Annotated in this window: 102 protein-coding genes, 1 tRNA gene, 1 pseudogene and 1 riboswitch (1 of these 105 running past the window's edge); of the genes and pseudogenes, 33 read left to right on the top strand and 71 right to left on the bottom strand. The window is 64.4% G+C overall.

Translation table 11 applies throughout. From position 1 onward, the window contains the following. A protein-coding gene (locus AC5RTB_RS16230) for an ABC transporter ATP-binding protein (protein ID WP_494062076.1) crosses the window boundary here: on the bottom strand, positions 1-305 show its 5' end (the start). It extends 481 nt beyond the left edge of the window; only the first 305 of its 786 coding nucleotides appear in the window; the start codon lies at positions 303-305; its stop codon lies beyond the left edge, outside the window. Positions 306-462: 157 nt separating this feature from the next. Here AC5RTB_RS16230 and serB point away from each other — a divergent pair, with 157 nt between their 5' ends. After that, positions 463-1344, top strand: a complete 882-nt coding sequence (gene serB, locus AC5RTB_RS16225; protein WP_494062106.1) for a phosphoserine phosphatase SerB — start codon at positions 463-465, stop codon at positions 1342-1344. A 24-nt stretch (positions 1345-1368) separates the two neighbouring features. Here the strand turns inward: serB and AC5RTB_RS16220 are convergent, their stop codons facing one another. Then, complete coding sequence (locus AC5RTB_RS16220; RefSeq protein WP_494062075.1) at positions 1369-2112, bottom strand: SDR family oxidoreductase; 744 nt, start codon at positions 2110-2112, stop codon at positions 1369-1371. 75 nt (positions 2113-2187) lie between these two features. After that, the gene (locus AC5RTB_RS16215; protein ID WP_494062074.1) at positions 2188-2931 is read right to left on the bottom strand and encodes a beta-ketoacyl-ACP reductase; all 744 of its coding nucleotides are present in this window, start codon (positions 2929-2931) and stop codon (positions 2188-2190) included. A 113-nt stretch (positions 2932-3044) separates the two neighbouring features. On the opposite strand from AC5RTB_RS16215, the gene AC5RTB_RS16210 reads away from it, so the two are divergent. The 3 genes from AC5RTB_RS16210 to AC5RTB_RS16200 are packed head-to-tail and all read left to right on the top strand — an operon-like array spanning position 3045 to position 4536. Beyond that, positions 3045-3455: a DUF3099 domain-containing protein gene (locus tag AC5RTB_RS16210; RefSeq protein ID WP_494062073.1), complete on the top strand. Its 411-nt coding sequence runs from the start codon at positions 3045-3047 to the stop codon at positions 3453-3455. Then, on the top strand, positions 3452-3718 hold the full coding sequence (locus AC5RTB_RS16205; RefSeq protein ID WP_494062072.1) for a hypothetical protein: 267 nt from the start codon (positions 3452-3454) through the stop codon (positions 3716-3718). Before AC5RTB_RS16210 ends, AC5RTB_RS16205 begins: the two co-directional genes overlap by 4 nt. A 2-nt stretch (positions 3719-3720) precedes the next feature. Further along, positions 3721-4536 (top strand): SURF1 family cytochrome oxidase biogenesis protein, encoded by an 816-nt coding sequence (locus AC5RTB_RS16200; RefSeq protein ID WP_494062105.1) that lies wholly within the window; start codon positions 3721-3723, stop codon positions 4534-4536. Here the strand turns inward: AC5RTB_RS16200 and AC5RTB_RS16195 are convergent. Continuing rightward, complete coding sequence (locus AC5RTB_RS16195) at positions 4533-6131, bottom strand: ABC-F family ATP-binding cassette domain-containing protein (RefSeq protein ID WP_494062071.1); 1599 nt, start codon at positions 6129-6131, stop codon at positions 4533-4535. The genes AC5RTB_RS16200 and AC5RTB_RS16195 overlap by 4 nt on opposite strands. Before the next feature lie 141 nt (positions 6132-6272). On the opposite strand from AC5RTB_RS16195, the gene AC5RTB_RS16190 reads away from it, so the two are divergent. Genes AC5RTB_RS16190 through AC5RTB_RS16180 form a run of 3 tightly spaced genes read left to right on the top strand, consistent with a single transcriptional unit; the run spans position 6273 to position 8271 of the window. Continuing rightward, positions 6273-6908, top strand: a complete 636-nt coding sequence (locus AC5RTB_RS16190; protein ID WP_494062070.1) for a biotin transporter BioY — start codon at positions 6273-6275, stop codon at positions 6906-6908. Between the two features lie 5 nt (positions 6909-6913). Then, positions 6914-7624 (top strand): energy-coupling factor ABC transporter ATP-binding protein, encoded by a 711-nt coding sequence (locus tag AC5RTB_RS16185; RefSeq protein WP_494062069.1) that lies wholly within the window; start codon positions 6914-6916, stop codon positions 7622-7624. Continuing rightward, positions 7621-8271 (top strand): energy-coupling factor transporter transmembrane component T family protein, encoded by a 651-nt coding sequence (locus AC5RTB_RS16180; RefSeq protein WP_494062068.1) that lies wholly within the window; start codon positions 7621-7623, stop codon positions 8269-8271. Before AC5RTB_RS16185 ends, AC5RTB_RS16180 begins: the two co-directional genes overlap by 4 nt. A 15-nt stretch (positions 8272-8286) precedes the next feature. Here the strand turns inward: AC5RTB_RS16180 and AC5RTB_RS16175 are convergent, their stop codons facing one another. Both AC5RTB_RS16175 and AC5RTB_RS16170 read right to left on the bottom strand, forming a co-directional pair. Beyond that, positions 8287-9477 (bottom strand): thiolase family protein, encoded by a 1191-nt coding sequence (locus AC5RTB_RS16175; RefSeq protein ID WP_494062067.1) that lies wholly within the window; start codon positions 9475-9477, stop codon positions 8287-8289. Continuing rightward, a complete protein-coding gene (locus AC5RTB_RS16170; protein ID WP_494062066.1) occupies positions 9461-10867 on the bottom strand; it encodes a class I adenylate-forming enzyme family protein in 1407 nt (468 codons plus the stop codon). Before AC5RTB_RS16170 ends, AC5RTB_RS16175 begins: the two co-directional genes overlap by 17 nt. Positions 10868-10980: 113 nt before the next feature. Between AC5RTB_RS16170 and AC5RTB_RS16165 the strand changes: the two genes are divergently transcribed. Further along, the gene (locus AC5RTB_RS16165; RefSeq protein WP_494062104.1) at positions 10981-11505 is read left to right on the top strand and encodes an O-acetyl-ADP-ribose deacetylase; all 525 of its coding nucleotides are present in this window, start codon (positions 10981-10983) and stop codon (positions 11503-11505) included. A gap of 74 nt (positions 11506-11579) precedes the next feature. On the opposite strand, the gene AC5RTB_RS16160 is transcribed toward AC5RTB_RS16165, so the two are convergent. From AC5RTB_RS16160 to AC5RTB_RS16135, 6 genes are all read right to left on the bottom strand, one after another. Next, positions 11580-11909, bottom strand: coding sequence for a metal-sulfur cluster assembly factor (locus tag AC5RTB_RS16160; protein ID WP_490891507.1), 330 nt, complete (start codon positions 11907-11909; stop codon positions 11580-11582). A 29-nt stretch (positions 11910-11938) separates the two neighbouring features. Then, the gene (gene sufC / locus AC5RTB_RS16155; RefSeq protein ID WP_494062065.1) at positions 11939-12712 is read right to left on the bottom strand and encodes a Fe-S cluster assembly ATPase SufC; all 774 of its coding nucleotides are present in this window, start codon (positions 12710-12712) and stop codon (positions 11939-11941) included. Between the two features lie 74 nt (positions 12713-12786). Continuing rightward, positions 12787-13161 carry a non-heme iron oxygenase ferredoxin subunit gene (locus AC5RTB_RS16150; RefSeq protein ID WP_494062064.1) on the bottom strand — a complete coding sequence of 125 codons (375 nt, stop codon included), beginning with the start codon at positions 13159-13161 and terminating at the stop codon, positions 12787-12789. Continuing rightward, positions 13161-14471: a Fe-S cluster assembly protein SufD gene (gene sufD / locus AC5RTB_RS16145; RefSeq protein ID WP_494062063.1), complete on the bottom strand. Its 1311-nt coding sequence runs from the start codon at positions 14469-14471 to the stop codon at positions 13161-13163. Before sufD ends, AC5RTB_RS16150 begins: the two co-directional genes overlap by 1 nt. Beyond that, positions 14471-15943 (bottom strand): Fe-S cluster assembly protein SufB, encoded by a 1473-nt coding sequence (gene sufB / locus AC5RTB_RS16140; protein ID WP_490891503.1) that lies wholly within the window; start codon positions 15941-15943, stop codon positions 14471-14473. The genes sufD and sufB overlap by 1 nt, the downstream gene beginning before the upstream one ends. Continuing rightward, entirely contained in the window at positions 15943-16782 is an 840-nt protein-coding gene (locus AC5RTB_RS16135; protein ID WP_494062062.1) for a helix-turn-helix transcriptional regulator, read from the bottom strand. The genes sufB and AC5RTB_RS16135 overlap by 1 nt, the downstream gene beginning before the upstream one ends. Positions 16783-16958: 176 nt before the next feature. Here AC5RTB_RS16135 and AC5RTB_RS16130 point away from each other — a divergent pair, with 176 nt between their 5' ends. From AC5RTB_RS16130 to AC5RTB_RS16120, 3 genes are read left to right on the top strand one after another with little or no spacing between them, the layout of a single operon-like run. Beyond that, positions 16959-17906 (top strand): ABC transporter ATP-binding protein, encoded by a 948-nt coding sequence (locus tag AC5RTB_RS16130; protein ID WP_494062061.1) that lies wholly within the window; start codon positions 16959-16961, stop codon positions 17904-17906. Next, positions 17903-18643 carry an ABC transporter permease gene (locus tag AC5RTB_RS16125; protein WP_494062060.1) on the top strand — a complete coding sequence of 247 codons (741 nt, stop codon included), beginning with the start codon at positions 17903-17905 and terminating at the stop codon, positions 18641-18643. The genes AC5RTB_RS16130 and AC5RTB_RS16125 overlap by 4 nt, the downstream gene beginning before the upstream one ends. Before the next feature lie 4 nt (positions 18644-18647). Continuing rightward, entirely contained in the window at positions 18648-19595 is a 948-nt protein-coding gene (locus tag AC5RTB_RS16120; RefSeq protein ID WP_494062059.1) for a COX15/CtaA family protein, read from the top strand. A 3-nt stretch (positions 19596-19598) separates the two neighbouring features. Here AC5RTB_RS16120 and AC5RTB_RS16115 read toward each other — a convergent pair whose 3' ends face one another. Both AC5RTB_RS16115 and AC5RTB_RS16110 read right to left on the bottom strand, forming a co-directional pair. Further along, a complete protein-coding gene (locus AC5RTB_RS16115) occupies positions 19599-20504 on the bottom strand; it encodes a dihydrodipicolinate synthase family protein (RefSeq protein ID WP_494062058.1) in 906 nt (301 codons plus the stop codon). 30 nt (positions 20505-20534) lie between these two features. Next, positions 20535-21485: a heme o synthase gene (locus AC5RTB_RS16110; protein ID WP_494062057.1), complete on the bottom strand. Its 951-nt coding sequence runs from the start codon at positions 21483-21485 to the stop codon at positions 20535-20537. 441 nt (positions 21486-21926) lie between these two features. Here AC5RTB_RS16110 and tkt point away from each other — a divergent pair, with 441 nt between their 5' ends. From tkt to pgl, 6 genes are read left to right on the top strand one after another with little or no spacing between them, the layout of a single operon-like run. Further along, on the top strand, positions 21927-24098 hold the full coding sequence (gene tkt, locus AC5RTB_RS16105; protein ID WP_494062103.1) for a transketolase: 2172 nt from the start codon (positions 21927-21929) through the stop codon (positions 24096-24098). Between the two features lie 48 nt (positions 24099-24146). After that, positions 24147-25259 carry a transaldolase gene (gene tal, locus AC5RTB_RS16100; RefSeq protein WP_494062056.1) on the top strand — a complete coding sequence of 371 codons (1113 nt, stop codon included), beginning with the start codon at positions 24147-24149 and terminating at the stop codon, positions 25257-25259. Between the two features lie 6 nt (positions 25260-25265). Next, complete coding sequence (locus AC5RTB_RS16095; RefSeq protein WP_494062055.1) at positions 25266-26903, top strand: phosphoglucose isomerase-related protein; 1638 nt, start codon at positions 25266-25268, stop codon at positions 26901-26903. Beyond that, positions 26904-28442, top strand: coding sequence for a glucose-6-phosphate dehydrogenase (gene zwf / locus AC5RTB_RS16090; protein WP_494062054.1), 1539 nt, complete (start codon positions 26904-26906; stop codon positions 28440-28442). Continuing rightward, the gene (locus tag AC5RTB_RS16085; protein ID WP_494062053.1) at positions 28439-29380 is read left to right on the top strand and encodes a glucose-6-phosphate dehydrogenase assembly protein OpcA; all 942 of its coding nucleotides are present in this window, start codon (positions 28439-28441) and stop codon (positions 29378-29380) included. Before zwf ends, AC5RTB_RS16085 begins: the two co-directional genes overlap by 4 nt. Then, positions 29370-30176, top strand: coding sequence for a 6-phosphogluconolactonase (gene pgl, locus AC5RTB_RS16080; protein WP_494062052.1), 807 nt, complete (start codon positions 29370-29372; stop codon positions 30174-30176). Before AC5RTB_RS16085 ends, pgl begins: the two co-directional genes overlap by 11 nt. Here pgl and AC5RTB_RS16075 read toward each other — a convergent pair. From AC5RTB_RS16075 to AC5RTB_RS16010, 14 genes are all read right to left on the bottom strand, one after another. Continuing rightward, on the bottom strand, positions 30173-30547 hold the full coding sequence (locus AC5RTB_RS16075; protein WP_494062051.1) for an RNA polymerase-binding protein RbpA: 375 nt from the start codon (positions 30545-30547) through the stop codon (positions 30173-30175). The two genes, pgl and AC5RTB_RS16075, sit on opposite strands and share 4 nt — an antisense overlap. Positions 30548-30681: 134 nt before the next feature. Next, complete coding sequence (gene secG / locus AC5RTB_RS16070; protein ID WP_494062050.1) at positions 30682-30933, bottom strand: preprotein translocase subunit SecG; 252 nt, start codon at positions 30931-30933, stop codon at positions 30682-30684. 20 nt (positions 30934-30953) lie between these two features. Further along, positions 30954-31769, bottom strand: a complete 816-nt coding sequence (gene tpiA, locus AC5RTB_RS16065) for a triose-phosphate isomerase (protein ID WP_494062049.1) — start codon at positions 31767-31769, stop codon at positions 30954-30956. 35 nt (positions 31770-31804) lie between these two features. Further along, on the bottom strand, positions 31805-33052 hold the full coding sequence (locus tag AC5RTB_RS16060; protein WP_494062048.1) for a phosphoglycerate kinase: 1248 nt from the start codon (positions 33050-33052) through the stop codon (positions 31805-31807). Between the two features lie 7 nt (positions 33053-33059). Then, the gene (gap, locus tag AC5RTB_RS16055) at positions 33060-34070 is read right to left on the bottom strand and encodes a type I glyceraldehyde-3-phosphate dehydrogenase (RefSeq protein WP_494062047.1); all 1011 of its coding nucleotides are present in this window, start codon (positions 34068-34070) and stop codon (positions 33060-33062) included. Between the two features lie 220 nt (positions 34071-34290). Continuing rightward, positions 34291-34917: a superoxide dismutase gene (locus AC5RTB_RS16050; protein WP_494062046.1), complete on the bottom strand. Its 627-nt coding sequence runs from the start codon at positions 34915-34917 to the stop codon at positions 34291-34293. 123 nt (positions 34918-35040) lie between these two features. Then, on the bottom strand, positions 35041-36021 hold the full coding sequence (gene whiA, locus AC5RTB_RS16045; protein WP_494062045.1) for a DNA-binding protein WhiA: 981 nt from the start codon (positions 36019-36021) through the stop codon (positions 35041-35043). Between the two features lie 10 nt (positions 36022-36031). Beyond that, positions 36032-37063, bottom strand: a complete 1032-nt coding sequence (locus tag AC5RTB_RS16040) for a gluconeogenesis factor YvcK family protein (protein WP_494062044.1) — start codon at positions 37061-37063, stop codon at positions 36032-36034. Continuing rightward, positions 37063-37962: an RNase adapter RapZ gene (gene rapZ / locus AC5RTB_RS16035; RefSeq protein ID WP_494062043.1), complete on the bottom strand. Its 900-nt coding sequence runs from the start codon at positions 37960-37962 to the stop codon at positions 37063-37065. The genes AC5RTB_RS16040 and rapZ overlap by 1 nt, the downstream gene beginning before the upstream one ends. Before the next feature lie 73 nt (positions 37963-38035). Continuing rightward, the gene (uvrC, locus tag AC5RTB_RS16030) at positions 38036-40033 is read right to left on the bottom strand and encodes an excinuclease ABC subunit UvrC (protein WP_494062042.1); all 1998 of its coding nucleotides are present in this window, start codon (positions 40031-40033) and stop codon (positions 38036-38038) included. Between the two features lie 65 nt (positions 40034-40098). Beyond that, on the bottom strand, positions 40099-40764 hold the full coding sequence (locus AC5RTB_RS16025; RefSeq protein ID WP_494062041.1) for a lysophospholipid acyltransferase family protein: 666 nt from the start codon (positions 40762-40764) through the stop codon (positions 40099-40101). Continuing rightward, entirely contained in the window at positions 40751-41455 is a 705-nt protein-coding gene (locus AC5RTB_RS16020) for an HAD hydrolase-like protein (protein ID WP_494062040.1), read from the bottom strand. Before AC5RTB_RS16020 ends, AC5RTB_RS16025 begins: the two co-directional genes overlap by 14 nt. Positions 41456-41517: 62 nt before the next feature. Further along, positions 41518-44424, bottom strand: coding sequence for an excinuclease ABC subunit UvrA (uvrA, locus tag AC5RTB_RS16015; protein WP_494062039.1), 2907 nt, complete (start codon positions 44422-44424; stop codon positions 41518-41520). Positions 44425-44495: 71 nt separating this feature from the next. Continuing rightward, the gene (locus AC5RTB_RS16010; protein ID WP_494062038.1) at positions 44496-44873 is read right to left on the bottom strand and encodes a GntR family transcriptional regulator; all 378 of its coding nucleotides are present in this window, start codon (positions 44871-44873) and stop codon (positions 44496-44498) included. A 101-nt stretch (positions 44874-44974) separates the two neighbouring features. Between AC5RTB_RS16010 and AC5RTB_RS16005 the strand changes: the two genes are divergently transcribed. Further along, complete coding sequence (locus AC5RTB_RS16005) at positions 44975-45613, top strand: MBL fold metallo-hydrolase (RefSeq protein WP_494062037.1); 639 nt, start codon at positions 44975-44977, stop codon at positions 45611-45613. Here the strand turns inward: AC5RTB_RS16005 and AC5RTB_RS16000 are convergent. After that, entirely contained in the window at positions 45599-46402 is an 804-nt protein-coding gene (locus tag AC5RTB_RS16000) for a trans-aconitate 2-methyltransferase (protein ID WP_494062036.1), read from the bottom strand. The genes AC5RTB_RS16005 and AC5RTB_RS16000 overlap by 15 nt on opposite strands. 124 nt (positions 46403-46526) lie before the next feature. On the opposite strand from AC5RTB_RS16000, the gene AC5RTB_RS15995 reads away from it, so the two are divergent. From AC5RTB_RS15995 to AC5RTB_RS15985, 3 genes are all read left to right on the top strand, one after another. Then, positions 46527-49073, top strand: a complete 2547-nt coding sequence (locus tag AC5RTB_RS15995; protein ID WP_494062035.1) for a DEAD/DEAH box helicase — start codon at positions 46527-46529, stop codon at positions 49071-49073. Positions 49074-49139: 66 nt separating this feature from the next. After that, complete coding sequence (locus AC5RTB_RS15990) at positions 49140-49622, top strand: GNAT family N-acetyltransferase (RefSeq protein ID WP_494062034.1); 483 nt, start codon at positions 49140-49142, stop codon at positions 49620-49622. Between the two features lie 35 nt (positions 49623-49657). Continuing rightward, positions 49658-50926 carry an alpha/beta fold hydrolase gene (locus AC5RTB_RS15985; RefSeq protein ID WP_494062102.1) on the top strand — a complete coding sequence of 423 codons (1269 nt, stop codon included), beginning with the start codon at positions 49658-49660 and terminating at the stop codon, positions 50924-50926. A 75-nt stretch (positions 50927-51001) separates the two neighbouring features. Here the strand turns inward: AC5RTB_RS15985 and AC5RTB_RS15980 are convergent, their stop codons facing one another. The 5 genes from AC5RTB_RS15980 to nhaA all read right to left on the bottom strand — a co-directional run bounded on the left by AC5RTB_RS15980 (position 51002) and on the right by nhaA (position 58822). Then, on the bottom strand, positions 51002-52036 hold the full coding sequence (locus AC5RTB_RS15980; protein WP_494062033.1) for a TerC family protein: 1035 nt from the start codon (positions 52034-52036) through the stop codon (positions 51002-51004). A 183-nt stretch (positions 52037-52219) separates the two neighbouring features. Beyond that, positions 52220-53986 (bottom strand): hypothetical protein, encoded by a 1767-nt coding sequence (locus tag AC5RTB_RS15975; RefSeq protein ID WP_494062032.1) that lies wholly within the window; start codon positions 53984-53986, stop codon positions 52220-52222. A 3-nt stretch (positions 53987-53989) separates the two neighbouring features. Beyond that, the gene (uvrB, locus tag AC5RTB_RS15970) at positions 53990-56083 is read right to left on the bottom strand and encodes an excinuclease ABC subunit UvrB (RefSeq protein ID WP_494062031.1); all 2094 of its coding nucleotides are present in this window, start codon (positions 56081-56083) and stop codon (positions 53990-53992) included. A 73-nt stretch (positions 56084-56156) separates the two neighbouring features. Further along, positions 56157-57377: a dephospho-CoA kinase gene (gene coaE, locus AC5RTB_RS15965; RefSeq protein ID WP_494062030.1), complete on the bottom strand. Its 1221-nt coding sequence runs from the start codon at positions 57375-57377 to the stop codon at positions 56157-56159. Positions 57378-57454: 77 nt separating this feature from the next. Next, entirely contained in the window at positions 57455-58822 is a 1368-nt protein-coding gene (gene nhaA, locus AC5RTB_RS15960; RefSeq protein ID WP_494062029.1) for a Na+/H+ antiporter NhaA, read from the bottom strand. A gap of 212 nt (positions 58823-59034) precedes the next feature. Between nhaA and AC5RTB_RS15955 the strand changes: the two genes are divergently transcribed. Continuing rightward, entirely contained in the window at positions 59035-60198 is a 1164-nt protein-coding gene (locus AC5RTB_RS15955; protein WP_494062028.1) for a class I SAM-dependent methyltransferase, read from the top strand. A gap of 92 nt (positions 60199-60290) precedes the next feature. Here AC5RTB_RS15955 and rpsA read toward each other — a convergent pair whose 3' ends face one another. The 3 genes from rpsA to polA form a co-directional block, all read right to left on the bottom strand. Continuing rightward, positions 60291-61769, bottom strand: a complete 1479-nt coding sequence (gene rpsA, locus AC5RTB_RS15950) for a 30S ribosomal protein S1 (protein WP_494062027.1) — start codon at positions 61767-61769, stop codon at positions 60291-60293. A gap of 263 nt (positions 61770-62032) precedes the next feature. Then, positions 62033-63352 (bottom strand): GNAT family N-acetyltransferase, encoded by a 1320-nt coding sequence (locus tag AC5RTB_RS15945; protein ID WP_494062026.1) that lies wholly within the window; start codon positions 63350-63352, stop codon positions 62033-62035. A 54-nt stretch (positions 63353-63406) separates the two neighbouring features. Then, complete coding sequence (polA, locus tag AC5RTB_RS15940; protein ID WP_494062101.1) at positions 63407-66040, bottom strand: DNA polymerase I; 2634 nt, start codon at positions 66038-66040, stop codon at positions 63407-63409. Between the two features lie 163 nt (positions 66041-66203). On the opposite strand from polA, the gene AC5RTB_RS15935 reads away from it, so the two are divergent. Next, positions 66204-66686 (top strand): PaaI family thioesterase, encoded by a 483-nt coding sequence (locus tag AC5RTB_RS15935; RefSeq protein ID WP_494062025.1) that lies wholly within the window; start codon positions 66204-66206, stop codon positions 66684-66686. A gap of 74 nt (positions 66687-66760) precedes the next feature. Here AC5RTB_RS15935 and AC5RTB_RS15930 read toward each other — a convergent pair. After that, positions 66761-66842, bottom strand: a tRNA-Leu gene (locus tag AC5RTB_RS15930). Positions 66843-67007: 165 nt separating this feature from the next. On the opposite strand from AC5RTB_RS15930, the gene AC5RTB_RS15925 reads away from it, so the two are divergent. Continuing rightward, a complete protein-coding gene (locus AC5RTB_RS15925; RefSeq protein WP_494062024.1) occupies positions 67008-67610 on the top strand; it encodes an ANTAR domain-containing response regulator in 603 nt (200 codons plus the stop codon). 84 nt (positions 67611-67694) lie between these two features. Here the strand turns inward: AC5RTB_RS15925 and pyk are convergent, their stop codons facing one another. From pyk to hisI, 11 genes are all read right to left on the bottom strand, one after another. Continuing rightward, positions 67695-69188: a pyruvate kinase gene (pyk, locus tag AC5RTB_RS15920; protein WP_494062023.1), complete on the bottom strand. Its 1494-nt coding sequence runs from the start codon at positions 69186-69188 to the stop codon at positions 67695-67697. 59 nt (positions 69189-69247) lie between these two features. Further along, complete coding sequence (locus tag AC5RTB_RS15915) at positions 69248-70705, bottom strand: glutamate synthase subunit beta (RefSeq protein ID WP_494062022.1); 1458 nt, start codon at positions 70703-70705, stop codon at positions 69248-69250. Next, a complete protein-coding gene (gene gltB, locus AC5RTB_RS15910) occupies positions 70698-75293 on the bottom strand; it encodes a glutamate synthase large subunit (RefSeq protein WP_494062021.1) in 4596 nt (1531 codons plus the stop codon). The genes AC5RTB_RS15915 and gltB overlap by 8 nt, the downstream gene beginning before the upstream one ends. A 268-nt stretch (positions 75294-75561) precedes the next feature. Continuing rightward, positions 75562-76617 (bottom strand): prolipoprotein diacylglyceryl transferase, encoded by a 1056-nt coding sequence (lgt, locus tag AC5RTB_RS15905; protein ID WP_494062020.1) that lies wholly within the window; start codon positions 76615-76617, stop codon positions 75562-75564. A 2-nt stretch (positions 76618-76619) separates the two neighbouring features. Further along, positions 76620-77405, bottom strand: a complete 786-nt coding sequence (gene trpA / locus AC5RTB_RS15900) for a tryptophan synthase subunit alpha (RefSeq protein WP_494062100.1) — start codon at positions 77403-77405, stop codon at positions 76620-76622. 11 nt (positions 77406-77416) lie between these two features. After that, complete coding sequence (trpB, locus tag AC5RTB_RS15895) at positions 77417-78736, bottom strand: tryptophan synthase subunit beta (RefSeq protein ID WP_494062019.1); 1320 nt, start codon at positions 78734-78736, stop codon at positions 77417-77419. A gap of 54 nt (positions 78737-78790) precedes the next feature. Further along, the gene (gene trpC, locus AC5RTB_RS15890) at positions 78791-79588 is read right to left on the bottom strand and encodes an indole-3-glycerol phosphate synthase TrpC (RefSeq protein WP_494062018.1); all 798 of its coding nucleotides are present in this window, start codon (positions 79586-79588) and stop codon (positions 78791-78793) included. Continuing rightward, positions 79589-79897 carry an HGxxPAAW family protein gene (locus tag AC5RTB_RS15885; protein ID WP_494062017.1) on the bottom strand — a complete coding sequence of 103 codons (309 nt, stop codon included), beginning with the start codon at positions 79895-79897 and terminating at the stop codon, positions 79589-79591. Positions 79898-79974: 77 nt separating this feature from the next. Beyond that, positions 79975-80610 carry a Trp biosynthesis-associated membrane protein gene (locus AC5RTB_RS15880; RefSeq protein ID WP_494062016.1) on the bottom strand — a complete coding sequence of 212 codons (636 nt, stop codon included), beginning with the start codon at positions 80608-80610 and terminating at the stop codon, positions 79975-79977. After that, the gene (locus tag AC5RTB_RS15875) at positions 80607-82169 is read right to left on the bottom strand and encodes an anthranilate synthase component I (protein ID WP_494062015.1); all 1563 of its coding nucleotides are present in this window, start codon (positions 82167-82169) and stop codon (positions 80607-80609) included. The genes AC5RTB_RS15880 and AC5RTB_RS15875 overlap by 4 nt, the downstream gene beginning before the upstream one ends. An 85-nt stretch (positions 82170-82254) precedes the next feature. After that, positions 82255-82656 carry a phosphoribosyl-AMP cyclohydrolase gene (gene hisI, locus AC5RTB_RS15870; protein WP_494062014.1) on the bottom strand — a complete coding sequence of 134 codons (402 nt, stop codon included), beginning with the start codon at positions 82654-82656 and terminating at the stop codon, positions 82255-82257. Between the two features lie 144 nt (positions 82657-82800). Here hisI and AC5RTB_RS15865 point away from each other — a divergent pair, with 144 nt between their 5' ends. Further along, complete coding sequence (locus tag AC5RTB_RS15865) at positions 82801-83445, top strand: TIGR03085 family metal-binding protein (RefSeq protein ID WP_494062099.1); 645 nt, start codon at positions 82801-82803, stop codon at positions 83443-83445. A gap of 10 nt (positions 83446-83455) precedes the next feature. Here AC5RTB_RS15865 and hisF read toward each other — a convergent pair whose 3' ends face one another. From hisF to aspS, 9 genes are all read right to left on the bottom strand, one after another. Further along, positions 83456-84226: an imidazole glycerol phosphate synthase subunit HisF gene (gene hisF / locus AC5RTB_RS15860; RefSeq protein ID WP_494062013.1), complete on the bottom strand. Its 771-nt coding sequence runs from the start codon at positions 84224-84226 to the stop codon at positions 83456-83458. A gap of 13 nt (positions 84227-84239) precedes the next feature. Continuing rightward, positions 84240-85082, bottom strand: coding sequence for an ATP phosphoribosyltransferase (gene hisG / locus AC5RTB_RS15855; RefSeq protein WP_494062012.1), 843 nt, complete (start codon positions 85080-85082; stop codon positions 84240-84242). Positions 85083-85175: 93 nt separating this feature from the next. Next, on the bottom strand, positions 85176-85439 hold the full coding sequence (locus tag AC5RTB_RS15850) for a phosphoribosyl-ATP diphosphatase (protein WP_490891428.1): 264 nt from the start codon (positions 85437-85439) through the stop codon (positions 85176-85178). 79 nt (positions 85440-85518) lie between these two features. Further along, on the bottom strand, positions 85519-86010 hold the full coding sequence (ribH, locus tag AC5RTB_RS15845) for a 6,7-dimethyl-8-ribityllumazine synthase (RefSeq protein WP_494062011.1): 492 nt from the start codon (positions 86008-86010) through the stop codon (positions 85519-85521). Between the two features lie 81 nt (positions 86011-86091). Beyond that, complete coding sequence (ribA, locus tag AC5RTB_RS15840) at positions 86092-86739, bottom strand: GTP cyclohydrolase II (protein WP_494062010.1); 648 nt, start codon at positions 86737-86739, stop codon at positions 86092-86094. Continuing rightward, positions 86736-87419, bottom strand: a complete 684-nt coding sequence (gene ribB / locus AC5RTB_RS15835; protein WP_494062009.1) for a 3,4-dihydroxy-2-butanone-4-phosphate synthase — start codon at positions 87417-87419, stop codon at positions 86736-86738. The genes ribA and ribB overlap by 4 nt, the downstream gene beginning before the upstream one ends. After that, complete coding sequence (locus tag AC5RTB_RS15830) at positions 87416-88045, bottom strand: riboflavin synthase (protein ID WP_494062008.1); 630 nt, start codon at positions 88043-88045, stop codon at positions 87416-87418. The genes ribB and AC5RTB_RS15830 overlap by 4 nt, the downstream gene beginning before the upstream one ends. Continuing rightward, a complete protein-coding gene (gene ribD, locus AC5RTB_RS15825; protein ID WP_494062007.1) occupies positions 88046-89122 on the bottom strand; it encodes a bifunctional diaminohydroxyphosphoribosylaminopyrimidine deaminase/5-amino-6-(5-phosphoribosylamino)uracil reductase RibD in 1077 nt (358 codons plus the stop codon). A gap of 139 nt (positions 89123-89261) precedes the next feature. Beyond that, positions 89262-89398, bottom strand: a riboswitch (FMN riboswitch). A 147-nt stretch (positions 89399-89545) separates the two neighbouring features. Beyond that, positions 89546-91384, bottom strand: a complete 1839-nt coding sequence (gene aspS, locus AC5RTB_RS15820; RefSeq protein WP_494062006.1) for an aspartate--tRNA ligase — start codon at positions 91382-91384, stop codon at positions 89546-89548. A 113-nt stretch (positions 91385-91497) separates the two neighbouring features. Between aspS and AC5RTB_RS15815 the strand changes: the two genes are divergently transcribed. Continuing rightward, positions 91498-92736, top strand: coding sequence for an APC family permease (locus AC5RTB_RS15815; RefSeq protein WP_494062005.1), 1239 nt, complete (start codon positions 91498-91500; stop codon positions 92734-92736). A gap of 4 nt (positions 92737-92740) precedes the next feature. Here AC5RTB_RS15815 and hisS read toward each other — a convergent pair whose 3' ends face one another. Beyond that, positions 92741-94078, bottom strand: coding sequence for a histidine--tRNA ligase (hisS, locus tag AC5RTB_RS15810; RefSeq protein ID WP_494062004.1), 1338 nt, complete (start codon positions 94076-94078; stop codon positions 92741-92743). Positions 94079-94275: 197 nt separating this feature from the next. On the opposite strand from hisS, the gene AC5RTB_RS15805 reads away from it, so the two are divergent. The 3 genes from AC5RTB_RS15805 to AC5RTB_RS15795 all read left to right on the top strand — a co-directional run bounded on the left by AC5RTB_RS15805 (position 94276) and on the right by AC5RTB_RS15795 (position 97426). Continuing rightward, positions 94276-95058, top strand: a complete 783-nt coding sequence (locus AC5RTB_RS15805; RefSeq protein WP_494062003.1) for a peptidylprolyl isomerase — start codon at positions 94276-94278, stop codon at positions 95056-95058. A 51-nt stretch (positions 95059-95109) separates the two neighbouring features. After that, positions 95110-96663, top strand: a complete 1554-nt coding sequence (locus AC5RTB_RS15800; protein ID WP_494062002.1) for a DUF349 domain-containing protein — start codon at positions 95110-95112, stop codon at positions 96661-96663. A gap of 127 nt (positions 96664-96790) precedes the next feature. Beyond that, complete coding sequence (locus AC5RTB_RS15795) at positions 96791-97426, top strand: hypothetical protein (RefSeq protein WP_494062001.1); 636 nt, start codon at positions 96791-96793, stop codon at positions 97424-97426. Here the strand turns inward: AC5RTB_RS15795 and AC5RTB_RS15790 are convergent. The 9 genes from AC5RTB_RS15790 to pdxT form a co-directional block, all read right to left on the bottom strand. Then, positions 97423-99684 (bottom strand): RelA/SpoT family protein, encoded by a 2262-nt coding sequence (locus AC5RTB_RS15790; RefSeq protein ID WP_494062098.1) that lies wholly within the window; start codon positions 99682-99684, stop codon positions 97423-97425. The two genes, AC5RTB_RS15795 and AC5RTB_RS15790, sit on opposite strands and share 4 nt — an antisense overlap. 410 nt (positions 99685-100094) lie before the next feature. Next, complete coding sequence (gene secF, locus AC5RTB_RS15785; protein WP_494062000.1) at positions 100095-101108, bottom strand: protein translocase subunit SecF; 1014 nt, start codon at positions 101106-101108, stop codon at positions 100095-100097. Then, complete coding sequence (secD, locus tag AC5RTB_RS15780) at positions 101105-102868, bottom strand: protein translocase subunit SecD (RefSeq protein ID WP_494061999.1); 1764 nt, start codon at positions 102866-102868, stop codon at positions 101105-101107. Before secD ends, secF begins: the two co-directional genes overlap by 4 nt. A gap of 67 nt (positions 102869-102935) precedes the next feature. Then, complete coding sequence (locus AC5RTB_RS15775; protein ID WP_494061998.1) at positions 102936-103403, bottom strand: preprotein translocase subunit YajC; 468 nt, start codon at positions 103401-103403, stop codon at positions 102936-102938. Positions 103404-103643: 240 nt separating this feature from the next. Then, entirely contained in the window at positions 103644-104765 is a 1122-nt protein-coding gene (ruvB, locus tag AC5RTB_RS15770) for a Holliday junction branch migration DNA helicase RuvB (protein WP_494061997.1), read from the bottom strand. Next, positions 104765-105394 (bottom strand): Holliday junction branch migration protein RuvA, encoded by a 630-nt coding sequence (ruvA, locus tag AC5RTB_RS15765; RefSeq protein WP_494061996.1) that lies wholly within the window; start codon positions 105392-105394, stop codon positions 104765-104767. Before ruvA ends, ruvB begins: the two co-directional genes overlap by 1 nt. A 137-nt stretch (positions 105395-105531) precedes the next feature. Then, positions 105532-106104 carry a crossover junction endodeoxyribonuclease RuvC gene (gene ruvC / locus AC5RTB_RS15760; protein WP_494061995.1) on the bottom strand — a complete coding sequence of 191 codons (573 nt, stop codon included), beginning with the start codon at positions 106102-106104 and terminating at the stop codon, positions 105532-105534. A 30-nt stretch (positions 106105-106134) separates the two neighbouring features. Further along, complete coding sequence (locus AC5RTB_RS15755) at positions 106135-106893, bottom strand: YebC/PmpR family DNA-binding transcriptional regulator (RefSeq protein ID WP_494061994.1); 759 nt, start codon at positions 106891-106893, stop codon at positions 106135-106137. Continuing rightward, on the bottom strand, positions 106877-107602 hold the full coding sequence (gene pdxT / locus AC5RTB_RS15750; protein ID WP_494061993.1) for a pyridoxal 5'-phosphate synthase glutaminase subunit PdxT: 726 nt from the start codon (positions 107600-107602) through the stop codon (positions 106877-106879). The genes AC5RTB_RS15755 and pdxT overlap by 17 nt, the downstream gene beginning before the upstream one ends. A 113-nt stretch (positions 107603-107715) precedes the next feature. Here pdxT and AC5RTB_RS15745 point away from each other — a divergent pair, with 113 nt between their 5' ends. Further along, positions 107716-108996, top strand: coding sequence for a DUF1727 domain-containing protein (locus tag AC5RTB_RS15745; protein WP_494061992.1), 1281 nt, complete (start codon positions 107716-107718; stop codon positions 108994-108996). Then, complete coding sequence (locus tag AC5RTB_RS15740) at positions 108993-109733, top strand: type 1 glutamine amidotransferase (protein WP_494061991.1); 741 nt, start codon at positions 108993-108995, stop codon at positions 109731-109733. Before AC5RTB_RS15745 ends, AC5RTB_RS15740 begins: the two co-directional genes overlap by 4 nt. A gap of 18 nt (positions 109734-109751) precedes the next feature. Here AC5RTB_RS15740 and AC5RTB_RS15735 read toward each other — a convergent pair whose 3' ends face one another. Continuing rightward, a complete protein-coding gene (locus AC5RTB_RS15735; protein ID WP_494061990.1) occupies positions 109752-111011 on the bottom strand; it encodes a CapA family protein in 1260 nt (419 codons plus the stop codon). 124 nt (positions 111012-111135) lie between these two features. Between AC5RTB_RS15735 and AC5RTB_RS15730 the strand changes: the two genes are divergently transcribed. Further along, positions 111136-113154 (top strand): M3 family metallopeptidase, encoded by a 2019-nt coding sequence (locus AC5RTB_RS15730; RefSeq protein WP_494061989.1) that lies wholly within the window; start codon positions 111136-111138, stop codon positions 113152-113154. Beyond that, the gene (locus tag AC5RTB_RS15725) at positions 113151-113861 is read left to right on the top strand and encodes a GNAT family N-acetyltransferase (RefSeq protein WP_494061988.1); all 711 of its coding nucleotides are present in this window, start codon (positions 113151-113153) and stop codon (positions 113859-113861) included. The genes AC5RTB_RS15730 and AC5RTB_RS15725 overlap by 4 nt, the downstream gene beginning before the upstream one ends. A 10-nt stretch (positions 113862-113871) precedes the next feature. Here AC5RTB_RS15725 and AC5RTB_RS15720 read toward each other — a convergent pair whose 3' ends face one another. Both AC5RTB_RS15720 and AC5RTB_RS15715 read right to left on the bottom strand, forming a co-directional pair. Continuing rightward, positions 113872-115107, bottom strand: a complete 1236-nt coding sequence (locus AC5RTB_RS15720) for a CapA family protein (protein WP_494061987.1) — start codon at positions 115105-115107, stop codon at positions 113872-113874. A 132-nt stretch (positions 115108-115239) separates the two neighbouring features. After that, a pseudogene (locus AC5RTB_RS15715) lies at positions 115240-115343 on the bottom strand (pyridoxal 5'-phosphate synthase lyase subunit PdxS); the annotation flags it as partial.

Genomic DNA, 115343 nt, shown 5'->3' with positions numbered 1-115343 from the left:
ACCACGACGTTAAGAACGGTTTCGTGTTCCGGAATCTGCGAGGCCAGCGCGGCGGAGGCCAGGCCAATGCGCGGCCGCAGCTCAAACACGTCGACGGCTCCGAGCACCTCATCGAGGATGCCCGCTACCCCACGGGTGGGATGGATTCGCGCGCCGGCAATCTGCAGCAGCGTCGTCTTGCCCGCGCCGTTTGGTCCCATGACCACCCAGCGCTCGCCTTCCCGGACCTGCCAGTCAACATCATCCAGGAGCGCTTTCCCTCCGCGGACCAGGCTCACCCCGGAGAGTTCCAGAACATCACTCATGACAGTAGACACTAGGCCAAGTGCGGCCACGAACGTTAAATGGACCGCGAACAGACGCCGGCCCCTCCTGAACCGGTGAGTCGCCGGTTTCACGGCCGCCGAGCCGGGCACCATAATGACAGGTGAAAGTCAGATCTACGAAAGGCCGTTGGCGCACGTGACCGAGATGTTCAGGGTGGTCAGCTTCGGCACCCGTCTGGAGGAGTCCCACCGCTCGAAGATGCGCCGCGCGCTGCAGGCTACGGGTGCCGTCGTCGTCGGAGAAAGCAATGACGACGCCGGCAGATACCAGGTCGCGAGCCTCACTGTCAGTTCCGACGACGGCATCAACACGCTGCGGACGGCGGTTGCCACGCTGGTGTCGGATGAGATCGGCATCGCCATCGTTCCCCCGGCGCTGCTCGGCGAGGGAACCAAGCTGCTCATCATGGATGTCGACTCCACGCTCATCAAGCAGGAGGTCATCGAACTCCTCGCAGCCCACGCCGGCCGGGAGGCCGAAGTTGCTGCAGTCACCGAGTCCGCGATGCGCGGTGAACTCGATTTTGCGCAGAGCCTGCACGCCAGGGTCGCGGTGCTTGCCGGACTGGCGGAAAACGTCATCGATGACGTCGGGACCCGGATTGAGCTGAGCGAGGGCGCGGAGCACCTTGTCGAGGCGTTCCTGAGTGCGGGTCATCTCGTGGCGGTCGTTTCCGGCGGATTCAGCCAGATTCTTGAACCGCTGGCTGCCCGGCTGAAGCTGACGCATGCAAAGGCCAATGAGCTCGGTGTGGATGCCGGAACGCTCACGGGTTCGGTCATCGGCCCGGTCGTTGACCGGGCGGAGAAGGAGCGCTGCCTGCAGACATGGGCCGAAGCGGCCGGCATACCCCTCGAGCGCACGATCGCGGTGGGCGACGGGGCCAACGACCTCGACATGCTGGCCGCGGCGGGGCTTGGCGTAGCGTTCAACGCCAAGCCCGCCGTCCGGGCCGCTGCGGATGTTGCGGTGGACTTCCCGTACCTGGATGTGGTCCGCCACTTCGTGCGGCTGTAGACACCTCAGGCGGGAAGTGGAGGGCTAGCGCGCGAAGTGCTCCGCGCCCCCCACGTACTCGGTGTGACCGGTGGGGACGTCCGCGGTTGCCATGGCGACGATTTCCGCCGCGAATTCCTCCACGGTGTACAGACGCCCTGCTTCCTGTCTACGAGCCTCGATGGCGCCGGGAGCGGCGCGGTCGAGCAGCGTGGCTGTAACGGTCCCCTCGATCATGTCGCCGGAGACCACGACGAAACTGATGCCGCGTTCGGTCAGCGCAGGAATCATGTCGCGGAGGGCATCCTCACCGGCGCGCTTGCTGCGCGCAACAGGTTCGTAGGCGTCCATGGTGGCAACCGAGTTGATGAAGTGCGCCTGATGGCTCGTGACGAAAACAACGCGGGAACCCGGGGGCATCACCTCAAGCGCAGCGGTGAGCATGCCTACCTGTGCGTCCCGGTTGAGCTTGAGCGCGTAGTCCTCACCGAGGCCGGTTTCCATTCCGCCGGAAGCGTTGAGCACCAGCAGGTTGAGCCCGCCGAAATTCTGCACGGCTGCATCAACCAGTGCCTGTGCGCCATCCGGCGCTGTGAGGTCCGCCCCAACGGCAACAGCCCGGCCGCCGGCGGACTCGATCCCGGCTACCACCTTGTTGGCGCGGGGCGCCTTCTGCCGGTAATTGACGACGACGGCGGCACCCTGCTCAGCGAGCAGCCTCGCCACCTCGGCGCCGATTCCGCGGGAGGATCCCGTGACGATTGCCGTTGTACTGTCCAGTGCGCCCATGTGTGGGAGCCTCCTTGATTCGTTTCTGCCTGTAGCTTCTGTGGACGGTGAGCTGCCTAGCCCGTCAGTGGAAAATCAGTGGCCCATTCCGAGTCCGCCGTCCACGGGAATGACGGCACCGGAGATGTAAGCCGCTTCATCGCTGGCAATCCATCGGACAACGTTCGCAACCTCGTCTGCCTCTGCGAAACGGCCTGCCGGAATGGAGGAACGGTAGTTCTCCTGGGTTTCGGGCGGAAGGGCGGCCGTCATGTCCGTGTTGATGAAGCCGGGAGCAACCACGTTGCAGGTGATCCCGCGCGACCCGAGCTCGCGGGTCAGAGAGCGTGCGATGCCTACAAGCCCGGCCTTGGAAGCGGAGTAGTTGATCTGCCCCGGTGCGCCATAAAGCCCGGAAACAGACGAGATGAGCACAATCCGGCCGGTGCGGTGGCGGATCATACCCCTGCAGGCCCGCTTGATCACGCGGAATGCGCCGGTGAGGTTGGTGTCGATGACGTCCGTGAAGTCCGTCTCGCTCATGCGCAGCAGCAAGGTGTCCCGCGTGATACCCGCGTTGGCTACGAGCACCTCAACCGTCCCGTGTGCGTCCTCGACCTCGCGGAAGGCGTCGTCGATCTCCTCGGTGTCCGTGACATCGGCCTTTACGCCGAGCATGCCCTCGGGAACTTCCCCGCTGCGGTACGTGATTGCCACACGGTCACCATTAGCAAGGAAAGACTGGGCGATCGCCAGTCCGATGCCGCGGTTACCTCCCGTCACCAGGACGCTGCGTCCGGTCTTCTCTTCGGGCGTTACAGCGGTGTCTTGTTCCTGCACGGAGGGTCCTTTCGGATGGGCGGTGCCTGCGTCCGTTCGATCCTAACGGCGAAGACGGGAACTTTAACAACGGCTAACGGAGTGAGACAATATAAGAGTCCCTTTGGAGTGTCATGATCAAGCTGAGCCATCAGTCCAAGCGCCGCCCGGAAATCCATAACATCAGTGATGCCCGAGAGGCGCACAGTGATGAGATGCGCCAGCGCATGATTAAGTATTCGGTCTCCATGGGGATCCGAATGATCTGCCTGATCCTCGTCTTCGTGGTGGAGGGCTGGCTGCAGTGGGTGATGATCGCGGGTGCGGTGTTCCTGCCCTATTTCGCGGTGATCATCGCCAACGGCGGAAGCGACACCAGCAACCTGGCCCACAGTGACTCATTGCTGGACCGTGCACCGGCGCCGGAGCTGGAGGCACCGCAACCCGCCGCCGAGAATGAGGGGTTTGTCACGCTGGAGGGCGAGATCATCCCGGAAGAACCAGATGCTGACCAGCAAGCACAGGAGAAGGAAGCGACCACGTGAGCATTTTCGATCAGTTGCCGGGCGCAGCCCCTTCAGCTGCCGCAGCTTCCACTGCGCACGGAGATCCCATCTGCTCGCGGAAGGCCTGCGGACAAAGCGCGTCCTGGCAGCTCCTCTGGAATAACCCCCGCATTCACACGCCGGAACGCAGAAAAGTCTGGCTGGCCTGCGCTGAACACCGCGAGTGGCTTCAGGAATACCTCACGACCCGGGGCCTCTGGAAGCAGACGGTGCCCCTGGAAGGCAGTACGGCGCCGTCGTGAACATACTGAAATACCTGGCGACACCCCGCTGGTTCGGCTGGTTGGCGCTCGTTCTGGTGCTCGCTGCAGCCTGCACCGCGCTGGGCCTATGGCAGCTTGACCGGCGGAATCATGCAGCCGCCACCGTGGGTACGGTGGCGGCCAACTACGACCAGGCGCCTGTCGCATACTCCCCCGAACTCTTTGCCTCGTTTGAGGAGACGCGCGAATGGACTCCCGTCACGCTGGTCGGAGAGTACGACCATGCCAATGAGCGCATCGTCCGCAACCGGCCGCTGAACGGACGGCCGGGGTACGAGGTGCTGGTTCCGCTCAAGCTGCAGGACGGGACCGCCGTCGTCATAAACCGCGGCTGGCTGCCGATTGGTAACAACCAGGCCGGCCGACCCGATACTGTGCCGCAGGCACCGGTCGGCGGGGTGACCGTCATCGCGCGTATCCGGCCGGCTGAGCCGGCTCTGAACCGATCAGCGCCGGCGGGACAACTCGCGTCTATCAACCTGGCCGGTTACCAGGAGCAGCTGGAGTACCCGATTGCCACGGCAGCGTACGGACTGCTGGCGAGCGAAACGCCGGCTCCGGCCACAATGCCGATCGCGCCCGCGAAACCCGCCATTGACCTGGGCCCGCACCTTTCCTACTCGATGCAGTGGTTTGCCTTCGGCGTGCTGCTGTTCGTCGGGCTCGGCTATGCGGCCCGGCAGCAGTACCGCATTGACCACGAGGACGAAGATGCGCAGCCTGCTCCTGCACGTGCACGACGGCGGCCCTCATCCGAGGAGGAAGAGGACGCCATCCTCGATGCCCGGGGTCTTTAGGCGAGCGTCACCAGTTCGAGGTAGTCGTCGTTCCAGAGGTCCTCGACGCCGTCGGGCAGCAGCACAACCCGTTCCGGGTTGAGCGCATCCACGGCGCCCTCATCGTGGCTGACGAGCACGACGGCGCCGGAGTAGTTTCGCAGCGCTCCCAGGATTTCCGCACGGCTCGCGGGGTCCAGGTTATTGGTGGGCTCGTCCAGCAGCAGCACGTTTGCGGAGGACGCCACGATGGTGGCGAGGGCCAAACGTGTTTTCTCACCGCCGGAAAGGACTCCCGCCGGCTTGTCGACGTCATCTCCCGAGAAGAGGAAGGATCCGAGGATCCCTCGTACCTCCGCGTCACGCATGTCCGGGGCCGAGGAACGCATGTTCTGAAGCACGGTGCGCTCGGTGTCGAGGGTTTCATGTTCCTGGGCGTAGTAGCCGACTTTCAGCCCGTGACCCGGAACAATCTTCCCGGTATCGGGCTGGTCGACGCCCGCAAGCATGCGCAACAGTGTGGTTTTACCCGCACCGTTCAGGCCGAGGATCACAACTTTGGATCCGCGGTCAATGGCCAGGTCGACGTCGGTGAAAATCTCGAGCGATCCGTAGGACTTGCTCAGGCCTTCGGCGGTCATCGGCGTGCGGCCGCACGGCGCCGGCTCCGGGAAGCGCAATGCTGCGACCCTGTCCTGGGCGCGTACGTCGTCGAGCCCCGAGAGCATCCGCTCGGCCCGCTTCGCCATGTTCTGGGCCGCGACTGCCTTGGTGGCCTTGGCGCGCATCTTGTTGGCCTGATCTATCAGCACCTGCGCCTTCTTCTCGGTGTTGGCCCGCTCCCGCTTCCGCGCCCGCTCATCAGTCTCACGCTGCTGGACGTAGCGCTTCCAGCCCATGTTGTAGAGGTCGATGGTGGACCGGTTGGCGTCAAGGTGGAAGACCTTGTTGACGGTCGCCTCAAGCAGGTCGACGTCGTGGCTGATCACGATCAGCCCGCCCTGGTGGTTCTTCAGGAAGTCCCGGAGCCAGGTGATGGAGTCCGCGTCGAGGTGGTTGGTCGGTTCGTCCAGGAGCATGGTTTCCGCGCCGGAGTAGAGGATGCGCGCGAGTTCAACCCGTCGGCGCTGACCGCCCGAAAGGGTCTTGAGCGGCTGGTTGAGGATCCGTTCCGGTAGGGCGAGGTTCGAGGAGATGGCGGCCGCCTCCGCTTCGGCAGCATAGCCGCCGTGAGCGAGGAACTCCGCCTCGAGGCGGTCATAACGGCCCATGGCCTTGTCCCGAACCGCGGGATCATCGCTGGCCATCTGATCCTGCGTATCGCGAAGCTTTCCCACAACGACATCCAAATTCCGGGCTGAGAGGATCCGGTCGCGGGCCAACTGGTCCATATTCGGCGTGCGCGGGTCCTGGGGCAGGTAGCCGATTTCCCCCGTCCGGGTCACCGCCCCCGCCGCGGGCAGGCCCTCGCCCGCCAGCACCCTGGTCAGGGTTGTCTTGCCGGCGCCGTTACGGCCGACGAGTCCGATCTTGTCCCCGCGGTCCACCCGGAAGGAGACCTGGTCCATGAGCAGCCTTGCGCCCGCGCGCAATTCAAGATTCGACACGGTAATCACGGTGGCTGGGCCTTTCCTGTTCCGGCATCGTGGGCCGGGCCTAGATATTTGTAGGAATCCTACAAAAGTGTTTGCTTCTCTCCGCACTAATCTCGGTAAGTAACAGCTCACCGTTGTGTAGATCTCACAGAAAGCTTCACGATGCAACAGACGAATCCGGCCCCGCATTCCACATCCGCCGATACTTCGGGGCGGACTTGTCGTTCCTGGAATGCAACCGATCTCTCGCTGATCGCGGTCTTCGCAGCCGTTGTGGCCGCCAGTGCCATCCTACCCGCTATCCCGGTGGGTCAGGTGGGCGTGCCCATTACGCTCCAGACCCTGGCGATCATGGTGACCGGTATCGTGCTGGGACCCTGGCGGGCGGGTGCAGCGCTCAGCCTGTATGTCGCTGTCGCGCTTGCGGGCCTGCCGATCTTCAGCCAGTTCCGCGGCGGGATCGGGGTGCTCTTCGGCCCCTCAGCCGGTTACATCATCGCCTTCCCGATCGCGGCATTTGTGGTCGGATTCCTGGCACGGATCGTGTTTCGCCGGGTGACCCGCTACCGTTTCCTTGCTCTGTTTGCTGCGTGCACTGTCACGAGCCTCACCATCACCCACCCCTTCGGGATCGTCGGCATGATGATCAACGCGAAACTGGACCTCGCCGCCGCCATCGCCGCCGACATCGTCTTTCTTCCCGGTGACATCCTGAAGAATCTTGCCGCAGCCGCAATCGGCCTCAGCGTCGTCAAGGCGTTTCCCCGCCTCCAGTCCCGTCCGGCAAGCCGGGTCTGATCGTCATGATTCAGTTCGACGGCGCAGCGGTACAGGCCGAGCATCCTGCAACGCGACAGATTCTGGCGCCGCTGCACCTGTCGCTGGTTGAGGACCGCATCAGCATCATCGGGGCAAACGGTTCGGGCAAGTCGACCCTGCTGAAACTGATCAATTCCCTGGTGTTGCCGACGTCGGGCAGCGTGCAGGTGGATGGACAGGACACCGCGCGCAAGGGCTCGGCCGTTCGACGCAGCGTCGGGTTCATGTTCACGGACCCGTTGTCGCAGCTGGTCATGCCGACCGGGCGTGAAGACGTGGAGCTGTCCCTGCGCCGCCGGTACCGTCATCGCGAGGAGCGCCGGGCTGCGGCTGAGAAGGTTCTTGACCGGTTCGGTCTCCTCCACCTGGCGGATCAGAGCGTGTATGACCTCTCGGGTGGTGAGCGCCAGCTCCTTGCCCTCGCCGTGGTGCTGGCGTGTGACCCGAAGGTACTGGTTGCTGATGAACCGACCACCCTCCTTGACCTTCGGAATGAAGAGCGCGTTCGCCGACTGTTCCGCTGCCTTGACCAGCAGGTCATCTTCACCACCCACTCCCTCAACTTCGCGCTGGAAGCAGAGCGCACCCTGGTTGTGGACTCAGGACAGGTGGTTTTCGACGGCCCGCCTGTCGACGCCGTCGCCGCTTACCGTGAGCTCAGCCTGCATGGAGTGACCGCTGAAGGACCGCGGTGAGAGGACACGCCAGCCTGCTGGGCGCCTATGTGGAGCGTAAGTCGCTGCTGCACGCCGCACCCCTGTGGGCGAAGTTCGTGCCGGTAGCCATTCTGTCGATGGCGGTTTTGGCTCTCAACTCGGCGTGGGCGACTCTCGGCGGCCTTGCCGTGGTCGCCCTGGCATATCTGGCCGGTGCCCGTCTTACCTTCCGGGAACTGGTGCAGCCCCTCACCCGGATGTGGCCCCTCATCCTGATCCTCGGAGCATTCCAGTGGTTCAATGCGGGCCTCCTGACGGCGTTTCTTGTGGTGGGCAACATCGTCGTCTGCGTCCTGGCTGCCCTGCTGGTGACGTTGACGACCGAGAGCCAGCGCCTCCTCGACGGTCTGGTCTCACTGGCCCGTCCGCTGCGACCGCTGGGTGCGGACCCCGAGCGCTTCGGGCTCACCGTTGCCCTGATGCTGCGCAGCATCCCCTATCTGGTAGGGGCGGCGGAAGACTCCCGCGACGCCGCCCGGGCGCGCGGGCTCGAGCGCAATCCGCGGGCGCTCATCCTTCCCGTCTTCATCGGTGCCGTGGCGTATGCCCAGCAGACGGGCGAGGCTCTGGCTGCGCGCGGGCTGGCAGACACCGGGGACGACGACGAGGTCACCGACCGCCCGTAGGCCGGGCGCGAGCGTCTATTGCAGCTCTACTGCGCGGAAGGCGGCCGCCGTTCCCACGCCGCCGGCGGCGCTGACCGCCGCCATCGACCAGCCGGCGGCGTCGTCATATTTCTGACGACTTGTCGCTGAGGCTTGCCGGAGCAGGTTGGCGACGAGCATCGCCCCCGAGGCTCCGTACGGATGACCGTAGGCGAGGGCGCCGCCGTGCAGGTTGAGCTTCCCGGGGGCAACACCGATCAGCTGCGCAGAGGCGAGCACCTGTGCGGCAAACGCCTCGTTGTACTCCCAGGTGGAGACAGCGTCCGGCGTCAGATGCAGCCGGTCAAGGAGCTTCCGCGCTGCGTAGGCACCTGCTGTCCCAAACTGTGAAGGTGGGCCACCTGCGGCTGCCGAGCCATGGAATTCGAGCACCGTGCCGAAACCTGCCGCCCGCGCGCGCTCCACGCTCGTGACGACGGCGACCACCGCGCCATCCGCGTCGGCGCATGAATTACCGGCGGTGACGCTCCCGGCCGGCGCGAAGGCGGGCGGAAAGCGGGTCAGGAGCCTCGCTGACATCCCGCGGCGCGGTGTCTCGTCCGTGTCACACCCTGCTACCGGAACGATTTCCGCTGCCATCTCCCCAAGCGCGGCCTCCGTGCGGGCGTAGCTGAGCAAGGCGTACTCGTCCTGCTGCCTGCGGTCGATGCCGAAATGGGAGGCGACGTTCTCGGCCGCCTGGCCGGCGTCGGGATCGCCGTGGGCGTCCGGCGCAAACCGGGCGCGGGAGTAGAAGTCCGGTGCGCCCGGCAGCGACGTCAACCGATGCGCGCGCAGCGGTGCGGTGCTGCAGCTCTCCGCTCCCCCGGCAATAAACCATGAACCTGCTCCCGATTCGGCCAACCGGCAGGCGAGCACGATGGCATCGAGTCCCGACGCACACTGCCGGTCGATGGTGAGCCCCGGGACCTCAACCGGGAGGCCTGCCGTAAGCGCGGCCAACCTCGCGACATTACCTCCGCCACCGGTGGCGTTGCCGATAATGACGTCATCGATGTCGGCTGCCGCCAAGCCGGCGTCCCGCTGTACGGCGGGCAGGACGGCAGCGAGCAGGTCATGGGCCTCTGTGGTCGAGAATACGCCACGAAGGCGACCGAACGGCGTGCGGCGGCACAAGACGACTGCGGCCCGGCTACCGGCAGGCCGGTCATCAGAATATTGGCTCAAGGACACCCTCCCTTGAGAGGACCACGGCTTCCAGCCACGCCCGGTCCGGTTTGCCCGCCGATGTCAACGGCAGGTGTCCGATACGGTATACCGAGACCGGCACCTGCGCCGCTGGCAGCAGCTCCCGCAAACGCGCACGGAGCCGATGCGCATCGATAGCGGCGCCGGGCCGGGCTTCGATAACAGCGGCAAGGGAAGAGCCCCGGCGCGGGTCCGGAACCCCCAGTACGACGGCGGTCGGAAAGCCCGCCTGCGCCAGCGCGGCTTCGACCTCGGCGGGATACACGTTGTTTCCCGCGACCACCACCATGTCGCCGTGCCGGCCGGTCAGGTGTAGCGCGCCGTCGTCGTCAATCCAGCCCCTGTCCTGGACCGTGACCCAGTCACCGCGTCGCTGGAAGGCGCGCCCGTCGTCGCCGAAGAGATAGCCCTCGATGGCTGTGTCCGTCCGCACCAGGACGGTCCCTGCCTTGCCGTGCCGACCCTCGTCTCGATTCGTATCGATCCGGATCTGCACCCCCGGAAACGGATGCCCGACGTCGTCACCGGGACCTTCGTCAACCCGCCGCACGGTGACCAGACTCAACTCCGATGCCCCGTAATACTCGAAGACGCGCGCAGCCGGCGCCATACGCCAGATGATCCTGGTCTCCGCTGCCGACAGCTTGGAACCGCCGGAAACGACGGTGCGCAGGTCCGGCAGTTCAGTCTCCATCCGTTCCAGGGCAAGCCGTAAGGCAGAGGGAACACCGACGAGGTGTTCGATGCGCCCGGAGCGGAGAACTTCCGCCATGCGGGGTCCCTTCGCCGCTGCGTTTCCCGGTGGCAGAGCGTGAAAGGTCGCACCGGCGTAGAGGCATTCGGCGAGGGCGTAGAGGCTCAGGCTTGCTGCCAAGGGACCCGGCGCGAAGACGCGCAGGCCGGGGGCGATACCGAACCGTTCGACGCTGCGCTGCAGTGAGCGTGACCAGGAACCGGAGGTGCGCACGAACCCCTTCGGCACGCCCGATGTGCCCGATGTGAAGCCGCAGTAGAAGCGCGCATCGGCGGGCGGGTCGGCGAGTGGCGGGGCGCCCGACGGATCGATTGAAGGTCGTGAGGTGAGTAGGGCATCCGGACGGAGTGCGCCGAGCACGCGGAGCCGTAGAGCCTCCGGCCAGGCGGGGTCGAGGACAGCGGCGCACCCGCCCCGTCCGACCACGGCGGTGAACGTGACCGTGAAGTCCAGCGGATCCTCGAACTGGATGGCGGTCATGCCACCTGCGGGCACCTGCAAGGAGCGCGCGCAGTCGGCCAGTTCGCCGTAGGTCAGCCGCCGGTCACCGGCCACGACGGCGGCGCGCTCAGGCTCGGTACGGGCCCAGTGCAGCAGACGGTTGATGAAGGGCATGAGTAGGGAGGCTCCCTCTTCTGGCGGTACGGCAACGTTAGTACATTGGTGCCCATGTTCAGGACTTTGAAATCGCTTCATTGCGGCATCCTGCGGAACGGTGCGTGACCGCGATGCCGGTGAACGTACAGATCGTCGAGGGCGACATCACCACCCAGAAGGTGGACGCCGTCGTCAATGCCGCCAATTCCTCGCTGCTCGGCGGCGGAGGAGTCGACGGTGCCATCCACGCCGCGGCGGGGCCGGAACTCACCGAGGCATGCCGCGCAGTTCGGCGTGATTTGTTGCCGAGCGGTCTGCCGGTGGGTCAGGCTGTCGCCACCCCCGGGTTCCGGCTGCCGGCCCGCTGGGTCATTCACACCGTCGGGCCGAACCGGCACGCGGGCCAGACGGACCCATCGCTGCTCGAATCGTGTTTCCGCCGTAGCCTTGAGGTTGCAGACGAGCTGGAAGCGCGAAGCGTTGCTTTTCCTGCGATCAGCGCCGGCATCTATGGCTGGGATCCGGAAGCAGTGGCCCGGATCGCGTTCAAGGCCGTGGCAGCTTACGGCGGCGGTGTCCGGGAAGTCAGGTTTGTCCTGTTTTCGGACAGGCTCGCTGAACTTTTCCGCCGGGTATACCTTGAAAGCGGTGCCTGAGCCTTAACGCACTGGAGGGACGGCAACGCAATGCGCCGCCGTCCCTCCGGTAAGGAACCGCTGGAAAAGGTCGGCTAGATGTTGAACCCTAGGGCCCGCATCTGATCCCGACCGTCCTCGGTGATGCGCTCCGGTCCCCACGGCGGCATCCACACCCAGTTCAGCCTCCAGTCGTCGACTGTGCCGTCAAGCGCCTCCCCGACCTGCTCCTCGATCACGTCGGTGAGCGGGCAGGCGGCTGTGGTGAGGGTCATATCGATCAGCAGCGCGCCGTCCTCGGCGTACTTGAGGCCGTACAGGAGGCCCAGATCGACGATATTCACGCCGAGCTCCGGGTCGATGACGTCCTTCAATGCCTCTTCGACGTCCTCAAGGGATGTCTGTGCTGCATTCACATCGCTCATGTGGAGGAGCCTTTCTCTCTGAGAGTGGGTCAGGCGCCGGCAGTAGCAGCGCCGGGCACGAGGAAGCGGTCGTAGCCCTCTTCCTCAAGGCGGTCAGCGAGCTCGGGGCCACCCTCTTCGGCGATCCGTCCGTCAACAAAGACGTGCACGAAGTCCGGCTTGATGTACCGCAGGATGCGGGTGTAGTGGGTGATGAGCAGCGTGCCCATGTTGCCCTTGCTGTGCTCACGGTTCACGCCCTCGGAGACGACCTTCAGTGCATCGACGTCAAGGCCGGAATCGGTCTCGTCGAGAATGGCGAACTTCGGCTTGAACAGCTCGAGCTGGAGGATCTCCACGCGCTTCTTTTCGCCGCCGGAGAAGCCCTCGTTGACATTGCGCTGTGCGAAGTCTGCATCGATGCGCAGCTGCGTCATCGCTTCCTTGACGTCCTTGGTCCAGTGGCGAAGGCTGGGGGCTTGACCGTCGAGTGCCGTCTTGGCCGTCCGCAGGAAGTTCGTCATGGTGACGCCTGGGACCTCGACGGGATACTGCATGGCGAGGAAGAGACCTGCGCGGGCACGCTCGTCAACGCTCATCTGCAGGACGTCCTCGCCGTCGAGCGTGATTGAACCGCTGTCCACGGTGTACCGCGGGTGACCGGCGATCGTCGACGCGAGGGTGGACTTACCGGAACCGTTCGGGCCCATGATGGCGTGGATCTCGCCGGTGCTGATGGTCAGGCTGACGCCTTTGAGGATGGGCTTGGTGCCCTGTTCCGTCTCGATGCTGACGTGCAGATCCTTGATTTCAAGGGTAGACATCTGTGGATTCTCCTTTGCATCCTGCATGCGCAGGGTTGCTCAAAAATATTCGAAAGTTTTGGCTGCGTTTTGGTTCAGGCGCGATTGGGAACCGGCGCGGAGTTGGTCACAGTGGTGATGTCCACGTAGACCTCGTCTCCGAGGATCTCCAGCGCGAACACCGGCACCGGTTCATAGGCGGGGAGCTGAAGCGGCATGCCGCTGCGCAGATCGAACTGGGAACCGTGTCCCCAGCATTCGATCCTGCAGCCCTCAACGTCGCCCTCTGACAGGGAGATATCGGCGTGCGAGCAGGTGTCACCAATGGCGTGGATACCGCCGTCGGAGTCCTTCACAATCGCTACCGGATAATCGTCGATCAGGATCCGCAGTGCCTGCTTGACCTGAATATCATTCACGTTGCAGACCAGCTCGCCCTTCGGCGCCCCGTTTGTCGGTGATTCGCTCATCAGATGTTCCCTGCAGCCAACTCGCGTTCCACAGCTTCAGTGAGACGCTCTTCGAGTACTGGAACCTTGATCTGTTGGATCACCTCGTTGAGGAATCCACGCACCACGAGCCGGCGGGCGGTCTTCTCGTCGATGCCGCGGGCCATCAGGTAGAACAGGTGCTCGTCGTCGAACCTGCCGGTTGCGCTGGCGTGGCCGGCACCCTCGATCAGACCGGTCTCGATCTCAAGGTTCGGCACCGAGTCCGAGCGCGCTCCGTCGGTGAGCACAAGGTTGCGGTTGACCTCGTAGGTGTCCGTTCCCTCGGCTTCCTTTCGAATGAGGACGTCGCCTACCCAGACGGTATGCGCGTCCTTGCCCTGGAGTGCACCCTTGTAGGTGACGCGGGACTTGCAGTTCGGAACGGCATGGTCGACCAGCAGTCGCTGCTCGAGGTGCTGCCCGGCGTCGGCGAAGTACAGTCCGTACATCTCGACCTCGGAGCCGGGGGCGGTGAAGAACGACGACGGAGTCAGGCGCACCAGATCGCCGCCAAGACTGACCACCACGTGCTTGAAGCGCGCGTCGCGGCCCACCTTTGCCTGCTGGGAGGAGACGTGAACGGCGTCGTCGTCCCATTCCTGAACGCTCACCACGGTGAGTTCAGCGCCGTCGCCGACGAGGATTTCGACGTTCTGGGCGAGAACAGCGCTGCCCTGGTGGTCGAGGACCACCACTGCGCGCGAGAACTTGCGCGCGTCGATGATGATGTGCTGCGCCGACGCGGCGTTGTCACTGCCCCGAACACTGACGGTGACCTCGCAGTCAGCGACTGTCTCCTCGGGAATGGTGATCACGGTTGCGGCGGTGACAGTTTCCCAGGCGGAAGCGGAGACCCTGTCCTCAGGGACAGCGGCACACCCGAAGCGCGCGTCATCACGCCCGACGGTCTCAACCTGAACGTTGGAGGCACCCGTCACGGTGACGGCGGGGCCCTGGCCGGTCAGCGGATCGCTGTCCAATCCGCGAAGACGCTTCAGCGGGGTGAACCGCCAGTCCTCCTCGCGGCCGGTCAGCGGCGCAAAGTCTGCCAGACGGTAGGACTTGAGACGCTCGCCGCGCGAAGCCTCGGGCACTACAGGCTCGTCGCCGTGGCTGTGCCGGCGTGCGCCGTGCTGTTCGGTGCCTGTGTTCAGCGGAGAAAGGTTTTCGCCCTCCTCGGTGAAGCCGTCAATGGCCACCTTCGCCTCGGTCGACGGGGCTCCGATCCTGGCCTTCTCGTCGGTCGCGATTTCTGAAAGTTCAGGGCTCAACTGTGAGGTTTCGGCCATTAGCCTACGGCTCCTTCCATCTGGAGTTCGATCAAGCGGTTCAGTTCGAGGGCGTACTCCATCGGGAGTTCCCGGGCGATGGGCTCGATGAAGCCACGAACGATCATCGCCATGGCCTCGTCTTCGGGCATACCGCGGGACATGAGGTAGAACAGTTGCTCTTCGCTCACGCGGGACACAGTGGCCTCATGACCCATCGTGACGTCATCCTCACGGATGTCCACGTACGGGTAGGTGTCCGACCGGGAGATCGTGTCGACCAGCAGGGCGTCACAGCGAACGGTGTTCGCCGAGTGCTTCGCGCCCTCGCGGACCTGCACGAGGCCACGGTAGGCGGCGCGTCCGCCACCGCGGGCAACCGACTTGGAAATGATCGAGGACTTGGTGTTCGGGGCGATGTGAACCATCTTCGAACCGGTGTCCTGGTGCTGGCCCTCGCCTGCGAACGCAATCGAAAGGGTCTCACCCTTCGCGTGCTCGCCGACCAGGTAGACGGCCGGGTACTTCATGGTGACCTTCGAACCGATATTTCCGTCCACCCACTCCATGGTTGCGCCCTCGTGCGCAATGGCGCGCTTGGTGACCAGGTTGTAGACGTTGTTGGACCAGTTCTGGATGGTCGTGTAGCGAACGCGTGCGTTCTTCTTCACGATAATTTCGACAACAGCGGAGTGCAGCGAATCGGACGTGTAGATCGGCGCGGTGCAGCCTTCGATGTAGTGAACGTAGGAGCCCTCGTCCGCGATGATCAGGGTTCGCTCGAACTGGCCCATGTTCTCGGTGTTGATCCGGAAGTAGGCCTGCAGCGGGATCTCTACGTGAACACCTGGCGGGACGTAGACAAAGGAACCACCGGACCATACGGCGGTATTCAGGGAGCCGAACTTGTTGTCGCCCACAGGAATGACGGAGCCGAAGTACTCTTCAAAGAACTCAGGGTGCTCTCGCAGTGCAGTGTCGGTATCCATGAAGATGACGCCCTGGCGCTCGAGTTCCTCATTGATCTGGTGGTAGACAACCTCGGACTCGTACTGCGCCGCGACGCCCGAAACCAGGCGGTTACGCTCAGCCTCGGGGATACCGAGCTTCTCGTAGGTGTTCTTGATGTCCTCGGGCAGCTCTTCCCAGCTGCCTGCCTGCTTCTCGGTGGAGCGGACGAAGTACTTGATGTTGTCGAAGTCGATGCCCGACAGATCCGCACCCCACGCCGGCATGGGCTTTCGGTCGAAGTACTTCAGGCCCTTGAGCCGCATGTCGAGCATCCACTCGGGCTCGCTCTTCTTGGCTGAGATGTCGCGAACGACTTCCTCATCGAGACCGCGCTTCGCGTTGGCACCGACGTCGTTCTTGTCGGCCCAGCCGTACTCGTAGTTGCCGATGCCGTGGAGCTCCGGGTTCCTCTCGAGGATGTCGCTGATCACTCCTGCCGGCACGGCGTCGGGAACCAATGCCTTCTCTGTCTGATCCGTCATCACGGCCTTCCTTGCTGATGGTTGGAGACGTTTGTCGTGTATGGGTGCGACGCCGGGGCGGCGCTGTGGGGTGATTGGCTGCCTGGTCCGCCGGCGCGTGCAGTTCGGCCAATCGGTATGTGGGTTGTGCAGACATGGCCGCCGCTTGCGAGGGTCGAGAGCCGGCGGACGTCCACGCCGAGGAGCCGGGCGAACACCTCGGTTTCCTGGTCGCAGAAGTCCGGGAACCGCGTGGCGAGTTCCTGGATGGGACAGTGGCCCTGACACAGCTGGATGCTCAGCATGGCGGCATTGGGCGCATTGCGGCCTATTTCCCGGGTGGAGCCCACGAAGCCGTCGAGGCTCAGTGCCTCGGCAAGGGCTACAGCCTTGTCCTCAATGCTGTCGCCTGCCGACTCGATGATGGGGCGGTACCGCTCCTCCATGTCGGCGAACCGGCCCGCCGCGAACTGGCGGACGGCGTCGGGCCCCGCCATCTCGCGCAGCTGTCCCAGGGCAGCTTGCGCGATGTGCAGATAGTCATTGCCCAGGCGTGTCTGACCGCGCTGGCTGAGAACATAGCGTCGGGCCGGCCTGCCGGCGCCCGGGGATCGACTGCCAATCACCTTGACCTCGATCAGGCCGTCACGGGACAGTGCGTCCAGGTGACGCCGGACTGCTGCCGGGGTGTAGCCCAACCGGTCGCCCAGTTCAGCCGCGCTCACCGGTCCGTGCTCAAGAACCGCGGAGAGCACCTTGTCCCTCGTCCGCTCGTCGACAGCACGCCGCGACTCGACGTCTTCGGTTCCCTCGAATGCGTTGTGCGCCTTGGCCCGGCCGGGAACAACTGAGTGTGACATCGCGGGCCTCCTTACTGCACTGGGGAACAGGCCGAGGATTCCGGCCGAGTAGATTTGTCCAATTAAGACAACATAACCGTGACTTAATCTATTCCAGATCACCACCGGCTTCCAGTAAGGCGAGGCTACCCAGCATAGGGAGCGAAGCCGGTTACTACGTGGCGTAGAATTATGCGGTGCCTTCCTCCTCCCCCGCCGTAGAAGTGAGCGGGCTCGTCAAGGACTTTGGCCCGGTCTCATCACTCGACGGCAAGATGGTCCACGTGCTCGACGGCGTAAGCCTACGCGCGCACAAGGGTCGCGTCACGGCGCTGCTGGGCGCAAACGGTGCAGGCAAGACCACAACACTCGAGTGCGCACAGGGTCTTCAGAAACCCAGCGGCGGCAGCGTTCGGCTGCTCGGAGAGGATCCCTGGCGCGCCGGTGCCGCCTTGCGCAGCCGCGTCGGCATCATGCTGCAGGAAGGCGGTCTGCCTCCCGCTGTTCGGCCGCTGTCCCTTCTGCGCCACGTTGCGGGTATGTATGCGTCGCCCCGCGGGGTCGATGAGCTCGCGGCCAGGCTGGGGATTGATTCGTTCGCGCGAACCCCGGTGCGGCGGCTTTCAGGGGGCCAGAAGCAGCGCCTGGCACTTGCGTGCGCGCTCGTGGGAAACCCTGAAGTGCTCTTCCTGGATGAGCCAAGCGCCGGACTCGACCCGCAGTCCCGCAACATTGTGTTCGAACTGATCAATGAGCTCCGCGCCGAGGGGCTCGCGATCGTCCTGACCACCCATCTCCTTGACGAAGCCCAGAAGCTGGCCGACTATGTGTACATCATCGACCAGGGGCGCACGGTAAGGCACGGAACAGTTTCAGAGCTGACGGCCCATGCCGCAGACGCCACGCGCGAACTCAGATTCGAAACGCGGGAAGGCCTTGCCCTGCCGTCGGCACGTCTGCCCCACCTTGAACTCACTGAATCCACACCAGGCCAGTACCGGGTCAGCGGTGCCCTCACTCCCGAGGATCTTGCCGTGCTCGGAGCCTGGTGGGCCGAGGAGGGCATCCTCCCGGCCTCGATCTACCTGACTTCCCGCTCGCTCGAGGACGTGTTCCTCGATATCTCGGGACGGAGCATCCGATGAGCGCATCTTCGCTTCCCGTGCGCGTGCTGCAGCACGGCAAGTATGAGACCGTCGCCATGCTCCGCAACGGGGAACAGCTGGTCCTGGCCATCGTGCTGCCGCTGCTTGCCCTCATGGCTATCGCCTTCACGCCTTTCTTCGACGCCCTCGGCATGCCCCGTCTGGAGGCCGGAACCCCCGGCGTGATTGCGCTCTGTGTGCTCTCCACGGCGTTCACCGGCCAGGGAATCGCGACAGGTTTCGACCGCCGATACGGTGTACTCCGGTTCCTTTCCACCACACCGCTCGGGCGCAGCGGACTGATCCTCGGCAAGATTCTCGCAGTCGGCGCAGTGCTTGCCATTCAGGTCGTTGTCATCTGCACGACGGCGGTCCTGCTTGGCTGGCAGCCCCCGTTCAGCGGGATTCTTCCCGCTCTCGCCATGCTTGTTCCGGGAATCGCTGCATTCACCGCGCTAGGATTGCTTATCGCCGGCTCCCTGCGGCCGGAAGCCACTCTCGCCGTAACGAACCTGGCCTGGGTACTGCTTGCCGCAGTCGGCGGCACCGTCATCCCGCGCAGTGGTCTTCCGGAAGCGATCCAGCCTCTCGTCGCGGTGCTGCCGTCAGCGGCCCTCGGGGATGGATTACGCGAGGCACTGACATCCGGCACGTTCGACCTGTGGTCCTTCGCACTGCTGTGCGGCTGGGCCGCCGTCGTGGGACTGGCCGCCGTCCGCTGGTTCAAATGGAGTTAAGAACATGACTCAGCTCTCCCCCACCCGCATGACCGAGCGCCTCCCCCAAACCGTCACGCCGACGGTCCGCGTACTGGCGCTGGCGTCCCTTATCTCCCAGATCCTCATCGTCGTCACGGGCGGCGCTGTGCGACTGACTGCCTCAGGACTCGGCTGCCCCGAGTGGCCCCGCTGCACCGCCGACTCAATGGTCAGCACGCCGGAGATGGGCATGCATGGAGTCATCGAATTCGGCAACCGCCTGCTCACGTTTGTCCTCACCGCGATAGCGGTTGCCATGCTGGTCTCACTCTGGAATATGCGCAAGACGCGCCGCGATCTGTTCGTGCCCGCCGTCGTGCTTCTCGCAGGAATACCCGCGCAGGCAGTCGTCGGCGGGATCACGGTCCTGACTCAGCTCAACCCCTGGATTGTCGGCTGGCACTTCATTATCTCCATGATTCTGATCACCGTGGCGACAGTCCTGGTCAACCGTAGCCGGCTCACGGCCGCCGAAGCCGCCGCCGATAATGAACCGCGCGCCATACCCCTGCTTCGGCAGCTTCTGGTTGCCGCCGCCGTGCTCGTGGCAGCGGCGGTGCTGCTCGGCGTCGTCGTCACCGGGTCCGGACCGCACGCCGGTGATTCGGGCGCAGCGCGGAACGACCTCAACCCGGATCTGATGACGCGCATCCACGCTGCACCGGTCTATCTGCTCGTGTTGACCGTGCTTGTCCTTGTTGTCGCCGCATATCGGCTGAGGGTAGCTAACCGGCTGCGGGTCGCGCTGGTCACCCTCGCCGTCATCGTCTTTGCCCAGGGAGCCATTGGCTACCTGCAGCACTTCCTCCACCTCCCGGTGGCCCTGGTTGCGCTGCACATGCTGGGCGCTTCCCTGCTCACCGCAGCAATGGCACACGCCGTATACGTCGGGTTCACCCGGCGGAGAGTGGATCAGCCCGCTGACCTCTAGCAGTCAGCGCAGGACGCCGTCCTCGACGTCGTCGAACGCCTCGGCCAGTCGTGCCAGGTCCCGCTGCTCGCTACCGGCGATCGGAAGCAGCGGACGCCGCGGATCGCCGGCGTCCACCCCGCAGGCCCTGCCCAGGGCATGCAGGCCGCTTAGCTTCCGCAGCCGCTGCACCGCCTGGACTACCGGTACCAGCCGGGATCGTTCAGCAGCAACCCGCGCCGCATCGCCGTCCAGGATCGCGGCCCGGAAAGCCAGGTAGCTGGCAGGGAGGAGCGCCGCCAGGCCCGTGTGCCAGGCATCCGCGCTAACTTCGCCGGTAGCAATGAGTGGATCCCCGCTGGCGCCGTGGCTGATGGGCCGGTCCAGCACACCACGCAACCTGGTGGCGCGCCCGGCGAATTCGGCCGGCGTCGCGGCAGTGTCCTTGAAGGCGACGAGGGTGGGCACATGCGCAAGTCGGCCTACGAGCTCTACCTCGATGGAGAATTGCGTTGTCGACGGATTGTTGTAAAGGCAGATGGGCAGCGTGGTCGCTGAGGCCACCTCTTCGACCAGACCGACGAGTTCGTCGTCGGTGAGCGGCAGGTAGGACACCGGTGAGAGAACCACACCGTCGGCTCCGAGCTGCTCTGCGGCTCGCGCACCCGCTACCACCTCGCGGGTTGCCACGGCGCTGATTCCGGCGGCAACGGGCACCCGCCCGGCAGCCGCCTCAACGGCGGTGGCCAGAACCTGCTTCCGTTCCTCTGCCTCGAGGTAGGCGAAACTGCCGGACGATCCGAGCACCGCCACGCCGTCTACCCCGGAGCGGGCCAGTCGGTCGACGAGGAGTGTGAGTTCAGCTGAGTTCAACCCGCCGTCTGCATCAAAAGGTGTCAGGGGGTACGCAACCACTCCGGTGAAGACCATTCCACCATCCTAGGTGGAGAGTGCTGCTTCCTACGCGGCAAAAACGGCCGCACCGACAAACGGGTCGATGGCAAGGGCAAGGAACAGAATGGTCAGGTAGCTAATGGAGCCGTGGAAGACCTTCATTGCGCCCTTGCCGGTCACCGTGCCGGCTCGGGCAGCGGTGTGCAGCTTGTGCGATTCGAGGATGAACCAGCCGCCGCTGAGAACTGCTGCAGCGGTGTAGACCCAGCCTGCCCCGCCCGCCGGCACAAGGAGGAGCGAGCAGATCACCGTTGCCCAGGCGTAAAGAACCACCTGGACGGAAACAATGCCGGGGCCCGCAATGGCTCCAAGCATGGGAACGTTCGCGGCGTTGTAGTCATCGCTGTACTTCATGGACAGCGGCCAGTAATGCGGCGGTGTCCATAGGAAGATGACCAGGAAGAGAATGACGGCCGGCCATCCAATAGTCTCCGTGACCGCAGCCCAGGCGATCAGGACAGGCATGCAGCCTGCCGCACCGCCCCAGACGATGTTCTGCGCGGTGCGCCGCTTCAGGATAAGGGTGTAGATAACCACGTAGAAGAAAATCGCCGCCACGCCCAGCCACGCAGCGAGGGGGTTGGCTCCCACCCACAGGATGGCGACGGCAGCAATGCCGAGGACCGAGGCAAAAACGAGCGCTTCCCGCGGTGTCACCTCGCCGGTAACGAGCGGCCGGTTGACCGTGCGGTTCATGACCTTGTCGATGTCCCGGTCGAGATAGCAGTTGAAGGCACCGGCGCTTCCCGCGGCGAACGCGCCGCCCACCATGGTGGCAATAACCAGGACCAGCGACGGGAAACCGCCCTGGGCGAAGATCATGGTGGGAAGAGTCGTCACCAGCAGCAGTTCGATGACCCGGGGTTTGGTCAGTGCCAGATACGCCCGAAGCTTGCGGGATACGCCGCTGCCTGCCTGATGCACGCTGGGCGCAACTGCCGCCTGGTCGAAATTCACGGGAGGATGCTCTGCTTCTCTGTGAGGTTAAAGTCCGTCGCTATCATACCCGGTCGTTCTGTCTTTTTTACAGCTCGTAGAAAAGGAGGAGGCGACGTAACAGGTGTCGAGCCGTCGTCGTTCGTGTCGTTGTGTGACCCTTCACAAAAGGTTGGTCCACGCGCATTGGGAGCCGAAAGCGCTAAGGTGGCATGTATCACCTGGATCACTCCCGCACGCCGGGACGCACAACGAATATCCGGGGGGATCGTCCCCCGGCGAGTTGTTAGCACCACCCCAATGTGCGGGGATCCGGTTTAATCGAAACGCAGCATTATTCAAGTTTTCAACGGTGAACGGCCGGCTGGCCGCGGGGACTTTCGCGTCCGGGGCGCAGTCTCACTCGGCGCCGCGGCGCCGGCCGTGACGTAACTAGAGAGGGGCCCGGTGAACGAGCCACAGCTGAAAAAGCAGGAACTGGACTGGAATGAACTGGATGATCGCGCGGTAGATTCAATACGCGTACTCGCGGCAGATGCCGTGGAGAAGGTGGGCAACGGCCACCCTGGAACAGCGATGAGCCTGGCCCCGGCGGCCTACCTCCTCTTCCAGAAGTTCATGCGTCATGACCCGACCGACCCGGAGTGGACCGGCCGTGACCGCTTTGTGCTCTCCCCCGGCCACACATCGCTCACCCTTTACATCCAGCTCTTCCTTTCGGGCTATGGTCTTGAGCTTGATGACCTGAAGGCTTTGCGCACCTGGGGCTCCAAGACTCCCGGCCACCCCGAGTACCGTCACACTGCCGGCGTCGAAATCACCACCGGCCCGCTTGGCCAGGGCCTCGCTTCCTCCGTTGGTTTCGCCTACGCCCAGCGCCGCATGCGCGGGCTGCTGGACCCCGAAGCGCCGCAGGGTGAGAGCCCGTTCGACCACACCATCTGGGTAATTGCATCCGACGGGGACCTCCAGGAAGGCGTGACCTCTGAGGCTTCCTCCCTCGCGGGACACCAGGAACTGGGCAACCTCGTGGTGATCTACGACGAGAACCACATCTCCATCGAGGATGACACCGACATCGCCTTCACCGAGGACGTCCTCGGTCGCTACGCCGCATACGGCTGGCACACCCAGCGGGTCGACTGGACCAAGACCGGCGAATACGTCGAAGACGTCGCAGAGCTGTACAACGCACTCAAGGCCGCGAAGGCAGAGACCTCGCGTCCCTCGATCATCTCGCTGCGCACCATCATCGGCTGGCCTGCACCGAACAAGCAGAACACCGGCAAAATCCACGGTTCGGCCCTCGGCAAGGACGAGGTTGCGGCGCTCAAGTCCGCTCTCGGATTCGATCCGGAGCAGGACTTCCAGGTCGACGACGAGGTGCTGGCCCACGCACGAAAGGTTGTCGAGCGCGGGCAGGAAGAGCGCAGGAGCTGGGAAGACACCTTCAGCGCCTGGAAGGACTCCTACCCCGACAGCGCTGCGCTGCTCGAGCGAATCTCCGCACGGGAGCTCCCCAAGGGCTGGGAATCAAGCCTTCCGGAATTCGAGGCCGGCAAGGACATGTCCACACGCGCCGCTTCGGGCAAGGTCCTCAGCGCCATCGGCCCGGTTCTGCCGGAACTGTGGGGCGGGTCCGCTGACCTCGCCGAGTCGAACAACACCACGATCGAGGGATCTCCGTCCTTCGTACCCGAGAGCAAGCAGACGGACGCCTGGTCCGGTAACCCCTACGGCCGGGTTCTCCACTTCGGAATCCGCGAGCATGCTGCCGCTGCCATCGTGAACGGCATTGTGATGCACAGCAGCACACGCGCCTTCTCCGGCACCTTCCTGATCTTCAGTGACTACCAGCGGCCCGCCATCCGGCTGGGTGCGCTCATGGGAGTCCCGGCGATCTATGTGTGGACACACGACTCCATCGGTCTTGGTGAAGACGGTCCTACGCATCAGCCCATCGAGCAGCTCGCTTCCCTGCGAGCTATTCCGGGCCTCGATGTGGTCCGTCCGGGTGACGCCAATGAGGTCGCAGTTGCGTGGCGCACCATCCTGGAGAACACGTCGAACCCTGCCGGCATCGTTCTTACCCGCCAGAACATTCCCACCTGGGAACGCGGAGACGGCCAAGCAAGCGGAGATACTTTCGCGTCGGCAGAAGGTGTTGCCAAGGGAGCGTACGTGCTAGCCGAAGCACCTAACGGCGATCCGGACGTTATCCTGATCGCGACCGGCTCCGAGGTCCAACTCGCCGTTGAAGCGCGCACTGCACTGCAGAAGGAAGGCATCGCAGCCCGCGTTGTGTCCCTTCCCTGCCTTGAGTGGTTCAACAAGCAGGACGAGTCCTACCGCGAATCGATTCTGCCCTCAGGCATCCGGGCACGCGTTTCCGTCGAGGCCGGCATCGCCCAGGGCTGGCGGGAGCTGGTCGGCGACGCAGGCAGGTCCGTTTCGCTGGAGCACTTCGGAGCGTCAGCCGACTACAAGACCCTCTTCCGCGAATTCGGAATCACCACCGAAGCCGTAGTTGAAGCCGCCCGTAATTCGATTGCTGCCGCAGATACACGCAACGCTCCGGAGGGGACCTCGGCAGCAGCCGGCGCATCTGCCTCCACAACGGGCGACCGCCTCTAGCAGCCCCTCACCGAACAGCACAATCCACCTGGTTCAAGGAGAAAAACCATGACTCCCACCCCTACTGCCGCTCTTTCCCAGGCCGGCGTGTCCATCTGGCTGGATGACCTCTCACGTGAGCGGATCACCACCGGTACCCTGAAGGCGCTCGTTACCGAGCGCGACGTCGTCGGCGTCACCACCAACCCCAGCATCTTTGCTGCTGCCCTGCAGAACGGCGAGTCGTACTCGGCTCAGGTCAATCAGCTTGCTGCTAACGGAGCGGACGTCGACACCGCGGTCTTCGAGATCACCACCACCGATGTCGCGCAGGCCTGCGACATCTTCGCACCGGTCGCTGAGGAGACTGGTGGCGTTGACGGCCGCGTGTCCATCGAGGTGGACCCCCGGCTCGCCCGCGACACCCAGGGCACCATCGCCGAAGCCCGTCACCTGTTCGACGCAGTGGGCCGCTCCAACGTCCACATCAAGATCCCGGCGACCGTCGAGGGCCTGGAAGCCATCACGGCGACCCTCGCGGCGGGCATCAGCGTCAACGTAACCCTGATCTTCTCGCTGGAACGCTACCGTGAAGTCATCAACGCCTTCATGGTGGGCCTTGAGCAGGCCAAGGAGAACGGACACGACCTCTCGACCATCCATTCCGTCGCCTCGTTTTTCGTCTCCCGCGTGGACGCCGAGATCGACAAGCGCCTTGATGCCCTCGGTACTGACGAAGCCGCGTCACTGCGCGGCAAGGCCGGCCTCGCGAACGCTCGCCTCGCCTACCAGGTCTACGAGGAAGCATTCAGCTCGGAGCGCTGGAAGGTGCTCGCAGCAGCTGGTGCGCACCCGCAGCGTCCGCTCTGGGCATCGACCGGTGTGAAGGACCCTGCTTACCCGGACACGCTGTATGTCACGGGTCTGGTCGCGGAGGGCGTCGTCAACACGATGCCGGAAAAGACGCTCGAAGCCACCGCGGACCACGGCGAAATCACCGGCAATACGATCACCGGCACCTACGCCGAGTCCAACGAGGTCCTGGACCGCCTTGAGACCATCGGCATCTCCTACAAAGAGATCGTTGATCTGCTTGAGGAAGAAGGCCTGGACAAGTTCGTTGCGAGCTGGGGCGAACTTCTCGAGACGGTCACCTCGGCGCTCGACTCAGCGAAAGGCTGATCACCTATGGCTACCCTCTTTGTCAACGCGTCAGGGGCCGCCGCTGAAGCGATTGAGCGGGCCATGCCCGAACTGGTGGACGAGCACGTGGCTTCCCGGATCATGGCAAAGGATTCCACCCTGTGGGGCCCTGAGTCGGAGTCCGAGGCAGCCATCCGACTGGGCTGGGTTGATCTCGTTGATGCGTCGCGCTCACTGCTGCCCGAAATCGACCAGCTGCGGAGCGACCTCTCGAACGAGGGAGTAAACCACATAGTGCTGTGCGGCATGGGTGGTTCTTCCCTCGCTCCTGAGGTCATCACCCGATCTGCCGGAGTCGAGCTGAGCGTGCTCGACTCCACCGATCCCGCGCAGGTACGCGCGGCGCTGGCCGACCGCCTCGAGAGCACCGCAATCGTGGTCTCGTCCAAGTCGGGTTCCACGGTTGAAACCGACTCCCAGCGCCGGGTTTTCGAGCAGGCCTTCACCGAGGCTGGAATCGACGCAAAAAGCCGGATCATCATTGTCACCGATCCAGGCTCGCCGCTGGATGAGTCCGCGCGGGCAGCCGGCTATCGTGCCGTATTCAACGCGGACCCGAACGTGGGCGGCCGGTACTCAGCCCTGACAGCTTTCGGTCTCGTGCCCTCGGGTCTGGCGGGCGCAGATATCGCCACCCTGCTTGATGACGCGGAGTCTATCTCGGAGTTCTTGTTCGACGATGATGCAGGCAACGTCGGTCTGCGTCTCGGCGCGGTCCTCGGCGGCACCCTTCCGTTGCGCGACAAAATTGTGTTCGTCGACGAAGGGTCAGGGATCGTCGGTCTGGGCGACTGGGTTGAACAACTCATCGCCGAATCCACGGGCAAGCTGGGCACCGGTGTGCTCCCTGTCGTGGTGGAACTGGATGCCCCTGAGCTTTCCTCCGGCGCTCCTGATGTGTTGGCAGTGCACCTCGTCTCGCCGGAGTCGAACACCGAACCCTCCGGTGACGCTATCGCGGTCGGCGGCAGCCTCGGCAGCCAACTGCTGGCGTGGGAATTCGCCACCGCCGTCGCAGGCCGGCTTCTGGGCATAAATCCGTTTGACCAGCCCGACGTCGAAGCAGCAAAAACGGCTGCGCGAGGGCTGCTTGATGCACAGCCGGAAGCTGCGGCTCCGAACTTTGTTGACGGTGCCGTCGAGGTGCGTGGCAGCAGGAGCCTCCTGGGGTCGGCGACTACCCTCGATGAAGCACTGGAAGCCCTCTTCGGAGCACTTGAGCCTAACGGTTACCTCGCAGTGCAGGCTTACCTTGACCGCATTGCGGAAGCTCCCCTCGCAGAGATCCGTCCGGCTTTGAGCAGAATCACCGGCCGTCCAGTCACCTTCGGGTGGGGGCCCCGCTTCCTGCACTCGACCGGACAGTTCCACAAGGGCGGAACTCCGGTCGGCACCTACCTGCAGATCACCGGAGCTACGTCCGAGGATCTGACTATCCCCGAGCGCCCCTTCAGCTTCGGTGAGCTGATCGCGGCACAAGCCGCTGGGGACGCGCAGGTTCTTGAGGACGCCGGCCGACCGGTCCTCCGACTGCACCTGGCGGACCGGGCGACGGGGATCAAACAACTTCACGAGGTCATCGAACGGCTGTCCGGTCGATCAGCTGAAAACGGAAACGGATAGATGCCTGACAACGCAAAACTCAGGAATCCACTGCGCGACCCGCGGGACCGACGGCTTAGCCGGATCGCCGGTCCCGCGTCCCTGGTCCTGTTCGGGGTAACGGGTGATCTTGCCCGCAAGAAGCTGATGCCTGCGGTCTACGATCTGGCTAACCGGGGGCTCCTGCCCCCCAGCTTCGCGCTCGTCGGATTCGGCCGCCGTGACTGGAGCGATGAGGACTTCGCGCAGGAGGTCCTCTCCTCGGTGAAGCAGTACGCGCGGACACCGTTTGACGAGTCCGTCTGGGAGCAACTCTCAGCGGGCGTCCGGTTCGTCCAGGGAAACTTCGACGACGACGATGCTTTCGTCGAGCTGAAGAAGACCGTTGAGGACCTCGACTCGACGCGCGGTACCCGCGGCAACCACGCGTTCTACCTCTCCATCCCGCCCAAGGCGTTCGAGCTTGTCTGTCAGAAGCTCTCCGAGCACGGCCTGGCTCAGCCCGAGGAAGGGAAATGGCGCCGTGTGGTGATCGAGAAGCCGTTCGGGCACAACCTGGAATCGGCCCGCGAGCTGAACGCCATCGTTGAAGAGGTGTTCCCGCCCGATGCTGTATTCCGGATCGACCACTACCTTGGCAAGGAAACCGTCCAGAACATCCTTGCCCTCCGCTTCGCCAATCAGCTCTTCGAGCCACTGTGGAACGCCAACTACGTTGACCACGTCCAGATCACGATGGCGGAAGACATCGGTATCGGCGGTCGGGCCGGCTATTACGACGGCGTAGGGGCAGCCCGTGATGTGATCCAGAATCACCTGCTGCAGTTGCTGGCACTGACAGCTATGGAGGAACCGATCTCCTTCAACGCGGAAGACCTCCGAGCCGAGAAAGAGAAAGTCCTCGCAGCGGTCAAGTTGCCCGAGGACCTTTCCACGCACTCCGCAAGGGGACAGTACGAGGGAGGCTGGCAGGGCGGAGAGCTGGTCAACGCTTTCCTCGATGAGGACGGCATTCCGGCCGACTCGATGACGGAGACCTATGCCGCAATCAGGCTGGACATCAATACCCGGCGCTGGAGCGGTGTGCCGTTCTACCTGCGCGCGGGCAAGCGGCTGGGCCGCAGGGTGACGGAGATCGCCGTCGTGTTCAAGCGCGCGCCGAATCTGCTGTTCCGGGATCACGGCGAAGGCGATTTCGGACAGAACGCGGTGGTTATCCGCGTACAGCCGGACGAGGGTGCCACCATCCGCTTCGGGTCGAAGGTACCCGGTACGCAGATGGAAGTACGCGATGTGACCATGGACTTCGGTTACGGCCATTCCTTCACCGAGTCCAGTCCGGAAGCCTATGAACGTCTGATTCTCGACGTGCTGCTCGGCGAGCCGCCGCTGTTCCCGCGTCATCAGGAGGTGGAACTGTCGTGGAAGATCCTCGACCCGTTCGAGGAGTACTGGTCGACTCTGTCCTCCGCGCCCGAAAAGTATGTCCCCGGCAGCTGGGGCCCTGCCTCCGCTGATGAATTGCTCGCACGCGACGGAAGGACCTGGAGGCGGCCATGATCGTCGATCTTCCCGATACAACGACCTCCAAGGTCTCAAAAGAAATCATGACCATGCGGGACAAGGGTGGCGTTGTCGCCCTCGGCCGGGTGCTGACGCTCGTGGTCATCACGCGGTCAGGTCATGAGGAGGAGGCTATCCTCGCAGCGAACGAAGCAAGCCGGGAGCACCCCTGCCGCATCATCGTGCTGGTGGAGGGTACGGACTCCCAGGAAACCAGGCTCGACGCCCAGATCCGGGTAGGCGGTGACGCGGGTGCTTCCGAGGTGATTGTGCTGAGGGGTTACGGCGAGCTCGCGGGCGAAAGCGAGTCCCTCGTCTCAGCCCTCCTGCTTCCGGACGCGCCAATCGTTGCCTGGTGGCCCCACGGCATGCCGGAAGCGGCTGCGCGCACCTCGATCGGCAGCATCGCCCACCGCCGCATCACCGACTCGGCAAAGGAGCCGGATCCGACTGCAGCACTGTTCAACATCCGCCGGACCTACCAGGCCGGGGATACCGATCTCGCGTGGACACGGCTGACGACCTGGCGCATTCAGCTCGCCGCAGTTCTGGAACAACTCGATGGATCTCCCATCACCGGAGTAACGGTGGAAGGCGCCTCCGACTCCCCTAGTACGGTGCTCCTGGCCGCCTGGCTCACGCTCGCTCTCGACACCCCGGTCTCAATCGAGGCCGGCGAACCCGGGACTGGGCTGCACAATGTGCGCTTCACACGTCCCGCCGGCGACGTCGAGCTGAACCGCCCGCGGCGATCCGTTGCGGAACTGCACCAGCCGGATCAACCGGTGCAAAGAATTTCCCTCCCCCGACGCAGCCTGCGAGACTGTCTGGCGGAAGAGCTGCGGCGCCTCGACCCCGATGACGTGTTCGGGGAAGTTATCACCGAGGGTCTCGCACGGACCAATCTGAGGAGCGTACGGACCAGTGAACACTGAACCAAAAGTCAGTATCCACCCTGACGCGGAGCTGCTCGCAGCGTCGGTAGCAGCCCGACTCGTCACGCGGCTTGTCGATGTTCAGAACGAACGCGGCACGGCGACTGTGGTCCTCACGGGTGGAACGCTGGGCGTCGGTGCGCTCCGCGCGCTCGCGGAGTCCCCGGCACTTTCGGCGGTCGACTGGTCTGCTGTGGATTTCTGGTGGGGTGACGAACGGTTCCTGCCTTCCGGGCATGAAGACCGCAATGCCGTCCAGGCCCGGGCCGCGCTTCTTGACCAGCTTGGAGTTTCCGAGGAGTGCGTGCACGAGTTCGGAACGTCGGACGCTTTCAGCAGCCAGGATGAAGCCGCAGCTGACTACGCGACACGTCTTCAGGAGGCTGCGGAGAAGGAAGCCGCACTCGGCGTGGAACTCCGCGATCCGCGTCTGCCCCGGTTCGACATCCTCCTGCTCGGTGTGGGGCCGGACGCGCACATTGCCTCCCTGTTCCCGGAGATGGCCGGCATCCGCACCAAGGGACAGACCGTGGTGGGAGTCAGCGACGCCCCGAAGCCTCCGCCCGAGCGCGTGAGCCTCACTCTCGAAACAATCAACTCCGCTGAGGAAGTCTGGCTGGCAGTTGCCGGCCAGGACAAGGCAGGCGCCGTTGGCCTGGCGCTTGCCGGCGCGGGTCCCGTTCAGGTGCCCGCAGCAGGAGCCCGGGGGCGACGCAAGACACTGTGGCTGATTGACCAGGAAGCGGCAAGCCAGCTTCCCGGGCGTCTGATCGACGCCAGCGAGGCCGACGCCTAGAGGGAATGGCGCTGGCGCAGCTGCGCCAGCGCGTTCTCCAGTACTTTCGTTGCTTCCGCCTCGGTGCGACGCTCTTTCACGTACTGAAGGTGGCTCTTGAACGGCTCATCCCCGTCGATATTGAGATCCACCCCCGGAGAACGTCCGGCCGGTCGGCCGCAGCGGCCGCACTCCCAAACCTCAGGGATCTCGGCCTCACTCAGTTTTGCGAATGTTGGCCTGGTTTCGTGGCCGTCCAGACACCAGTAGCTGACTACGGTGCGGTCGACCACACCCTGTGTCCGTTCCGCGTCTAGATGACGTCCGGATGCACCGTCGCTATAGCCTGATCCGATCCGTGTTCCCTTAAAAGCGTGTCCCGCGTTCACCATGGATTTCTCCCATCAGTACCGCACACGACCTGCGTTCGAGGTTCAGTGTACGCCGTGAAGTGGTGGACGCGGGATAGCTTTGATTGATCTAAAGTGCTGCGGGCTGGATCTGCCGAGACACCGGCGCTTCTCGGCTACGAGTCTCCGGCGAAGCGCTGAATCAGGCCAAGGGCAACGATGACAACGCCCCAGGCGAGCCCGAGGGCCACCGTGAAACGGTTGAGATTGCGCTCAGCGACTCCGGACGATCCCATGCTGGTTGTCATGCCGCCGCCGAACATGTCGGACATTCCACCGCCCCTGCCTTTGTGAAGCAGAATGAGCAGTGTCAGCAGCAAGCTGGTGACACCCAGCAGTACCAACAGGATGATACGGAGAATTTCCACGGTGACCTTTCAACGTGACCTTAGTCGGTCACCAGATGGTGCTCGAACCTGACAATGTTAGCAAACTCATCGACGTCGAGGCTCGCTCCGCCGACGAGCACACCGTCGACGTCACGCTCCTTGAGTATCGCCGCAGCATTGGATGCCTTGACGGAACCGCCGTAGAGAAGCCTGACGCGCGCAGCGACCGACTCGTCGAAGAGCACAGCCAGCTCCGCGCGGATGGCCGCGCACATTTCCTGTGCGTCTTCCGGACCTGCGACTTCTCCGGTCCCGATGGCCCACACCGGTTCGTACGCGATGACCAGGCTGGCTGCCTGCTCAGCGCCCAGGCCCGCGACATCTGCCCGGAGCTGACCGAGCGTATGCTGCACATGAGTTCCAGCCTGGCGAACCTCCAGGCCCTCGCCTACGCACAGGACCGGAACGAGGTTATAGCGGTATGCAGCCTGGACCTTCTGGTTCAGAAGCTCATCGGACTCGCTATGAATAGTTCGCCGCTCTGAGTGGCCCACGAGCACGTAAGTGCATCCGAGCTTCTCGAGGAACTGCCCCGAGATGTCACCCGTGTACGCACCCGATTCGGCCGGCGAGAGATCCTGACCGCCGTAGACGACGTCGAGGTCATCCCCATTCACTAGCGTCTGCACACCGCGCAAGTCGGTGAAGGGCGGGAACACTGCCACCTCTACGCGCGAATAGTCATGCTTGGCGTCGTCGAGCGTCCACGCAAGCTTCTGCAGGAGGGTGATGCCCTGGACGTGGTCCAGGTTCATCTTCCAGTTGCCAGCGATCAGTGGACGACGGTCATAGGTGCCGTTCGTCGAGGAAGTCATGGGTTCTCCAGTTCTAGAAGTACTGCTTGTTGATGTCAGCGCTGCAGCGCGGTCAAGCCGGGGAGTTCCTTGCCTTCAAGGTACTCCAGGCTTGCGCCGCCACCGGTCGAGATGTGGCTGAAGCTCGATTCGTCGAAGCCGAGCCCACGGACCGCTGCGGCTGAATCACCACCGCCGACCACTGTGAGCGCGCCAGCCGCGGTTGCGTCCGCCAGTGCCTGTGCCACAGCCTTGGTACCGGCCGCGAATGCATCGAACTCGAAAACGCCCATAGGCCCGTTCCAGAAAACGGTGCGTGCCTGCGAGATGTGGCTGGCGAAGGCACTGCCCGACTCGGGGCCGATATCCAATCCCAGCCCGGAAGCACCATATTGCCCCGATTCCATGGCATCTGCCGCAAGGGTCTCGCTGCCGGCGTCCGCCGCAAACTTTTCCGCCACCACGATGTCGGTGGGCAGCACAAATTCCGTGCCGGCCTCTTTCGCGCGGGCCAGGTAGCCGCGGACGGTGTCCAACTGGTCCTCCTCAAGAAGGCTTGAACCCACCGAGTGGCCCTGGGCGGCCAGGAACGTGAACACCATGCCACCGCCGACGAGCAGGCGGTCAGCTGTGCCGATGAGGTTCTCGATCACCGCCAGCTTGTCAGATACCTTCGAACCGCCGAGCACAACCACAAAGGGCCGCTCCGGATTAGTGGTGAGCCGCTGCAGCACATCTACTTCGGCCTTGACGAGGTCACCCTGATAGGCAGGCAGACGCGATGCGACGTCGTAAACGCTCGCGTGCTTGCGGTGGACCGCACCGAACGCATCATCCACGTAGGCGCCGTTCTCGCCTGTGAGCTGCACGAGCTCTTCAGCGAAAGCTGCACGTTCGGAATCGTCCTTGCTTGTCTCACGCGCGTCGAACCGAACGTTCTGCAGGACAAGAACGCTCCCCTCAGAGAGGGCTGCCGCACGTTCACGGGCGCTTTCACCGGTGACGTCGTCGGCGAAGGTCACGTCGAAGTCCGCCAGCTCCGCAAGGCGGTCCACGGCGGGCTTGAGCGAATACTTCTCCTCGGGTGCGCCCTTCGGGCGGCCGAGGTGGGCCAATACGATCACCGCAGCGCCGGCCTCGGTGAGCTTGCGCAGAACCGGCAGCGAGGCCCGGATGCGTCCGTCGTCGGTCACACGCAGGTTCGGGAGGTCGCCGTCGAGCGGCACGTTAAGGTCCGATCGGACCAGAACGCGCCGCCCGCGGACGCCAACACTCAGCAGGTCATCCAGGGATGAGTAACTCACGTCTTCCTTAGGACAGCTTTGATGCGACGATTTCGGTGAGGTCAACGAGGCGGTTCGAGTAGCCCCACTCGTTGTCGTACCAGGAAACGACCTTCACCTGGTTGCCGATCACCTTGGTCAGGCCGGAGTCGAAGATCGAGGACGCGGGGTCCGTGACGATATCGGAGGACACGATCGGCGCCTCGGTGTAGGTGAGGTATCCCTTGAGCGGTCCGTCCGCGGCAGCGGCCTTGTAGGCGGCGTTGACTTCCTCGACCGAAACTTCACGGCTGACGGTGACGGTGAGGTCCGTGGCGGAGCCGGTGGGGACGGGGACGCGGATGGCGTAGCCGTCGAGCTTCCCCTTCAGTTCCGGCAAAACCAGGCCGATTGCCTTTGCCGCACCGGTGGACGTCGGAACCATGTTGATGGCTGCTGCACGGGCGCGGCGGAGGTCCTTGTGCGGTCCGTCCTGGAGGTTCTGGTCCGCGGTGTAGGCGTGGATGGTAGTCATCAGTCCGCGCTCAATGCCGAATTCGTCATTGAGAACCTTGGCCAGCGGACCCAGGCAGTTGGTGGTGCAGGACGCGTTCGAGATGATGTGGTGGTTCTCAGGATCGTACTGGTCATCGTTGACGCCGAGCACGACCGTGATGTCCTCGTCCGATGCGGGAGCAGAGATCAGGACCTTTTTGGCACCGGCGTCGATGTGCTTGCGTGCATCCGAAGCCTTGGTGAAGAAACCGGTGGACTCGATGACGATGTCGACTCCAAGGTCTGCCCACGGCAGGTTCGAGGGATCGCGCTCGGCGAGCACCTTGATGGTCTTGCCGTCTACGACGAGGCCGCCGTCGGCAACCTCCACGCTGACGCCAAGCCGGCCGGTGACGGAGTCATACTTCAGAAGGTGGGCCAGCGTCTCGGGGCTGGTGAGGTCATTGACGGCAACGATTTCGAGATCGGCGCCCTGTTCCAGGGCCGCGCGGAAGTAATTGCGCCCAATGCGCCCGAACCCATTGATTCCTATACGGGTAGTCACTGTTTCTATCTCCTTGATAGGGGTTACTGCCGGCGGCTCTTGCCCTCAAAAAGGCGGACCGTACCGGCGTCTGAAATCAATGCACCGCACTGTGCGCGTTTTGTAAAGCAATCGTGCCTGTGGCCACCCCGGAGTGTGACGCAGGCAACAGAGATCATCTTACGCACCGGCCACCTTTCCTGCCGGTCAGGCAGGAAAGGTTACGCCGGAGCGCAAAGGGCTACGAGAGAGTGATCAGTCCGCTCGCATTGGCACGGGCAGCCTCGAAACGGCGAGCCACATCAGCCCAGTTGACAATGTTCCAGAATGCCTTGACGTAATCGGCCTTGACGTTCACGTAATCGAGGTAGAAGGCGTGCTCCCACATATCCAGCATGAGCAGCGGGGTTGTTCCGACAGGAATGTTGCCCTGCTGATCGTAAAGCTGCTCGATGACGAGGTTGCCGCCGATAGGCTCCCAGGCAAGCAGTGCCCAGCCCGAGCCCTGCAGGCTCAGCGCTGCCGCGTTGAAGTGACCGCGGAATGCATCGAACGACCCGAACGCATCATCGATCGCAGCCGCGAGCTCACCTTCGGGCTTGTCGCCGCCGTCCGGCGAGAGGTTGTTCCAGAAGACGGAGTGGTTGACGTGTCCACCGGTGTGGAAAGCAAGGTCCTTGGACAGCTTGGGGATGTTGGTGAAGTCCCCGTTCTGGCGCGCCTCTGCGAGTTGCGCGAGGGCGTCATTGGCTCCCTTGACGTACGTTGCGTGGTGCTTGCTGTGGTGAAGCTCCATGATCCGCGCGGAGATATGCGGTTCAAGTGCCGCGTAGTCGTAGTTGAGTTCGGGCAGTACGTATTCGCTCACGAAATCCTCCAGGTCCTGTGTTGCTGTACCGGGCAGCAGCCCGGCTGTTGCGGTTCTCCAGGCGGGGCTCCGACTGCCTGACGGCACACGGAAACCCCTTGAACATCCATCCTATGCACGTATTCAGTCATCCAGCATGTCGGCAGTCACATTGGCATCGGTTCCCGGAATTCCCAGTTCCACCGCACGCTTGTCCGCCATCGCAAGCAGACGGCGAATACGGCCCGCAATTGCGTCCTTGGTCATGGGCGGATCCGCAATCCGGCCGAGCTCGTCAAGGCTCGCCTGTTTGTGGGCCACGCGAAGCTCGCCGGCATACTTCAGGTGGTCAGGCACTTCTTCTCCGAGGATCTCCAGTGCACGCTCCACGCGCGCCCCCGCGGCGACCGCGGCCTGCGCGGACCGTCGCAGGTTCGCGTCGTCGAAGTTTGCCAGCCGGTTGGCTGTGGCCCGGACTTCCTTGCGCATGCGCCTCTCCTCCCACACCATCAGGGCATCATGGGCACCCATGCGTGTGAGCAGGACCGCGATAGTGTCACCGTCGCGGATGACCACGCGGTCCACACCGCGGACTTCGCGGGCTTTAGCCGTGATACCGAGCCGGCGCGCCGCACCGACAAGGGCCAAGGCCGATTCCGGGCCCGGACAGGTGACCTCCAGGGCGGATGAGCGGCCCGGTTCGGTCAGTGAACCATGGGCGAGAAAAGCACCACGCCATACCGCTTCAGCATCCGCGGCCGAACCATTGACGACGACGGACGGCAGCCCGCGCACCGGTCTTCCACGGTTGTCCAGCAGTCCGGTTTGCCGCGCGAGCGACTCGCCGTCACGCACCACCCGGACCACATAACGGTTTCCCCGCCTCAGACCGTTGCCCGATACAACGATGATCTCACTGTTGTGCCCGTAGACGTCCGCGATGGCGGTACGCAGCCTGCGTGCAGTAGACGCCAGGTCTACCTCAGCCTCGATAACGATCCGCCCGGAAATAATGTGCAGGCCGCCGGCGAAGCGCAGGAGTGCGGAAACCTCAGCCTTGCGTACCGACGACTTTTTCACGTCGAGGTGTGAGAGTTCCTCTTTCACATCCGCGGTCAGCGCCACAGACACCCTCCTAGAATTCGCCGAACATGTCTTGGTAGGCCGTTGCCAGGCGCAACGCGTCATGAACCGGTCCGCCGCTTGAAGACCCTACTTTACCCAAGAACGCGCGGCCTCCCATCTCCCCGACCGCCGCTTCGAATTCCTCACGGTCCGCGACCACCGAAGGATCGGCGACGACGGCGTCGACACGGAACTCGGGGGCATAGCGTCTGATCACGGAGAGATGATCCACCGCGCTCATTCCCTGGGTTTCCTTGGTGTCGTTACTCAGGTTCATGGTCAGGCAGCGCCGTGCGGTGGTGTTGCACAGCGCGTCCCTCAACTCCGGCAGAAGAAGATGCGGGAGAACCGATGTGTACCAGGACCCCGGTCCAAGGATGACCCAGTCGGCCAGTTCAATGGCATTGAGCGCGTCAACGCAGGCCGGAGCGTCTTCGGGAAGGAGCCGCACCTTGCTCACGTTTCCGGCGCTTCCTGCCATCGCAAGCTGCGCCTGACCCGATACCTTGCGCAGCCGCAGGCCGCCGTCCACCTCGGTCAATACATCGCCCTCGATGGTCAACGGTACACTCGCCATGGGCAGCACACGTCCCCGTGCGCCGAGGAGCGCACCGGCCCATTGCAGGCCTGCCACGGGGTCCCCCAGCAACTCCCACAGTGTGACGATGAGGAGGTTGCCTAGCGCGTGGTTGTCGAGGGAGCCCTCCACGCCGTCCCGGGACGCGAAGCGGTGCTGCATCACGTCACGCCAGGTCCGCCCCCAGTCGGTGTCATCGCAGAGTGCTGCCAGCGCCATCCGGAGGTCGCCCGGTGGAAGCACGCCGAGTTCGTGGCGGAGTCGCCCGGAGGAGCCGCCGTCGTCGGCCACTGTAACCACGGCAGTGAGTTCGGAGGTCAGCAGGCGCAGGGCGGACAGCGACGCCGACAGTCCATGGCCGCCGCCCAGCGCGACCACTGACGGAGCATTATCCTGTGACCCGGAACCGGAACGGACGGCCGAGCTGGCTGGAATCATCGGCAGTGATCCGGTGAGGATAGCCATCATTCACGCCCGAGGTCTCGGTGGTGAGCGGTCACCTGCAGGCGGGGCAGCTGCGCAAGTCTCTTTGCGATCTCCTCGGTCACTGCGACGGATCGGTGTTTGCCACCGGTGCAGCCGAGAGCAATCGTGGCGTAGTGCTTGTTTTCGCGGCGATAACCCTCAAGCACGGGCTCAAGCGCACTGACATACCGGTCAATGAACTGGGAAGCGCCGTTCGCGTTGAGCACATAGTCCCGGACCGGCTCATCCATGCCGGTCTGGGGCCGGAGTACCGGCACCCAGTGGGGGTTGGGGATGAAGCGGACGTCCGCGACGAAGTTTGCATCGACGGGCAACCCATATTTGAAACCGAAACTCATGACGTTCAACCGCAGGACGATCGGTCCGGACTCGGAGAACAGCTCGGTGATTGTGGTGGCCAGCGCGTGCACGTTCAGCTGCGTGGTGTCCACCACGACGTCGGATGCTTGCTTCAGCTCCTTCAGCACTTCCCGCTCGTCCGAGATGCCGTCCAGGATGCGGCCGTCCCCCTGAAGCGGATGGGGGCGCCTGCCCTGCTCGAACCGCCGCACGAGGGTGTCGTCTGCTGCGTCCAGGAACAGGATGCGATAGGTGATTCCCGCCGCCCTAAGCGCTGCGAGGGAGCCCTGCACGTTCTGGAACAGCTCCTTGCTCCGCACGTCGATGACCACGGCGAGCTTGGGGATGGATTCGGGGGTCCTCGACACGATTTCGGTGAGGGTGCTTAGCATTTGCGGCGGAAGGTTCTCCACCACGTACCATCCGTGGTCTTCCAGGGCGTTTGCTGCCGTACTCCGGCCGGCACCTGACATGCCCGTCACTACAAGCAGTTCGGATTCGGCAGGTTTGACCGGCGTAAGACCGTCAGTCTGATTCATGTGTTCGTTTTCCGTCCCACCGTTGCACGCAATGTAAGCCGGGCCTCGCGGCCGACATCCACGTCTACCCTAGCTAAGAATCGAGTATTTCGCCGGTCATCATATTGACGGCAGGGGCAGGCGCCCTGTCGGTCCCTTCACCGCTGCCTTCAGCGAGTTGGCGCCGTATTGTTGCTGCCAGCGCGGGGCCTACCCCCTGCACTTCCTGCAACTCTTCGATGCTTGCCGCCTTCAGTTTCCGCACGGATCCGAAGTGCTTCAACAGTGAGCGGCGTTTCGCCGGGCCGAGCCCCGGCACCTCGTCCAGAACGGACACCGTCATGGACTTCCCGCGCTTCTGCCGATGGTACGCCAGCGCAAAGCGGTGGGCTTCGTCTCGAATACGCTGGAGAAGGAACAGCCCTTCTGACGCGCGGGGCAGGATGACCGGGAAGTCCCCCTCAGGCAGCCAGACCTCCTCGAGCCGCTTCGCCAGTCCGATGACGAAAACGTCGTCGATACCCAGATCCTCCAGGGCGCGCGCCGCCGCGCGGACCTGGGGCTGCCCGCCGTCCACAACCACAAGATTCGGCGGATAGGCAAACTTCTGGCGCACCGGTGCTTTCGGTTCGTCCGTGACCGGACCGGTAGTGCCGCCGTCGTGGCCGGGCAGGGAATCGAGCGGATTCCGCTCGGCCAGATAGTTGCGGAAGCGGCGCGAGATGACGTCGTACATGGACGATGTGTCGTCCCGGGCCGCGTCTCCGGTGATGGAGAACCTGCGATAGTCAGCCTTGCGCGGCAGCCCGTCCTCGACCACGACCATGGACGCCACCACGTTGGTGCCCTGGACGTGAGAGATGTCGAAACACTCGATCCGCATGAGCGGCATGGGCAGGTCCAGCGCCTCCTGCAGCTCCTGCAGTGCTGCGGACCGCGTGGTGATGTCGCCGGCACGGCGGCTCTTGTGGAGCCTCAATGAATCTGTTGCGTTTTGGGCGACCGTACCAAGCAGGGTTGCCTTGTCTCCGCGCTGGGGTACCCGGATGTCCACCCGGGCGCCCCGCAATCCGTGGAGCCACTCGCGCATCTGCTCTTCGTTGCTCGGCAGTTCGGGCACGAGGACCTCGCGCGGGATGCGGTTGTTACTGCTGCTGCCCTCGCCATAGACCTGCTGCAGGAGGTGCTCGACGAGGTCAGCGGTAGTCATGTCCTCCACCTTCTCGACCACCCAGCCCCGCTGTCCGCGAATTCTTCCCCCGCGTACATGGAAAACCTGCGCTGCCGCTTCGAGTTCGTCCTCGGCGAGGGCGAACACATCCGCGTCGGTGTCTTCACTGAGCACGACCGTGTTGCGCTCGAAGACCCGCTTCAGCGCCGCAATGTCGTCGCGGACGCGCGCGGCCGACTCATAATCCAGCTCAGCGACGGCAGCGGCCATCTTCTGCTCCAACTCGCGAATGAAGCGGTTGGCCTGACCGGACATGAAGTCGCAGAACTGCGCCGCAAGCTCGCGGTGCTCCTCCGGAGAGATCCGTCCGACACAGGGTGCTGAACATTTGTCGATGTATCCCAGCAGGCACGGCCGGCCGGAGCGCTCCGCGCGCTTGAACACGCCGGTGCTGCAGGTACGGACGGGGAACACGCGCAGGAGGGTGTCGACCGTCTCCCGGATCGCCTTCGCGGGATAAAACGGTCCGAAGTAACGGGTGTCCTTCCGTCGGTCACCGCGCATGACCTGGACTCTCGGGTACTTCTCCCCCAGCGTGACCGCAAGATACGGGTAGGACTTGTCATCGCGGAACATCACGTTGAACCGCGGATTGAATTCCTTGATCCAGGTGTATTCCAGCTGGAGCGCCTCGAGCTCACTGCCGACGACCGTCCACTCGACGCTTGCCGCCGTGTGCACCATGGCGCGCGTACGCGGCATCAGCCCCCGGGGATTCGCGAAATAAGAATTGAGCCTGGAGCGAAGGTTCTTCGCCTTGCCGACGTACACAACCCGCCGATGCTGGTCACGAAACCGATAAACCCCCGGGTCCTGTGGGATCTCGCCGGTTTTCGGGCGGTACGTTGCTGGATCTGCCACCCAGATATTCTACCGGCGCGCTGCAGGCGTTCGGTTGCGCCGACCGCTGGTTCCGGCGTCACCGGTCATTCTGTTGGACCCTTGTTGTAGCCGGCGGCCCTGCGCTGGCCTGTGAGCGCCGCGATGGCGTCCATGATCGTGTCAGTCGCCTGTCTGCGCGCCGGCAGTGAATGATCCGGCCCGGTCCGTTCGAAGTACAGCGGCTCACCAACCCTCATGGTGAAGTGCTGCGGCCGGATCAGGCGGCTGCCCGCCGGTTGAAGACGATCAGTGCCGAGCAGGCCCACCGGCACAACCGGCGCCCCGGTAGTCAGGGCGAGCCATCCCACGCCTGTCCTTCCCCGGTACAGCAGGCCGTCGCGGGAGCGTGTCCCTTCCGGGTAGATTCCGACACCGTCACCGGCTTCGAGCAATTCAAGCAGGGTCTTGAGCGCCTGGACGCTCGCCGCCTGCTGACCCCGCTGCACCGGAATGGACCCGACCCCCTCAAAGAAGGAGCGCATCAGCGTACCTTTAACTCCCCGGCCGGTGAAGTACTCGGCCTTCGCGAAGAAGGCAACGGGGCGGGGCATGAGCGCCTGCACGAGGACGCTGTCCAGGAAGGAGAGATGGTTGGGGGCGACGATGAACCCGCCGCCGGCCGGAACGTGTTCCAGCCCGACGACGGTGGGCCGGCACAGGCCGGCGATCAGTCCGCGGGTGCTGCTGCGGGTGAGGTCATAGACGCCCATGGCTCACCGCCCGGTCGGGCCCGGTATAGGCGAGCACGCGCTCGAGCAGCGCTGGCGAGGAGGATACGACGGCGGCGGGATGGGCCGCCGCGAACTCCTGTGCGCTGCCGAATCCCCACTCAACGGCGATACAATCCAGGCCGTTGGCTGCGGCGCCTTCGATGTCGTGGGAACGGTCCCCGATCATCAGTGCCCGGTCGAAGCAGCCTTCGTGTTCGGCCAGTGCGGCGCCGATGATGGTCTTCTTCCCGTCCAGCAGGGCGGCCGCCTGCTCATCATCAGGTGAGCCGTGGATGGACTCGAAAAGCTGTGTCATCCCCTGGACTTCGAGTAGCTCACGAGCCAGGCGCTCGGGCTTCTGGGTGGCCACCGCGACAAGGTGGCCACGGTCCCTGAGTGCGAGGACGGCTTCGATGATTCCCGGATACGGCCTGCTCTCCGCCATGCCGTGCGCCCGGTAACCGGCACGGTAGACGGCAATCACCTCGTCGATGCGGTCCTGCGGGACCTTGGCGATATCTGCGAGTGAACGCACCAGCGCAGGCCCGACCATGCGTCGCATTTCTCCAGCAGCCGGCACCGGCAGCCCCAGCGTCCGCAGCGCCTCGGAGATTCCGCCCGTGATCGCACCCTCGGGGTCCACCAGCGTTCCGTCCAGGTCGAAAAGGAGGAGGAGCCGCGTATTCTTCACCGGGCAAGTTTCCCATAGCGCGTGCCGCGCCGGAAATTGCATTCCGGCGCTGGAATATGGGGTTACGCCTTCAGGACCTCGGCCAGGAACTGACCCGTGTGGCTTCCCTCGGTGGCCGCAACCTGCTCCGGAGTACCGGTAGCGATGATTTCACCACCGCCGGAACCACCGTCGGGGCCGAGGTCGATCACCCAGTCCGCACTCTTGATCACGTCAAGATTGTGTTCGATGGTGATGACCGTATTCCCCTTTTCCACCAGGCCCTGAAGTACCAGCAGCAGCTTGCGGATGTCTTCGAAGTGGAGCCCCGTTGTGGGCTCATCGAGGACGTAGATACTGCGTCCGTTTGAGCGTTTCTGCAGTTCGCTGGCGAGCTTCACACGCTGCGCCTCGCCGCCGGAGAGAGTAGTGGCAGGCTGCCCCAGACGAACGTAGCCGAGGCCGACGTCGACCAGCGTATTCAGGTGCCGCGCGATCGGGGTAAACGCCGCGAAGAACTCCGCCGCCTCCTCGATCGGCATGTCCAGCACGTCTGCGATCGTCTTGCCCTTGTAGTGCACCTCAAGGGTTTCCCTGTTGTACCGCGCCCCGTGACACACCTCGCACGGCACGTAGACATCGGGCAGGAAGTTCATTTCGATCTTCAGCGTGCCGTCACCTGAGCAGGCCTCACAGCGGCCGCCCTTGACGTTGAAGGAGAACCTCCCGGGCAGGTAGCCCCGGACCTTCGCCTCCGTGGTTTCCGCAAACAACTTGCGGATGTTGTCGAAAACTCCGGTGTAGGTGGCGGGATTTGATCGCGGTGTCCTGCCGATCGGGCCCTGGTCAACGTGGATTACTTTGTCGAGGTGCTGCAGTCCGTCGATCCGGCGGTGGCGTCCGGCAACCTGTTTGGCACCGTTGAGCTTGTTGGCGAGGACCTTGTACAGGATCTCATTGACCAGCGTCGACTTGCCCGACCCGCTCACGCCCGTCACCGCAGTCAGCACACCCAGCGGGAAGGTTGCGTCTACGCCCTTGAGGTTATGTTCGCGGGCACCCACAACCTTGAGCTGCCTGGAGCGGTCGATCTTCCGGCGTTTGGCCGGCGGCTCGATCTTCCGCCGACCCGACAGGTAATCGCCGGTGATGGACTGCTCGTTCCGGAGAAGATCCTCCAGCGAACCCGAGTGGACAACCTGGCCCCCGTGCTCACCGGCACCTGGTCCGATGTCGACGATCCAGTCAGCCTCGCTGATGGTGTCCTCGTCATGTTCGACGACAATCAGGGTGTTACCCAGGTTCCGCAGCCGGGTCAGGGTCTCGATGAGACGCCGGTTGTCGCGCTGGTGGAGACCGATGGAGGGCTCGTCCAGGACGTACAGAACTCCGACCAGGCCGGAGCCGATCTGGGTGGCCAGGCGTATGCGCTGGGCTTCCCCGCCGGAGAGCGTTCCCGCAGCCCGTTCGAGGTTGAGGTACTCAAGGCCAACATCGAGAAGGAAGCGGAGCCGCGCCTGGATCTCCTTCAGCACCTGGGACGCGATCTGGGCCTCACGGCCAGTGAGGACGAGATTGTTCAGGAAGTCGGCGCAGTCCCGCATAGGCAGCGCAGCCACCTCGGCGATCGACCGCCCGTTGATCAGGACGGAGAGTGATGCCGGGTTCAGCCGCGCGCCCCCGCATTCCGGGCACGGGACCTGCCGCATGTACTCCTCGTAGCGATCCCGCGCGTAGTCGGACTCCGTCTCGAGGTGCTTGCGGTGGATGTACTGGACGGCGCCCTCAAACCCGGTACTGTACTTCCGCTCACGGCCGAAGCGGTTGCGGTACTGCACTACGACCTTGTGATCCTTGCCGTACAGGGCGGCATCACGGGCGTGAGCGGGCAACTTCTTCCAGGCAGTGTCCATGGAAAAGTTCAGTTCCTTGGAAAGTCCCTCCAGGAGGCGGGTCCAGTACTCAAGTGTGGCTGTGCCAAGCGCCCAGGGCGCTATGGCTCCCTCGCGGAGAGAGAGGTCGGGGTTGGGAACAACGAGTTCCTCATCGACCTCGAGCTTGGTGCCAATGCCCGTGCACCTGGGACATGCACCAAAGGGGTTGTTGAAGGAGAAGGACCGCGGCTCGATCTCGTCGATTGCGAGCGGGTGTTCATTGGGGCACGCCAGGTTCTCCGAGAAGGCACGCAACCGGTGGGGGTCATCGGAATCCAGGTCGACGAAGTCTGCGAGCACTCTGCCCTCCGCCAGCTTGAGCGCCGTTTCGACGGAATCGGTGAGCCGTTGCCGGACGCCTGGCTTGATGACCAGGCGGTCCACGACCACCTCAATGGTGTGCTTGAACTGCTTGCCCAGCTTGGGCGGATCAGTCAGTTGGACGAGGTCGCCGTCCACCCGGGCACGCGAGTAGCCCTTCGCGGCAAGGTCCTGGAAGAGGTCCACGAATTCGCCCTTGCGGCCCCGCACCACGGGCGCGAGCACCTGGAAGCGGGTCCCCTCCTCGAGCTCCATGAGCTGATCGACGACCTGCTGGGGAGTCTGTTTGGTGACCGCCTCCCCGCACTCCGGGCAATGCGGCCTTCCCACGCGGGCCCACAACAACCGCATGTAGTCGTAGATCTCAGTGATGGTTCCGACGGTGGAGCGCGGGTTCTTGCTGGTGGATTTCTGGTCGATCGAAACCGCCGGCGACAAGCCCTCGATGAAGTCCACGTCCGGCTTGTCCACCTGTCCGAGGAACTGGCGGGCGTAGGCGGAGAGTGACTCGACGTAGCGGCGCTGCCCCTCGGCGAAGATGGTGTCGAAGGCGAGGGAGGATTTACCGGAGCCGGACAGGCCGGTGAAGACGATCATTGCGTCCCGCGGCAGGTCGAGATCGACGTTGCGCAGGTTGTGTTCCCGTGCGCCCTTGACGACAAGCCGTGAGAGGTCCTGCGGCATTTTGTCAGGGTCGGACAGAGCGGAATCCACGGAGGTAGCTATAGACACCATCCCACTTTAGTGGAAACGGTGTTCGAAGACTTGTTCGAATGACAGTATTGGCGGCGTGTCGCGCTCAATGTTCACCGACGGCGCAGAGCTGCGCGCAGATATGAGACTGCTTCATCCTCAGTGAGGCCGTTGGCCTTGATCAGGCGGGCGTACTCGGCAGCGCCTTCCGCAGCCTTGCGCCGTGCCTCGTCCCCGGCGGCCGCGACGACGGTCCCCGCCCGCGAGCGCGTGACGACAATATGCGCCTGTTCCAGTTCCCGGTAGGCCCGGGCGACCGTATTGACGGCCACGCCCAGGTGGCCGGCGAGAGTGCGCACCGGCGGCAGACGAGTGCCCACCGGAAGGGACCCGTCATTGGCGGCGTCCAGGATCTGCACTCGCAACTGTTCGTACGGGGGCACTGAGCTGTTCGAATCGATCCGCAGCCACGCCGATACATCAGAATTCACGGTGCGCGCTCCTGGACGACAGTGGAAGGGTGCTCACATTCTGCCATGTGGTGTGGTGCATCACCATCGGTATTGGACCTATCGGTATTAGAGTTGCCACCATGCATGACCTTTCCGAGGTGACCATCCGCAGTATCTCTGTCAGCGAGATGGATAACAATGTCTACCTCATCACGGCGAAGGCGACCGGAGCGCAGGTTCTCATCGACGCTGCCGACGACGCTCCCGCCATTCAGCGCTTGATCGCCGACGGCGCAAAGGATGCAGACGTTCCTGCCAAGCTTGCCCTGATCGTCACGACCCACTCACATTGGGACCATGTGCGTGCGCTCGCTGAGGTGGTGCGCACGACGGGTGCCCGCACCGCTGCGGGCGCCGAGGATGTCAATGACATTGCGGTGCCCACCGATGTTCCGCTCAGCGATGGGGACATAGGCACCTTCGACGGCTTTACGCTGGAAGGCATCTCCCTGCGCGGCCATACCCCCGGGTCGGTCGCGCTCGCCTACCGGGATCCAAACGGCCCGGTGCACCTCTTCACGGGCGATTCCCTCTTCCCTGGTGGCGTCGGCAACACGGGCGGGGATCCGGAGCGTTTCGAGTCGCTGTACAGCGACGTGGTGGAGCGGATCTTCAACAGGTTCGACGACAATACGATCGTCCACCCCGGTCACGGGAAACCGACCACACTCGGCGCGGAGCGGCCGTCGCTCCCGGAATGGCGCTCACGCGGCTGGTGAGTCCGCAGGTGCAGGCTTGACGCCCACCGCAAAGATCCGTCTGAACGGGAAGATTGTGGCGCCGTCGGGCTCGCGGGGATACGCGTCGGCGAGCATGTTGGCGTAGGTGCGCTCAAACTCCGCCGCCTCGGCATCAGGAAGCGCCTCGAGCACCGGGCGCAGGCCGCTCCCCCGAACCCACTGGAGCACGGGATCCGCTCCGGCGAGCAGATGCTGGTAGGTGGTCTCCCACGCGTCGGCGTCCAGGCCGGCATCGCGCAGCAGGCGAAGGTATTCGTGTGGTGCGCTGACGGCGTCGTCGTGCCTCAGGACGGAGCCGAGCTGCGCTTTCCAGCGCTCCGACTCTGCGAGCGTGCGCATCAGTACATGCGAAGGCGCCGAGAAGTTGCCGGGGACCTGGAACGCCAGCCAGGCCCCTTGCCCGAGTTCTGCGGCCCATTGGGCAAGCATTGCCTGGTGGCCGGGGATCCACTGCAGCACTGCATTGGAAACAACGACGTCGGTGCCCGGCTCCGGCGCCCAGACGCGGACATCCGCCTCTGCGAAGGACAGGTTCGGGGGTGAGTCATCCAGCCGCTCGGCGCGGTCGATCATCTCCCGGGAGGAATCGATACCAAGTACCTGGGCGTCCGGCCACCTGCGCGCAAGCACGGCGGTGAGTTCACCGGACCCACAGCCAAGGTCGACGACCCGCCGCGGGGCGGAATGGCCGATGCGTCCCACCAGGTCGAAGAAGGGCAGGGATCGGTAATCGGAAAAGGCGGCGTACTGTGCGGGGTCCCAGCGCATGAGCCCAAGCCTACGGCCGAGGGGCCCAGAGCCGGGTACCCGTTGCAGGCACCCGCGGCGGGCACCTGCAAGGAGCGGGCGCCGTAAGCGCTATCGTCAGGTCGACCGGATAGGCTGGGAGGACATGAGCATCCAGGACCACCTCCCCCAGACCGGGCGCCCGGGCACACTCGACGCCGACGCCGTGTACTCAGCTTTTCATTCGTGGTCCGAGAGCACGGGCATCAGTCTGTACCCCGCACAGGACGAGGCTGTTCTTGAGCTCGTCTCCGGGAACAACGTGATCCTCGCGACCCCCACCGGTTCCGGGAAGTCGCTGGTAGCGGTTGCCGCCCACTTCCACGCCATCGCTGAAGGACGCCGGAGCTACTACACCGCCCCTATCAAGGCGCTGGTCTCCGAGAAGTTCTTCGCCCTGTGCGCGATCTTCGGTGCCGAGAACGTCGGTATGGTCACGGGTGACTCGGGCGTGAACCAGGACGCTCCCATCATCTGCTGTACCGCGGAAATCCTGGCGAATATAGCACTGCGTGAGGGCGACCGCGCGGATGTCGGCACGGTCATCATGGACGAGTTCCACTTCTACTCGGACCCGCAGCGCGGCTGGGCCTGGCAGGTACCGCTGCTGGAGCTTCCACAGGCCCAGTTCCTCCTGATGTCCGCGACTCTCGGCGACGTCGAGCGTTTCGAGAAGGAACTCACTGAGCGGACCGCGCGTTCGACGGTGCTGGTCAGCTCCGGGGACCGGCCGATTCCGCTCAACTTCTACTACTCCGAAAATCCCCTCCAGGAAGCACTCGAGGAGCTGCTCTCGACACATCAGGCCCCCGTTTATGTGGTGCACTTCAGCCAGGCGGAAGCGATTGAGCGCGCACAGAACCTGATGAGTATCAACGTCTGCACGCGTGAGGAGAAGGACCGGATTGCGGCGCTCATCGCGAACTTCCGGTTCTCGTCCGGCTTCGGCAAGACACTGAACCGGCTGGTACGCCACGGGATCGGTGTGCATCACGCCGGAATGCTGCCGAAGTATCGGCGGCTGGTGGAGCAGCTGGCCCAGGCGGGACTGCTCAAGGTGATCTGCGGTACCGACACGCTCGGCGTGGGAATCAATGTTCCCATCCGCACCGTCCTGCTGACCGCCCTCAGCAAGTACGACGGCGTCCGCACCCGCCTGCTCAATGTGCGGGAGTTCCACCAGATCGCCGGCCGTGCGGGGCGGGCAGGCTACGACACGTCCGGAACCGTGGTGGTGCAGGCACCGGACCACGTGGTGGAAAATAGCAAGGCCATGGCAAAAGCGGTCGCGAAATTCGGCGACGATCAGAAGAAGCTACGCCAGGTGGTTCGCAAAAAGCCGCCGCAGGGGTTCGTCTCCTGGGGCAAACCCACCTATGACCGCCTTGTAGAGGGTACGCCGGAGCCGCTCGGATCCAGTTTCGCCGTGAGTCACTCGATGCTGCTGAACCTTCTCGAACGCCCGGGAGATCCGCTCCGTGCCGTCCAGAACCTGCTGCGCGGCAACCATGAAACGCCCGCGCGGCAGTACGCGCACCTTCGGAGGGCAATCAGCATCTACCGGGAGCTGGTCACCGCAGGCATCGTGGAGCACCTTCCCGAGCCGGACGAGGAAGGCAGAACGGTGCGCCTCAGGGTCCACCTGCAGGCCAACTTCGCGTTGAACCAGCCGCTGTCCCCCTTCGCTCTCGCCAGTCTGGAGCTCCTTGACCCGGAGAGCCCGTCCTACGCGCTCGATGTCGTTTCGGTCATCGAGGCGACGCTGGAGAAGCCCCGCCAGGTACTCAGCGCGCAGGAGAAGAAGGCACGCGGTGAGGCAATAGCCGCAATGAAGGCCGACGGCGTCGATTACGACCAGCGGATGGCGCTGCTCGAGGATGTCTCCTACCCGCAGCCGCTCGCGGAGCTGCTGCAGCACGCCTTCGAATCCTACCGGTCCGGCGCGCCCTGGCTTGGTGACTTCGAGCTGACCCCGAAGTCAGTCGTCCGCGACATATATGAGCGGGCAATGAACTTTGGCGAGTACATCGCGTTCTACTCCCTTGCGCGGTCGGAGGGCATCCTCCTGCGGTACCTGGCCGACTGCTTCAAGGCCCTCCGCCAGACCGTACCCCGGGATGCGCTGCGCGAAGATCTGACCGACATCATCGAGTGGCTCGGCGAGTTGATCCGGCAGGTGGATTCGAGCCTGCTCGACGAATGGGAGCAGCTGGCGGCCGGCGCGGGCAGTTCGGCGCCGGGAACCGTCGACCTCCCGCCGGAGCCTGATTCGGTCACCTCCAATGAGCGGGCGTTTCGCGTCATGGTCCGCAATGAGATGTTCCAGCGGGTGCAGCTTTTCGCGGCGGAGGACGACGAAGCGCTTGGCCGGCTGGACGAGTCGTCAGGTTGGGATGCGGACCGCTGGGCCGAAGCCATGGACGGCTACTTTGACGCCCACGACGACATCGACGACGGTCCCGACGCCCGCGGTCCGGCGCTGCTCATCATCCGGCTGGTTCCCGGCCGCTGGGAAGTGCGCCAGATCTTCAAGGATCCGTCCGGCGACCAGGACTGGGGTATCAACGCGGTGATTGATCTGGCAGCCTCGGACGAGGCTGGGTTCCCGGTTGTCGCGATCACGTCGGTCGGGGCCCCTGACCCCGGCCCGTAGCGCCTCCAGGCCTTCCACCCATCGTTGACGCTCGGCGTGGCCCACCGGCCAGTACGCTTGGGAAGCATGACTGCGATCCGCGAAGCACGTCGTGAAGACGTGCCCACCATCCTGCAACTGATCCACGACCTCGCGATCTATGAGAAGGAGCCTGACGCCGTCCGCAACACGGTCGAAGGGCTCGAGGATGCCCTGTTCGGCGCCAACCCACGCATCTTCGCCCACGTGGCCGAGGACGACGGCGGCATTCAGGGTTTCGCTCTGTGGTTCCTCAACTACTCCACCTGGGAAGGTGTGCACGGCATCTACCTGGAGGACCTGTACGTGCGTCCGGAAGCACGCGGGTCCGGTTACGGGAAAGCGCTGTTGCAGACCCTCGCGGGCATCGCCGCCGAACGAGGCTACGCGAGGGTCGAGTGGTCCGTACTGAACTGGAACGAGCCTTCGATCGAGTTCTACCGGAGCCTCGGAGCGCTGCCCCAGGATGAGTGGACGACCTTCCGGCTGACGGGAGCGCCGCTGGCTGAGTTCGCGGGAACCGGCAAGTGAGCTCCGTGAGGCACCGGGCGGGAGCCTCCCGCGTGATGCGCGGCGTCCGGACCACTCCGCACCGGTTCGCTGTGCCCCTTGATCACGGGAATCCGGGAAGCGAGCACATTTCGCTCTTCGCGCGCGAATACAGTTCGACGGATCATGACGATGCCGCTGCCGCGCAGCTTCCGTGGCTGTTGTTCCTGCAGGGCGGACCCGGTGTACGCGGCAACCGCTCCACGCAGCTCTCCGGCTGGATGAAGGCCGCTGCACGCGACTTCCGAATCCTGATGCTTGACCAGCGCGGTACGGGACTCTCCACTCCCGCCGACCTCGTGACCCTTCCGAGCCGTGGTACCCCGTTGGAGCAGGCACAGTACCTGCGACACTTCCGCGCCGATTCCATTGTTGGGGATGCGGAACTGATGCGGTTGGCCTTGGACTCACCACCCTGGACGGTGCTCGGGCAAAGCTTCGGCGGATTCTGCACACTCTCCTACCTGTCCTTCGCGCCGGAAGGGGTCGAGCGTGCCCTCATCACCGGCGGGTTGGCTCCCCTCACCGGTCCGCCCGAACGCGTATACCGCTCCACTTTCGAACGGGTAGCCAAACGCAATGCCGAGTACTTCGCGCGCTATCCCGAGGACAGGGCAATCACCACCCGCATAATGCGCCACCTCGGGCGGGTCGAGGAATGCCTGCCCAGCGGTGAGCGCCTCAGCCCACAGCGCTTCCAGATGGTCGGCTCGTACCTGGGTGGCAACACGCGGGTCGACGCCCTCCACTACCTGCTTGAGGACGCGTTCGCCGGAACCGGCGGGGGCGATCGGCTCTCCCCCGCCTTCCTCGACCAGCTGCAATCCGTGGTGAGCAGGCGCTCGAACCCGCTTTACGCCCTCCTCCACGAGTCCATCTACTGTCAAGGCGGACCGTCCAATTGGGCTGCCTGGCGGGTGCTGCAGGAGTACCCCGACTTCGCGCCCGATGCACCTGATCCCCTGCTGACCGGTGAGATGATCTACCCCTGGTATTTCGACGAGGACCCGGCACTGGTTCCGCTCAAGGAAACTGCTCGGCTGATCGCCGCAGTTGACGACTGGGGACCCCTGTACGACCTCCCGCAGCTGGCCGCCAACACAGTGCCGGCAGCGGCCGCTGTGTACAGCGACGACATCTACGTCGACCGGGACCTGTCCCTGGAGACTGCGGCCTCTGTGCGGGGCCTGCGGGTCTGGGAAACCTCGGAATTCCACCATGACGGAATCAACGACGACGGGGACGCCATCTTCTCCCGGCTGCTCGCCATGACCCACCCGGGCTAGGGCCTCCCGCCAACAGAAGGCGCCGGCCCTGCATGTGCAGGACCGGCGCCTTCTGCGCTGTCAATCAGGGGTTGCTCAGGACTCCGGACCACCAATGCGGGCGCGCTCGGCGTCCGCTGCAAGTTCGGCGTCGATCTTCGCCCGCTTGCCGGCCGGGCTGACCAGGCTTGCGATGACCGCGATGACAATGGTGGCGACAATGAAGCCGAGGGAGGCGAAGGTCGGGATCACAGGCGCCCACTCGATGTGCTGGCCACCATTGATGAAGGGCAATTCGTTCTCGTGCATGGCGTGCAGGATCAGCTTCACGCCGATGAAGGCGAGGATGATCGAGAGCGCGTGCTTGAGGAAGATAAGGCGGGTCATGAGGCCACCCAGGAGGAAGTACAGCTGGCGCAGGCCCATCAGTGCGAAAAGGTTGGCCGTGAATACGATGAAGGGGCTCTGCGTCAGTCCGAAGATAGCCGGGATGGAATCCACGGCGAACAACAGGTCGGTCAGGCCGATCGTGATGAACACGATGATCATCGGAGTAAAGACCTTCTTGCCGTCCACCACCGTGCGGATCTTGTTACCGTCGTAGTGCTCGGACATCGGCAGCACGCCGCGCAGCTTACCGATGAGCTTGTTCTCCTTCTCCTCTTCTTCCTCACCGGAGTCCTTCGCCTGGTGATAAGCGGTCCAGAGGAGAAAGGCGCCGAAGATGTAGAAGATCCAGGAGAAGTTGCTGATCAACGCGGCGCCGAGCATGATGAAAATGCCGCGCAGGATAAGGGCAATGATGATGCCCACCATCAGCACTTCCTGCTGATACTTCCTGGGGACGGAGAACCTGGCCATGATGATGATGAAGACGAACAGGTTGTCAATGCTCAAACTGTATTCAGTCACCCAGCCGGCAACGAACTGGCCGCCGAACTCGGGCCCGGTGACAGCGAACATGATCGCCGCGAAGACCAGCGCGAGTGCCACGTAGAACGACACCCATAGCCCGGCTTCCTTCATGGACGGCTCATGCGGGCGCTTCACCACGAGCAGGAGGTCGAACAGGAGTATCAGACCCAGAACGACAAAAGTGCCTATCTGAAAGGCAGGGGGCAGTTCAAGCACAAGGAACCCTTTCCAAGGTACAACGGGATTCGCAAGTCTCTCCGTCGCAATACTGTGTGCGACCGCTACGCCCGGCTGGCCGTCGTCGGCCTGCGTGTTGACGTTCGTAGCGCAAAAGGATACTCCCCTACGTTCGACCCATCGTACCTGCGTTTCAGTACGGATGAAGAAACGTGTCGTGGGTCAGAAACGCCGCGGGGCAAGCGCAGCAACCCGGGCAACGATCTCCGGCTCGGTCCAGTAGTCGCTGTGGCTACGGACTATGCCGTCGGCGCGTGGGTCCGGCAGCTCCCGGTTCGAGGCGTGGACAATGGGGAAGCCGATCGGGTCGGTGTCCCGCCAGAAGTTGGTCCAGCTCCGGGTGCCGGCCGCGACCTCAGCCAGGAGCTGCGGCGTGAAGGTGGCTGGAAAGAACCGGGTGTATACCGAGCCCAGCGGCGACCCCGTCGTGACCAGGTGCGGACGCACCGTGGCAGTGCGCGCCCGCGCAATGAGCCACGCGCAGAGCACCGACCCCTGGCTGTGGGCGACGAGTACCACCTCACCTCCGGCGTGGCGGTCAACCAGCTCGGAGATGCCGTCGACCACTGCGTCCCGGTATGACGACCCGGCCAATGGATGGTCCCTTACCGGCCAGAAGCCGGCGACGTCGGCAATCTTCCCGAGCACCTCCCGCATGGGACGGAGCTGTCCGAGAAGCACCACCAGCACCACTACCGCACCCGCGATCTGCAGCCCCAGTATCGCCAAGGCCAGCCACGGACCACCGAGCCGGCCTTCTCCGAGGAGGACCGCCGTCGTCATAGCGGCCAAGGCCAGCGCGATCGCGAGCGGGAGGATCCGGGGCAGCAACCGCGGCGCCGCGGCAGAGAAGCTATGCCACCAGCGCCCGCGGGCGGCCCTGCCGCCGGCGAGGGGCGGCAGACCCGGCCCTGGAACGGAAACCAGCACGACGGCGGCGGCCACCAATGCTGCCACCACGGCGATGAGCGCGAGAAAAGGAAAGAGGTCGAGGCGGCTGTCGCCCGGGTCAGCGGGATTGTCGTACGGAAGGAGAATGCCCGAGTGCGGCTGCGGCCCGCGGACCCATCCAAAAAGGCCGGTGACATAGCCCAGCAGGTTATCCATGACCATGCGGACAAGAGCAGTCACCGCGTGCATGAGGGGTACGGCGACAGCGAGCAGGATGCCTGCGGCCGCGAGCGGCGCATTCGGGCGGTTTGCGCCCCCAGAACCGATATTGCTGCGGATGGCCAGAAGAAGCGAGGCGGCGAAAGCGATGCCTGTGCTCAATGCGATCCACAGTGCCATGGCATCCAGCCGGGACACACCATCGGGCATGGGTGTGGATGGCCACCCGCTGTGGATGAGCTGGGCCGGTGGGGCGAGGCTCAAGAGAATTCCCGCACCGATCACGACTGCTGCGTGCGCCAACGGCAGGACATGGGAGCGAAGCTGGCCTGACTGGGCTTTCACCACGGTCAGGTAGCGGTGCGCCAGCCAGGTGGTGAGCAGGGCTGCAGCGATCAGCGGCACGGCCCGCAGGACGGACGGCATGAGGTTGAGATAGCGCAGGATTGTTTCGCCCAGCACGATCAGCCAGGCAAGCTGCGACAGGGTCAGAACCACAGCGACTGCAGCCACGGTTGCGCGCAGGAAGGCGGCGGAGGCGGTACCTGCTCCGACGGGCTCCATGCGCCCGGCCACGTTCGCGAGCGTGAACGGGAACGCGAGGTACCACAGAAAGCCTGTTGTCTGCCGGCGGGACCGCGACCAGTTGAGGATGCGCAAACGGTGATCCGGCAGCGGTGGCGGTGTTGCTACCTGAACCCAGGAGTTCAACCGCTTCTCCACAGGCAGCCCGAGGCTGGTGTAGTACTCGTGGTCCCCGATGCCGTGGATTCGGATCTCGGTGAACGACCCGCTGCCGACTCCTGCCTGTTCCGTCATGGGTCAGGCGTGCCCGGCGGACTGCATCTGCCGCAGCTCCTTCTTCAGGTCGCTCACCTCGTCCCGCAGGCGTGCCGCGAGTTCGAACTGTAGCTCTTCCGCGGCGGCATGCATCTGTTCAGTCAGCTGGCCGATCAGATCGGTGAGGTCTTCCGCGGGCACCGCGGCGAGACCGTCATGCCGGACGGCTGCGACCTTGCCCTTGCCCTTACCCTTGCCCTTCGAGGCCTTCGCTGTCTTCTCGAGCAGGGCGCGTGTGTCGGCGTCCTCCCTCGCGAGGGTGTCGGTGATGTCCGCGATGCGTTTCCGGAGCGGCTGCGGGTCCACACCGTGCTTCTTGTTGAACGCAATCTGGATGTCACGACGGCGGTTGGTTTCCTCGATCGCCTTCGCCATCGAGTCGGTAATCCGGTCCGCGTACATGTGGACCTGGCCTGAAACATTTCGGGCCGCGCGTCCGATGGTCTGGATCAGCGACGTCGAGCTGCGCAGGAAGCCTTCCTTGTCCGCATCGAGGATGCTCACCAGGGATACCTCCGGAAGGTCGAGCCCTTCCCTCAGCAGGTTGATACCGACGAGCACATCGAACGTACCCATCCGGAGCTCGCGCAGGAGCTCCACCCGGCGCAGCGTGTCCACATCGGAGTGCAGGTACTCGACCTTCACCCCGTGCTCAAGAAGATACCCGGTGAGGTCTTCTGCCATCCGCTTGGTCAGGGTGGTGACCAGGACACGCTCGTCCCGCTCCACCCGGACCTGGATCTCGCCCAGGAGGTCATCGATCTGCCCCTTGCTGGGCTTGATGATCACTTCCGGATCGACCAGGCCGGTGGGCCGGATGATCTGCTGGACGTAACCGTCCGACTTGCTGAGCTCGTACTTGCCGGGGGTTGCGGAAAGGTAGACGGTCTGGCCGATGCGCTCCAGGAACTCGTCCCACTTCAACGGCCGGTTGTCCATGGCGGAAGGCAGACGGAAGCCGTGGTCCACGAGCGTGCGCTTGCGCGACATGTCGCCCTCATACATGGCGCCGATCTGCGGGATGGTGACATGCGACTCATCCACGACGAGCAGGAAGTCATCCGGGAAGTAGTCGAGAAGGCAGTGCGGGGCGCTTCCCGTAGGGCGACCGTCGATGTGCCGCGAATAGTTCTCGATGCCGTTGCAGAACCCCATCTGCTGCATCATTTCGAGGTCATAGGTGGTCCGCATGCGCAGCCGCTGCGCCTCGACCAGCTTGTTCTGTGACTCAAGCTCCTGAAGGCGCTCGCGCAGCTCGTCCTCAATCCGGGTGATCGCGCGGCTCATGCGCTCCGGCCCAGCCACATAGTGCGACGCCGGGAATACGTACATCTCCGTTTCTTCCCGCACCACCTCTCCGGTGAGCGGGTGGAGGGTGTAGATCCGTTCGACCTCGTCACCGAAGAACTCGATGCGCAGCGCGAGCTCCTCATACATGGGAATGATCTCGACGGTGTCTCCGCGCACCCGGAAAGTTCCGCGGTGGAAGTCCATGTCGTTGCGGACATACTGCATTGCGACGAACTTGCGCAGCAGGTCATCCCGGTTCATTTCCTGGCCCTGCCGGAGGGTGACCATCGCTGAAACGTATTCCTCAGGAGTGCCGAGGCCGTAGATGCAGGACACGGTGGCAACGACTATGACATCGCGCCGGGTCAGCAGTGCGTTGGTGGCCGAGTGCCGGAGACGTTCCACTTCCTCGTTGACCGAGGAGTCCTTCTCGATGAAGGTATCGGTCTGCGGCACGTACGCTTCGGGCTGGTAGTAGTCGTAGTAGGAGACGAAGTACTCGACCGCGTTATTGGGTAGCAGCTCACGGAATTCGTTGGCGAGCTGCGCCGCGAGGGTCTTGTTCTGCACCATGACCAGGGTTGGCCGCTGAACCTGTTCGATGAGCCACGCCGTGGTAGCGCTCTTGCCGGTACCGGTGGCGCCAAGCAGCACGACATCCTTCTCACCGGCGTTGATCCGCCCGGCAAGTTCCTTGATGGCAGTAGGCTGATCGCCGGCCGGCTGGTACTCGCTGATCACCTCGAAGGGTGCGACAACGCGGTTGATCTCCTGCGCAAGACTCATAGTCTTACGTTACCGCCCGCCTCGGACAACCACAGTCCGCAAAGGGTGCTCTTTGCTGGAGGCTGAACATCGCCTACGGTGCCGCCGGAGGCTCCGGTGACCAGTCGACGTCGCTCCTCCACGCGCCCAGCCGGGGCGCCGCGAAGGTGGTGAACCAGTCCTCCTTGCAGGCGGCGTAACCGGCCGTGCCGGCGTCGTCCCGGTGGATCCGGGCACACCGGTCCTTTTCGGCCGCATAGGCCGCCAGCATGTCCGGTTCAACGCGCAGCCAGTCGCGGAATGCCAGGGCGTACTCCCAGCCGGGCGAGCCCTTAACACGCACGTGCAGGTTCACCGGCCGCCCTGGATCGGCGTTGCAATGCAACCGCTTCTGCCACTTTTCCTGCTGGGGCACTTCGGCGGTGGGGGTGTCGTGCCAGGTACCCGGCAGGCGGGGAAAACCGGCCTCGGCCAGGGGGTTTTCGAGACCGTCGGCATCCTCGAGCGATGCGACCGTCATCTGGAGATCCAGGATGTCCTTGGCCTGCAGCCCGGGAACAGATGTGGAGCCAATGTGGTCGACGCCGAGTACGCGGGGGTCGACCCGGGTCAGCCGACGGGCCAGGAGGGCCGCCTGCCGCGGCCAGTCCACATCCTGTACCAGCACCGGACCGCCGCGGCGTTCAGCCCTCTGCCGTTTCTCCATGTTCCGGGCGAAAGGGAGAATCCGCCCCGTCCACAGTTCGCGCAGCGCACACACCAGGTCCTCCGGAGATCCGGAGTTATCAAGTACGACGTCGGCCGCCGCATTCCGCGTGGTTGAGTCGGCCTGCGCCGCGATACGCTTCCGCGCCTCCTGATTTGTCATCCCCCGGTTCTCCACCATGCGGCGCACGCGGATCTCCGCAGGGGCATCGACGACAATCACAAGGTGGAAGCTGTCCTCCTGCCCGGTCTCCACGAGGAGCGGAATGTCATGCACGACGACTGCACCGGCTGATGCTGCGCGGGCGGCCGCCTCGGCTCTCGCTGCCTCCCGCCGGACCCGGGGGTGGATGATCCCGTTCAGGGTTGCACGCCCGGCAGGGTCAGCGAAGATCCTTGCCCCCAGTGCCGGCCGGTCCAGGGAGCCGTCCTGGCGAAGGACCCCTTCCCCGAACGCCGCAACTACCTCCCGCAGACCTTCTGTGCCCGGCTCCACCACGGCCCGCGCAAGCTGATCGGCGTCGATGAGTACTGCTCCGAGTTCCTGCAGCGCAGACGCGGCCAGTGACTTCCCCGCGGCGATCCCGCCCGTCAAACCAACTCTCAGCATGAATGCAAGGCTACCCCCGGGTAACCCCCGGGCGGGTTCCGCTCCCGCGAACTGCGGAAACGGTCCCCCGGACGTTCCTACGGGCGACGATCGGAGACTTCGTCCTCCTCATAGACATCCGGAATGCCGTCATGGTCCGCATCAACGGACTCCAGCGCTTCGACCTGGCGGTAATGGCGGTTGCGGGAGACAAGGATGGCCGAGGCCAACAGCGCGGCACCAACCGAAGCCGTCAGAACGGCGACCTTTGCGTAGTCCGTCTCGATACTGCCGGCCGCGAAACTGAGTTCGGCAATAAGCAGGGAGACGGTGAACCCGATTCCTGCCAGAAGCGAAACGCCCACCAGATCAATCCACCGGAATGACGGATCCAGCTGCCGCCGCGTGATCTTCGTCGTAAGCCAGGTGGCGCCCACAATTCCAATGGGCTTGCCCACTATGAGCCCAGCGATGATACCCAGAGTGACCGGTGCGGCAAGGGCTGTGGTGAGTCCCTCCCAACCGCCTACAGCAACACCTGCGGAGAAGAACGCGAAGACAGGAACAGCGAAGCCTGCCGAGAGGGGGCGGAAGCGGTGTTCGAATTCCTCGGCCAGCCCTGCTCCGGCCTCGGGGCCTCCTCTGGAGCTGCTGCGCATCACCGGGACAGCAAAACCAAGCAGAACACCGGCAACGGTGGCGTGGACACCGGCCTCGTGAACCAGCACCCAGACCACTATCCCGAGAGGCAGCAGGATTACCCAGGCTGCCCAGGCATGCCGGCTGAAGAACCCGGTCAGTCGGTGGGCAAGGACGGCGTAGATTACCAACGGAACCAGGGCGAGCAACAACGGGCTGAACGCCACGTCATCGGTATAGAAAACCGCGATGATCGTGATAGCCAGCAGATCATCAACCACCGCAAGAGTCAGCAGAAACAGCCTCAACGTGGGAGGCAGGTGGGATCCGATGATGGCCAGCACCGCCACGGCGAAGGCAATATCGGTGGCTGTGGGGATAGCCCATCCATTCACACTCTCCGGTATGGCCAGGTTGAATCCGGTGTAGATCAGTGCCGGAACAACAACCCCTCCCACAGCCGCGGCTATCGGAACGAGGGCTTTGCTGAACTGTCTCAGATCACCGGCTACAAACTCACGCTTCAGCTCCAGGCCCACGAGGAAGAAGAAGATGGCCAGCAGCCCGTCCGCTGCCCACGCGCCCAGGCTGAGCCGCAGGTGCCAGGGCTCATAGCCGATCTCGTAATCACGCAGAGCGAAGTAGGTGTCCGCGGCAGGAGAGTTCGCCCACACGATTGCGATCAGCGCTGCGACCACCAGCAGTATGCCGCCAACGGTTTCCTTGCGCAGAATCTCCCCGACGCGCAGGACTTCGCGGTAACTGCCGCGCCGCAGCGTATCGCGACTGTGGTCCTCGGGGCGGACGGTGGGGTCATGGCTCGACATGGGCGACTCCTTGGAATTCGGGCTCAACAATGTGCACGCCGACCAGACTTCCCGGCTCTCCAGGTCGTCAGTCTACGGAGAAAACACGGTGAGGGCGAGTTGTGACCTGCCCGGTCGGGGCCGCAAATGGGATAAGGTGGCGCTGCCACATGCTGCAATGGGCGGGTGTAGCGTTGACCGATGTTGTCGCGGCAAATGCCTAGACTGGAGTGGTGACTGAACGGCCGGCACATCCCGAAGCCCACGTGAGCGGGTTCAGCTTCGAGTCCCTGCGGCGCTGGCCGGACGTCGAGGCAGAGAACCTTTTTGCCGCCGACGCAACCGATCGGCTCCTCCTGGATATCGCCGGCGACGACCTGCGCGGGTCCGCCTCCGGCGAGGTCGCCGTGGTCGGTGACACACATGGCGCTCTCACGCTCGGAGCACTGCACGCCGGCGCCGAGCGGGTACGCGTCCACCAGGATTCACTCACCGGCGAGCGGGCGCTGGAGGTGAACGCGCGCAAATTCGGGTTCGACGGACAATACACCTCGGCCGCTCTCAGCAAGGATCTTTTCGACGGCGTCCGGTTGGTGCTGCTGCAGCTTCCCCGTTCCCTCGAGGCGCTGGAGGAGATTGCGTGGTGTATCGCCGCAGGTGCCGACGCCGGCGTCACTGTCCTGGCGGGGGGAAGGGTCAAGCACATGACTACGGCCATGACGGCCGTCCTGGGCCGCTACTTCCACACCGTCACCGCGGGTCTTGCCCGCCAGAAGTCCCGTGTGCTCACAGCAACCGGCTCCGTACCGGTGGGTCCGTCGCCGTTTCCCACGGCAGCAGAGTACGACGTCGGACTCCCCCGTCCCCTCCAGCTGCGCGCCTACGGCGCGACCTTCGGCGGCGCGAAACTCGATCCCGGGACCCGGTTCCTCCTGCCTCACCTGGGCGACGTCCGCCCGGCAGCTCATGCGGTGGACCTCGGGTGCGGGAACGGGTCGATTGCCGCGTATCTTGCGTTGGTCCACCCGGAACTTTCGGTCACCGCCACTGACACCTCGGCTGCGGCCGTGGCCGCCGCCGGCGCAACAGTGGAGGCGAACCGCGTCGGCGGACGGGTCGCCGTCGTGCGTGATGACGCACTCTCGGGGCGGCCGGATGCCGGAGACGAGCTCATCGTCCTGAATCCGCCGTTCCACTCCGGTCATACCGTCCATGCGGGGATCGCGCTGAAGCTGTTCGCCGAGGCCGGGCGGGTCCTGGAACCGGGGGGTGAGTTATGGACGGTATGGAACAGCCACCTGCAGTACCGCGGAGCCCTCGATCGCCTCGTGGGGCCCACCCGGCAGGTGGCTCGCAACCGCAAGTTCACCGTCACTGTGTCCACTCGCCGAGGCTGATCCCCCAGCGGCCCGGGCGGGGCGGCGCAAACCGCCGTTAACGCAGGAAGCCCCCGCCGGTGGGCGGAGGCTTCCTGCGTTGATGATGCGACCTAGTTGCCGGTCAGCTTCTCACGGAGTGCCGCGAGAGCCTCATCCGACGCGAGGGTACCGGACCCTACCGGATGGGACTCAGGTGCCGGCTCCGAGGAGTAGCTGGTGGTGCCGGAGTCGACAGGCTCGTTGGCTGCAGCGGCGTCGTCGGACGCGTGCTGTACAACCTGCTTCTTGTGAGCCTCCCAGCGGGACTGGGCCTCAGCGTACTGGGCTTCCCATGCGGCGCGCTGGGTCTCGTAGCCTTCCAGCCACTCGTTGGACTCGGGATCGAAGCCCTCGGGGTACTTGTAGTTGCCTTCTTCGTCGTACTCAGCGGCCATGCCGTAGAGAGCCGGATCGAATTCGGTGCTGTCGGCGTCGACACCCTCGTTGGCCTGCTTGAGGGACAGCGAGATACGGCGGCGCTCGAGGTCGATGTCGATGACCTTGACGAACAGCTCGTCATTGACGGAGACAACCTGCTCAGCCAGTTCAACGTGGCGCACAGCGAGCTCGGAGATGTGAACGAGGCCCTCGATGCCGTCTTCGACGCGTACGAACGCACCGAACGGAACCAGCTTGGTGACCTTACCGGGCACGACCTGGCCCAGCGCGTGAGTGCGGGCGAAGGTCTGCCACGGATCTTCCTGGGTCGCCTTCAGCGACAGCGAGACGCGCTCGCGGTCCAGATCGACTTCGAGTACCTCTACGGTGACTTCCTGGCCAACCTCGACAACCTCGGACGGGTGGTCGATGTGCTTCCAGGAAAGCTCCGAAACGTGAACCAGACCATCTACGCCGCCGAGATCGACGAATGCACCGAAGTTGACGATGGAGGAGACAACGCCCGGACGGACCTGGCCCTTTTCCAGCTTGTTGAGGAAGGTGGAGCGTACCTCGGACTGGGTCTGCTCGAGCCATGCACGGCGGGACAGCACAACGTTGTTGCGGTTCTTGTCCAGCTCGATGATCTTGGCTTCGATCTGCTGACCGATGTACGGAGCGAGGTCGCGGACACGACGCATCTCGACGAGCGAAGCGGGAAGGAAGCCGCGCAGGCCGATGTCGAGGATAAGACCACCCTTGACAACCTCGATGACCGTACCGGTGACAACACCGTCTTCTTCCTTGACCTTCTCGATGTCGCCCCAGGCGCGCTCGTACTGTGCGCGCTTCTTGGAGAGGATCAGGCGGCCTTCTTTGTCTTCCTTCGTGAGGACAAGCGCTTCAACCTCGTCACCAACGGAGACCACGTCCCCCGGATCGACATCGTGCTTGATGGAAAGCTCGCGGGAAGGGATGACACCTTCGGTCTTGTAACCGATGTCGAGCAGAACTTCATCCCGGTCAACCTTGACAACCGTTCCTTCAACGAGGTCTCCGTCGTTGAAGTACTTGATGGTGGCGTCAATGGCTGCGAGGAAGTCCTCAGCGGTGCCGATGTCGTTGATAGCGACCTGCGGGGCACCTGGCTTCTCGGTGGTGGTGATGGTCATGTAGTTGGGGCTCCGTTGTGGATTATGAGTTGATCCGGACTTGTTTGCGGCACTGCACGGAGAGACACACTTGATGTACCTACCGTGAGGAACCTGCCCGGATGCGGACAAATGGAAATATGGAAATAACACCGTGCAGAACACGTAACAGGACCCACTGTGCGCGGGACATGCCCACCTAGTCTAGCGTTGTGCCGCAACGCGGGTCAAAGCGTCACGGACTGTCCGCGCGGCGGATAAGGCAACGGATCCGCCGCAGCGGATCAGAAGTGCGTGATGCAGTACGGTGCCCGGGCTACCGCAAAGAGCTTCGCGGCGTGTTCGGCTCCGCCCGGCAAACGCTCGGTCAGGTTGCCGGCTGCCGCCAGGATCTCCGCGTCCACGCCTCCGAGATACAGCGAACCCAGTGCGGAGACGTCGAGCGTAATGTCGGTCTCCTCGCCGCCATCGAGCTTCCGCACGTTGCCCACGCCGTTCGCCACAGTGAGCTGGAATGCCCCCTCGGCGTGGCCAAGCGCATCCGTGACGGACAGGGACAGCACGCCGTCGTGCTCGTAGTGTCGCTGGCCCAGAGCCACCACCGGATCAAGGATGCGCAGCCACAGTGCGTCCTCGTCGGACTTCAGTTCCCGGCAGCGTCGGTCTGCCAGCGCCCACGGGAGCGGGTCCTGAACCGGCGCCATGCCGAAGGTGACCCGTTCAATCAGGTCCAGCGACCCCAGGTAGCGCCACAGTTCAAGGTAGGCGGCGTCCGAAACGGCGACAAGGTCCTTCAGCCGCATCGTGTACGGCGTCTTCTCCCATCCCGCGAAGGAGTAGGAGGCGAAAGCATCCGGGCGGCCGTCGTCGTCGTAATGGACAGCGGTGCGCAGCGCCTTGTCCGGTTGCGGACGGTCGTCCCCCCACAGGCCGGCTGACCGGCGGGCGTAGGCGAACTGGCGGCCGATCGACCCCCTCGTGCGGGCGTGAAAACCGGCGAAGACCTCCTGTGTGATCCCGACGGCGGCATCCGCCTCCACGACCTCCATCCGCCCGTACGGTGCCGACGTGACGGCGAACCGTTCCCGGACATCCACCTCGATCGACGTGGTGTGGGTTGCCGTACCAAAACCGAAGCGGCCGTAGATGGTTGCCTCCGACGCCGTCAGGGCGGCAACCGCATGGCCGCGTTCAACCGCGCCCTGCAGGTCGGCGGTAATCATACGGCGAAGCAGCCCCCGACGCCGGTGCGTAGGCCGGACCGTGACGGCTGTGACCAGGTGGGCATCCACGAACCTGCCGCCACCCACGTTCAGCGAATTCACCATGGTGCCGTACGTCGCGACGGGAATCCGCGGATTCCAGGCATGGGGCCCGGGATTGTCGTCGTACGCTCCCCACAGGATGCGCCGATCCGATGCGTACGCTTCGGCTAGCTTCGGCAGGTCCTCGATTTCGAGCCGGCCTTCGTGGAAGCCGAAGCTCACCCCCTCGAACCACGCAGCGAGCGGACCTTCCGCCGAGGTGTCGGTGTCCTGACCTACGGAAAAGGTTTCGATGCGGATCGGAGGTGCTGACGTGTCAGTGGATGTTTGCGTGCTCACGAGACCCCAGCCTAATCCTCCCTGCATTGACAGGCCATGCCCGTGTACGCGGACCTAGTGCGCCGCTTCGTGCCAGCTGGCGCCGGTTCCCACCGAGACATCGAGCGGAACCGAGAGATCAGCGGCCCCGGCCATTTCGGCTCGTACGAGCTGCTCCACCTCGTCCTTCTCACCGGGAGCGATTTCGAGGACCAGTTCGTCATGCACCTGCAGCAGCATCCTCGAGGTGAGCCGGCGGGACCGCAACTCGTCGTCAACGCCGAGCATCGCCTTCTTGATGATGTCGGCAGCCGATCCCTGGATGGGCGCATTGAGGGCTGCACGCTCCGCCATCTCCCGAAGCTGGCGGTTGTCGCTCGAGAGATCCGGGAGATACCGCCGCCTCCCCTCGATGGTCGATGTGAAGCCGTCCTTCCGAGCCTGTTCAACGATTCCGCGCAGATAATCCCGCACTGCGCCGAACCGGTCGAAGTAATCGCCCATGAGGGTCCGGGCTTCATCCACGGAGATCGCGAGCTGCTTGGACAGCCCGAACGAGCTCAGGCCGTAGACCAGCCCGTAGGACATGGCCTTGACCTTGGAGCGCATGGCGTTGGTGACCTCCTCGGGCGCCACGTTGAAGATGTGGGAGCCGACGAAACGGTGAAGATCCTCACCCTCTTTGAACGCCTCGATCAGGCCCTCGTCGCCGGAGAGGTGCGCCATGATGCGCATTTCGATCTGTGAGTAATCGGCGGTCATCAGGCAGTCAAAGCCCTCTCCCACCACGAATGCCTCCCGGATCCTGCGCCCCTCATCGGAACGGATCGGGATGTTCTGCAGGTTCGGATTCATCGACGACAGGCGCCCTGTCGCCGCGATCGTCTGTACGTACGTGGTGTGGATGCGGCCGTCGTCGGCAACTGACTTGCGCAGGCCTTCCACGGTCTGGCGGAGCTTGGAGGCGTCCCGGTGGGCCAGCAACTGCTCCAGGAACGGGTGCCCCGTCTTGACGATCAGGTCCGTGAGGGCGTCCGCGTCGGTGGAGTAGCCTGTCTTGATCTTTTTGGTCTTCGGAAGGGCGAGCTCATCGAACAGCACAGCCTGCAGCTGTTTGGGTGAACCTAGGTTGATCTCCTTGCCGATGATCCTGAACGCCTCGGCGCTGGTGTTTGCCATCGTGGCGGAGAAGTCGTCGTAGAGACGATCGAGACCATCGATGGCGACGCTGATACCCGTCAGTTCCATGCGCGCGAGCACCTCGGAGAGGGGAAGCTCCAGCCCCGCGAGCAGCTGGTTGGCGCCGCGCTCGACCAGCTGGCCGGCGAAGTGGCGGCTGAGCTCGAGCGCGGCAAAGGCGGCGGCAACTGCAGGAGTTGCGACGTCTTCCTCCTCGAGTGCCAACGCCTGCTGGCCGCCGGCGGCAGCCGCCGACGTCGGTAGCGTGAGCTTCAGGTGTACCTGGCTGAGGTCAGCAAGTTCATAGCTGCGCCGGTCGGGCTGGATGAGGTAGCCGGAGATTGCCGTGTCATCCACCTCTCCGGCAAGGGTGAAGCCTCGTGCGTGGAGCAGCTTGTAGGCCGCCTTGAAGTCATGCACCACTTTGGGTGCGTCCAGATCCTGCAGCCACTGCCCGACGACTCGCTCAGCGTCCGCGTCCAGCTCCTCGAACGGCACGTAGACCGCCGCCGACGCCGTAACGAGGGCGACGCCGATGGCCTCCTCTCCCCCGCTCGTGGACCGCGTGACCACATGCACGGCGGCGGTGGACTGATTGGTTCCGTTGATCCAGCCGGTCAGCTCATCCGCGGCCGTGAGTGTCCGGTGCTCGGGCGGCGCCATTTCGTCCCGGGCGGTGTCCGGCTCTTCCTCACCGAACAGATCAAACAGGCGCTTCCTGAGCACGTTGAACTGGAGCGCGTCGAACAGATCCTCCACCGCGTCGCGGTCGGGACGCTGCGCGGCCATGGCCTGCAGGTCGACCGGCAGTTCCAGGTCCGTCAGGAGGCGGTTGAGGCGCCGGTTGCGCTTGACGTTCTCAATGTTCTCCCGCAGGGCAATCCCGACCTTGCCGCCGATGGATTCCAGGTTCTCCAGAATGCCCTCGAGCCCGCCATACTTCAGGATCCACTTGGCCGCGGTCTTCGGGCCGACGCCGGGCACGCCCGCGAGGTTGTCTGCGGTCTCGCCCACAAGCGCTGCGAGGTCGGAGTAGAGGTGCGGCGGAACGAAGTACTTCTCCTCCACCGCCTTGGCATCCATCTGGGGGATGTTGGTGACGCCCTGCTTCGGATACAGCACCGTCACGCGGTCGTTGACGAGCTGGAAGACATCGCGGTCCCCGCTGACTACCTGGACGTCCCAGCCCCGGTTGGCGGCATCGACCGCGAGGGTAGCGAGCACGTCGTCGGCCTCATAGCCTTCCATCGACAGGGTGGGAATGCGCATGGCTTCCAGCACCTTGATGATCAGGTCGATCTGGCCGTGGAACTCCTCAGGGGTGCGGGACCGCCCGCCCTTGTACTCGGAGTATTCCTCGTCCCTGAAAGTCGGTGTATCGAGGTCGAAGGCTACGGCTACGTGGGTGGGCTCCTGGTCCCGCAGCAGGTTGATCAGCATGGCGGTGAACCCGTAAACCGCGTTGGTGTGCTGGCCGGTATCTGTGGAGAAGTTCTCGGCCGGCAGCGCGTAGAAGGCCCGAAACGCCATCGAGTGGCCATCGACCACCAGAAGACGCGAACGCTCCAGAGTGTGCGCCGGCGCAGGAGCTGCGCCTGAGTTGACGTCGGTTTGAACGCTGCTTTGCACGTCGGTCTGCACGTCCGGATCTACGGTTTGGTTTGTTTGGCTCACAGGTGCCAGCCTAGTTCCCATGGATGACAAATTCACTCCGGAACCAGGTTCCGACGGCGCCCACCCCTATCTCGCCGAGCTGACGGGGGCGGGTGTTCCGGAGCACATGCACGAATGGCTTCGCAGCCACGGCATTGGGCGGCTCGCCGCGAAGATGGGAATTGTCTTTCAGGAGATGAGCGCGGAGAAAATGGTTGCCACCATGCCGGTCGAGGGAAATCAGCAGGTGGCAGGCATCCTGCATGGCGGGGCCCACCTTGTGCTCGCGGAAACCCTCGGCTCATTTGCTGCCGGCATCCACGCCGGCCCGAACCGGCAGGCAGTCGGTATAGAGATCAGCGCTACGCACCACCGGTCCGCTTCTACTGGGCTGGTGACGGGAACCGCCGTCGCAATCCATCTGGGCCGCACGCTGGCCACCCACGAGATAGTCATGACGGATGAAGAGGGCAAGCGGCTTTCCACTGCCCGCATCACGAACCTCATCCGGGATGCGCGTTAGCGGGTAGCTGAAAATCATGCTCCAGCGAGCAGCGGCGCACAACCGAGCCGTGCCGAATCAAAAACCATAGACGGTGCCCGAAGTGGGACTCGAACCCACACACCTTTCGATACTGCATTTTGAGTGCAGCGCGTCTGCCAATTCCGCCATTCGGGCCGGGCAGCGCACCCAACGTGAGTTCCATGACTCAATGGACCCCCGGGTGCGCGAATCTACTCTACATGCCGATAGGCTGTTCCATGAACCGGTGCAGGGCAACTCCTGAGCAGAGCTCCCCGCCGGGATAGCGCAGAACCAGTAAACGCATACCAAGGAGCCTCAGTGTCCCAGAACCGCGACTCAGCTAACACGAGCCCGGCACGGCGCGTCATCGTCGCTGAGGATGAAACCCTCATTCGCCTCGACATTGTGGAGATCCTGCGTGGCGAGGGATACGACGTTGTCGCTGAAGCAGACAACGGCGAAAAAGCGGTTGAGCTGGCAAAGGAACACAAGCCGGACCTCGTACTCATGGACGTGAAGATGCCCGTCATGGACGGGATCACCGCGGCCGAGCAGATCGTGAAAGCGCGTATCGCGCCAGTCGTGCTGCTGACCGCTTTCAGCCAGAAGGAACTGGTGGAGCGGGCTCGCGACGCCGGCGCCATGGCGTACGTGGTCAAGCCCTTCACCCCCGCCGATCTGGTGCCCGCGATCGAGATCGCTCTCTCCCGCCACGAGGAGATCAAGGCACTGGAGAACGAGGTAACGGACCTCCAGGAGCAGTTCGCCACCCGTAAGCTCGTTGAGCGGGCGAAGAGCCTGCTCACCACCAAGATGGGGCTCACGGAGCCCGAGGCATTCCGCTGGATCCAGAAGACGTCCATGGACCGCCGACTCAGTATGCGTGAAGTCGCAGAGACCATCATCAACCAGGTCAACTAACGCCCGTCAGCTGGTTCGCCCGGCTGACCATATGCAAAGGGACCCCGCCTCGGCGGGGTCCCTTTGCATATGACGTTTTTGCGTCTACTTGAGCTTGTTCTTGACCGGCCAGGGGCCAACCTTTTCCTTGCTCGGCGTGTAGCCTTCGGGGAGTTGGCCCGCGTCGGCGATGTCGCCCACCTTGTGAACCTTGATCGAGTTCGTGGAGCCGGCCTGGCCTGGAGGGGATCCGGCAGCGATGACAACGAGATCGTTCAGGTCCACAAGCTTCTGCTCGAACAGGACGCGGTCAACCTGCGCGGTCATCTGGTCGGTGTGCTCGGCATACTCAACGAGCATCGGCTGAACACCCCAGATCAGCGACATCTGATTGAGCGTCGACTGCACCGGTGTGAAAGCGAAGACCGGCTTCGGCGGGCGCAGGCGGGACAGACGGCGTGCGGAGTCGCCCGACTGGGTGAAGGTACAGATGTACTTCGCGTCCAGCTGGTCGGCGATCTCCACGGCTGCACGGGTGATGGCTCCACCGCGGGTCTTGGGCTTGCTGCCCAGCGGCGGAACCCGGTCGAGGCCGTGCTGTTCCGTGGATTCGATGATGTTGGCCATGGTGCGGACCGTATCGATCGGGTACTTGCCCACGCTGGTCTCGCCGGACAGCATGACCGCGTCGGCGCCGTCGAGCACGGCATTGGCGCAGTCGGACGCCTCGGCGCGGGTGGGACGGGGATTGTCGATCATGGATTCGAGGACCTGGGTGGCCACGATGACCGGCTTGGCCCAGCGGCGGGCGAGCTCGATCGCGCGCTTCTGCACGATGGGAACGTCCTGGAGAGGCAGTTCGACACCGAGATCGCCTCGCGCCACCATGATCGCGTCGAAGGCATCGATGATTTCCTCGATCGCGTCCACGGCCTGCGGCTTCTCGATCTTGGCGATGACCGGAACACGCCTGCCCTCCTCGTCCATGATCTCGTGCACGCGGTCGACGTCGCCGGCATTCCGGACGAAGGACAGCGCCACCATGTCGACACCGCGTTGGATCGCCCAGCGAAGATCTTCCTCATCCTTGTCGCTGAGCGCGGGGACGTTGACGGCCACGCCGGGCAGGTTGATGCCCTTGTTGTTGGAGACTGCGCCGCCAACGGTGACCTCAGCGGTGACCTTTACGTCATCGACAGCGACCGCGCGCATCGCGACCTTGCCGTCGTCGATCAGGAGGGTGTCGCCGACGTTGACGTCCTGCGGCAGTCCCTTGTGGGTGGTCGAGCAAATTTCCGCAGTGCCCTCGACGTCCTCGGTGGTGATGGTGAAGGTGTCGCCGGGAAACAGTACGTGCGGTCCGTCGACGAAGCGGCCCAGACGGATCTTCGGGCCCTGCAGGTCGGCGAAGATGCCTACCGGACGGCCGAGTTCTTCCGCCGCCTTCCGGACGAACTCATAGGTCTGGTTGTGCACGGAGTGGTCTCCGTGGCTCATGTTCATTCGGGCTACGTCCACCCCGGCCTCGAGAACTGCGAGGGTGTTCTCATAGCTCGCGATTGCCGGGCCGAAAGTGGCCACTATCTTTGCGCGTCTCATAAAACCTTGCCTGTCGTGTCGTGTTCGTGGATTGCTGTTCGCTCCGGCGCCCGCAGGAATTACAGGACGGTGAGAGCGCGGTCTGTGGGTGCCACCGGCGCGGGCAGCTTGGTCTGACCCATCAGCCACTGATCAACCGCGGCAGCACACGCCCGCCCCTCCGCGATTGCCCACACAATGAGCGATTGTCCGCGTCCTGCGTCGCCTGCTACGAAGATGCCGGGTGTGTTGGTCATGTAATATCCGTCACGCTCAACGTTACCGCGACCGTCAAAAGCAGCGTCTAGCTGTTCGGCGATCCCTGCGGGTTCCGGACCCGTGAAACCAAGCGCCAGGAACACCAGATCCGCCGGGATATCCCGCTCGGTGCCGGCTTTGGGCAGCCGCTTTCCGTTGACAAACTCGGTTTCAGCGACCCGGACCGCCTTCAGCTTGCCGTCCTCGCCAACGAATTCAACGGTCGAAGCCAGGTAGGTGCGTTCGCCGCCTTCCTCGTGTGCGCTGGCGACCTCGAAGAGCGTGGGAAAAGTCGGCCATGGCTGGTTGGGCCTACGCTCGGTCGGCGGCTGCTGGCCGATTGCGAGGGTGGTGACGGATGCGGCCTTGTGACGGTGCGCGGTGCCGATGCAGTCGGCACCCGTATCACCGCCGCCCAGGATGACAACGTGCTTGCCCTCGGCGTGGATCTGGTCTTCTACCTCCTCCCCCGCGACAACACGGTTGGCGTCCACGAGGTACTCCATGGCGAAGTGCACGCCATCGAACTCGCGGCCGGGGATCGGCAGATCGCGCGGGACCGTGGCGCCGGTGGCGATCACTACGGCATCGTACCGGCGGCGCAGCTGGTCCCAACTGATGTCATGGCCCACCTCGACACCTGCGCGGAAACGGGTTCCCTCAGCCTTCATCTGGTCAAGGCGGCGATCAAGCTGGATCTTCTCCATCTTGAAGTCCGGGATTCCATAGCGCAGAAGGCCGCCGATGCGGTCGTCACGCTCGTACACGGCCACGGTATGACCGGCCCGGGTAAGCTGCTGGGCTGCGGCAAGGCCCGCCGGACCAGACCCGACGACGGCAATGGTCTTGCCTGTGAGCCGCTCCGGAGGATGCGGGTGAACCCAGTCATTGTCGAATGCCTCGTCAATGATCGAGACCTCGACCTGCTTGATCGTGACCGGAGGCTGGTTGATTCCGAGAACGCAGGACGCCTCGCACGGAGCGGGGCACAACCTGCCAGTGAACTCGGGGAAGTTGTTCGTGGCGTGCAGCCGGTCGATTGCCTCGCGGCCCTTGTCGCGCCAGGTCAGGTCATTCCACTCCGGGATGAGGTTGCCGAGCGGGCACCCCTGATGGCAGAACGGAATGCCGCAGTCCATGCAGCGGCCGGCCTGGCTTTTCAGGACGCCCTTTTCCTGGGCCTCGTACACTTCCTTCCAGTCCATGATCCGGACCGGGACAGGCCTGCGCGGCTGCGTCTGCCGCTCGCGCACCTTCATAAATCCACGTGGGTCAGCCACCGGTAACCTCCAAAATCCTGTTCCAGACCTCTTCGCCGTCGGGATCGAGTCCCTCTTCAATGGCAGCGGCCCGGGCATCGAGAACGCGTGCGAAGTCACGCGGCAGCACCTTGGTCAGGCGCGGCACAGTTGCCTCGTAATCCTCGAGTAGTTTGGCAGCGAGCGTCGACTCGGTCTCTTCCTGGTGCCGCAGGAGCAGCTGCCGGACAATCTCGATGTCTTCCGCGTCGAGTTTCTCCAACTTCAGTTCACCGCTGTTCAGCGCCTGAACATTCACCCGGGTTACATCGAGATCGAGGACGTAAGCCGTACCTCCCGACATGCCGGCACCGAAGTTCCGGCCCGTACGGCCAAGGATGAGCGTCTGGCCACCGGTCATGTACTCACATCCGTGGTCACCGATGCCTTCCACGACTGCTGTGGCGCCGGAGTTGCGCACCAGGAACCGCTCCCCCACCTGACCGCGAAGGAAGATCTCGCCGCTGGTGGCACCGTAACCGATGACGTTGCCGGCGATGACGTTGCGATCGGCAGCGAAGACGTTGGCCCTGTCGGGACGCACGATAATCCGCCCGCCCGAAAGCCCCTTGCCGACGTAGTCGTTGGAGTCACCGAGCAGCCGCAGCGTGATGCCCGCCGGAAGGAAGGCGCCGAGCGACTGCCCCGCATGGCCGGTCAGTGTGACGTCGATGGTGTCTGTCGCCAGCGTGTCCGTGCCGAACCGGCGTGTGACCTCGTAACCGAGCATGGTGCCCACTGAACGGTCGGTGTTGACGACGTCGAGCGTGATTCTCACAGGGGCCCGGTGATTCAGCGCGTCGCTGCTCATGTCGATCAGCTTGTTGTCGAAGTGCTGGTCCAGCTCGTGGTTCTGCGGGAACATGTTCCGCAACGGAGCATCCTCACCGAACTCGTTGCCACGCAGGATGGGGTCCAGGTCCAGCCCGTCCGCCTTCCAGTGCTGGATGGCGCGCTGGACATCGAGTACCTCGCTGCGGCCGATCGCCTCATCGAGTGAGCGGAACCCGAGCTCTGCCAGCAGTTCCCGGACCTCCTCGGCAATGAACTCGAAGAAGTTCACGACGAATTCGGGCTTGCCGGTGAAGCGGCTCCGCAGTTCGGGGTTCTGCGTCGCGACGCCGACCGGACAGGTGTCGAGATGGCAGACGCGCATCATGATGCAGCCGGAGACCACCAGCGGAGCGGTTGCAAAACCGAACTCCTCACCACCGAGCAGCGCGGCGATCAGTACGTCGCGTCCGGTCTTCAGCTGACCGTCCACCTGAACGACCACGCGGTCCCGGAGTCCATTGAGCATCAGCGTCTGCTGCGTTTCAGCGACGCCGAGCTCCCACGGAACGCCCGCGTGCTTGAGCGAATTGAGCGGGCTGGCGCCCGTTCCGCCGTCATGGCCTGAGATGAGTACGACGTCGGCCTTGGCCTTCGTGACGCCGGCCGCCACGGTGCCGATCCCGACTTCCGAAACGAGCTTCACGTGCACGCGTGCCGAGGTATTGGCGCGCTTCAGGTCGTAGATGAGCTGCGCCAGGTCCTCGATCGAGTAGATGTCGTGGTGGGGCGGCGGAGAGATAAGCGCCACTCCCGGGGTGGAGTGCCGTGTCCGGGCGACCCAGGGATAAACTTTCTGGCTCATCAGCTGGCCGCCCTCACCGGGCTTGGCTCCCTGCGCCATCTTGATCTGGATGTCGTCAGCGTTGGTCAGGTACAGGCTGGTGACACCGAAGCGCCCGGACGCAACCTGCTTGATCGCAGAGCGGCGCTCAGGATCGAGCAACCGGTCCACGTCCTCGCCGCCTTCACCGGTGTTGGACTTGGCGCCGATACGATTCATCGCGATCGCGAGGGTTTCGTGGGCTTCCTGCGAGATGGACCCGTAGCTCATGGCGCCGGTGGAGAAGCGCTTGACGATGCTGGATACCGGCTCGACTTCCTCGAGCGGTACCGGAGGGCGCAGCCCTTCCTTGAAGCCGAGCAGACCGCGCAGGGTCATCAGCTCGCGGGACTGGTCGTCAACTCCCCTGGTGTAGGACTTGAAGATGTCGTAGCGCCGTTCCCGCGTGGCGTGCTGCAACCGGAACACCGTTTCAGGGTTGAACAGGTGCGGCGGACCTTCACGGCGCCACTGGTACTCGCCGCCATTGTCGAGGCTGCGGTACGGGTCTTCGATGCCGTCCTGCGGGTAGGCGAACTCGTGCCGTGCCGCTGCCTCAGCGGCAACAACGTCGAGGCCGACGCCGCCGAGCTGGGTCTGCGTGCCGTGGAAGTATTCGTCCACGAGGTCCTGGGCCAGACCGAGCGCCTCGAAGGTCTGCGCTCCGCAGTAGGAGCTGACGGTGGAGATACCCATCTTGGACATGATCTTCAGGACGCCCTTGCCGAGGCCCTTGATCAGGTTGCCGACTGCCTGCTCGGCGGTGACGCCGGTGATGTCTCCGTTGCGCACCAGTTCCTCGCAGCTTTCCATTGCGAGGTAAGGGTTGATGGCGGAGGCACCGTACCCGATGAGCACAGCGACGTGGTGGACTTCGCGGACGTCGCCCGCTTCGACCACCAGGGAGGTCTTGGTCCGGGTGGCACTCTTGAGCAGGTGGTGATGGACGGCGCTGGTCAACAGCAGAGAAGGAATGGGGGCCCACTGGGCGTTCGAATCGCGATCCGAGAGCACCACGTACTGGATGCCGCGGTTGATTGCGCTCGACACCTGCTCGCAGATCTCCGCGAGCCGTGCACGAAGGGACGCCTCCCCGCCGTCAACCCGGTACAGGCCGCGCACGCGGACGGTTAGGCGGTCGCCGTCGTCGGACTCAAGATTGGCGATCTTTGCCAACTCATCATTGTTGATGACCGGGAAGTCCAGCGCGATCTGCTTGGAACGCACTCGGCTGGAGGACAGAAGGTTGCCATCGGGACCGATGGTGACGCCCATGGACGTAACCAGCTCTTCCCGGATGGCGTCCAACGGCGGGTTCGTGACCTGAGCAAAGGACTGCACGAAGTAGTCGAACAACAGGCGCGGGCGCTTGGACAGAACCGCAATGGGAGTGTCGGAACCCATAGCTCCAAGCGGCTCTGCGCCGGCCTTCGCCATGGGGCCCAGCAGGACACGCAGTTCCTCCTGCGTGTAACCGAACGTCCGCTGCCGGCGATTGATGGACGCCTTGGTGTGCACGACGTGCTCGCGCTCAGGAAGGTCCTTCAGGTCGAGCAGGTTTTCCTTGACCCATTCGCCCCAGGGGTTGGCGGCGGCAATCTCAGCCTTGACCTCCTGGTCTTCGATGATCCGGCCGTCCTCGGTATCAACGAGGAACATCTTGCCGGGCGAGACGCGTCCCTTGCGCACGATCTTGGAAGGTTCGACGTCGATGACGCCAACCTCCGAGGCCAGGACTACAAGTCCATCCTCCATGACCCAGTAGCGGGCGGGGCGGAGCCCATTGCGGTCCAGGACCGCTCCGACGAGTCGTCCGTCCGTGAACGACACCGCGGCCGGTCCGTCCCACGGCTCCATCAGCATGGAGTGGTACTGGTAGAAGGCGCGCCGCGCTGGGTCCATGTAGGTGTGGTTTTCCCACGCCTCCGGGATCATCATCATGATCGCGTGGGTGATGGGGCGCCCCGCGAGCATCAGGAGTTCCGCCACCTCGTCGAACGACGCTGAGTCAGACGCTCCGGGAGTGCAGATCGGGTACAGCTCCTCGGGAGAATCACCGAGCAGCGGGTGCGCGAGCTGTGACTGCCGTGCGCGCATCCAGTTCCGGTTGCCCTTCACGGTGTTGATTTCGCCGTTGTGAGCAATGCTGCGGAATGGCTGGGCCAGCGGCCACGAGGGGAAGGTGTTCGTCGAGAAACGCGAGTGAACGATCCCGAGCTTGGTCTTGAACCGGGGATCCGACAGGTCCGGGTAGAACGGCTCGAGCTGAGCCGTGGTGAGCATCCCCTTGTAGACCATCGTCCTGGACGACAGCGAGGGGAAGTACACGCCGTACTTGTTCTGGGCCCGCTTGCGCAGGCGGAAGGCCTTGGCGTCGAGGTCCTGAACACTGCCGCCAACAGGAGCGACGAAGAGCTGCACGAAATACGGCATGCACGCCCGGGCCATGGACCCGACGAGGTCGGCTGCCACGGGGACCTCGCGCCAGCCCAGGACTGTGAGGCCCTCGGACTCGGCGAGGCTCTCGATGCCGGTACGGGCGGTTGCCTCTTCGCCCGCCTCAGCCGGAAGGAACGCGGTTCCTACGGCATAGCTGCCGGGCGCCGGAAGCTCGAAATCCACGACGGCGCGGAAGAACTCGTCCGGTACCTGGGTGAGGAGGCCCGCGCCGTCGCCCGTCCCTTCGTCGGCGCCGACGGCACCGCGGTGTTCGAGGTTGCGCAGCGCGGTGAGGGCGGCATCGACGATGTCGTGGCCGGGCTCGCCGCGAAGCGTGGCAATGACGGCCAGGCCGCAGGCGTCTTTCTCGTTTTCCGGGTTGTAAAGCCCGGATGCCTGCGGGTAGGAAGCGAACCGCGTGAACGGCGATTCCGCGTGGTTGTTCTCCGGCAGAGTACCGGCCGTGGGTGCAGTCATAGATAGAGTCCTTCCCCCATGATGGAGCGTCGGGAGGGGACAGCTTCGGCCCCGTGGCGCGCTTGCCCTTCCGGGAAACGCGTCATTTCTTAGTGCACATTGTAGGGCCGACACGCCTCACACCGGCATGGCTTGCGGGCATGGCTTGATGGCGATGGGCCTGATCAATTCCCGATACGGCGCAAAGCCGGTGAGCTAGCTGATGTACCGAGCGGAGCCACGACGCTGTGACATCGTCCTTGGGAAGGGGCGGTGGCCCCGCTGGACGCTACTTTCGGGAGTCTGATTCCCTGGTTTCCTCGGGGGTTGGTTCCGCGGAGGCGGCCGTACCTGAGGCGTCTTTTATTTCTGGAAGATTACCACGATCCGGACCCGTCTCAGCTGAAGTGTCCGAACTATGGACCTCTGTGCCCGATCCGTTATCTGCGACAGGGATGGCTGCGACGGTGTCATCGGCGGCGGCAGGAGCGCGTCCGGGCAGGTAGACGGAGTGCTCTTCGACCCCCCGCTGCTTCATCGTGAGGTAGATGAAAATCCCGAGGGAAACCAGGAGAACGAGCACGCTCGTCCAGACGTTCAGCCGGTGTGTCAGGCCCAGAAGCGTGATCATTTCGGCGTCGTCGATCCGCAGTGCCTCGATCCAGACACGACCGGCCGTGTAATAGGCGGCGTAGAGCCAGAACATGCGTCCTCCGCGCAGGGTGAACCTGCGGTCAAGAAGGAGCAGGAGCGCAACACCGGCGAGGTTCCACAGCGACTCATACAGGAAGGTGGGATGGAACAGCGTTCCCGGATCAGCGTCCGCCGGGAAGTTGGGGTTGTCTGCGTCGATCTCCAGACCCCAGGGCAGGGTGGTGGGTGCACCGAACAGCTCCTGGTTGAACCAGTTTCCCCAGCGGCCGATGGCCTGCGCCAACAACACTCCGGGAGCGGCAGCATCGGCGAAGGAGGACAGGCGGACACCGGCGCGACGGCATCCAATCCAGGCTCCGACCGCGCCCAGCGCCACGGCCCCCCAGATGCCCAGGCCGCCTTCCCAGATCCTGGGTATGCGGGACAGGTCTCCGTCAGGACCGAAGTACGCGTCCGGTGAGGAGAAGACATGGTAAAGACGGCCTCCGATGAGGCCGAAGGGGACAGCCCAGATGGCTACGTCCCAGACGACGTCGGGGTTGCCGCCGTAACGCTTCCAACGCGCGGAGGTGAGGAGCAGTGCGACGATGATGCCGGCGAGAATGCACAGCGCGTACGCATGTATGGTGGCCGGCCCGATGGAGAAGCTTGCCCATTCCGCAGGCGGACTGGGGATGCTGGCGGGGATCATGCTCAACCCTTCAGGGTTCCGGTGCTCAGGTCCTTGGCAAGGGCCGCCACGGCGGGGACGCCGCCGTCCCGGAGGGCGGCCACCAGGGCGGTGCCGACGATCGCGCCGTCCGCGTACGCACCGATTTCACGCACCTGCTCCGCGGTGGAGACGCCAAGCCCGACGCATGCCCGCTCAGCGCCGGCGCGGTGCGCGGCAGCCACGACCTCTCGTGCCGCTGAACTGACGGAGGACCGCGCGCCCGTGATGCCCATGATGGATACCGCGTAAACGAACCCGCGGGTTGCGTCGACAGTGGACTGCATGCGTTCCGGGGAACTCGAGGGTGCAACCAGGAAGACACGGTCAAGACCGAACTCGTCCGACGCAGCTATCCATTCCTCTGCCTCGTCCGGAATGAGGTCCGGCGTGATGAGGCCGGCACCACCGGCTTCGGCCAGGCGGCGCGCGAACTCGCGGACCCCCATCCGCATGACGGGGTTCCAGTAGGTCATCACAAGCACGGCAGCGTCGGTGCGGCTTGTGATTCCCGCGACGACGTCGAAGATCTGCCGCACAGCGAAGCCGTTTTGGAGCGCCTCGACCGTTGCCTGCTGGATAACCACTCCGTCCATGACCGGATCAGAATACGGAATGCCGATTTCGATCAGGTCGACCCCGTTTTCAGCAAGCGCAACCGCAGCATCGATCGTGGTCTGGACGTCCGGAAAGCCCGCAGGCAGGTAGGCGACCAGTGCGGTGCGTCCCTCGGCGCGGGCGCGCTCAATCGCTTCAGCTGACTTGCTCATGGTTCCGGTGCTCACAGCTGCTCCCCTTCGGCGCCGATCTCGGCCTCTGCGCTGTCCTCCGGCAGCAGGTCAAACCACTCCGCCGCCGTCGCGACGTCCTTGTCACCGCGGCCGGACAGATTCACGAGGATGATTTTCTCGCCCGGATCACCCGGCTCTGCTGCCAGGCGCTGCCCGACCTTCAGCGCTCCTGCCAGTGCATGCGCGGACTCGATGGCAGGAATGATGCCCTCTGTCCGGCAGAGCAGCCGGAACGCTTCCATGGCTTCTGCGTCGGTGATCGGCTCGTAATTCGCCCTGCCGATATCGGCCAGGAAGGCGTGCTCGGGGCCTACGCCGGGGTAGTCCAGGCCTGCGGAGATGGAGTGTGACTCGATGGTCTGCCCATCATCGTTCTGCATCAGGTACGAGCGTGCGCCATGGAGCACGCCGGGCCGGCCGAGCGTAATCGTTGCGGCGTGCCGGCCGGTTTCCACGCCGTCGCCGCCCGCTTCGAATCCGTACAGTGCGACTTCACGGTCATCCAGGAAACCGTGGAAGATCCCGATGGCGTTGGACCCGCCTCCGATGCAAGCACAAACAGCGTCCGGGAGACGGCCCGTGGCGCTGAGCATCTGCTCGCGCGCCTCTTCGCCGATGACCTCGTGGAAGTAACGGACCATCGCGGGGAAGGGATGAGCGCCGGCAGCCGTGCCGAGCAGATAGTGAGTGGTGTCCACGTTCGCAACCCAGTCACGCAGCGCGTCATTGATGGCGTCCTTGAGCGTCTGCGATCCGTTGGTGACGGGGACGACCTCCGCGCCAAGCAGTTGCATGCGGGCGACGTTCAGGGCCTGGCGCCTGCAATCCTCGGCGCCCATGTAGACAACGCACTCGAGTCCAAGCAGCGCGGCAGCGGTGGCGCTTGCCACGCCATGCTGGCCGGCACCGGTCTCAGCGATGACCCGGGTCTTTCCCATCCGCTTGGCGAGCAGCGCCTGGCCCAGCACGTTGTTGATCTTGTGCGAACCCGTGTGGTTCAGGTCCTCGCGCTTGAGAAAGACTCTGACGCCGCCGGCGTGCTCGGAGAAACGGCGCGCTTCAGTCAGCAGGGACGGACGGCCCGAGTAGGACCGGTTGAGCTCAGCGACCTGCGCCAGGAACTCCGGGTCCGACCTGGCTTTGTCGAAGGTCTCCTCCAGCTCGTCCAGCGCAGCGATCAGGGACTCGGGCATCCATCGCCCGCCGTAGGCGCCGAAGTACGGACCCTGCGCGTGGCGCAAAGATTCCCCGCCAAGAAATGCCTCTGCCGGACTGTCAGTTGCAGACTGCGGCTGTGGAGTGTCGGTCATGAACCTACTGTCCTTCGTGATGGTGTGCTGCTGTCCGTGTCGACGGCGACAGCTTCAGGTGTGCAGTGCGCTGCCCGCGCGGGAGAACTCGCGAACAGTCTCCTCGGGATTCGAGTGGCGGACGAGCGCCTCCCCGACGAGGACCGCTTTCGCGCCGTCAGCAACAAAAAGTTCGACGTCGGCGGTGTCCCGGACCCCCGACTCAGCGACTACAACGGCACCGGCCGGGATGAGGCCGGCCAGTGCCGGGAAGACCGACCGGTCGATGTCCAGTGTCTTGAGGTTGCGCACGTTGACGCCGATGATCCGGGCGCCGACGGCAACTGCGCGCTGCACTTCCTCAGCCGTGTGCGTTTCGACGAGGGCATGCATGCCGAGCCGTTCGGTGAGCTCGAGGAAAGAAGCCAGCGTGGCGTCGTCGAGCGCTGCGACGATGAGGAGGATCAGGTCCGCGCCGTGGGCACGCGCTTCCCAGATCTGGTACTCGTCAACCGTGAAGTCCTTGCGCAGGATCGGCAGATCCACGGCGGCGCGGACGGCGTCGAGATCGGCCAGCGATCCGCCGAAGCGGCGTTCCTCAGTGAGGACACTGATCACCGCCGCGCCGCCGCGCTCGTAGGCGGCGGCGAGTTCAGCCGGGTCCTGAATGTCGGAAAGTTCACCCTTGGACGGGCTCTTCCGCTTGACCTCCGCGATGACGCGCACGCCGCTCTGCGCACTGAGGGCAGCATAGGCGTCCCGTGGGGCGGGGGCCCGCTCTGCCAGGACGCGGACTTCGCCCAGCGGGAGGTTCTGCCTGCGTGCATCGAGATCCTCCCGGACCCCGACGATGATCTCGTCGAGAACGCTCACTTAGTGCCCGGAATTCTTGAGCCGGTGCCCGCCTACGCCGAATCCAAGCATCTTCAGGATGATTCCGAGGGCGAGGCCGATCACCATGATGAGGACCCCGATCCAGAACAGGATGGTCCCGGCGTCCTTGTTGCCCTCGGTGCTGGCAAAGATGAAAGCGAATGAGGACAGTGCCGCACCGGCGAGCATCACGAAGACGCACGTCCATGCTGCCGGGCTGTTGCCGTGTCCGATAGTTTCATCGCGGGCCGCTGAATGCTCAGCCATAGGGGTTTCATTGGAACCGGTTTCAGGCGCAGTGCTAGCCATGGCGTATGTATCTCCTTGTGCTGTGGTCTGTGTCCATTCTGCCATTGATTCGGCAGGGCGTTGATTCAGTCCGACACTCAGCCGGTTGGGTCCTCTCCCCGGCTGAGACTGTCCCAACTGTCTATCTCGTCAGCGTGCGTATCGGCCTTGCCCGGCCGGTTCCGGACGCCTGACTGTTCCAACCGGTTTTCATACCGGCGCGCTGAGCGCCAGCCCTTGCCTGCGATGAGCAGCCACACCGCGCAGAGCACCAGCAGCATGCCCGCCGCGGTCGCAAGCCACGGCATGGCGGTGGCCGTAACGGACACGCCCTCCTGGCTGGTGACACCGAGGGCCTCTCCAATGGCGGGCGCTGCGGAGGCTGCCGGGTCTCTGACGACCGCCAGGCTGCTGAAGATAATGCCTGCACCAGCCACGGTCAGGATGACCGCGATGATCCACCGGGCGGTACGTCCGGCGATAGAGGCGGCCAGCGCGGCCGCCAGACCCACCAGCGCAAACGCGGTCACAGCCGTCGCAGCATCGGATCCGGGGACCTGGATCGATGGAGTCTGGACGGCGGTTTGGGGCAGGGTGACCGAAAGCCATGTCTGGGTGGTGCTGCCAAAGGCCACCAGCGCAGCGACGACCGTTGCCAGGACGACGACGCCCTTGCTTCGCAGGGCGGGAGCGCGGGACCGAGTGTGCGGGCCCTGCTCCGACGCGGAGCTCACGGTGTGCCTGCGCCGGTATCGGTTACCGGGCGGAGGCTCGCAGCCATCAGGGCCGCGCGCAGCGGGGCCGCGGCCTTGTTGACTGTCTCCAGCGCCTCCGCCTCAAGTTCGGAATCCGCGACGATGCCGCCGCCTGCCTGCACGTAGGCACGGTTGTCGCGCAGCAGTGCGGACCGGATCGCGATCGCCATATCCATGTCACCGGCGAAATCGAAATACCCCACCACTCCGCCGTAAATGCCGCGTTTGTGCGGCTCGAGTTCATCGAGCAACCGGAGCGCCCGCGGTTTGGGAGCACCGGAAAGGGTTCCTGCGGGGAAGGTCGCGGCCAGCACGTCATAGGCGGAACGGGCCGGGTCCAGTTGGCCGACGACTGTCGAGACGAGGTGCATGATGTGGCTGAACCGCTCGACCTCCATGAATTGCGTAACGTCCACTGTCCCCGGCCGGCACACCTTGGAGATGTCATTACGCGCCAGGTCCACCAGCATGAGGTGCTCGGCGCGTTCCTTCTCATCGGCCAGCAGTTCCTCCGCAAGGGCCCGGTCCTGCTCGGCGGTCTTGCCGCGCGGCCTGGATCCCGCGATGGGATGGGTAATGACCTCGGAGCCGTTGACGGTCACGAGCGCTTCCGGTGACGAGCCGACGATGGAGTAAGGCCGCCCTGCCGCGTCCTCAAGGCTGAACAGATACATGTACGGGCTTGGGTTCGTGGTGCGCAGCACCCGGTAGACGTCGAGAGCGGACGCCTCGCAATCCAGTTCGAATCGGCGTGAAATGACCACCTGGAACACTTCGCCGTCCACGATGGCTTCCTTGCCGCGCTCGATCGCTGCAAGGTAGCGGTCCCGGTCCCATCGTTCCCGGACGCGGGACATCAAGGCTGCGCTGTCCGCGACGCCGTCGGCCAGGACTGATACCGGCTGGTCGGACGCGGAGGCGAGCCGCTGAAGCATGCTCCGCAGGCGGGCAACGGCGTCGTGCCAGGCTTCATCCACGCGGGCGGAGGAATTGTCGTAGTTGATGGCGTTTGCGACCAGAGTGACCTTGCCGCCTGCGTTGTCGTGGATGGCCATATCCGTCACCAGGTTCATGGCCAGCTCAGGCAGTTCGAGGTCATCCTCCGGTGGCGACGTAAGCCTTTCCCAGTGGCGGACGGATTCCCAGCCGATGAATCCGACCATGCCGGAGGTGAAGGGCGGAAGCCCGTCGAAGCGGGCGGTCTGGAGTTCCTCCACGGTTCGGCGGAGGGCCTCGACGGGGTTGCCGTCCACGGGTACCCCCGCCGGAGGCTCCCCGAGCCAGCACGCCTCACCATCCCTGGTGGTGAGGGTCGCCCGGGAGTTGACACCAATGAACGAATACCGCGACCAGACGCCGCCCTCTGCAGCAGATTCCATGAGGAAGGTGCCCGGATGGCCGTCGGTGAGCTTCCGGTAGATGCCGATCGGGGTGTGCGCATCATCGAGCACAGTCAGGCGGACGGGTATGACCCGCCGGTCCCGGGCCAGCGCGCGGAACTCCTCCAGGCCGGGGGTGATTGCTCCGAGCTCATCCATGAATTGCGTTTCCTAAATTCTCGCGCCCATCAGTCTGAAGGGCGTTGCGTTGTTCCTGCCTACGGTGTTCCTCTGCGGCGAAAGCTTATGCGGAGCCGACGAAGGCGGCGAGATCCCTGCCGTCGAAACATGTCCGGGTGCCGGTGTGGCATGCCGCGCCCACCTGATCCACTCGCACGAGCAGCGCATCGCCGTCGCAATCCAGGGCGACCGATTTCACATACTGCACGTGCCCCGAGGTGTCGCCCTTGCGCCAGTACTCCTTGCGCGACCTCGAGTAGAAGGTGACGCGGCCGCTGGTCAGGGTTCGCCGGAGGGCCTCATCGTCCATCCAGCCAAGCATCAGCACCTCCCCCGTGTCATCGGCCTGGACGATCGCGGCAACCAGGCCGGCGGCGTCCCGCTTGAGCGCGTCGGCAACCGCGGGATCGAGCTCCGGCGTCTCGCCGGCAGCGGGGAATGTGGCAGGTTCGGGGTGTTGTGACATCGCAACTGATTCTAGTCGTGCCGGCCCCGACTGCCGCATCGGGCGCCGCGTCCGGCGGGCGCGAAACGGCGCAGGTTCTTCAGCCGGAGCTGTAAGCGCCCCTATCCGGGCACAGGCATGGTTATCATGCTATTTTCAACAGTGATGCATTTCGTTGATCCCTCCCGTGAAGTCCTCGCCGAAACTCTGCTCGCGGCCGGGCCCCACTCTCCCACGCTGTGCGACGGTTGGCAGACGAAGGAATTGGCCGCGCACCTCTACCTGCGGGCCCATAAACCCAGCGTTGGGATCGGCGCGCTCATCAAGCCGCTCTCGGTCGTCTCGGAGAAGGCAACCCGCAAACTCGCCGCGAAGTCCGCATCCACACCGGCCTATGAGGCACTTGTGAACGACTTCCGCAAAGGCCACCCGTTCTACTCACCGATGCGCCTGCGCTCGATCGACACCAGCACCAACCTCATTGAATACTTCGTGCATACCGAGGACGTGCGCCGGGCAACCAGCAGGTGGGCGCCCCGTGCCCTCGATGAGGAATACTCCAGCGCGCTCTGGGACGAACTGATCAAGCGCGCAGCCATCCTCTATCGGGGCGTGGACCTTGGCATTGTGCTGGTACGGCCGGACGGCCCGAGGCATGTCGCCAAACGCGCACCCGTTTCAGTGGCGATCGTCGGCGAGCCCGGTGAGCTGCTCATGCACGCCCACGGGCGTACCCGCCATGCGTTGGTCACCTTCGAAGGACAGCCTGACGCCGTCGCTCTTCTGGAAAGCGCCGAGGTAGGACTCTAACCGCCGGTTCTCAGCGAACCGGGAAACCGGCGTCCCGGATAGCCCTCTTTACCTCGGCGATCGCGTCGACGGGACCGAAGTGGAACACGGATGCAGCGAGCACCGCATCAGCCCCTGCGGCCACGGCCGGCGGGAAGTGCGCAGGCTCGCCCGCACCGCCCGAGGCGATGAGCGGAACCTTCACCGCAGCGCGGACAACCCTGATCATCTCCAGGTCGAAGCCCTCGCGGGTGCCGTCGGCATCGATCGAGTTCAGCAGAATCTCTCCCACGCCGCGGTCTGCCGCCTCACGCGCCCAGGCGACCGCGTCTATCCCGGTTCCCTTCCGGCCGCCGTGCGTGGTGACTTCGAAGCCCGACGGCGTCGAGCGGTCATGGGTCCGGCGCGCGTCGAGGCTGAGCACGAGGACCTGCGATCCGAAATGGGATGTGATCTCATCGATGACCTGCGGACGTGCAACCGCCGCGGTGTTGATGGACGCTTTGTCGGCACCTGCGCGCAGCAACCGGTCGACGTCGGAAATTTCCCGGACGCCGCCTCCCACCGTCAGCGGGATGAAGACTTCCTCGGCCGTCTTCGCGACCACGTCGAAGGTGGTGGCGCGGTTGCCGGAAGAGGCCGTGACGTCGAGGAACGTCAGTTCGTCGGCGCCCGCGCGGTCATAGCGGTGTGCCAGTTCAACCGGGTCCCCGGCGTCGCGGAGGTCCTCGAAGTTGATTCCCTTGACCACGCGACCGGCGTCCACGTCAAGGCAGGGAATGACGCGTATTGCCACACTCATGACTTGCCCTGTCCTAGATCCGGCAGGCGTGGATGGTGCTGACCAGGATGGCACGGGCACCGAGATCATAGAGCTCGTCCATGATCTGGTTGGTGCTGTGGCGCTTCACCATGGAGCGCACCGCAACCCACTCCGAGTCGCGCAGTGGCGAGACGGTGGGTGACTCGAGTCCCGGTGTCAGCGCTGCGGCCTGGTCGACCAGTTCCTTGCGGATGTCGTAGTCGAGCAGGACGTACTGCCGTGCCACGAGCACCCCCTGGAGCCGACGGATCAGGATGTCGAGCCCTACAGGCGTTGCGCCCTTGCGTCCGATGAGTACCGCTTCGCTGCGCAGGATCGGCTCACCGAAGATCTCCATACCGGCGGCCTTCAGCGTGCTCCCTGTCTCGACGACGTCGGCGATGGCATCGGCGACGCCGAGGCGCACGGAGGATTCCACTGCGCCATCGAGCCGGACAACTGTAGCCTCAACCCCCTCTTCAGCCAGGAAGGCACGCAGCAGTCCGTCGTAACTGGTAGCCAGACGGCGTCCCTCCAGTTCCGAGACGGACGCGAAGTGGCCCACCGGGCCGGCGAAACGGAAGGTTGATGCACCGAAGCCGAGAGGCAGGAGCTCCTCGGCGTCCACCTGGGCATCGAGGAACAGGTCGCGGCCGGTGATTCCGACGTCGAGCGTTCCGGATCCGACGTACACCGCGATGTCGCGCGGCCGGAGGAAGAAGAATTCGATTTCGTTCTCGGGGTCCACCATCACCAATTCGCGGGTGTCGCGGCGCTGGCGGTATCCCGCCTCGCTGAGCATTGCGGAGGCGGATTCGGACAGGGACCCCTTGTTGGGGACTGCTACTCGAAGCATGGGTTTCCTTCAGTGAGGAGGGTTTCCTTGGGAAGTTTTCCTTGAAGCAGGCGTTTGCCGCGCGCGAGTTCTTCCGAACGTTCGGGCGCGCGGCTAAAGATGCTTGTAGACGTCTTCGAGCGTGAGTCCCTTGGCGATCATCATGACCTGGAGGTGATAAAGCAGCTGGGAGATCTCCTCTGCGGCTGCCTCATTCGACTCATACTCGGCGGCCATCCACACTTCGGCAGCCTCCTCGACAACCTTCTTGCCGATGCCATGCACGCCTGACTCCAGTTCAGCCACGGTCCGTGACCCGGATGGGCGGGCGGCAGCTTTCTCGCTCAACTCGGCAAAGAGGGTATCGAAGGATTTCACTCTGTCTAGGTTACTGGGTTCCACTGGATCCGCCGTATCGCGCCCGTTCTATGTGACGAACCTCTATGGTTCCACGCTTTCAGCTGCTCCATGGGTTCAGCACGGCTGCCGTTGCCAATGCGGCGACGGTCGCCTCGTAGCCCTTGTCCTCGCTCGAACCGGCGAGGCCGGCGCGATCCAGACCCTGGTCCTCCGTGTCGCAGGTGAGCACGCCGAAGCCCACCGGCACACCGGTGCGCACGCTGACCTCGGTGAGCCCCGACGTCGCGGCCTGGCACACGTAATCGAAGTGGGGCGTTCCGCCCCGGATGACCACACCGAGTGCGACAACGGCATCATAGTGCGGTGCCAGCCTCGCCGCTGCGACCGCCAGTTCGAAGCTTCCCGGGACGCGGATCACGTCGGGTTCGATGCCCGCGTCCGCGGCAGCCCGGCGGGCCCCGTCGAGCAGCCCGTCCATGATTGCGGTGTGCCAGCTGGCGGCGATGACCGCGAGCCGAACCGGCTGCTGCTGTTCCTGCTGCTGCGCCATGCTGGTGATGTCGATGGTGGGGGCGCCGTGTCCGGCCATGGTTCTCCTTGGAAACTGGGATGTGGGTGTGCACTAACGGATCAGGAATGTGTGATCCGGTTGGCTCTGAAAGGCGGAAGGTCAGCTCTGCTGAACGATCTTCTCCTGCGGCCTCTTGTGAAACCGTTCCTCCAGGTGGGACAGCTGGTGGTTGAGACGGTCGCGTTTGGTCTCGAGGTAATGCTGGTTCTCGAGTCTCGACGGGATTTCGGACGGCACCATGGACGCCACCGTGACGCCGTACCGTTCGAGGTGCTCCCGCTTGACCGGATTGTTGCTCAACAGCCGGATCCGGCTGATGCCAAGGTTGGTGAGGATGTCAGCCGCTGCCTGGTAGTCGCGCGCGTCGACGGGCAACCCAAGCTGTTCGTTCGCCTCCACCGTGTCTGCGCCGTTCTCCTGGAGGGCGTAGGCGCGTAGTTTGTTGGCGAGGCCGATTCCGCGGCCCTCCTGCCCGCGGAGGTAAACCACCGTTCCGCCCTGCTCGTGGACCAGTCCGAGCGCCTGCTCAAGCTGTTCGCCGCAGTCACAGCGGTAGGAGCCGAAGACATCACCCGTGAGGCATTCCGAGTGCATCCGCACCAGCGGGGCGCCATTGGCTCTGTTGGTCCCCGGTGCCGACAGCGTCAGGTGTTCCACGCCCGAGGACGCAACAATCCAGGCCTGCGCGGTGAACGATCCGAACGCCGTCGGAATGGTGACCACGGGACCACCGGTGACCGTACTCATTCGGCGACTCCTGTACCGCTCACGGCGAGATAGTCCGCGAGGTCCTCAATGGAAATCAACGGCGCCCCAAAGCGCGTGGCGAACTCCCGCAGCGCAGGCAGGCGCATCATTTCACCGTCGTCGTGGGTGACCTCCGCAATGACGGCGGCGGGTTCAACGCCGGCGAGCCGGCACAGGTCGACCGCGGCCTCGGTATGTCCGGGGCGTTCACGCACCCCGCCATCGACCGCGCGCAGGGGGAACATATGACCGGGCCGGGTGATATCCGACGGCGTGGAAGAGCCGGAGGCCAGCACCCGCGCGGTCAGCGCCCTGTCCGCGGCACTGATACCGGTGCTCACGCCGACCGCTGCGTCGCATGAGACGGTGTACGCGGTCTGCTTGGAGTCCTGGTTGTTCAGAACCATGGCGGGCAGTTCCAGCCGGTCCGCGGTCTCGCCGGTGACCGGAACACACAGGACGCCCGAGGTGTACCGGATGGTCCATCCCGTCAGTTCCGCGGTAGCGAACTGGGCAGCGAAGATGATGTCGCCTTCATTCTCGCGATTGGCATCATCAACAACGACGACGGCGCGGCCCGCTGCCATCGCCGCGACGGCCGCCTCCACTGAATCCAGTGGGATTTCCAGCACGACGCCGGCAGGAGTGTCCGCTGCGCCGCTGTTTCCCTGAGCGTTCATGCGCGCACTCCATTTCCTGTGAATGCAAGCAACCGTTCTGCGTACTTGGCCAGCACATCCATCTCGAGGTTCACAGGATCCCCGATGCTCTTCGCGCCCAGCCCGGTTTCGCTGAGGGTTGTCGGAATGAGGCCAACCTCGAACCAGGGGTCCGTTAATCCGGCGTCGCTCACGGCGGTCACAGTCAGCGAGACGCCGTCGACCGCGATGGAGCCCTTCTCCGCCGCATAACGGTCCAGCGGGGAAGGAAGGCTGAAGCGCAGACGCTCCCAGGAACCGAGGTCCTCACGCTCAAGCAGCGTACCGACGCCGTCGACATGCCCCTGCACAACGTGCCCGTCCAGCCGGCCGGTGGCCGGAACGCAGCGTTCGAGGTTCACCCGGTCGCCCTCGGCCAGCCGGCCGATGGTTGTTCGCGCCAGGGTCTCCCCCATTACATCAACGCTGACGCGGCCGCCGTCGATGGTGGTGGCGGTCAGGCAGACGCCGTCGACTGCAATGGACCCGCCGAGCTCCAAACCGGTTGCGGTTGCACCGGCGTCGAAGACAAGCACCGCGCTCGCACCGTCCGGGGAAGGTTGGACGGACGAAATTGTGCCCCGTCCGGAAACAATTCCTGTAAACAATCAAGGGCCTTTCACGAAGGGCGCCGGAACCGGCGCTATGGGTTTGAAATGAAGTCGGACGTCATCGCCGATCTGGGTCACCGCAGCGGCGCCGTCGGGATCGAGACGCCACACATGCGCATCGACCAGCGTTGCGACGCCCAGGCGTTGAAAGGCCGGTACGCCGGAGCCGAGGAGCATGGGCGCGATGTAGGTGAAAAGTTCATCCACCAGGTCCGCCATAAGGAAGACCCCCACCAGTTGAGGGCCGCCTTCCACCAGGACGTGCCGTACACCCCGGACGTAAAGCTCCTCCAGCGCGGCGACGGGATCGTGGGTGCGCAGGTGCACGAAACCCTTCCCACGCATGGCGGCCTCTTCCGGGATATCCCGCAAGCCGACGGCGACGCGCAGCGGCTGGCGGTCGGCGTCCGATCCGTCGAGTGCCCGTGCTGTGAGGCGGGGGTCGTCGGCGAGGACCGTGCCGGTGCCCACCAGCACGGCGTCGACCCGGGTACGGATGGTGTGCCCATCCGCGCGGGCATGCGGGCCGGTGATCCACTGGCTTGAACCGTCCGCAGCCGCCGATTGCGCATCGAGGCTCTGTGCCACTTTGACGGTGACGAACGGACGCCTGGCCCGAACTGCGGCGAGCCAGCGGCGGTTCAGCTCTGTTGCAGGGTCAGCGAGGAGTCCGCCAACCACCTCGATACCGCCGCTGGTGAGGCGTGCGGCTCCACCGGCTGCGTCGGGGTTCGGATCGGAGGCGGCGTACACAACGCGTTCGATGCCGGCAGAGAGGATGGCTTCGCTACAGGGGCCCGTGCGACCGGTGTGGTTGCACGGCTCGAGCGTGACCACCATGGTGCAGCCGGCCAGGTCGACACCGTGCAGGGCTGCTTCCTTCAGTGCCGCGACTTCCGCATGATCTGTCCCGGCCCCGAGGTGGGCACCGGCGGCAACCATCGCGCCGTCGCCGTCGAGAATGACAGCCCCTACCAGCGGATTTGCACCGCGCACCCCCTGGCCGGCAAGGAGCAGCGCGTGCTCCATGGCCATCATTTCGTGCGCAATGAAGGCGTGCTCAGCACCGGTCATGGCGGCCTCCACGCGGAGGCGACGGCTGATAGTCCATATCGTTCCCTCACCTAGCTCTTACGGCTCCGGGGGAACGACAGACCGGGCCGGCGCCGGCGAGGGCGCGCGAAGCGCCCACGACAGGGCACAGCCGAGGCTGCACGTGCTTCTCCCATCCAGACTTTAACTGTCGGTGCCGGAATTTCACCGGCTCAACCGTGTGCTGCCCCAAAAGGCTGCGCGCGGGTCGCGGACTATAACCGCCGGTTCGGAATTACACCGACCCCGGAGCACGTTGTACGACGTTCATTGTTCCATATTTTTGGACGAACGTATGAGATGACGTTTGAAGACGTCCGCCACCGTCTTTCGCATCTCCGAGTGCGCAGATGGTCGTCGAAATACGCCGGCATTCCCGCGTTATCTGCGCACCCAGCGAGGCTGTCAGGCCTTCGCGCCGGCTTTCTCTTCAGCCTTCGGCTCTGCCACCGCGTCCGGGTTGGCGCCTGACTTCACAACCGGCTTGGCCTCCGGCTTCGCGTCGACGCCTGCTTCCTTCCGCTGCTGCGGGGTAATCGGCGCCGGCGCGGCGGTGAGCGGGTCGTAGCCGCCGCCGGACTTCGGGAAAGCGATGACGTCGCGGATGGAATCGCTGCCCGCCAGGAGTGCAACCACACGGTCCCAGCCGAACGCGATGCCGCCGTGCGGGGGCGCACCGTACTTGAAGCCCTCGAGGAGGAAGCCGAACTTCTCCTGTGCATCCTCGGCGCTGATGCCCATGACCGCGAAGACCCGCTCCTGGACGTCCCGGCGGTGAATACGGATAGACCCGCCGCCGATTTCATTCCCGTTGCAGACGATGTCGTAGGCGTACGCCAGTGCGCTGCCCGGATCGGTGTCGAAGGAGTCCACGAATTCCGGCTTTGGTGATGTGAACGCATGGTGGACAGCGGTCCATGCACCTGAACCCACGGCGACGTCACCTGCGGCGACGGCCTCCGACGCCGGTTCGAACATGGGTGCGTCGACAACCCACACGAATGCCCACGCATCCGGATCGATCAGGCCGGTCCGGTGACCGATCTCGACGCGCGCGGCGCCGAGCAGCGCACGCGAGGAAGACTTCTCACCCGCCGCGAAGAAGATACAGTCACCCGGCTTCGCGCCGACGGCGTCCGCCAGACCCTCGCGTTCGGCGTCGGTCAGGTTCTTGGCAACGGGACCGCGGAGGCTGCCGTCGTCGTCGATGAGGACGTACGCCAGGCCCTTGGCACCGCGCTGCTTGGCCCATTCCTGCCACGCATCGAGTTGCCGGCGCGGCTGGGAGGCTCCGCCGGGCATGACGACGGCGCCCACATACGCTGCCTTGAACACGCCGAACTCGGTGTCCTTGAAGTACTCGGTCAGCTCAGTCAGCTCAAGACCGAAGCGCAGGTCCGGCTTGTCGGAGCCGTAGCGCGCCATGGCGTCGGCGTAGGTCATGCGCTGGATGGGGGTGGGAATCTCGACGTCGATCAGCTTCCACAGCGCCTTCACCAGCTGCTCACCGAGCGCGATGATGTCATCCTGCTCAACGAAGCTCGCCTCAATGTCCAGCTGGGTGAACTCGGGCTGCCGGTCGGCCCGGAAGTCCTCGTCGCGGTAGCAGCGGGCGATCTGGTAGTACTTCTCGAAGCCACCCACCTGTAGAAGCTGTTTGAAGAGCTGGGGCGACTGCGGGAGCGCGTACCAGGAGCCGGGCGCCAGGCGCGCCGGAACCAGGAAGTCACGGGCGCCCTCGGGCGTGGACCGGGTGAGGGTGGGAGTTTCGATCTCCACATAGCCGTCCGTGTGCAGAAGCTCGCGGGCAACCCGGTTCGCTTCGGAGCGCAGGCGGAGGTTGGCGTTCGGGGCGGGACGGCGAAGGTCGAGGTAACGGTGCCTGAGGCGTGCTTCCTCACCCACCTCGACGTGCTCGTCAATCTGGAACGGCAGCGGGTCCGAGGTGTTGAGGATCGTCACCTTCTCTGCGATGACCTCGATCTCCCCGGTTGCCAGTGCCGGGTTCTCATTGCCCTCGGGGCGCTTCTCGACGGTGCCGATGATCTGGAGCACGTACTCGTTGCGCAGGCTGGAGAAGACGTCCTCTTCCCGCACGACCACCTGGGCGACACCGGAAGCATCACGCAGATCAAGGAATGCCACGCCACCGTGATCACGACGGCGGGCCACCCATCCGGCGAGAGTAACGGTTTGTCCAATGTGCCCGGTCCGCAGGGAACCAAGGTCATGTGTGCGCAGCACAGCATTCCTTCCGGTGTTTGGTTAAGATCAGTGGAGTTAGAGCTCAGTGTTCGAGTTTACCGCCGGATGTACTGCACCACCGGCCACACCTCTCACCGGACGGGGATCCGCCCATGCCGCAGGCGCTGAACAGACAACTCGGCGGCTTCGATGCAACCACCGTAGGCATCGGATCCATGATCGGGGCGGGTGTCTTTGTCGTCTTCTCCCCCGCCGCGGCGGCTGCGGGCTCCCTCCTGCCCCTCGCCGTCGGCCTCGCCGCGATAGTCGCCTACGCGAACGCAGCGGCATCCGCCCAGCTGGCGACGGTCCACCCGGTGAGTGGCGGAACCTACATCTACGGACGACGCCAGCTCGGCGAGTGGCCAGGGTTCCTCGCCGGGTGGAGCTTCATCACCGGCAAACTGGCGTCGTGCGCGGCGATGGCGCTGACCTTCGGGCTGTACGCGGTTCCCGGCTCCGAGAAGGCGGCGGGAGTGGCCGCAGTGGTGGCGCTGACGGTCGTGAACCTGCTGGGGATCACGCGTACCGCGACGATGACGCGGATCATCGTGTCACTGGTTGTGCCGGTGCTCGCGTTTGTCATCGTTGTTGCCTTCACGCAACCCGCGAACGGCGGCGGTTCCCTGGCTCCCGGACCCACCGGAGTCCTGCAGGCGGCAGGGCTCATGTTCTTCGCTTTTGCCGGGTATGCGCGTATCGCCACCATGGGCGAGGAGGTGCGGGAGCCGGGACGCAACATCCCGCGCGCGATTTTCGGTGCTCTGGGTTTCACCCTGGCGCTGTACCTGCTGCTCGCATTCGGCCTGCTGCGTGCAATCGGACCGGACGCGCTCGCGGAATCAGCGGCTCCATTGACTGAAGTCTTTTCGGGCGGCCAGTCGATACCTGTGCTGGCGGTCGCGGTGGCCGCTGCGCTGGCGAGCCTCGGCGCTTTGCTCGCGCTGATCAGCGGGATCGCACGTACAACCATGGCGATGGCGCGGGAAGGTGACCTGCCGCGGGTGTTCAGCGCTGTGTCGGCGCGCCGGGCCACCCCATTCGTCGCTGAGCTGGCGACCGCCGTCGTCGTCATTGGACTGCTGCTGGGAACGGACATCCTGACGGTGGTGGGCTTCTCCAGTTTCGGTGTGCTGCTCTACTACGCGGTGGCCAACCTCTCGGCGCTCACGCTGTCCACGCGGCCCTGGTACGCACCACGCGCTCTGAACGTGCTCGGCGTGGTGGGTTGCCTGGTGCTGGCGTTCACCCTTCCGGTCCAGTCCGTGCTGACCATGACCGTCATTCTCGTGCTGGGCCTGCTGGGCCGCGCCGCCGTGGTTCTGCTGCGGCGACGGCGGCCTCACGCCTAGAGCGTCAGCCCTGCGGCAGCACCGCCGGCCACTGGTCCTCGACCGGCGGCGTCCACGACGACGGGTCAGCGGAGACCTGTTCCCCTGAGCGAATGTCCTTGACCTCGTGGGTGCCGTCCTCCGAGGTGAACCAAACGAACGGGATACCCCTGCGGTCGGCGAACTTGATCTGCTTGCCAAATTTCTCGGCGGACGCTGCAACTTCCACGGGGATGCCCCGGCTGCGCAGTTCCGAGGCGACGTCCTGGGCTGCGGACCACGAGTCGTCGTTCGCGAGGGTGACCAGCACCGCCGTCGGGACCTGCCGGGAAGCAGTGGCGAAGTCCTGGCTCAGGATGCGCGTCACCAGGCGTGTGACACCGATGGAAAGCCCGACGCCGGGGAAAGACCGGTTGCCCTTGCTCGCCAGCGCGTCGTAACGCCCGCCGGAGCAGATGGATCCGAGGGCCTCGTGGCCGACCAGCACCGTCTCGTAGACCGTGCCGGTGTAGTAATCCAGGCCGCGGGCGATGCTGAGATCGGCGATCACCTTCCCGGGAGCGCGCTTCGAGGCCTCGGCAATGACCTGCTCGAGTTCCGCCAGTCCCTCGTCCAGCAGCGGATCCTGGACACCGAAGGCGCGCACGCGTTCAACGAACGAGGTGTCTTCCGTGCGGATCGCCGCCAGGTTAAGCGCGGCTTTTGCCTGCTCGTCCGTCGCGCCCAGTTCCGTCTTCAGCAGTTCGGCAACCCGGTCTGCTCCGATCTTCTCCAGCTTGTCGATGCTTCGGAGAACCCCGGGCGTGTCAGCCAGGCCGATTCCCCGGTAGAAGCCTTCCGCGAGCTTGCGGTTGTTGATGCGCAGCCGGAAGTCGGGAATCGGCAGGGCACCGAGCGCCTCAGCGATTACGAGGGCAAGCTCGACGTCATAACGGAAGGGCAGGGATCCGTCCCCGACCACGTCGATGTCGGCCTGGGTGAATTCGCGGGCACGCCCCTCCTGGGGACGTTCACCGCGCCAGACCTTCTGGATCTGGTAGCGGCGGAAGGGGAACGCAAGGTGACCGGCATTTTCGACCACATAGCGGGCAAACGGAACAGTCAGGTCAAAGTGGAGCGCAAGCGAGTCATCACCCGGTGCACCTGCGGCGTCCTCATCCTGCAGCCGCGATACCGCGTACACCTCCTTGTCGATCTCGCCCTTGCGGAGCAGCTGGCCGACGGTCTCCACCGCGCGTGTCTCAACGCTGGAGAAGCCGTGAAGCTCGAACGTCCGTCGAAGTGTGTCCAGGACATGCAGCTCCACGAGGCGCTCCTGAGGCAACCATTCGGGGAATCCGGACAACGAGGACTTTCGTGCCATGTAAGCAACTCTCCTTGGGCGATGATGCTTGCGTCTCCAACCCGGTGGTTGGTGATCGTGCGAGGAATCGTGAGGTAAACGGTCGGCTGTGCCTACACTGTCTGCGGCATTCATTTTAGGGGTACGTGGTGGGCCGTGCTAAACAGCCGTCCTCTGCCCGAGCACCGCGGAAAGAACCGTCGGATACAGGAGGTCGCGTGGCCAGGGACCGACGCGGTCGCGAAATGCGCCGTCATATCAGCCAGATCGAAGCACGCCGGGAGCTGAAGCGTGCCCAGGAGAAACGGCGCCGCAAGGACAGCACCGTGGCGGGTATTGCGGCAATAGCTGTCCTGGTCCTCGCCGTCGCCCTCCAGGTTTTCTGGTTCAGTTCGAACCCCACCGCAGCCCGGATGGATGCGCTCGAGGAAGCTCCCGTCAGCGAGAGCGCCGCCGCCCAACCCACAGCCAACAGCACGAACATTCCGGATCCGTCGATCGCCGAGGGGAAGGTATTCACCGGTTCCCTCGCCACCAGTGCCGGCAACATTGGCGTCCAACTCAATGGGAACCTGGCTCCGCAGGCAGTCGCCGTCTTCACCTCGCTCGCTGAGGAGGGGTTCTTCGCAGGCAAAACCTGCCACAGACTGACCACTGCGGAGACCATGGGCGTGCTGCAGTGCGGATCCCTCAATGGCGACGGCGCGGGTGATCCGAACTATCAGTGGGGGCCCGTCGAGAACACGCCGGAGGACGGCATGTACCCCGCCGGCAGCATTGCTGTGGCGCGAGGAGCGACTACCGACAGCAACGGCACACAGTTCTTCATCGTCTACAAGGATTCGCAGATTCCCCAGAACACGGGCGGATACACCATCATGGGTTCCGTGACCTCAGGACTGGACGTTGTCCGGCAAATCGCCGAAAACGGTGTGGAGGGCGGAGGCGAGGACGGAGCCCCGGCTACTCCTGTGGCGATAGACTCATTAACCCTGCAGTAATCAACCGGGAGGCGGCCGCAGCGCCGTCCATCGAGCGAAAGACTTTTAGCGGTGACAAACAGTCAAAAATCCGACGAAACGCCTGTAACCGAAGCGGCCGAAATCGAACAACCCGGCTCTGCCGAGGAGCCCTCTGCTCCTGAGCAGCCGGCTGATCCGGCTCCCGAGCAGCAGGCCGCTCCCGCGCCCGAACAGCAGGCGACTCCCGCTGCCGAACAACAGGCCGCTCCCGCGCCCGAACCCGTTCCGGGCAAGCCCGCACGGCCCCGCCCGACGCCGGCTGCCATGGCCCCCCGGTCCAGCGGCCCTGCAGCGCCCGCCGTCGTCGCCGCTCCCCCGATCCACACCACTCCGCTGGAGGAGGCGGAGAAGTTTGCCCGCATCGAGGAGGACGGTCACGTCTTCCTTCTCGTGGACGGCGAGGAGTTTCCCGTCGGCCAGTACCCTGACGCACCACGCGAGGAAGCGCTGGGCTACTTCGTCCGAAAGTACGACGACGTCGCGGGCCAGGTGACGCTCCTTGAGCAGCGGGTGCACGCCAAAGCACCGACAACGGACATGCGAAAGACCGCCGCCCACCTGGCTGAGCAGGTTGCCGAGCGGAAGATGGTGGGCGATGTCCGCGCGCTTGAAGCGCGTCTGGAAGCGCTGACCACCCTGATCAGCGAACTTGAATCCGCTGAGAAGGCGGAACTGGATGCCGCTCGTTCCCGTGAGCTGGAAGCACGCGAAACCATCGTCGCGGAGGCTGAGGAAATTGCAGGCCGGGACCCGTCCACCGTGCAGTGGAAGGCCAGCAGCAACCGCATGAATGAACTGTTCGAGCAGTGGAAAGCCGCCCAGAAGTCAGGGATGCGGCTTGGACGCGGCACGGAAGACGCCCTGTGGAAGCGGTTCCGCTCGGCCCGTACCGTCTTCGACCGACACCGGAGGGCTTACTTCTCGCAGCTCGACAACGAGAACGCGGAGGCCAAACGCGCCAAGGAAGCACTGATCCGGCGCGCCGAAGAGCTGTCCACCTCCACGGACTGGGGCCACACGGCAGCCGAGTACCGCCAGCTCATGGACGAGTGGAAAGCTTCAAAGCGGGCGAGCCGCAAGGACGACGACGCACTCTGGTCACGTTTCCGCGCCGCACAGGACACCTTCTTCGCCGCGCGCAAAGCGGCGAATGAGGCGATCGATGAGGAGTACGGCGCCAACCTCGCGGCGAAGGAAGCCCTCCTGGCTGAGGCCCGGCAGCTCTTGCCGGTCAAGGACGCTACTGCTGCCCGGAAGGCGCTGCAGTCGATCCGGGACCGCTGGGAGGACGCGGGGAAGGTTCCCCGCTCCGACATGGGACGTATTGAGGCGCGCCTGCGTGAAGTGGAAGACGCTGTGCAGGCGGCCGAGCAGGAGCACTGGCAGCGCACCAACCCGGAGACGAAGGCACGCACCAACAGCGCCCTCAGCCAGCTGGAGAGCACAATCGCCTCTCTCGAAGAGGATCTGGCCGCAGCAGAGAAAAACGGCGACGCACGCCGGATTGCCGCGGCACGCGAGGCGCTCGAGGCGCGGCGGCAGTGGCTGGACATGCTGCAGAAGTCAGCACAGGACTTCTCATAGGCGCTGGCGTTCTCAGGCAGGTTCCCTCAGGCACCGCACGCTGAGGACACGAGTCCCGGTCGAACCGTTATCCACAGCGGCTCGACCGGGACTTTGTCTTTGTAGGCATGTTGGAGAAGCTGTATGCATGCCATTCACGCAAGGATCTCCCGTGCAGGGGCGCACATCCGCCCGGCGGGACCTTGCCATCAACTCCACGGGTGGAGTGCTGTTCCATGGTGGAGCCCTCTTCAGCCACGTGGAGCTGCAGGCCATGCGGCTTGACGGCCTGATGGTTCATGTGTGCGGAGAGTCCTACGTACGCACGGATCAGCCGTCCACTCCGGCCATACGCGCGCAGTCGGCCATCAACGCCGTTCCCAGGTCGCTGCACCGGCGGGTCGCGCTCGCCCGCCAGAGCGCAGCGTGGGTGTACGGGTGCGCACCTGCGCCCACCGTTGTCAGTCTTGTCACGGATCATCGCCGACGCACTACCGCACTTCCCGCATTCAGCGAAGCGGTCATGCATCAGGTGACGCTGGGGCCCTGCGATCTTCACACCATCGGCGGTGTAGAGGTGACCTCTCCCCTTCGGACGGCTCTCGACGTCGCAATTCATGGCCAGGATTCGTGGGCGGTGGAGACGCTGAGGAACATCGCAGCAGCGCCGGAGCTGCGCTGCCCCCTACACCTCGTGATCCTCTCGCTGGAGAGTTCACCGCGTGTTCCCGGCAAGTCGCGAGCCCTGGGCAGGCTTCGCGAGGCTATGCGCGTGAGCCGCTAGATGCGGCGCTGAGAGCCTGTGGTGCGGTAGACGTCAAACACTCCATCAATCCGCCGCACTGCGCTGAGGATGTGGCTGAGGTACTTGGGGTCGCCCATCTCGAAGGCGAAGCGGGACATCGCCACCCGGTCCGTCGAAGTGTTCACGCTCGCCGCCAGGATGTTCACATGGTTCTCGGACAGCACCCGGGTCACGTCCGAGAGCAGGCTCTTCCGGTCCAGCGCTTCCACCTGGATCTCCACCAGGAACACGCTGGACTGCGTCGGCGCCCACTCGACATCGACTATGCGGTCGGGTTGGTCCCTAAGCTCCTGAACGTTGCGGCAATCGTTGCGGTGCACTGAGACACCGGAACCGCGCGTTACGAAGCCGACGATCGGGTCGGGTGGAACAGGAGTGCAGCAGCGGGCCAGCTTGACCCACACATCTCCGACCCCGCGCACGGTCACACCGGAGTCGGAGAACTTGGGGCGTCTTGGCTGGGTGGCGACGGTCGCCTCGGCGATGTCTTCCTCGGCGCCTGCGTGGCCGCCCATCAGGGTGACGAGGTGTTCGATGACGTTCTGGGCCGACGTATGGCCATCCCCGACGGCGGCGTACAGCGCGGAGATGTCAGCGTGGCGCAGTTCCTGGGCCACTGCCATGAGGGCATCGTGGGTCATCATGCGCTGCAGGGGAAGGTTCTGCTTCCGCATGGTGCGGGTCAGTTGATCCTTGCCCTTTTCAATCGCTTCTTCGCGGCGTTCCTTGGTGAACCACTGTCGGATCTTGTTGCGTGCCCGCGGGCTCTTGACGAATCCCTGCCAGTCCTGGCTTGGGCCTGCCCCTTCTGCCTTGGAGGTGAAGATCTCCACCCAGTCGCCGTGGTTCAGCTCGCTGTTGAGCGGGACGAGCTTGCCGTTGACACGGGCACCGATGGTCCGGTGGCCGACTTCCGTGTGTACCGCGTACGCGAAATCAACCGGTGTTGATCCAGCGGGCAACGCCATGACCTCGCCCTTGGGCGTAAACACGAACACTTCACGGGCGTTGATCTCAAAGCGCAGCGAGTCAAGGAACTCGTCAGGGTCCGACGTCTCCTGCTGCCAGTCCACGAGACTGCGCAGCCAGCCCATGTCGCTGTTGTCCGGAGCACCGCTGGTGCCTGCTCCACCCTGGTTCTTGTACTTCCAGTGCGCGGCAACACCGTACTCAGCGCGCCGGTGCATGTCATGGGTACGGATCTGTATCTCGACGGGCCGCCCGCCGGGTCCGATCACCGTGGTGTGCAGAGACTGGTACATGTTGAACTTGGGCATCGCGATGTAGTCCTTGAACCGGCCCGGCAGCGGGTTCCACCGCGCGTGCAGCTGGCCAAGGGTTGCGTAGCAGTCGCGCACCGAATCAACGAGGACCCTTACGCCCATCAGGTCATGGATGTCGTCGAAGTCCTTACCCCTGACGATCATCTTCTGGTAGATGGAGTAGTAGTGCTTCGGTCGTCCCGTGATGGTGGCCTTGATCTTGACCGAGCGCAGGTCCTCGCCGATCTGGTCCCGGACCAGGTTCAGGTGCTTCTCACGTTCGGGGGTGCGGTCCCCGACCATCCGCACAATCTCTTCGTAGACCTTTGGGTGGAGCGCCGCGAACGAGAGGTCCTCCAGCTCCCACTTGATGGTGTTCATACCCAGCCGGTGCGCCAGCGGAGCGAAGATTTCAAGGGTTTCCCTCGCCTTGCGGGCGGAAGATTCGGGTGAGACGAATCGCCAGGTCCGCGCGTTATGCAGCCGGTCTGCCAGCTTGATGACGAGCACGCGGATGTCCTTCGCCATGGCGACGACCATCTTGCGGACGGTCTCTGCCTGAGCTGCATCCCCGAAGGAAACCTTGTCCAGCTTCGTGACGCCGTCCACGAGCATGGCCACTTCCGGGCCGAAGTCCCGGCGGATGTCGTCAAGCGTGCAGTTGGTGTCCTCGACTGTGTCGTGCAGGAGGGCTGCAGCCAGGGTTGTCCCGGTCATGCCGAGCTCAGCCAGGATTGTGGCAACTGCTACGGGGTGGGTGATGTACGGATCACCGCTCTTGCGCTTCTGCCCCTCGTGGCTTCGCTCGGCTACCTCATACGCGCGCTTGATGAACTCCAGGTCCTCTTTGGGGTTGTTCGCACGAACGGTACGCAGCAGCGGCTCCAGGACAGGCGAATAGCCTGTACTTCCGAGTCCGGCCAGGCGTGCGAGCCGGGCGCGAGTGCGCTCCCTTCGACCGGGGGTGCTCGTCACCTCGGTGGGAACCGACGACGACGGCCCGGAGCGCACCGGGACAGGCGCTATCACCCGTGCTGGTTGCGCGCGGGATTCAACACCCGAACCCGTGGAAGGCCCGGTTCCGGACGGGCGTCCGGGACCACTGGCTTCTGCCACCCAACACCCCACTTCCGTTGCAGTTCTAACCAGCCCCACCGGGACGGGTAAGGCTACAACATGCCACACCCTGGTTGACTATCCAAGTTTATCCACCGCTTGAGGTCTCCCCTACACGTTTTGCCTCATTACGTAAGGATCAATATTTGGCCGGTCCCTAGGAACGCGGAACGACCCGGCACAATGGTTGTGCCGGGTCGTTCCGTTGGGTTAGGAGCGCTTCGCGCTGCGACGCTCTGGCTAAACTAAGCTGCGACGCCCTGGCTCAACTAAGCAGGGACTGCTCCTGATTCCTTCGCTTCGACGGAGCGACGATGAAGCACCCGCTTTTCCTGCTTCTGAATTTCCGGCTCCTTCATCCGCAACATGGCGTAAAGAGGAGCAGCGATGAACACGGTGGTGAGCGTACCGATGATGATGCCGACAAAGAGCGCCAGCGACAGGTCCCTCAGCGTTCCTGCGCCCAACAGCATGGCACCGATGAACAGAATCGCAGCCACGGGCAGCACGGCGACGACTGACGTGTTGATCGATCGAACCAGAGTCTGGTTTACCGCCAGGTTGACCTGCTCGCCGAAGGTCCGTTTGCTGGACACGTCCAGGTCAGCGGTGTTCTCCCGGATCTTGTCGAAGACCACGACTGTGTCATAGAGCGAATAACTCAGGATCGTAAGGAACCCGATGACCGCCGACGGCGTGACTTCAAAGTCGCTGAGCGAATAGATCCCGGCCGATGTCACCATGACCACCACGAGCGCCGCCGTTGCAGCGACGGACATCTTCCAAGTGCGGAAGTAGATCGCCATCAGCGCGGCGGCGAGACCCACGAACACAATCAGGCCAATGAGCGCCTGGCGGCTTACGTCCTCACCCCAGGTCGGTCCCACGAAGTTGGAGGTTACGTCCTCCTCGGTGACGTCGTAGGCGCCGATCAGCGCGTCGCGGACGCTCAGGGTCTGGTCATCGCTCAGGCGCTCGGTCTGGATACGCATGGTTTCCGGCGCAATATTGGTCACGCGCGGAACAGCGTCCGGCACCACGTTGGTGACAGCCTGTTCACCCGCTCCAATGTTCGTGTCCTGCACGTTGGACACGGTGAACTCGGAGCCGCCCCGGAAGTCGATTCCCAGGTTGAACCCGCCCTTGATGACCGGAATGAGAAGCGACAGCAGAATAGCGACGCCCGCGATCGCGAACCACAGGTTCCGCTTCCCCACGAAGGGGTAGGACCGCTTGCCGGAATACAGTTCATTTCCGAATTCGGCGAAACTGAAACGGCTCATCGGTTATCCCCTTCCTCGGATCCGCGCGCTTGCGCAGCGACGGCCTTTTGTTCTTCAGCAGCTTTCCGCTGTTCAGCCAGACGCCGTTCTGCGATGGTAAGACGCCGTTCTGCCTCTCCTGCAGCGGCCTTGTTCCGACCGCGCAGATCAGCTTTCACAGGACGCTCCACAGGCTTGTGCCGCACGCGCCCTGCACCGCGGTAGAACGGCAGTGCGCCGAGGCGGGTCGGATCCATTCCGGACCAGCGGTGACCTTCGCCAAAGAATTTCGTCATGGCGAGCAGGCGCATGACCGGGTGGGTGAACAGGAACACAACTACCAGGTCGGCGATCGCTGTCAGACCGAGCGTGAACGCGAAACCGCGTACGTTACCGACGGCAACGAAGTACAGTACGACGGCGGCAAGCAGGTTCATTGCCTTGGACGCGAGAACGGTCCGCTTGGCTCGTCGCCAGCCGTTCTCGACGGCCGACACGAGGCCGCGGCCATCGCGGAGCTCATCACGGATGCGCTCGAAGTAGACGATGAACGAGTCGGCCGTCTGGCCGATCGCGACGATCAGACCGGCTACACCGGCGAGGGACAGCCGGTAGTTCTCGGTCCAGCCGAGGATACATATCGCGAGATAGGTGAGCGCGCCGGCGACCATGAGGGAGGCGATCGTCACCAGGCCAAGCATCCGGTACTGGAACAGCGAGTACACCGCTACGAGAACAAGACCGATGATGCCGGCGATAAGCCCCAGGCGCAGCTGGTCGGCACCAAGGGTGGCGGAGATCTGCTGCTCGCTCTGAATTTCGAAGCTGATCGGCAGCGCACCGTACTTGAGCTGCTCTGCCAGTGCCGCAGCCGATTCCTCGGTGAAACTGCCGCTGATCTGCGGACGGCCGTCGGGAATCACAGCGTTGGTAGTGGGAGCGGAGACGATCACGCCGTCGAGCACGATGGCGAACTGATTCCTCGGGTCTCCCGATCCGATAGCGAACAGCCTTTCGGTGACCTCCCGGAAGGTCTGGGTTGCCTCATCGTTGAACTCGATGTTGACGACCCACTCATTCAGGGTCTGGCCCTGTGCGCTGCGGGCCATGCCGTAGTCAGCAGAATCGATCTCGGTGCCGCGGACCTCAACCGGCCCAAGAATGTACTTACCCTGGGTATCAGGTTCGCAGGCGACCATGGGTTGATCAGCGGGAGCCGGCTCCACTGCGGGCTGCAGGGCCTCTGGGCTGGTGCAGTCAGTGGATTCGAATTCCTGCAGAACTTCGGCCGTGATCCAGTTCGGGTCGCTGGCGTTCGTAGGCTCGGCACTCGGTGTCGGGAGCTGATCTTCCGGCGTCGGCGTTTCAGCCGCCGGAGCGAGCCCGGGTCCGCCGAGCAATACAGGACGGAACTCCATCTGGGCGGATGCCTGGATCAGTTCACGGGTTTCCGGTTCGGGGATGCCCGGCAGCGCGACGATCACGTTTCGCCCGGACTGGGTGCTGATCTCTGCCTCAGCTACACCGCTGCCGTCGACGCGCTGGCGGATGATCTCGACCGCCTGGTCCAGCTGGTCGGGCGTGATCTCCGTACTGCCGCCCTGGACCTGGGGCGAAAGAATCATCTGGGTACCGCCCTCGAGGTCGAGGGCAAGTTTTGGTGTCCAGCTGGCGTTGCTCCACAGCGAGCCGCCGCCGAGCAGCAGCGCAAGGAGTGCGAAGACTACGCCGAGCCACACGAGAGTGCGTTTGGCGGCGGAGCCTGGGCCTGTTCGTGCCATGGTGCGTGAATCCTTAGGTGTTGGAACTCGAGACTTGACTTCGACCGCCGGGGCGGCCGAATCAGGATTACTGGTCTTTGTCGTTTCGGTCGCGGGGATTCTCCCGATTCAGCCGCTCGACTGTTTCCTCCGGAGTCTCCTCACGAAGGGGGCGGTCCGCGTCCGTGTCCGGGGCGGTAAGAGAGGACGCGTCGTCGGGAACCGTGTGCTCTTCCTCAACCACCGGCTCCGGGGTAACGACCTTGCTCAACGTTTGCGTGTGAACGGTGGCAGTAACACCGGGCGAGATCTCAATGACTGCTTTGTTGTTGTCATCATCGAGCGAGACGATGGTGCCGAACAGGCCGAAGTTGGTCATGACCTCGGTACCCGGAAGCATCTGGGTGCGCTGCTCGGCGACCTGCTGCTTCATCTTCCGCTGCTTGCGGAACATGGTGAAGATCAGGAAGGCGAGGGCCAGCGGGAGGAGCAGGCTGAAGATATCAAACCCGCCGCCCGTTGTCTGAGTGGTCTGGGCAACTACATTTGCGAGCACAGAGAAAATCCGTTTCTATATTTGGTCAGCGCAGCCGGACGCTATGCATGCGACCCGACACCGAGTTCCGCGGCCACGCACGGTCTGCGGGAGTACTGCTTTCAGCGTATCGATTCCGCGGCCCCTGTTTCGCAATGATGAGAACGGAGCAGGGAACCTCAACGCCGATTCCGTTAGCTTTGACCGCGCGGTGTGCCACACGTCATATCAGTCTACGGTGAACACGGCGCAACTTTCGCACTAGCCCTCGTTGCGGCTCCACTCAGATTCAGCACCCATCCCGTTCTCGATCTCTGGAACCGAATCCTCCTGATACACGGAGAACAGGTCCTCCGGCATGGCAGCGGCGACTGTCGGAGGCATGACAAGCCCAAGGTGCTCCCACGCAGCGGCGGTGGCGATACGTCCGCGAGGGGTCCGTCCAAGCATTCCTTCACGGACGAGATACGGCTCGGCGACTGTCTCAACCGTCTCGGGTTCCTCCCCCACCGCTATGGCGAGGGTGGAAAGCCCCACCGGCCCGCCGTTGAACTTCGTCACCAGTGCGGTCAGGACGGCCCGGTCGAGACGGTCAAGCCCCTTGGCGTCCACTTCGTACATGTCCAGGGCGGCACCGGCGCACCTGGCATCGATGACATCGACGTTGTTCACCAGAGCCCAGTCGCGGACACGGCGCAACAGCCTGTTCGCGATTCTGGGCGTGCCCCGGGACCGCCCTGCCACTTCAGCGAAAGCCGCGGAGTTGACCCGCATGTCCATCATCATGGCCGAGCGCCGGAGCACGAGTTCGAGTTCGGCCGTGGAGTAAAACTCCAGGTGCCCTGTGAAACCGAAGCGGTCACGCAGCGGTCCGGGCAACAACCCGGCGCGGGTGGTAGCCCCGACCAAAGTGAACGGCGGAAGGTCCAGCGGAATGGCGGTGGCGCCCGGCCCCTTGCCGACAATGATGTCCACCCGGAAGTCTTCCATGGCCATGTAGAGCATTTCCTCAGCCGGGCGCGACATGCGGTGGATTTCATCGAGGAACAGCACCTCGCCTTCGGTGAGCGAGGAAAGGATAGCTGCGAGATCTCCCGCATGCTGAATAGCGGGGCCGGAACTGATGCGCAGCGGCGCGTTCATTTCGGCTGCGATGATCATTGCAAGGGTGGTCTTGCCCAGGCCGGGCGGGCCGGAGAGCAACACGTGATCCGCGCTCCGGCCGCGCATTCGCGATGCTTCGAGAACCAGTGACAACTGGCGGCGCACTCTCGCCTGACCAACGAAATCGTCGAGGTTCTTGGGCCGGAGGGCCGCCTCGACCGCGCGGTCCTCAGGGTCAACCGAGGGCGAGACGAGAGGCTGTTCCTGCTCTTCCGCCATCAGTTCACCGAGGCCCGTGCCGAGCTGCGCGCCCCGTCCTGGCCCAGTCTGCGCAGGGTGAGTTTGAGGATGGAACCGACATCACCGGTGGCCGCAATCTCCGGCGACTCCTTCACGGCCGAGTCGATGGCTGAGCCGGCGTCCTTCTCCGACCAGCCCAGGCCCATCATCGCGGCGAGGACCTGGGACTGCCAGGCGCCCGCGGCTGTGGCCGGTGAATCTGTCTCGAGCGGAACCAGCTTGTCGGCGAGTTCAAGCACAATGCGCCGGGCTCCCTTGGGCCCGATTCCGGGTACCTTGCTGAACGCCTTGTCATCTCCGGAGGACGCGGCCGTCCGGATGGCGGCCGGGGGGTGAACCGCGAGGACAGCAAGCGCCAGCCGGGGGCCTACTCCGCTGACGCCGAGCAGGGTTTCGAAGACCTCCCGCTCCTCCGTGTCTGTGAATCCGAAGAGGGTCATGGAGTCCTCGCGGACAATCATCGAGGTGAAGACTTTCGCCTGGTTGCCCAGATGCAAGGTGGAGAGGGTCTGGGGAGTTGCCTGTACCTGCATTCCGAACCCGTTGACGTCGAGAACGGCCGAGTGCAGGCCAACATGGCTTACTGTCCCGGTCAGAGAGCTGATCATGCGTGCGGCTCCAGGTGCTGAGGATCGAAACGAATATCACCGAACATATCTACGAATCAGCGTACGGGCAGCAACCGACTATTTCATGCCCGCCACACCGGAGCCCCGGCATCGGCGCCCGATCCGCAGCCCGCGGCTCAGCGCCGCCGTCGGGCTTTAGCCTCGGCCTCGGCCCATAGCCGTTGGGCTGCCGTCTGGCCGGAACCGCCCTGAGCCCGTACGGAAGCGGATGATCCGGTGCGCCAGGCGTGCGTGATGGCAAGCGCAAGAGCGTCAGCAGCATCTGCCGGCGTGGGCGCGGAGGCGAGCCGCAGTATCTTCGTAACCATCTTGGTGACGGCTGTCTTGTCGGACTGACCGTTGCCGGTCACGGCGGCCTTCACCTCCGTCGGCGTATGCAGGGCAACGGGGATACCGCGTCGCGCAGCGGCTGTGATCACCACTCCGGAAGCCTGCGCGGTTCCCATCACCGTGCTCACATTGAGCTGGCTGAAGACGCGTTCGACGGCGAGAACGTCCGGAGTGTGGGTGTCGAGCCAGACGTCCACCGACTCCGCAATCATCAACAGCCGGCGGTCGAGCGTATGGTCCGCGGGGGTACCGACCACACCCACCGCCACGAGCGTGGCACGACGGTTCGGCTCGACGTCGACCACGGCCAGTCCACAGCGGGTAAGCCCGGGATCAACCCCCATGACGCGCAGTGTCACGGGCGTTGACCCGGGCGCGCGGAGACCGAACTAATCGTCGCTCTCCAGCTCGGCCATGACGTCTTCATTCAGGTTTGCGTTCGAGTACACGTTCTGGACGTCATCGAGCTCTTCGAGCGCGTCCACCAGCTTGAGGAACTTGCGTGCCGCGTCGGCGTCCAGTTCCACCTGCATGGAGGGGACAAATTCAACCTCGTCGGTCTCATAGTCGATACCGGCCTCTTCGAGCCCCGCGACGACCGCGCGCAGATCCGACGGTTCGGAGTGGACATCGAAAGAGTCGCCGGACTCCTTGACTTCCTCGGCACCCGCGTCGAGGACGGCCATCAGGACATCGTCTTCGGACAGATCATTCTTCGGCAGCGAGACAACGCCCTTGCGTGCGAACAGGTAGGCCACGGAGCCGGGATCGGCAATCGTACCGCCGTTGCGGGTGATCGCCACGCGCACCTCGGACGCTGCACGGTTCTTGTTGTCCGTAAGGCATTCGATGAGCAATGCGGATCCCTGCGGTCCGCGCGCTTCGTAGATGATCTCGGAGTAATCGACTACCTCGCCGGTCAGGCCTGCGCCGCGCTTGATCGCGCGGTCGATGTTGTCATTGGGTACCGAAGTCTTCTTGGCCTTCTGCACGGCGAGTTCCAGCGCAGGGTTACCCGACATATCCGCACCGCCGGCGCGGGCAGCAACCTCAATGTTCTTGATCAGCTTGGCGAAGGACTTGGCGCGTTTGGCATCAATCACGGCCTTCTTGTGTTTGGTGGTAGCCCATTTAGAGTGCCCCGACATGCTCTGCCCTTCTTTTGACGATCATCGATAGGAAAAGCTCGTGGATGCGGTGCTCACCGGTGACCTCCGGATGGAAGCTGGTGGCGAGCAGGTTTCCCGAGCGGACTGCAACAATTCTAGCGACCGGCCGCGCTTCACCCCTGTTGGGGTGGCGCTCGTGCCCATGTTCTGCGGGCGGCGTGTCCGGTGCGTCGACCTGTGCCAGGATCTTGACCGATTCACCGACCTTTTCCACCCACGGCGCCCGGATGAACACGGCATGGACGTCATCGCCGTTCCCGGGCAGCTCATCGAACGGCAGGTCCGTCTCGAAGGATTCGCGTTGCCGGCCGAAGGCGTTGCGGCGCACCACAATGTCCAGCCCGCCAAGCGTCTGCTGCGGATTGCCCCTCAGGTCCAGTGAGGGATCGGCGATGGTGTCCGCCAGCATGATCATTCCCGCACAGGACCCGTAAACCGGGAACCCGTTCCGGATGCGCCGGCGTAAAGGTTCCGCGAGGTCGAAGGCGCGCGTGAGCTTGTCCATGGTGGTGGATTCACCGCCGGGGATGATGAGGCCCTCGGCCTGCTCCAGCTCGCTGGGACGGCGGACCGGGAAGGCTTCTCCGCCCAGGGATTCGATCACCCGGACGTGCTCGCGGACGTCACCCTGCACGGCGAGAACGCCGACGCGCAGGGCGGAGCCTTCGGAAGGAATGGTGGAAGTCACCACCTCATTCTAGTTTGGCGCGGGACGTTCCCTGCGAATCGGCATCTGCCACGCCTGCCGCACCCAAAGGCGTCATGCCTGTGGGCCGGACAAAGCACGATAAGTTAGAGACCATGTCTGGTCTGTCTAGCTTGAGCGTGCCCCTGGGCAAAACAGTTCGGGCACTTTCGCGTCTGCGCGGCGGTGGTTCGGCGTTCCCGGGTCTGGTGGTTGAACGCATCGACCCAGGATTCATGGCGCGGGCCCTGCGGAACCTGCCCAAGGGTGTCATCGTGGTCAGCGGCACCAATGGAAAGACCACCACCACCAAAATGGTGGTTGAACTCCTCGAGGGCCAGGGCCTGAAGGTCTTCACAAACCGTACCGGCAGCAACTTCACCCGCGGGGTGGCAGCCGCGCTCCTCGGCGAGGTCGACTGGCGCGGAAGGCTCAGCGCCGACGTCGCCGTTCTGGAACTGGACGAGGCGCATGCCGTCCACTTCGTGAACCTGGTACCCCCGACCCATTGCCTGTTGCTCAACGTCCTCCGCGACCAGCTCGACCGCTTCGGGGAAATCGACAAGACCACAAGGCTGCTGGAGCAGATTGCAGTCAAGACCACGGGAACTGTGGTGCTGAACCGGGAGGATCCACGGGTTGCCTCGATCGCATCATCGGTGCGAAACGCTTCTGTGGCCTACTTCGGGCTGGATGAGTCGCTCAGGGATACGTTCCCCAGCGACGACGACCTCCGCGGCGCCACAGGCACCGCTCCGGCCTCAAGCCTGCCGGCCGACGTCGTGCTCGAGTCAGTGAATTCGAACACTGCGATGTTCCTGATGGACGGTGAGGCAAGCACAGTCGACCTGACCCTCCGCGGGGTCTACAACATCTTCAACGCCGCCGCAGCGCTGGCAATGGCCCGGATCATCCTGGGCGGCGAATCCAACCGGGACACGATGCTGCGCTCGCTGGCAGCGGTCGAGCCTGCCTTCGGTCGTGGTGAGTCCCTGGTGGTGGACGGGCAGCCCCTCGAACTCGTCCTCGTGAAGAATCCCAGCGGCTTCAGGCTGGGCCTGAAATCCTTCGACGCCGTCGGGTACGCGACGATGATCGCCATCAACGACAATTACGCGGACGGCAGGGACATGTCCTGGCTCTGGGACGTCGATTTCGACAGCCTGGCAGCCGGCGGAGTTGACATGGTCAGCGGCGTCCGCGCCTATGACATGGCCCTGCGCCTCCAGTACGACGACGTCGCCGCCCGGGACATCGACCCTGACACCGGATCAGCGCTGCGTACCTTCATCCGCAGCGCGAAGGGCCGGCCGAAGCGGATCTTCTGCACCTACACCGCGATGCTGGCCATCCGCAGGGAGCTGTCTAAAATTACTGACGTGAAGGTGGTCTCATGAGTTCCGATACTCCGGCCAGCAAAGGCACGCTGCGGATCCTGCAGCTGTATCCACGCGACATGAACATTTACGGCGACTGGGGCAACGTACTGGTGCTCAAGCAACGCCTTGCCTGGCACGGGTATGAGGCCGTCATCCTCGAACACAATGCGGGTGACACCTTCCTGGACGACGCGGACATCCTGATCGGCGGCGGCGGGCAGGACAGCGGGCAGGTAGTGATCCAGGAGGACCTGCAGTCGAACGCAGTGCACCTTCGGGCGCTGGCCGAAGACGGTACGCCGATGCTCGCGATCTGCGGCCTCTATCAGCTCTTCGGGAAGTTCTTCAAGACCCATGACGGCACGATGATTCCAGGGATCGGCCTCCTGGACATCGAGACGCACGGCGGCGACGAACGGCTGATCGGGAATGTGGTGGCCCGCAGCGAGGAGTTCGGCGACATCCACGGCTACGAGAACCACAGCGGGCAGACCTTCCTTGGTCCGGGTGTCCGGCCGCTCGCCACGGTGAGCAAAGGCGAGGGGAACAACTCGACGGATGACCATGAAGGTGCAAGGCACCTCAACATCGTCGCCAGTTACCTGCACGGTTCCCTGTTGCCGAAGAATCCCGCAATTGCCGATTTCCTGATCCGTGAGGCCGCCATCCGCAAGTACGGCTCGTTCGAGCCCGGCGACGTGGATGACAGCCTTGCAGAGCTCGCACGCCGACACGCCGCCGCGCGGCCGCGCTGAACTGCGCCCGAAGGCCCGTCACTTTTCCTCGGACACCAGCCACTGGTGAGCGCCGTCGTCGGACGCTCCGAAGGTTTCCACCGTTGCCAGCGTGCGCTCCTTAACGGCCGCTTCATGTTCGGGGGTCGAGCAGGCTCCGGGCTCCTGGTCCGGGGCGAGCGAGCACCAGCGGTACGGGTCGCGCACAATGACCGAGGGGACCCAGGCCAGGTCACTGACCGTCCACTCCCCCGACTCGTCGGCCGCGAACTGCGCCCGGATGGTCAGCCCCTCGTTGTTGACGTCATACACCGGCGACAGCTCGGTGACACCGTTACCGAGGCCGTAAACAATCCACGTGTCGTTGTAGTACTCGATCGGCAGCACCGAGTGCGTGTGGTGGCCATAGATGAAGTCCACCGCGCCGCTGTCCGCCAGCGCGTGGGCGAGATCGACCTGCTGCTGGTTGGGTAGCGAGGCATACTCATCGCCGGCGTGGATGGCCGCGATAACGACGTCGGCCCCCTCCTCGCGCGCCCTCTCCGCCTTGGCGATCATGGTGGGCCCGTCGAGCATGTCCACCTGCCAGGGGAACTCGGGAGTGAGCCCATTGAGGCCATAGGTCGCTTCGATCACCGCGACCCGGGCCGCCGGCGTCTCGAGGATCATCAGCTCCTGGGCCTCCTCTTCGGTGCGGTAGGAGCCCGTGTGCTCCAGCCCGAGCCGGTCGAGGGTGTCCAGGGTGCGCACCAGCCCCTCGGTGCCGGCGTCGACCGTGTGGTTGCTGGCGGTGGTGCAGGCCTGGTAGCCGACAGCCTTAGCCGCGTCGAGGATCTGCGGCGGAACGTTGAATTGCGGGTAGCCGCTGAACGGTCCTTCCGGCGTGGCGACCGGGGTCTCCATGTGGCACACCGCCAGGTCGCTGGCCTCGATATACGGACGTTGCCCGGCCAGGAGCGGCTCGAAGTCGAGGGAGCCCTTGCCTGTCTGCCGGGCGTCGACGGCGGCCTGCTCCCACAGCTGCGGGTGCACCAGCAGATCGCCGGAAGCCATAAAGGAGAAACACCGGTCGGTGGGGCAGTCGGGCCCCTTCCCGGGCGTCGGCTCCGGTGTGGGCTCGGGAGGTTCGGAGGTTGCCTGCGTGGTCGCGGGCTCGGAAGAAGCGGCGGGCGCCGTCGTCGTTGGTTCCGCACCCTGGGTAGCTGGCCCCTCGCCGGCGCCCATGCAGCCGGAGCTTGCGAGTGTGAGAGCCAGCCCCAGCGCTGCCCATTTGCCCCGGATTAGCGTCTTTTGAGACACGAAGACCTCCCTAGATGTGACTCCCAATGATAGGTGCGACCCTGGGTGAAACCGCGGAGAAAACACGGTGGAAACGCGCATACCTGCTGGAGTGGCGCTGCGCGTTATGCCAAGGTTGGTTCCCATGAGCAACCCTTTTCTGAATCCGAGCACGCTGCCGTACCAGCTGCCGCCTTTCGCGCAGATCCGCGAGGGGGACTTCCTGCCGGCCTTCGAAACCGGTATCGGTGAGCATTTGACCGAAATCGATGCGATAGTTGCCAACCCCGAACCCGCGTCCTTCGATAACACGATTGTGGCTATGGAACGCGCGGGTCAGGCCCTTCGCCGGGTTGCTCTGGTGTTCCACAACAACTCGTCAGCGCATTCCACCGAGGGGATTCAGGCGGTGGAGAAAGAGATCGCGCCCCGCCTGGCTGCGCACGAGGACAACATCTATCTCAACGCTGCCCTCTTCGAGCGGGTGAACGCTGTCGACGTTTCCGGTCTCGACGCTGAATCCGCACGGCTGGCCGACGAGTACCGGCAGCGCTTCGTCCGCGCGGGCGCCCAGCTCGACGACGTCGCACAGCAGCGACTGCGCGAGCTGAACGGCGAGCTCTCCCGCCTCGGCACGGAGTTCGGGCAGCGGCTGCTCCGTGACACTAATGCCTCGGTCCTGCTTGTGGATGATGCGTCCGAGCTCGATGGGCTCTCCGCAGACGACATCACCTCCGCCCGGGACGCCGCCGAAGCCGCCGGCCACGCCGGCAAGTATCTTCTGACGCTGATCCTGCCGACGTCCCAACCGGCACTCGAATCACTGACCAACCGGGAAACCCGCCGACGCCTCCACGAAGCCTCCATCAACCGGGGTTCCCGCGATAACGAGGACAATACCGTCGGTGTCGCAGCAAGCATGGCCGCACTGCGAGCCGAGCGGGCGGCCCTCCTCGGCTTCGCCAATCACGCCGAGCTGGCTACGGATGACCAGACCGCGCCGTCCCTCGACGCGATTCACGACATGCTCGACCGACTCGCGAAACCCGCGGTCCGGAATGCGCGCGCGGAGGCCGAACAGCTTGAGGAGGTCGCCGGCCATCCGATCGAAGCCTGGGACTGGTCGTTCTACTCGGAGAAGGTGCGCGCCGAACGGTATGACGTTGACCTCGCCGCGCTTCGCCCCTACTTCGAGCTCGACCGGGTATTGAAGGATGGGGTCTTCTTCGCGGCGAACCGGCTCTACGGACTCACGTTCCATGAGCGGGACGATCTGCGGGGCTACCACCCGGACGTGCGGATCTGGGAGGTCCGCGAAGAGGATGGTTCCGAACTTGGGCTCTTTCTCGGTGATTACTACACCCGCGATACCAAGAACGGCGGTGCGTGGATGAACTCCTTCGTCGAGCAGTCACGGCTGGCCGGAACACGCGCCGTCGTCGTCAACAACCTCAACGTTTCCAGGCCGCCGGCCGGTGAGCCCACGCTGCTCACCTTCGACGAAGTGCGAACCACTTTCCATGAGTTCGGACACGCGCTGCACGGACTCTTCTCGAACGTCACATATCCGCTGTTCTCCGGCACGAGCGTGCCGCGGGACTTCGTCGAGTACCCCTCGCAGGTCAACGAGATGTGGATGCTCTGGCCGGAAGTGGTGGGCAACTACGCGCGCCACCACCAGACGGGTGAGCCGCTTGCGCAGGACACGATCGACAAGCTCGTTGCTGCCCGGCAATGGGGCGAAGGCTTTGCCACGACCGAGTACCTCGGCGCTGCCCTCCTTGACCTCGCATGGCACGAGCTTTCGCCGGGAAGCACCGTGGAAGACCCCCTCGCGTTCGAGAATCAGGCACTGCACGACGCCGGCGTGGACTACCCGCCGGTGCCCCCGCGGTACCGCACCGGCTATTTCAAGCACATCTTTGCAGGCGGTTATTCCGCGGCCTACTACGCCTATATCTGGAGTGAAGTGCTCGACGCGGACAGCGTCGAGTGGTTCAAGGAGTCGGGCGGTCTTACACGCGGGAACGGAGAGCATTTCCGCCGGGAGCTGCTCTCCCGGGGTTACAGCGTCGACCCGCTGCAGGCTTTCGCTGCCTTCCGGGGACGCGCAGCGAGCATTGAACCGCTGCTCGAGCGTCGAGGGCTGGCTGAGCACTCATGACCACGATCGCCGGCTGCCAGCGGCTGCAGCGGGCCTGGTTCGCGGCAGTTGCAGAGGCGACCGGCGGCCGGACCTTCTCCACGCACGAATGCGACTGGATCTGGTTGCCCGCGCGGCGCGAACTCATGCTGATGTTCCCAACTGTTCTGTCTCCTGCAGGGCTGCGGCCCGGACTCGCTGAGGGTGTCCGGCTTGGCGCCCGAACCGTTGGCGTGTGGCTCAATGGCGCCGTCCGGGGCCGGGACCTGGCGGGCTTCGGATTTGAACCGGGCTGGCAGCCATGGTGGATGAGCGCGCCGGTGGCCGCTGTCACCGCTTTTGACACTGCCGGCACGTCGGTCACGGCGGTCGTTCCGGAATACTCCGGTGCTCCGGCGAAGGAGTTGGCACTCGCCCGCTCCGAACCGGCAAGGGCCTGGCACGCGGTGGCCCGTGCTAAGGGCGACCTTGCGGGGGCCGCGTATGCCTTCTATGAAGGGAACGACAACCCGCGGGCACTCGGTGGGATCTTCAATATGGAGGTGCTCCCTCAGTTCCGGCGCCGCGGGCTGGGGACAGCACTGCTTTCAGCGGTCGCACAGCAGGCCGCTGCAGCGGGGGCCCAGGAATTCGCCCTGAACGCCACACCCGAGGGTTATGAGCTGTATTCGCACCGCGGCTTCGAGCTCATCGGCCGCGGACAGACCTGGTGGCTCCGCCTGGCTTAGACGGAGCGCGTCACTCGCCCGACCACTCGACGGCGCCCGCTTCAGCAGCGCCCATCGACTCCACGGTTGCCCTGGTGCGCTCCCTGCTCGCGGCGTCGGCTTCAGCGGAAACACAGGCCGTACCGTCCGCGGCCATCTGCTCCAGCCTGTAGGCGGCCACCGGACACCAGCGGTGGCCGGGTCCGTTCCAGGTGGCAGGAAGCCAGCGGAGTCCGGCGCCCTGCCAGCCGCCGTCGTCGTCCTGCTCGAAGGAAACTTCCACCAGAAGTCCCTCGGTGTTGCGGATATCCGGTGTCAGGTGAGCGGCGATGGTGTTCCCGAGGCCATAGACAATCCACACGCCGTTGTACTTTTCGACGGGCAGGACGGAGTGGCTGTGGTGGCCGTAGACAAGGTCGAATTCGCCGCTGTCCACCAGCGTGTGCGCAACCTGTTGTTGCTGTGCATTGGCATAGTCGGCGTATTCGTCTCCGGCGTGAACCGCCGCCAGTACGACGTCGGCACCGGCCTCGCGGGCGAGCCGCGCCTTGGCGATCATATCGGCCGGGTCAAGCAGATCGACCTGCCAGGGGAATTCCGGTGACAGCCCGTTGAGCGCATAGGTGCCCGTGATGATCGCGACCCGGGCGTCGGGCGTGTCCGCGATCAGGGGCTCAGCGGCTGCCTCGGGCGAGCGGTAGGAGCCCGTATGTTCGAGGCCTGCACGGTCCAGAACGTCGAGCGTGCGGTTGAGACCGGCTGTCCCGGCATCAAGAGTGTGATTGCTTGCGGTGGTGCAGGCGTCGTAACCTAGGTCCGCTACGGCCTCCGCGACCTGCGGCGGGACGTTGAAGGCAGGAAACCCGGAGTACGGACCCTCGGGATTCGCCAGTGGTGTCTCCTGGTGGCAGATCGCGAGATCCGCCGGCGCCACATACTCTTCCTGCGCTGCGAGCATCGGCCGGAAGTCAAGCTCGCCGCCGCCGTCGGCTGCTGCCTGCTCCCACAGTCTTTCGTGGAGCAGGAGATCCCCCGTCAGCACTACGGTGGCGGACGGAAGCGACCCTGCCGGGTCCGGTGATGCGGACGCGTCCTCCTCCGGTGGGTTCGAAGGTCCCGATGACCGTGCGGATGACGCAGCCGGGGCTGGGCTGCTGTTCTCCGGCTCTGCAGGCGCTGGAACGGTCGCTGAATCCGAGCACGCGGGAACCAGCAGCAGCACCGCAAATGCTGCTGCCTGAATGATGGATGCGCTCGGACGGCTCACACGGTCAGCCTAGCGCCGTAGCCCGCCGTCAGAGCGTTGGAGCGGGGAACTGCGCCAACGACGAAGGGCCGGACGCCGGATATTCTCCAGGTGTCCGACCCTTCACGGATCGGGCGGGTTCACCAGCCGGTTTTACCAGCCGCGCTCGGCGAGGCGGTGCGGCTGCGGGATCTCTTCGACGTTGATCCCGACCATGGCCTCGCCCAGGCCGCGGGAGACCTTGGCGATCATGTCCG

The sequence above is a fragment of the Arthrobacter sp. M71 S08 genome (assembly GCF_059089725.1).
This window is presented reverse-complemented; position numbering and strand designations above follow the sequence as displayed.

What these genes read in the sequence shown, in the direction of transcription:
- AC5RTB_RS16095 (WP_494062055.1), top strand. Translation starts at nt 25,266, where the DNA reads ATGGCTACCCTCTTTGTCAACGCGTCAGGGGCCGCCGCTGAAGCGATT.
- ribD (WP_494062007.1), bottom strand. Translation starts at nt 89,122, where the DNA reads ATGACCGGTGCTGAGCACGCCTTCATTGCGCACGAAATGATGGCCATG.
- AC5RTB_RS16185 (WP_494062069.1), top strand. Translation starts at nt 6,914, where the DNA reads ATGATTCAGTTCGACGGCGCAGCGGTACAGGCCGAGCATCCTGCAACG.
- AC5RTB_RS16190 (WP_494062070.1), top strand. Translation starts at nt 6,273, where the DNA reads ATGCAACAGACGAATCCGGCCCCGCATTCCACATCCGCCGATACTTCG.
- hisS (WP_494062004.1), bottom strand. Translation starts at nt 94,078, where the DNA reads ATGGCACGAAAGTCCTCGTTGTCCGGATTCCCCGAATGGTTGCCTCAG.
- uvrA (WP_494062039.1), bottom strand. Translation starts at nt 44,424, where the DNA reads ATGGTGTCTATAGCTACCTCCGTGGATTCCGCTCTGTCCGACCCTGAC.
- AC5RTB_RS15725 (WP_494061988.1), top strand. Translation starts at nt 113,151, where the DNA reads ATGACCACGATCGCCGGCTGCCAGCGGCTGCAGCGGGCCTGGTTCGCG.
- AC5RTB_RS16040 (WP_494062044.1), bottom strand. Translation starts at nt 37,063, where the DNA reads ATGGCTATCCTCACCGGATCACTGCCGATGATTCCAGCCAGCTCGGCC.
- tal (WP_494062056.1), top strand. Translation starts at nt 24,147, where the DNA reads ATGACTCCCACCCCTACTGCCGCTCTTTCCCAGGCCGGCGTGTCCATC.
- AC5RTB_RS15985 (WP_494062102.1), top strand. Translation starts at nt 49,658, where the DNA reads ATGCGCGGCGTCCGGACCACTCCGCACCGGTTCGCTGTGCCCCTTGAT.
- AC5RTB_RS16220 (WP_494062075.1), bottom strand. Translation starts at nt 2,112, where the DNA reads ATGGGCGCACTGGACAGTACAACGGCAATCGTCACGGGATCCTCCCGC.
- AC5RTB_RS15740 (WP_494061991.1), top strand. Translation starts at nt 108,993, where the DNA reads ATGAGTTCCGATACTCCGGCCAGCAAAGGCACGCTGCGGATCCTGCAG.
- AC5RTB_RS16210 (WP_494062073.1), top strand. Translation starts at nt 3,045, where the DNA reads ATGATCAAGCTGAGCCATCAGTCCAAGCGCCGCCCGGAAATCCATAAC.
- pyk (WP_494062023.1), bottom strand. Translation starts at nt 69,188, where the DNA reads ATGAGACGCGCAAAGATAGTGGCCACTTTCGGCCCGGCAATCGCGAGC.
- AC5RTB_RS15990 (WP_494062034.1), top strand. Translation starts at nt 49,140, where the DNA reads ATGACTGCGATCCGCGAAGCACGTCGTGAAGACGTGCCCACCATCCTG.
- nhaA (WP_494062029.1), bottom strand. Translation starts at nt 58,822, where the DNA reads ATGTCGAGCCATGACCCCACCGTCCGCCCCGAGGACCACAGTCGCGAT.
- polA (WP_494062101.1), bottom strand. Translation starts at nt 66,040, where the DNA reads ATGGCGTTTCGGGCCTTCTACGCGCTGCCGGCCGAGAACTTCTCCACA.
- trpA (WP_494062100.1), bottom strand. Translation starts at nt 77,405, where the DNA reads ATGAGCAAGTCAGCTGAAGCGATTGAGCGCGCCCGCGCCGAGGGACGC.
- AC5RTB_RS15795 (WP_494062001.1), top strand. Translation starts at nt 96,791, where the DNA reads ATGCCATTCACGCAAGGATCTCCCGTGCAGGGGCGCACATCCGCCCGG.
- AC5RTB_RS16115 (WP_494062058.1), bottom strand. Translation starts at nt 20,504, where the DNA reads ATGGTCTTCACCGGAGTGGTTGCGTACCCCCTGACACCTTTTGATGCA.
- sufD (WP_494062063.1), bottom strand. Translation starts at nt 14,471, where the DNA reads ATGGCCGAAACCTCACAGTTGAGCCCTGAACTTTCAGAAATCGCGACC.
- sufC (WP_494062065.1), bottom strand. Translation starts at nt 12,712, where the DNA reads ATGTCTACCCTTGAAATCAAGGATCTGCACGTCAGCATCGAGACGGAA.
- secD (WP_494061999.1), bottom strand. Translation starts at nt 102,868, where the DNA reads ATGGCACGAACAGGCCCAGGCTCCGCCGCCAAACGCACTCTCGTGTGG.
- AC5RTB_RS16075 (WP_494062051.1), bottom strand. Translation starts at nt 30,547, where the DNA reads ATGGTGAACGCGGGACACGCTTTTAAGGGAACACGGATCGGATCAGGC.
- AC5RTB_RS16160 (WP_490891507.1), bottom strand. Translation starts at nt 11,909, where the DNA reads ATGAGCGATGTGAATGCAGCACAGACATCCCTTGAGGACGTCGAAGAG.
- rpsA (WP_494062027.1), bottom strand. Translation starts at nt 61,769, where the DNA reads ATGACCATCACCACCACCGAGAAGCCAGGTGCCCCGCAGGTCGCTATC.
- secF (WP_494062000.1), bottom strand. Translation starts at nt 101,108, where the DNA reads ATGAGCCGTTTCAGTTTCGCCGAATTCGGAAATGAACTGTATTCCGGC.
- hisF (WP_494062013.1), bottom strand. Translation starts at nt 84,226, where the DNA reads ATGAGTGTGGCAATACGCGTCATTCCCTGCCTTGACGTGGACGCCGGT.
- AC5RTB_RS15865 (WP_494062099.1), top strand. Translation starts at nt 82,801, where the DNA reads ATGCATTTCGTTGATCCCTCCCGTGAAGTCCTCGCCGAAACTCTGCTC.
- uvrB (WP_494062031.1), bottom strand. Translation starts at nt 56,083, where the DNA reads ATGAGTCTTGCGCAGGAGATCAACCGCGTTGTCGCACCCTTCGAGGTG.
- coaE (WP_494062030.1), bottom strand. Translation starts at nt 57,377, where the DNA reads ATGCTGAGAGTTGGTTTGACGGGCGGGATCGCCGCGGGGAAGTCACTG.
- AC5RTB_RS16150 (WP_494062064.1), bottom strand. Translation starts at nt 13,161, where the DNA reads ATGAGCGAATCACCGACAAACGGGGCGCCGAAGGGCGAGCTGGTCTGC.
- lgt (WP_494062020.1), bottom strand. Translation starts at nt 76,617, where the DNA reads ATGATCCCCGCCAGCATCCCCAGTCCGCCTGCGGAATGGGCAAGCTTC.
- ruvA (WP_494061996.1), bottom strand. Translation starts at nt 105,394, where the DNA reads ATGATCAGCTCTCTGACCGGGACAGTAAGCCATGTTGGCCTGCACTCG.
- AC5RTB_RS15815 (WP_494062005.1), top strand. Translation starts at nt 91,498, where the DNA reads ATGCCGCAGGCGCTGAACAGACAACTCGGCGGCTTCGATGCAACCACC.
- AC5RTB_RS16000 (WP_494062036.1), bottom strand. Translation starts at nt 46,402, where the DNA reads ATGCGCTGGGACCCCGCACAGTACGCCGCCTTTTCCGATTACCGATCC.
- rapZ (WP_494062043.1), bottom strand. Translation starts at nt 37,962, where the DNA reads ATGAATCAGACTGACGGTCTTACGCCGGTCAAACCTGCCGAATCCGAA.
- AC5RTB_RS16025 (WP_494062041.1), bottom strand. Translation starts at nt 40,764, where the DNA reads ATGGGCGTCTATGACCTCACCCGCAGCAGCACCCGCGGACTGATCGCC.
- AC5RTB_RS16085 (WP_494062053.1), top strand. Translation starts at nt 28,439, where the DNA reads ATGATCGTCGATCTTCCCGATACAACGACCTCCAAGGTCTCAAAAGAA.
- AC5RTB_RS15755 (WP_494061994.1), bottom strand. Translation starts at nt 106,893, where the DNA reads ATGTCGGGGCACTCTAAATGGGCTACCACCAAACACAAGAAGGCCGTG.
- AC5RTB_RS16165 (WP_494062104.1), top strand. Translation starts at nt 10,981, where the DNA reads ATGCCGGTGAACGTACAGATCGTCGAGGGCGACATCACCACCCAGAAG.
- AC5RTB_RS15885 (WP_494062017.1), bottom strand. Translation starts at nt 79,897, where the DNA reads ATGGCTAGCACTGCGCCTGAAACCGGTTCCAATGAAACCCCTATGGCT.
- gltB (WP_494062021.1), bottom strand. Translation starts at nt 75,293, where the DNA reads ATGACTGCACCCACGGCCGGTACTCTGCCGGAGAACAACCACGCGGAA.
- AC5RTB_RS15745 (WP_494061992.1), top strand. Translation starts at nt 107,716, where the DNA reads ATGTCTGGTCTGTCTAGCTTGAGCGTGCCCCTGGGCAAAACAGTTCGG.
- hisI (WP_494062014.1), bottom strand. Translation starts at nt 82,656, where the DNA reads ATGTCACAACACCCCGAACCTGCCACATTCCCCGCTGCCGGCGAGACG.
- sufB (WP_490891503.1), bottom strand. Translation starts at nt 15,943, where the DNA reads ATGACGGATCAGACAGAGAAGGCATTGGTTCCCGACGCCGTGCCGGCA.
- AC5RTB_RS16170 (WP_494062066.1), bottom strand. Translation starts at nt 10,867, where the DNA reads ATGCCCTTCATCAACCGTCTGCTGCACTGGGCCCGTACCGAGCCTGAG.
- ribH (WP_494062011.1), bottom strand. Translation starts at nt 86,010, where the DNA reads ATGGCCGGACACGGCGCCCCCACCATCGACATCACCAGCATGGCGCAG.
- trpB (WP_494062019.1), bottom strand. Translation starts at nt 78,736, where the DNA reads ATGACCGACACTCCACAGCCGCAGTCTGCAACTGACAGTCCGGCAGAG.
- AC5RTB_RS16135 (WP_494062062.1), bottom strand. Translation starts at nt 16,782, where the DNA reads ATGTCACACTCAGTTGTTCCCGGCCGGGCCAAGGCGCACAACGCATTC.
- ribB (WP_494062009.1), bottom strand. Translation starts at nt 87,419, where the DNA reads ATGAACGCTCAGGGAAACAGCGGCGCAGCGGACACTCCTGCCGGCGTC.
- ribA (WP_494062010.1), bottom strand. Translation starts at nt 86,739, where the DNA reads ATGAGTACGGTCACCGGTGGTCCCGTGGTCACCATTCCGACGGCGTTC.
- zwf (WP_494062054.1), top strand. Translation starts at nt 26,904, where the DNA reads ATGCCTGACAACGCAAAACTCAGGAATCCACTGCGCGACCCGCGGGAC.
- AC5RTB_RS15935 (WP_494062025.1), top strand. Translation starts at nt 66,204, where the DNA reads ATGGATGACAAATTCACTCCGGAACCAGGTTCCGACGGCGCCCACCCC.
- AC5RTB_RS15875 (WP_494062015.1), bottom strand. Translation starts at nt 82,169, where the DNA reads ATGGATGAGCTCGGAGCAATCACCCCCGGCCTGGAGGAGTTCCGCGCG.
- AC5RTB_RS16005 (WP_494062037.1), top strand. Translation starts at nt 44,975, where the DNA reads ATGCATGACCTTTCCGAGGTGACCATCCGCAGTATCTCTGTCAGCGAG.
- hisG (WP_494062012.1), bottom strand. Translation starts at nt 85,082, where the DNA reads ATGCTTCGAGTAGCAGTCCCCAACAAGGGGTCCCTGTCCGAATCCGCC.
- AC5RTB_RS15730 (WP_494061989.1), top strand. Translation starts at nt 111,136, where the DNA reads ATGAGCAACCCTTTTCTGAATCCGAGCACGCTGCCGTACCAGCTGCCG.
- ruvB (WP_494061997.1), bottom strand. Translation starts at nt 104,765, where the DNA reads ATGGCGGAAGAGCAGGAACAGCCTCTCGTCTCGCCCTCGGTTGACCCT.
- AC5RTB_RS15975 (WP_494062032.1), bottom strand. Translation starts at nt 53,986, where the DNA reads ATGACGGAACAGGCAGGAGTCGGCAGCGGGTCGTTCACCGAGATCCGA.
- AC5RTB_RS16125 (WP_494062060.1), top strand. Translation starts at nt 17,903, where the DNA reads ATGAGCGCATCTTCGCTTCCCGTGCGCGTGCTGCAGCACGGCAAGTAT.
- AC5RTB_RS16120 (WP_494062059.1), top strand. Translation starts at nt 18,648, where the DNA reads ATGACTCAGCTCTCCCCCACCCGCATGACCGAGCGCCTCCCCCAAACC.
- AC5RTB_RS15995 (WP_494062035.1), top strand. Translation starts at nt 46,527, where the DNA reads ATGAGCATCCAGGACCACCTCCCCCAGACCGGGCGCCCGGGCACACTC.
- tpiA (WP_494062049.1), bottom strand. Translation starts at nt 31,769, where the DNA reads ATGACTTCCTCGACGAACGGCACCTATGACCGTCGTCCACTGATCGCT.